The following is a 112,462-nucleotide window of genomic DNA, read 5'->3' as shown; positions in this document are numbered from 1 at the left end:
GATCGAGCGGCAGCCCATGATGGATGGTCGCCAACCAGTTGGCGGACGCGAGCCTCGTCCTCTGGCTGCGTGAAATGGAAATCATCGGAAAACGCGGGAACCGCTCATAGGCCTGTGCCAGATCCACATAGTCCAGCCTGCCATGCGGCGTCGTCACCGTGCGCTCCGGCATATGGCGGAAAAACGGGAAATGCAGGAAGTGGCTGAGATGGAAGTGAAGAATGTCGAAATCGTCGGCCTGTCTCCTGACTTCCTCGAGCATCGAAAGATGCGCCGCGATCTCCGACTTCAACGGCCGGGGATCGAGGCGCAGCGCCCGTTCCCGGCACGCGACCAGCCGGGCGGAGGTCCTGGTATCGCCGCTGGCAAACAACGTTACATCGTGGCCGAGCCCGACCAGAGCTTCGGTGAGATAGGAGATGATGCGTTCGGTGCCTCCATAGAGCCTTGGCGGCACGGATTCATACAGCGGCGCGATATGGGCGATCTTCATTGGCCTGCGTTCCCTCAATAAGCTGGTCAAAGGCAAAATGCATCAGCGGCGCGATCGTTCCTCCGGTATCGGCAGATGCGTCATTTCTCATGTTTGATGTTCTTCCGGGCGGCCCTATCTCTTTAGGTGCTGCTCCTGCGCGCCATGACGACCCGAGGAGGTTCCGATGCAGCAATCAAAGGACATTGCAGCCCGCCGGCTTGACATGATCATCGAACAATATGTCGAAGCTAGAAAACAGCGCTTCGGCTATGTTTCGACGGACCAGGCCGCCAGGGTGATTCACAGAATCCTGAAACCCACGCCTTCCGACCCCAGCTTTTCGGACCACGAACTCGACGACATGGTCGCGGCCCTCGCCGTCAAGAACGGGTTGGCCGTCGTCTTTGACCGCGGCATCAGAGGATCGGTCGGCGGCACCGAGGCGGAGCTGGATAGAAAGGATCCGACCATGAGAGCACCAGCGGAAGGCCCCGACGTTGCCGGCGCGGTGGACGCGATCCTGATTCAGCAAAAAACCGCCCCGCTTTCGATGCGCGCGATGATCTCCCTGCTGCGCCAACGCACCGGCACCACCCGATCGGACGCGGATCTGGAAGGACTGATCGCCAAAAAAGCCGCTGTCCTGAACGTGCATTTGTCACGGGACTGAGTGGTGAGCGCGTCGGGGTTCGAACCCGAGACCTACTGATTAAAAGTCAGTTGCTCTACCGGCTGAGCTACGCGCTCCCGTGGGCTGGAAACGGCGCCCTCGAAATTGCGCGGAACATAGGGAGAGTGCCTCGACCGGTCAACCGGAAAAAACGGGCCACCAAGCCATGCGTCCCCGCCGTGCCGGCTTTCCCGGCCGGCCGTTTCGGCAAGGACATGCCGAACCTTTGCCAGGCAGGCCAAAGACCCTGTGGCCTCCATCGATCCCAAACCGGAGAAACATTACAAATCAGCAACTTGCCTTTTTTTCCAGGAACAATTCGCGAGCGTGTCCGTTTCCTCCGCCACAAGGGACGTCAACCTCTCAAGGAGAAGATCATGAACAAAGTCCTGTCGGGTTTGCTGGCGACCACACTGTCAGCTTCGTTCGCAGTGGCGGCGGCCATGCCGGTCGAAGCCGCACCGGCCCATGTACCGCAGCCTGCATCTGTCTCGTCCGATGTCCAGACCGTGCAGTACAGGCCCTGGGAGCGGCGCCGTAACTTCCGCGGCGAGTTTCGCGGCAACCGCAACTTCTACCGCGACAACCGCGGAGCCTACTGGAACGGCCATCGCGGCTACCGTGAATATCGCCCGGGCTATCGCCGTCACGGCGATTTCTGGTTCCCGCTTGCTGCTTTCGCCACTGGCGCGCTGATAACCGGGGCGATCGCCAACAACCGGAACCGCGTCTATGAAGGCAATTCGCACGTGCAGTGGTGCTATGACCGTTACCGTTCCTACCGCGCATCCGACAACACGTTCCAGCCGTATAACGGCCCGCGCCAGCAGTGCATTTCACCCTACTGATGGGCGCCAGTGTTCGTCAGAGGGATAGAAAGTCAAAGCCCGTGCCGGAAATGGCGCGGGCTTTCTGTCGTGCGAGGACGGTCCCCGGGCAGGCTGTGATCAGTTGGCCCAATTGATGGTCTTGAAGATATAATAAAGCGCGCCACCTTCACCACGGGGTGATCGGTACGCTCCGACGGCATCGCAAATTCGAACCGTGACGGCCGCCAATTCCCAACCCAGCACTTCCAGCTGATTCCCATCTATCACGTAAGCCTGAGCCAGTTCGTCAATGCCGTTCTTCTCGCCGAAGGACCGAACCAGCTTTGCGTCTCTGAGAAGACTATCGGGCAGATTTGAATTTGCCCACGCCCAGAGCCAGTTCTGTGCCTTGGCATTCGTGGAACCGGCGATCTGGATTTCGGTGATCACCTCGATCGCCCCGTCCTTGGAGAACAAGAGCTTTCCGTTGCTCAAGTCATAGCGCGACCAGTGGCCGATGCGGAATTCTTCCTCCAAGCGCTTATTCTTGGTCTTCAGTTGTTTGATAGCCTCGGCGCGCCAAGCAGAGTACCAGTTTGGCTTCATTTCCCCCTCGCCCGATCTGGCTGTTGATTATGACACGCTCAGCGTCCTGCGAACAGCATCGCGCCACCCCGCCAGCTTGGCCGAGCGTACCGATGGTTCCATGTCCGGTCTGAAGCGCCGGTCGAGCGCCCATGTCTTGGCGAATTCCCGCGCCTTCGGCCACACGCCCGCCTTCGAGCCGGCGAGCCAGGCGGCACCGAGCGCGGTCGTCTCCAGAATGGTCGGACGGTCGACCGGCGCGTCGAGAATGTCGGCCAGCCGTTGCATGGTCCAGTCGGATGCCACCATGCCGCCGTCGACCCGAAGCACCGTCTTGGCCGCCGTACCTTTCCAATCCTTGCGCATGGCATCGAGCAGGTCGCGCGTCTGGTAGGCCACGGATTCGAGCGCGGCGCGGGCAAACTCCGCCGGCCCCGAATTGCGGGTCAGGCCAAAGATCGCGCCCCGCGCCTCGGCATCCCAGTGGGGCGCGCCGAGCCCGACAAAGGCCGGCACCAGATACACGTCCTGGGTCGGATCGGCCTCGGCCGCCAGCTTGCCGCTCTGTTCGGCCTTGCCGATCACCTTGATGCCGTCGCGCAACCACTGCACGGCGGCGCCGGCGATGAAGATCGATCCTTCCAGCGCATAGGTGGTCTTGCCGTTCAGCCGATAGGCAATCGTGGTCAACAGCCGGTTCTTCGAGCGCACCAGATCGGCACCGGTGTTGAGCAGCGCGAAACAGCCGGTGCCGTAGGTCGATTTCATCATGCCGGGCTCGAAACAGGCCTGGCCGATGGTCGCGGCATGCTGATCGCCGGCAACGCCGAGGATCCTTATCTCGGCGCCAAAGAGATTTTTCTGCGTGATTCCAAAATCATCGGCGCAGTCCTTCACCTCGGGGAGCATCCTTGCCGGAATGTTCAGGATGGCCAGCAGCTCGTCGTCCCAGGCATTCTTCTCGATGTTGTAGACTAGCGTGCGGGAGGCGTTTGTGGCGTCGGTGGCATGCACCCTGCCGCCGGTCAGGCGCCAGATCAGGAAACTGTCGATGGTGCCGGCCAGCAATTCGCCTTTCTCGGCGCGTCTCCTGGCGCCTTTCACCTTGTCCAGCATCCAGGCTATCTTCGTGCCGGAGAAATACGGATCGAGCAGCAGGCCGGTCTTCCTGGTGAAGGTCTTTTCCAATCCCTGCTTCTTCAGCTTCCGGCATAGCGGCGCGGTGCGCCGGTCCTGCCAGACGATGGCGTTGTGGATCGGCTTGCCGGTCGTCCTGTCCCAGATAACGACGGTCTCGCGCTGGTTGGTGATGCCGAGCGCGGCGACGTCCGATGCCTCCCGCCCGGCATTCTTCAATGCGCCCTTCACGGTCGCCACGACGCTGGCCCAGATATCTTCCGGGTCATGCTCGACCCAGCCGGAAGCAGGATAGTGCTGGGTGAATTCTTGCTGGCTGCTGCCGACGACTTTCATGTCGCCGTCGAACAGAATCGACCGGCTCGACGTGGTGCCTTGGTCGATTGCCAGGACAAAGCCATTCATTCGCACTTCCTCCGTCACGACACAAAGAAGGGAGACGGCAACGTGCCGCCTCCCTGAATTTTACGGGCGCGAACGCCCGCATAGGTCAATCCTACTTCTGCCAGCTCTTGACCAGCTCGTCATAGTTGATGGTCTGGGGCTTCTCCTTCTCGTTCTCGATCTTGAGCTGAGGAGCGAGATTGCCGGCCTTGACCGCGTCGGCATTCCAGTAGGCGAGATCATGTTCCTCGGCGAGCTTCGGCCCGATATCGCCCTGGACGCCGGACCTCTCGATGCGGCCCATGACCTTCTCCTGCTCGGCGCAAAGCGAATCCATCGCTTCCTGCGCACTCTTTGCGCCCGACGAGGCATCGCCGATCGCCTGCCACCACAGCTGTGCCAGCTTCGGATAGTCCGGCACGTTGGTGCCGGTCGGCGACCATTGCACGCGGGCCGGCGAGCGATAGAACTCGATCAGGCCGCCGAGCTTCGGCGCGCGCTCCGTAAAGCTCTTGTCGTGAATGGTGGAGTCGCGGATAAAGGTGAGGCCGACATGGCTCTTCTTCACGTCCACCGTCTTCGAGGTGACGAACTGGGCGTAGAGCCAGGCGGCCTTGGCACGGTCGGTCGGGGTCGACTTCATCAGCGTCCACGAACCGACATCCTGGTAGCCGAGCTTCATGCCGTCCTTCCAGTAGACACCGTGCGGCGACGGAGCCATGCGCCATTTCGGCGTGCCATCGTCGTTCATGACGGGCAGGCCGGGCTTGACCATGTCGGCGGTGAACGCCGTGTACCAGAAGATCTGCTGGGCGACATTGCCCTGCGCGGGAACCGGACCGGATTCCGAGAAGGTCATGCCCTGCGCTTCCTGCGGTGCGTAGGCCTTCAGCCAATCGAGATATTTCTGGATCGAGTAGACGGCGGCCGGGCCGTTGGTGTCGCCGCCCCGCGCCGTGCAGGAGCCGACCGGCTGCGATTTCTCGTTGACCTTGATGCCCCATTCGTCGACCGGCAGGCCGTTCGGGATACCCTTGTCGCCATTGCCGGCCATCGACAGCCAGGCATCGGTGAAGCGCCAGCCGAGCGACGGGTCCTTCTTGCCATAGTCCATATGGCCGTAGACCTTCTTGCCATCGACGTCGCGGCCGGTGAAGAACTCGGCAATGTCCTCATAGGCCGACCAATTGACGGGAACGCCGAGATCGTAGCCGTACTTGGCCTTGAAGTCGGCCTTGTTCTTCTCGTCGTTGAACCAGTCGTAGCGGAACCAGTAGAGGTTGGCGAACTGCTGGTCGGGAAGCTGATAGAGCTTCTTGTCCGGAGCGGTGGTGAAGGAGGTGCCGATGAAATCCTTCACATCGAGGTTCGGATTGGTGACATCCTTGCCTTCGCCCGCCATCCAGTCGGTCAGGTTGCGCACCTGCTGGTAACGCCAGTGGGTGCCGATCAGGTCGGAATCGTTGACCCAGCCGTCATAGAGGTTCTGGCCAGTCTGCATCTGGGTCTGGATCTTTTCAACGACGTCGCCTTCCTGGATGACGTCGTGCGTGACCTTGATGCCGGTGATGGCGGTGAAGGCCGGAGCCAGAACCTGCGACTCGTATTGATGCGTCGTCAGCGTTTCCGACACGACCTTGATATCCATGCCGGCGAACGGCTTGGCGGCGTCGACGAACCACTGCATTTCCTTTTCCTGATCGGCGCGCGAAAGCGTCGACAGATCGCCTATCTCCTTGTCAAGAAAGGCTTTTGCCTCGTCCATGCCGGCATAGGCGTTGCCCACGCCGAGCAAGAGGACAAGGGCGGTCGTAGATGTCAATAATTGCCGTCGCATTGTGTTTCCTCCACGTTTGAAAAGACTTCAAGTGCGATCTGGAGAGGCCGCCAACAAGCGGCCGCTCCAACAGTTTCCCCCTCTATACGTAGCGGAAGACGCCGATGGCGTAGACCACGGAGAGAGCGAGAGCCCACCACAGGCTGGGTCCGACAAGACCCAGCCAAGCGAGATGGATGAAGGCGCTGCCAAGCAGCGAAACGAAGAGACGATCGCCGCGCGTCGTCTTGAAACGCAGCACGCCGATGCGCGGATCGCCGCCGGGCGAGGCATATTCCCAGACACCCATGCCGACCAGCAGCAGCGCTATGACGGCGAAGAAGGCGGCCGTCGGCCAGGTCCACGCCATCCAGGAGAAGTCGAGGTTCATGGTCACACCCTCCCCAGGGCGAAGCCCTTGGCGATGTAGTTGCGAACGAACCAGATGACGAGCGCCCCGGGGATCAGCGTCAGCACCCCGGCGGCTGCCAGCAGCCCCCAGTCCATTCCCGACGCCGACACGGTGCGGGTCATGGTAGCGGCGATCGGCTTGGCATCGGTGGTGGTCAGCGTGCGGGCGATGAGCAGTTCCACCCATGAGAACATGAAGCAGAAGAAGCAGGCGACGCCGATGCCGCTGGCGATCAGCGGCATGAATATCTTCACGAAGAAACGCGGAAACGAATAGCCGTCTATGTAGGCCGTTTCGTCGATCTCCTTCGGCACTCCGGACATGAAGCCCTCAAGGATCCACACCGCCAGCGGCACGTTGAACAGGCAGTGCGCCAGCGCCACCGCGATATGCGTATCGATGAGGCCGAATGCCGAATAAAGCTGGAAGAACGGCAGCGCGAACACCGCCGGCGGTGCCATGCGGTTGGTCAACAACCAGAAGAACAGATGCTTGTCCCCGAGGAAGCGGTAGCGTGAGAAGGCGTAAGCCGCCGGCAGCGCCACGGCGACCGAGATCACCATGTTCATCACCACATATGTCATCGAATTGATGTAGCCCGAATACCACGACGCATCGGTGAAGATGATGGTGTAGTTGCGCAGCGTCGGCGCATGCGGATAGAGCGTCAGCGAATTGACGATCTCCGCATTGGTCTTGAAGCTCATATTGATGAGCCAGTAGATCGGCAGCAGCAGGACGATGATGTAGAGCGTCGGCACGATCCACCACCAGCGCGATTCCTCGCCACGGCGGCGCATGCGCCTGTCCAGCTCGCTCTGCGACAGCGAACTGGCGAGTCTTTCCGAAGCGGCGGTCCCGTTCACCAGGTTGCGCTCGGTACGTTCGTTGGCGCCGGCCATATCAGCGTTCCGCGTCGTAGTTGGTCATCACGGTGTAGAACACCCACGACAACAACAGGATGATCAGGAAGTAGACCAGCGACATCGCCGCCGCCGGACCGAGGTCGAACTGTCCGAGCGCGGTCTTGACGAGGTCGATCGACAGGAAGGTCGTCGAATTGCCCGGACCGCCGCCGGTGACGACGAAGGGCTCGGTGTAGATCATGAAACTGTCCATGAAACGCAGCAGCACCGCGATCAGAAGCACGCGCTTCATCTTCGGCAACTGGATGTAGCGGAACACCGCCCAGCGCGAGGCGCCATCGATCTTGGCCGCCTGGTAGAAGGCGTCGGGGATCGAGACCAGGCCGGCATAGCAGAGCAGCACGACGAGGCTGGTCCAGTGCCAGACGTCCATGATGATGACGGTGACCCAGGCGTCGAACGGATCCTGCACGTAATTGTAGTCGATGCCGAGCGCGTTGACGTAGTAGCCGAGCAGGCCGATATCGTTGCGGCCGAACACCTGCCAGATCGTGCCGACGACATTCCACGGGATCAAGAGCGGCAGCGCCATCAGCACCAGGCAGACCGGCACGCCCCAGCCCTTTTTGGGCATGTTGAGGGCAATGAAGATGCCGAGCGGCACTTCGATCGCCAGGATGATGAAGGAGAAGATCAGGTTGCGCACCATGGCTTCCCAGAAGCGATCGGAATGCAGCAACTCTTCGAACCATTCGGTCCCCGCCCAGAAGAAGACGTTATTGCCGAACGTGTCCTGTACCGAGTAGTTGACGACGGTCATCAGCGGGATAACGGCCGAGAACGCCACCAGCACGAGCATCGGCAGCACGAGGAACCAGGCCTTGTTGTTCCAGGGCTTTTCCATTTACGCCCCCATCTCGACACGCCAGGAATCGGCATAGATGTTGATGCCGGCTGGGTCGAACCGCACTTTTGGATCGGCGGGAACGGTTTCGTCCTCGCCGATGACGGCCGCGATCTCGCGGCCTTCCAGACTGGCGCGCACGACCTTGTGGCGGCCCACATCCTCGACCTTGCTGACGTGGACGGCCATGCCATCGCGGCCGAGCCTGACATATTCAGGACGGATGCCGAGTTCGACGACGCCGCTTCCGGCCTTCGGCGCGCCTGGCAACTGGATGCGCTGGGAACCAAGCGTCGCTGTCTTGCCATCGATCGCTACCGGCATGACGTTCATGCCGGGCGAGCCGATGAAGTAGCCGACGAAGGTGTGGCGCGGCCGCTCGAACAGCTCGGCCGGCGTGCCGATCTGCACGATGCCGCCATCATACATGACCACCACCTGGTCGGCGAAGGTCAGCGCCTCTGTCTGGTCATGCGTAACATAGACCATGGTGTAGCCGAAGCGGCGGTGAAGCTGCTTCAACTGCGAGCGCAGCACCCACTTCATGTGCGGGTCGATGACGGTCAGCGGCTCGTCGAACAGGATCGCATTGACATCCGAGCGCACCAGTCCGCGGCCGAGCGAGATCTTCTGCTTCTGGTCGGCGGTCAGGCCCCTCGCCTTCTTCCTGGCCCAGTCTGCCAGGTCGATCATGTCGAGCGTCTCGCGCACCTTGCGGTCGACGTCGGCCTCCGGAACGCCGCGGTTGCGCAGCGGGAAAGCCAGGTTGTCGTAGACGGTCATCGTGTCGTAGATGACAGGGAACTGGAACACCTGCGCGATGTTGCGCTCCTGCGTCGACAGTCTCGTGACATCCCTGCCGTTGAACAGCAATTGGCCGTGCGAGGGGTGGAGCAGGCCGGAAATGATGTTGAGCAGCGTGGTCTTGCCGCAGCCGGATGGGCCTAGCAGCGCATAGGCGCCACCGTCCTCGAAAGTGTGGTGCACCTCCCGCAGTGCGAAATCCGCATCGGTACGCGGGTTCGGCAGATATGAGTGCCTGACATGGTTGACGTCGATGCGCGCCATCGTTTTCTCCTCAGGCCGCCAGCTTTGCCGCGGCCACGGCGACGCCGTGTTGGTCGAAAACCATGATGTGACGCGGGTCGATGAACACTTCGACCACTTCGTCGGTCTCGAAATCGCGGATGCCATGGGTCAGCATCACCCAGCGCGCGTCGGCGAAATCAAGATGGATGAAACTTTCCGAGCCGGTGATCTCGGTGATGGTGACCTTTGCCCGCACCGGCACGGCACTCGCATCCGGCCGCTCGAGCGACAGATGGTGCGGCTGGAAGCCGATCGTGTAATTGCCGTCGGCAATGCCGACAAGTTCCGGCGGCACCGGCAGCTTGACGCCGCCCTCCAGCAGGAAATCGGGTCCGTTCTTGGCCAGCACGATCGTGTTGAGCGGCGGATCGGCGAAGGTCCTGGCCGTCACCAGGTCGACCGGTTTGCGGAACACCTCGATGGTCGGGCCGAACTGGGTGATGCGGCCTTGCGACAGCGTCGCCGTATTGCCGCCGAGCAGCAGCGCCTCGTGCGGTTCGGTCGTGGCATAGACGAAGATGGTGCCGGCGGCGGCGAAAATCCTCGGCAGTTCGGCGCGCAGTTCCTCGCGCAGCTTGTAGTCGAGATTGGCGAGCGGCTCGTCGAGCAGCACCAGGCTTGCATTCTTGACGATGGCGCGCGCCAGTGCGGTGCGCTGTTGCTGGCCACCGGACAGGCTGAGCGGCGTGCGGTCGAGATAGGGCGTCAGCTTGAGCAGGGCAGCGGCTTCACGTACCTGGCTGTCGATCTTGGCCTTCTCGACTCCCGCCACCCGCAGTGGCGAAGCGATGTTTTCGTAGACGCTCATCGCGGGGTAGTTGATGAACTGCTGGTAGACCATGGCGATCTTGCGCTTTTGAACAGGCTGGCCGGTGACGTCCTTGCCGTCGAACCAGACCGAGCCGGAAGTCGGCGCGTCGAGGCCGGCCATCAGCCGCATCAGGCTGGTCTTGCCGGACAGCGTCGGCCCGAGCAGCACGTTCAGCGAGCCATGCTGGAGCGTCAGCGACACGTCGCGGATATGCTCCACCGCGCCGACCGTCTTGGTGACGTTCCTCAGTTCCAGCATGATGCCTCCTCCCAGGCCGTGTGCATCAGCAGCCCTTCATTCCGCGGCCGCGACGTGGCGGCGGCTTATGCCGCGCATGAATTCATCCAACGCCGCCGTCTGCTCGCGGCTGAAATGCAGGCCGCGCTTGGTCCGACGCCACAGCACATCTTGCGATGTGACGGCCCATTCGTTCTCGACGAGGTAGCGCACCTCGACCTCGTAAAGGTCGGCGCCGAAATTGCGGCCGAGGTCGGCATTCGATTTGGCAAGGCCAAGCAACATCTGCGCGCGCGTGCCGTAGAGCCGCGTGAGCCGGCGTGCCAAACGCTGGTCGAGAAAGGGATAGGCGCTCTTCAGCCTCGCCACTTGCGCATCAAAACCGGTCGCCGCGAAATCGCCGCCCGGCAGCGGCGCATTTGCCGTCCACGGCTTGCCGCGCCTGCCGAGAAAGCCTTCGATCTTCTCCAGCATAGATTCCGACAGCCGGCGATAAGTGGTGATCTTGCCGCCGAACGTGTTGACGATCGGGGCTGTGCCCTCGCCGCCATCGGCCTTCAGCACATAGTCGCGTGTCGCCTCCTGCGCCTTCGAAGCGCCATCATCATAAAGCGGACGCACGGCCGAATAGGTGCAGACGATATCCGAGCGCTTGACGGGTTGGGCGAAGTACTCGCTTGCCGCCGCGCACAGATAGTCGATCTCGGTGTCGCTGATCTTCACGTCGTGCGGATCGCCGGGATAGTCCTGGTCGGTGGTGCCGATCAGCGTGAACTCGTCCTCGTAAGGAATGGCGAAGATGATGCGGCCATCCTTGTTCTGGAAGAAATAGGCGCGTGGATCGTCGAATTTCTTCGCGATGACGATGTGACTGCCCTGCACGAGGCGGACATTGTGCACATCGTTGAGGCCGACGACGCCGGAAAGCACATGATCGACCCAGGGGCCGGCGGCATTGACCAGCAGCCGCGCCTTGACCTCTTCGGTCTCGCCGGTCCGCAGATTTTCGATCCTGATCGTCCACAGCCCGCCTTCGCGGCGCGCCCCGACCACCTTGGTGCGGGTGCGGATGGTCGCGCCCCGGTCGGCGGCGTCACGCGCGTTCAGCGTCACCAGCCGCGCATCGTTGACCCAGCCGTCGGAATATTCGAAGGCCTTCTTGAACAATGGTTTCAATGGCTTGCCGGCAGGGTCGGTGGCCATGTCCAGGGTTCTGGTCGCCGGCAGCAATTTGCGCCCGCCAATATGATCGTAAAGGAAAAGGCCGAGCCTGATCAGCCAGGCCGGACGCAGGCCCTTGGCATAGGGCAGCACGAAGCGCATCGGCCAGATGATGTGCGGCGCGTTCTTCCACAGTACCTCCCGTTCCATCAGCGCTTCGCGCACCAGGCGGAATTCGTAGAATTCGAGATAACGCAGGCCACCATGGATCAGCTTGGTCGAGCCTGAGGAGGTTCCGCTGGCGAGATCGTCCATCTCGGCCAGAAATACCGAAAACCCGCGGCCGGCGGCATCACGGGCAATGCCGCAGCCATTGATGCCACCGCCTATGACGAAAATGTCACGGATCGAAGATGCGTCCACCAATTCCTCCAGCGATTTCGCATTGCACCATTTGGCTCTTTTGCGAAACCGTGGCGGAATTATTTCGAACTCATAACGAATGTCAAACGAAATATCACAAGCTCGTGAAAGCGCTGCAACGTCCTCAATCGAGCGAGGTTTCGATCAGTTGAACCTCGGCCTCCTGGCAGATCTTGCGCACCGAGGGGATATCGCAGCGGTCGGTGATGAAGGTGTTGACCTGCGACAGATGGCCGATGCGAACCGGCGCCGTGCGCTCGAATTTGGTCCGGTCGGACACCAGGATGACGTGCCTGGCATTGGCGATAATGGCTTGCGCGACCTTGACCTCGCGGAAATCGAAATCGAGCAAGGCGCCGTCATGGTCGATTGCCGAGGCGCCGATGACGGCGTAGTCGACTTTGAACTGCCTGATGAAATCCACCGCCGCCTCGCCGACGACGCCGCCATCCGAGCCGCGAACCACCCCGCCCGCGATCACCACCTCGATCGAAGGATAGATGCGCATCCTATTAGCAACGTTGATGTTATTGGTGATGACCATGAGCCCGCTGTGATCCAGCAGCGCCTTGCTGACCGACTCCGTCGTGGTGCCGATGTTGATGAACAACGAGGCGTTGTCCGGGATCAGCCTGGCGGCCGCGCTGCCGATCGCCTCCTTCTCCTCGGCGGCGATCTTGCGCCTGGCTTCGTATTCCATGTTCTCGATGCCGGAAGGAAACAAGGCGCCGCCATGGATGCGCGACAGCAACCGCTGGTCGCAAAGATCGTTGAGGTCCTTGCGGATGGTCTGCGGCGTGACGTTGAAGTGGGTGGCCAGATCGTCGACCAGGACGCGGCCATGATCCTTGGCCATTTGGACGATTTCGGCATGGCGCGGCGACAGATACATCTGAAGACCTTCTGCTTTCGTTTTTCTTGATCATAGACGAAAACGAAAGCAATGAAAAGGCGTAAGCCGGCTAATGGAAACCACATGATAGCAAAGGCAAACTTGGTCGCAGTCCCGACTCAGCCGGTTCAGGTTAGTCCGCGCGCGATTTCGGTGATGGCGGCAAAAGCCGAATCGACATCCGCCGCGGTCGCCTCGAACTGGCCGACCTGGAAGCGGATGGCGACGCGCCCGTTCACCCTGGTCTGTGTCAGGTAGATGCGTCCGTCATCATTGATCGCATTGACAAGCCGGAGATTGTGCTCGTCGGCATCGGCTCCCTCCGCCTTGTGCCGGAACGAAAACAGCGACAGCATCGGCTCAGTGACGATCTCGAAATCCGGCTCGTCGGCCAGGCGCGCTGCCAGGCCTTCGCTCCAGGCGACGTGGTTGCGGATCATCGTGCGCAGGCCTTCCAGTCCATAGGCACGCAGCAAGAACCACAGTTTCAGCGCGCGGAAGCGGCGGCCGAGCGGCACCGACCATTCGGAATAGTTGATGATGCCGTCATGACCGTGCGTCTTCAGATAATCCGGCTTGATGGCGAGCGTCCTGACATGGCTTTCGGGGTCGCGCAGGAACTGGATCGAGCAGTCGAACTGCGCGCCCAGCCATTTATGCGGGTTGAAGACGATAGAATCCGCCTGCTCCACACCGGCCCAGAAATGCCGGTATTCCGGGCAGATCATCGCCGATCCCGCCCAGGCGGCATCCACGTGAAGATAGACCCCGTGGCGTTTGGCGATCGCGGCGACGCTGGCGATATCGTCAGTGCCACCGGTGCTGGTGCCACCGACGCAGGCGATGATACCCGCGGGCAGCAAGCCTGCCTTCTTGTCGGCGACGATCGCCGCCTCGAGGGCCGCTATGTCCATGGCGCGAAAGCGGCCGGCGACCGGAATGCGCACGAGATTGTCCTCACCGATGCCGGCCACCCAGATCGCCCGGTCGATCGAAGTATGCACCTGATCCGACGAATAGATGCGCAACCGCGCCTGCCCCGTCAGGCCCCTTTTGTTGCCTTGCCAGTCGAGCGCGCGTTCGCGCATCGTCAGCACCGCCGCCAGCGTCGCCGAGGAGGCAGAATCCTGGATGACGCCGGAAAAACCTTCCGGCAGGCCGAGCGCCTGGCGCATCCAATCGACAATCCTCGTTTCGAGCTCCGTCGCCGCCGGCGACGTCTGCCACAGCATGCACTGCGCGGCCATCGCAGAGACCAGATACTCAGCCACCACAGAAACTGGTGCCGCGTTCGCCGGAAAATAGGCGAAGAAGCGGGGATGCTGCCAATGCGTCATGCCCGGCAGGATCTTCTCCTCGAAATCGGCGAAGATCCTGTCCATCGGCTCCGCGTCTTCGGGCGGCGACGCTTCTATGCTCCTGAATATGTCGCCGGGCTCGACCCGCGGCCGCACCGGGCGCTGGCGCAGCGTTTCACGATAGTCGGCGCCCCAGTCGGCGGCCCGCCGCGACCATTGCCGGAAATCGTCACTGTTCATCCTGTCCTCCCGACATGATCGCTTCACCGGCGCCCTTCGCCCGGTTTTCAAAAACGACTGTTAAACATTTGCAACCACCGGAGAAATCCGGCGCGTCCTTATCCCGGAAAATCCGGCAGACTGGCAAACGCCGTCTTCAAGGCGCTCGACCATCCCTCGGAGATCGTGCGGTAGTACGGGTCGTCATGACCGATCCGTTTCTTCAACCCGACCTGGAAGGCATCCTTTTCCAGGAAAAGCAGATCCAGCGGCAGCCCGACCGACAGGTTCGACTTCAGCGTGGAATCGAACGATACCAGAAGCAGCTTCACGGTCTCCGCGAGACTCATCGACCGGTCATAAGCGCGAATGATGATCGGCTTGCCGTATTTGGTCTCGCCGATCTGGAAAAAGGGCGTGTCATCGGTCGATTCGATGAAATTGCCCTCGGGATAGATCATGAACAGGCGCGGGGCGCTGCCCTTTATCTGGCCGCCCAGGATGAAGGAGGCGTTGAAGTAGGAATCGGCCTTGTCGCCGGCGGGCGAGGAATGGGCGATGACGTCCTTGACGGTTTCGCCGACCAGTCGCACCGTCTGGTACATCGACGGCGTTTCGAGCACTGCCGCGTGCCGGTCGCCAACCGCCTTGGTGCGCTCGTCGAGCACGCTGATTACGGCTTGCGTCGTCGCCAGATTGCCGGCCGACATCAGCACGATGACGCGCTCACCGGGATCTTCCCAGACATGCATCTTCTTGAAGGTGGAGATCGAGTCCATGCCGGCATTGGTGCGCGTGTCCGACATGAACACGAGCCCGCGATCGATCTTGAGGCCGACGCAATAGGTCATGGTTTACTCTTCCGGCAGCGAACCCTAAAAACCGCGTCGCGTCGGAACGGATCCATTTGACGCGCTTAGTCTTTGTTTTCATGCATATCGTCACCCCAAACCAAGGTGGCGTTTTGGACGACATGCATCGGGTGATTACTGCTCCACCGTGACGGTGACGGCAAGCCGCTCTTGCGCCTGTCCCAGCAAAATCCCCGAAACCGGCGACGCATCGCGATAGTCGCGCCCCGTCGCCACTCTCACATAGCGCTCATCAGGAGAGATACCGTTGGAGGGGTCGAAGGCAACCCAGCCGAGGCCCTGAACATGTGCTTCGGCCCAGGCATGGCTTGCCGCCTGCTCGATGGCCGCGTCCATCATCAGATAGCCGCTGACATAGCGTGCCGGGAAGCCCATGGCGCGGGCGGTGGCGGCAAAGATATGGCTATGATCCTGGCAGACCCCGGTTTTCAGCGCGAGAGCCTCTTCAGCCGGGGTCGTCGCATTGGTGGTGCCCGGCGCATAGGCGACCCGCTCGGAGATGATAGTCATCAGACGGTGCAGTCTTTCGATATCGGTGCCCTTGCCGACTGTCTCGGCGAGTGCGCGAATGCCATCGCCGATCATGGTCAAAGGCGTCTCCTGTGCGAACAGCCAGAGCGGCGCGAACCCCTGATGCGGCCCACAAACCCCCGATGTATCGCGCGTCACCACCTCGCCTGACGCCTCGACCGTAATGAAATCACGCTCGCCCTCGACGCTCAACAATCGGGTGTCATTGCCGTAGTGGTCGGCAAATCGCACTTCCTCGCGCGCGCCTTCTACCTTCAGGGCCCAGGACAGCACGGTCTGCGTGCGCCCGCTCACCGGAAGCAGCCGCAGCCGCTGCAGCAGGTACTGCACCGGTGCGTCGTAACGGTATTCGGTCCGATGGGTGATCTTGAGCCGCATGGCCTCCTCAATAGAACCTGTAATCCTGCGCGATCTCGTCGCCGAGCCTGGTGTTGTCGCGAATGAAGCCGGCAAGGAATTCATGCAGGCCGGCGTCGAAAATATCCTTGATCGAGCCTGCCTGCAGCATGGCCTGGGTCTTTTCCGCCGTCGCATGGCAGGGATGGCGCCCGCCATAGTCGTCGCCGAGGAACTTCAGGTGCTCGGCCAGGAAGCGATAGCAGAAGGTCAGCGATCGCGGCATGCGCACATTGAGGATCAGATAGTCGGCGATGTTGGTCGGCTTGTAGTCGGCGTCGTAGACCCAGCGGTAGGAGCGGTGCGCCGATACCGAGCGCAGGATCGATTCCCACTGGTAATTGTCGAGCGTCGAGCCGACCCAGGAGATCGACGGCAAGAGCACGTAGTACTTCACGTCGAGGATGCGCGCCGTATTGTCGGCGCGCTCGACATAGGTGCCGAGCTGCGAAAAATCGAAGATCTCGTTGCGCAGCATGGTGCCGTAGAACGAGCCGCGGATCAGCGCCGTTTCGCGCTTGATCGCATCGAGCACGTTTGGCAGGTCACGCTCGTCGATCGGCCTTGCCAGCATGCGCTTCAGCGCCATCCAGGCCTCGTTGATGCTTTCCCAGGTCTCCCGCGTCAGCGCGGTACGCACCATGCGGGCATTGTTGCGTGCCGTCTCGATCGACGACATCGTGCTCGACGGGTTCGACGTGTCGCGCAACAGGAAGTCGGCTACATCGGCCGCCGTATAGTCCTGATACTTCTGCGTGTAGGCGACGTCGGAGCCGGCGCTGAGCAGCACCGAATTCCACTCTTCCGACGCGCTCTGCGTGCGCGTCAGCGCCATGCGCAGGCCCGCATCGACCAGACGCGCCATGTTTTCCGCCCGCTCGATATAGCGGTTCATCCAGTAGAGCCCGTTGGCGGTGCGGCCGAGAAGCATGGAGTGGCCCTTCGGGCTAGTGAGTAGGGAATAGTGAGTAGCGAGTAGGGAATGTTCGAGTTTCGATTGGATACGGCATTGTTCTGTCCCCTCTGATACCAACTACTGCCTACTGCCTACTGCCTACTGACTACTCATCTCAATCATCCAGCACCCAGGTATCCTTCGTGCCGCCGCCTTGCGAGGAATTGACCACCAGAGAGCCCTCCTTAAGCGCGACGCGCGTGAGCCCGCCCGGCACGATCTGGATGCGGTCGGAGACCAGCACATAGGGTCTCAGATCGACATGGCGCGGCGACAGGCCCTTTTCGGTCAGGATCGGACAGGTCGAGAGCGCCAACGTCGGCTGGGCGATGTAATTGGACGGCTTGGCCTGCAGCTTCTTGGCGAAATCCTGGCATTCGTTCTTGGTCGCCGCCGGTCCGACCAGCATGCCATAGCCGCCTGAACCGTGCACTTCCTTGATCACCAGCTCATCGATGTGTTCGAGTACATATTTCAGGCTGTCCGGCTCCGAACAGCGCCAGGTCGGAATATTGCCGAGGATCGCCTTGCGGCCGGTGTAGAATTCGACGATCTCGGGCATGTAGGAATAGATCGCCTTGTCGTCGGCGATACCGGTTCCCGGCGCATTGGCGATCGTAATGTTGCCGGCCCGGTAGACATCCATGATGCCAGGCACGCCGAGCGCGGAGTCCGGCCGGAAAGTCAGCGGATCGAGGAAGGCATCGTCCACCCGGCGATAGAGCACGTCGATCTGCTTGTAGCCTTCGGTCGTGCGCATCGCGACATGACCGTCCACCACGCGCAAATCCTGCCCCTCGACCAGTTGTACCCCCATCTGATCGGCCAGGAAGGCATGTTCGAAATAGGCGGAGTTGTAGCTGCCGGGCGTCAGCACGGCGATGGTCGGCGTGCCCTTGGCGTTCTGCGGCCGCACCGCCGCCAGCGACTGGCGCAAAAGCTGCGGATAGTTCTCCACCGGCCGCACCTTGATTTGTTGGAACAACTCGGGGAAGAGCTGCATCATCGTCTCGCGATTTTCCAGCATGTAGGAAACGCCCGATGGGGTGCGCGCATTGTCCTCCAGCACGTAGAACTCGTTTTCGCTGATGCGCACGATGTCGACGCCGATGATGTGGGTGTAGACGCCGGCGGGTGGCCTGACCCCGATCATCTCGGGCAGGAAGGCTTCGTTCCTGGCGATCAGGTCGCGGGGAACGCGTCCGGCCCGCAGGATTTCCTGGCGGTGATAGATGTCGTCGAGAAAGGCGTTCAGTGCCTGCACGCGCTGCTCGATGCCTTGCGTGAGGCGGCGCCACTCATTGCCAGAAATGATGCGCGGAACGATGTCGAAGGGGATAAGCCGCTCGGAGGCTTCCTGCTCGCCATAGACGGCGAAGGTGATGCCGGTTTTGCGGAAGACGCGTTCGGCGTCCTGCATTTTCTCGGTAAGCCTGGCCGGGTCCTGCTCTTTCAGCCAGCGATCGTAAGCCGAATATGGTCTTCTAAGTCCGGAGACCTCCGGAAGCATTTCATCGAACGCTGCCAATCGCATACTCCCCTGTGACGCCATTTCACTGGCGCCGCCGGAGAAAATCAAGCGCAATCGGTGATTTGAGGGATGCGGGCGATCAGTATGTCGCCCCTGCCTAAAATTGAGGCAGCGGAAATATGAGCTTGGTCACGCTTTGCCTCATGCTCGGGCAATGGGCTCCGACGCTAGAAGGCGCGAAAGGTGACGACGGTGAACGTGTCCTTGATGCCGGGGAGAATCTGCACCTTCTCGTTGACGAAGTGGCCGACATCCTCCTCGTCGTCGACATAGAACTTGGCGAGCAAATCGTAATTGCCGGCAGTGGAGTAGATTTCCGAGGCGATCTCGGCGTCGGCGAGCGCGCTGGCAACCTCATACGACTTGCCCAGTTCGCATTTGATCTGCACGAAAAACGCCTTCATGGCTCCGCCCTGCTAAACGTCCAATCCAAGCGGCCCTTCTGGCAGACTGGAGGCGGGCTTTCAAGCGCTGGAACGGTACTTAGCCGGTTCGGGCGTTGGCCACGCCTCCCGCAATTCCGCCAAGGCTGCCTGGACTTCGTCGCGCGACAACACTGAATAATCGCCGCCGGTGAAACCCTGAAGCGCCACCAAACGTATGTTAGGATGCCTGCACGGGCAGGATTTTTCGAAAGGCAAGTTCTCGAAAGACAAGGGAAACAGGCTATGCGCCGCACGCTTTTCGCATTCGCATTCCTTCCTCTCCTCCTGCCCTTGTCGGCGTTTGCCGGCGAGGCCGAGATCAAGGCGGCGCAAGCGGCCATTGACGGCCAGCTGAGAGCGTTCCTGGCCGATGACGGCGTCACGGCCTACAGCTTCGCCGCACCGAACGTGAAGCGGATCTTCCCGACCGTCGACACCTTCATGAACATGGTGACCAACGGCTACGCGCCGGTGCGCAACCCACGGAGCTACTCGTTCGGCAAGGTCGAGGAGACGGGTCCGACCTCGATCATCCAGCAGGTGCTGATCGTCGGCCCTGACGGCAAGGACTACGAAGCTGTCTACACGTTGGAGCGACAGCCCGACGGCAAGTTCCAAATCACCGGCTGCAGCCTGCGCGCGTCGAATTCCCTGAGCACCTGAACCGTCACAGCGCCGGGATATCGCCCCTCGCCCAGCCCTCGGTAATTTCGGCAGCGTGTGCCTCGAAAGTGCCGGTCTCTATCGCCGCGCGTATGTCCTGCATCAGCTTTTGATAATAGGACAGATTGTTCCAGGTCAGAAGCATCGCACCGAGCGCCTCTTGCGAGCGCACGAGATGGTGCAGGTAGGCGCGGGAATAATCGCGTGCCGCCGGGCAGTCGCTTTCCTCATCGAGGGGGCGCGGATCGTCGGCATGGCGGGCGTTGCGCAGATTGACCTTGCCGCGCCTTGTATAGGCAAGCCCATGCCGGCCGGCCCGCGTCGGCATCACGCAGTCGAACATGTCGATGCCGCGCGCCACCGATTTCAAGATGTCGTCCGGCGTGCCGACCCCCATGAGATAGCGGGGTTTGTTGTCAGGCAGTTCCGGGCAGGTGATGTCGAGCATGTCGAGCATGACCGCCTGCGGTTCACCGACGGCAAGGCCGCCAACCGCATAGCCTTTCAGATCCATCGCGCTCAGCGCCTGCGCCGAACGCACGCGCAAATCCGCATTGTCGCCGCCTTGCACGATGCCGAACATCGCCTTCCCGGGCTGGTCGCCGAACGCCGTCTTGCAGCGCTCCGCCCAGCGCAGCGACAATTCCATGGCGCGCTCGATCTCCTTGAGCGCGGCCGGCAGCGCCGTGCATTCGTCGAGCTGCATCTGGATGTCTGAATCGAGCAGGCCCTGGATCTCGATCGAACGTTCCGGCGACATTTCGTATGCAGCGCCATCGATATGGGAGCGGAAGGTGACGCCCTTCTCGGTCAATTTCCGAAGCTTCGACAGCGACATCACCTGGAAGCCACCGCTGTCGGTCAGGATCGGATGCGGCCAGCGGGCGAATTCGTGCAGGCCGCCAAGCTTCGCCACGCGTTCGGCGCCGGGCCGCAGCATCAGATGGTAGGTATTGCCCAGGATGATATCGGCGCCGACGCCGCGCACCTGATCCATGTACATCGTCTTGACCGTGCCGCCGGTGCCGACCGGCATGAAGGCGGGCGTGCGGATTTCGCCGCGCGGCATGCTGATCAAACCGCGCCGCGCCTTACCTTCGGTCGCCAGCACCTTGAAGGTGAACGTCTCAGCCATTGAATTCCTTGTCGTATGCCGGTGCGCCCGGAGCCTGTTCGTCCAGCGACTGGCGATAGTGGATGCAGCCGCGCATGAATCTTGGCCAGGGCGGCACGGCGATTGCCGGATCGATCTTCTCGGGCAGCAGGTCCCACAAATCGGGATGATGCCAGCAAAGATCGTGCCCCGATGCATCGCGATGCTGGCGAATGCCGGCGCGCAATTTTTTGACTTCGGCGATCAAACTGTCCCGGTCCAGCCTGTCGAGGTCATCGTCCATCGCTCATCTCCGCTCGATACAGCAGGCTTGCATCTCCGTAGGAGTAAAATCTGTAGTGGTGCTCAATGGCGTGCGCATAGGCGGCGCGCATCGTCTCGAGGCCGCTGAAGGCCGAAACCAGCATGAACAATGTCGAACGCGGCAGATGGAAATTGGTCATCAGCATGTCGGCGGTGCGAAAACGGTAGCCGGGCGTGATAAAGATGTCGGTCGGGCCGGACCATGCAGCCAGCACGCCATCCTCTCGCGCGGCACTTTCCAGCAGGCGCAGCGAGGTCGTACCGACGGCAATGACGCGCCCGCCCCTCGCCTTTGCCGCATTCAACGCGTCGGCAGTTGCCTCGCTGACCGAGCCCATCTCCGCATGCATCTTGTGGTCGGCGGTGTCGTCCGCCTTCACCGGCAGGAACGTGCCGGCGCCGACATGCAAGGTGACGAAGCGGCGCTCGATGCCCTTGGCGTCGAGCGCGGCAAACAGCTCCGGCGTGAAATGCAGGCCCGCCGTGGGTGCTGCGACGGCGCCTTCCTCCCGGGCATAGATGGTCTGGTAGTCGGCCCGGTCGCGCTCGTCGTCGTCGCGCTTCGAGGCGATATAGGGCGGCAGTGGAATGTGGCCGACCGCATGAAGCGCCTCGTCGAGGAAAGGGCCCGACAGGTCGAAGCCGAGCAGCGCCTCGCCCGCCTCGCCCTTTTCGATCACCGTGGCGTCAAGCTGGCCGAGGAAGCAGGAATTGCCGTCATGGCCGAAATGGATGCGGTCGCCGACGGCAACGCGCTTGCCCGGCCGCATGAAGGCCAGCCAACGGTCCGGCGCCATCCGCATGTGCAATGTGGCTTCGACCTGCGCCGCCGCCTCGCCGCGCCGCCTGATACCTTTGAGTTGCGCCGGGATGACCTTGGTATCGTTGAAGACCAGCACGTCACCAGCCTGGAGCAGGGAAGGCAGGTCGCTGACCGCCCGGTTCGAAACCCCCTCGCCGGGCCTGACCACCAGCATCTTTGCGCTGTCGCGCGGCTCTGCCGGGCGAAGCGCGATACGCTCTTCCGGCAGGTCGAAATCGAACAGATCGACACGCATCAGAAGAGCCTGATAAGCAGCGCCCCGGCCAGAAGCAGCACCGCGCCGGCCACGCGGCCGAGCGAGATTTCACGAACCGCGACGCCGAGGAACCCGACGCGGTCGATCAGCATGCCCGCCAGCAACTGGCCCGCCACCAGGAACGCCATCAGCGCGGCGGCGCCGATGCGTGGCGTCAGGATGGTGGACAGTGTGACGTAGAAGCCGCCCAGCATGCCGCCGGCGATGAACAGCCAGGGCGCGGGCGCCTTCCAGTCGAGCGAGATGCCTTGCAGCCTCACCACCGCGACGGCAATGATGCCGAGCACGATGGCGCCCGACAGGAACGAAAACGCAGCCGCCGCGACCGGGAGCCCCAGGCCGCGCGCCAACTGCGAATTGATCGGCGCCTGAATGGCAATGAAGGCGCCGGACAGGATGCCGAGAAGCGACCAGACGACGCCCATCATTGTCCTGTCGCCTTACTTGACGTCGGCCGCGACCTTCAGCGACACGATCTTATCGGGATCCTGCACCGGCTCGCCGCGCTTGATCTTGTCGACATTGTCCATGCCTTCGATGACCTGGCCCCAGACCGTGTACTGGCGATTGAGGAAGGCTGCATCGTCGAAGCAGATGAAGAACTGCGAATTGGCGGAGTTCGGATTCTGCGAGCGCGCCATCGAGCAGGTGCCGCGGCTGTGGTTGGCATTGGAGAATTCGGCCTTGAGATCCGGCTTGTCGGAACCGCCCATGCCAGCGCGGGAAGGCGCGAAAGAGGGCTTGCTCGAATTGCCGAACTTGACGTCGCCGGTCTGCGCCATGAAGCCCTCGATGACGCGGTGGAAGACCACGCCGTCATAAGCGCCTTCGCGGGCCAGTTCCTTGATGCGGGCGACATGGCCGGGCGCCAGGTCGGGAAGCATTTCGATGACGACCTTGCCCTTGGTCGTTTCCATGATGAGCGCGTTTTCGCGATCCTTGATGTCGGCCATGTCTGATATCCTTTTCAAAAAACAGAACTATTTGTCGGCGGCGATGCGCACCTTGATCATCCGGTCGGGATCGGTGACCGTGCCGTTGTCGGCCTCGTCGCCCTTCTTGATGTGGTCCACGAGTTCCATGCCGCTGACGACATTGCCCACGATGGTGTACTGGCCGTCGAGCGGCGGCGCCGGCGCGAACATGATAAAGAACTGCGAGTTTGCCGAGTTCGGATCCTGCGAGCGTGCCATGCCGACCACGCCGCGCTTGTAGTGCTCGGTCTGCGAGAATTCCGCCGGCAGGTCCGGCAGGTCGGAGCCGCCGGTACCGACAGCCTGGGCGTTGAAGCCCTTGTTCATGTTGCCGAATTTGACGTCGCCTGTCTGCGCCATGAAGCCGTCGATGACGCGGTGGAAGGCGACGTTGTCATAGGCATGCTCACGCACCAGCTTCTTGATCTGCGCGACATGCTTGGGCGCGAGATCGGGACGCAGCGCAATGGTTACATCGCCGTCCTTCAACGTTATGATCATGGTGTTTTCCGGGTCGGCGGCATAGGCTGAGACCGATGCGGTCACGAGACCGGCAAGCACGACGAGGAACGAGGCGAGCTTTTTCAGCTGCATGGTCTTCTCCGAGAAACCTATTTTGCGAATTTAGCGGTGAGCGCACCGGCGACCGCGGCCGGCACGAAGGGGCGGATGTCGCCGCCCATCGAGGCAATCTGGCGCACAAGTGTGGCGGTAATGGCTCTGACCGAGGGGCTGGCGGGCAGAAAAACCGTCTGCAGCTCGGGCGCCATGGTTTCATTCATGCCGGCCATCTGCATCTCGTAGTCGAGATCAGTGCCGTCGCGCAGGCCGCGGATCATGATTGAGGCCCCCTGTTTCCTGGCCGCATCGATGACCAGCCCGTCGAAGGCGACCACCTTGATGCGTGTGCCGTCGCGGCCGAATTCGGCCTTGGTCGCGGCCTCGATGAGTTCGACCCGTTCCTCGAAGGAAAACAGCGGCTTCTTGCCGGGATGGATACCGATCGCCGCATAGACGATGTCCGCCACGGCCAGCGACGCCTTCAGCACGTCGAGATGACCGTTGGTCAACGGGTCGAAGGAGCCGGCATAAAGGGCGATGCGCTCGGTCATGCCGGTGCTTCTAACGGGCGCGCGGACGGAAGGCAAATCTCATTGATGCGATCCCCTTGAACCTTTTTGCAGGGATGAACGACAGATGAATGCGCCGATCACGAACGCTTCACGCAGCGTTCACTACCTTGCCCCTTTAAGAAGATGAAACCAAAGTCCCATGTAAGCGTTGTAGAGCGCAGGAGAACACGCACATGCTGATCTACATGCTCGCCACTGCAATGACCGTCGCCATGCTGATCGCCACTGTATTCGGGCTACATCAGGAGGCCCAGCGCGTCCGCATCAAGACCAACGCCAAACGCTTCGAAGGGTTCGGCCCCCGCAAGCCTCACCGTCACTATTGAACTAGCCTGAATTTGTTGCGACGCGCCGGCCGATTGGCCGGCGTTGCCATGTCTGTCCAAGCCAGACTTATTGCGCATCATCCGGGCCGGCATCGGCCGCCGGATCGATCTCGGCACCAACCTCGACGATTTCTTCCTCGTCCGATTGCGGCTCGGAAATGCGCTCGACCGAAACCACCTTCTCGCCTTCCGCCGTGTTGAAAATGGTCACGCCCTTGGTGGCGCGGCTGGCGAAGCGGATGCCGTTGACCGGCACCCGGATAACGGTACCGCCGTCGGACACCAGCATGATCTGGTCGTCATTGCCGACCGGGAAGGTTGCCACCAGCCTGCCGATCTCGGCCGTCTTCGACACGTCGGTGGCCCGAATGCCCTTGCCGCCGCGTCCCGTCAGACGGAAATCATAGGACGATGAGCGCTTGCCGTAGCCGTATTCCGTCACCGTCAGCACGAACTGCTCATGCGCCTTGAGGAACTCGTAGCGCTCGTCTGACAGCTCCGCCTCCTCGCCTACCTCTTCGTTGGTCAAGGCGATCTCTTCCTCCTCGCCTGCCGGGATGCCGGCGGCCAGGCGCCGTTCGGCCACCACGCGCTTCAGATAGGCGGCGCGTTCGGCCGGCGGCGCATCGACATGCTCGATGACGGCCATCGAAATGACGCGATCGGTTTCGGCCATGGCGATGCCGCGCACACCGACCGAGTTGCGGCTCTGGAAGACGCGCACGTCGCCGACGGAAAAGCGGATGCACTGGCCGGAGCTGGCGGTCAGAAGCACGTCGTCATTGTCGGTGCAGGTCTCGACGCCGAGGATCTCGTCGCCCTCCTCCTCCAGCTTCATGGCGATCTTGCCGTTGCGGTTGACCTGGACGAAGTCGGAAAGCTTGTTGCGGCGCACCGTGCCGCGCGTGGTGGCAAACATCACGTCGAGCTCGCCCCAGCTCGTCTCATCCTCCGGCAGCGGCATGATGGTGGTGATGCGCTCGCCCTGCTCCAGCGGCAGCATGTTGATCAGCGCCTTGCCGCGTGACTGCGGATTGCCGATCGGCAGGCGCCAGACCTTCTCCTTATAGACGATGCCGCGCGAGGAGAAGAACAGCACCGGCGTGTGCGTATTGGCCACGAACAGGCGGGTGACGAAATCCTCTTCCTTGGTCGACATGCCCGAGCGACCTTTGCCGCCGCGGCGTTGCGCCCGGTAGAGCGACAATGGCACGCGCTTGATGTAGCCGGAATGGCTCACCGTCACGACCATGTCCTCGCGCTGGATCAGGTCCTCGTCTTCCATATCCGCGCCGCCCTCGCTCAGCTCGGTGCGGCGCGGCGTGCCGAATTCGTCGCGCACGGCCGCGAGCTCGTCCTTGACGATCTGCTGGACGCGGGCGCGGGACGAAAGGATATCGAGATAGTCGACGATCTCGGCGCCGATCGTGTTCAACTCGTCGGCGATTTCGTCGCGGCCGAGAGCCGTCAGGCGCTGCAGGCGCAACTCCAGGATCGCGCGCGCCTGTTCCTCGGACAGATTGTAGGTGCCGTCCTCGTTGATGCGGTGGCGCGGGTCGTCGATCAGGAGGATCAGAGATTCGACGTCGCCGGACGGCCAGCGCCGCTCCATCAACTGCTCGCGCGCCGTCTGCGGGTCCGGCGCGGTGCGGATCAGCTTTATCACTTCATCGATGTTGGCGACGGCGATTGCGAGGCCGACCAGCACGTGGGCCCGGTCGCGCGCCTTGCGCAGCAGGAACTTCGTGCGCCGGGTAACCACCTCCTCGCGGAAGGACACGAATGCCCTCAGCATATCGGTCAGCGTCAGCAGTTCGGGCTTGCCGCCATTCAGCGCCACCATGTTGGCGCCGAAAGAGGTTTGCAGCGGCGTGAAGCGATAGAGCTGGTTGAGGATGACGTCGGCGACGGCGTCGCGCTTCAGCTCGACGACGACCCGATAGCCCTGGCGGTCGCTCTCGTCGCGAATGTCGGAAATGCCCTCGATGCGCTTGTCGCGTACCAGTTCGGCCATCTTCTCGATCATCGACGATTTGTTCACCTGGTAGGGAACCTCGGTGATGATGATCGATTCGCGGTCATTGCCGCGCGCCTCGATGTTGACCTTGCCGCGCATAACGATGGAGCCGCGGCCGGTCGAATAGGCGCTGTAGATGCCGGAGCGCCCGAGCACGATGCCGCCGGTCGGGAAATCCGGCCCCGGAATGATTTCCATCAGCGCCGGCAGGTCGATGGCCGGATTGTCGATGATCGCGATCGCGGCGTTGCAGACTTCGCCCAGATTGTGCGGCGGGATGTTGGTGGCCATGCCGACGGCGATGCCGCCCGAGCCATTGACCAGCAGATTGGGAAAGCGCGCCGGCAGGACCTTCGGCTCGCTGCCGGAAGCATCGTAAGTGTCCTGGAAATCGACCGTATCCTTGTCGATATCCTCCAGCAGTTCATGCGCGACCTTGGTCAGCCGCGACTCGGTGTAGCGCATGGCCGCCGGCGGATCGCCGTCGATCGAGCCGAAATTGCCTTGCCCGTCGATGAGCGGCACGCGCAGCGACCAGTCCTGCGCCATGCGCACCAGGGCGTCATAGATAGAGGCGTCGCCATGCGGATGGTATTTACCCATCACGTCGGCGACCGGGCGCGCCGACTTCACATATTTGCGATTCCAGTGATAGCCGCTCTCATGCGCGGCGAAGAGAATGCGGCGATGCACCGGCTTCAGGCCGTCGCGCACGTCGGGCAGCGCGCGGCTGACGATCACGCTCATGGCGTAATCGAGATAGGAGCGCTGCATCTCCTCGATAATCGAAATCGGCTCGATGCCGGTGGGGCCGCCGTCGGCGCCGCGCGGTGTTTTTTGGTCGGTCAAATCGGATCACAATCTAAACAGGAATCACTTGCCGTATATATAGGAAGCCGGGCCGAAACTCCAATGTCGACGGCACTTTTCCCGTGTCGATTTTGGCGGTGATTTCAAAAGGATACCGGTGATTGCGACGATATGGCCGATGTGCTTTTCGGAGCCGTCGACGCAAAGGCCCGCCATCTCGTGTTAGCGGCGGCCCGCGCGGCGGGCGCGATAGCTGCCGGGCGTCTCGCCCATTTCGCGCCGGAAGCGGCGATTGAAAGTTGACAGGTCGTTGAAGCCCGCCTCGAAGGCGATCGTCGAGATCGCCTTGTCCGAAGCGTGGAGCCGCACTGCTGCCCGGTGCAGCCTGGTCCTCAGCAGAAACCGGTAGGGGGTCATTCCGGCAATCTGCCGGAATGTGCGCAGGAAATGATACGGACTGGTCGCCGTCTCCCGCGCCAGCACGGCCAGCGAAAGCGGCTGATCGGCATCGATCTCGATACGCCGAACCGCCTCCGCGACCCGTTTCTGGTCGCGGCCGCTGGGTGTCCGCGTCATCTTGGTGTGCCCTGAGCTTGCGGCGACAGCCGCGCCGGCAATGCGCAAGCCGAGTTCCTCGAAAGCAGCGGTTTCGCCCACATCGCGCGCGGCCTCCGCTTCGGCCAGCAGCGGCATCAGCGCCGGCAAGGGCGGCAAGCGCGGCGTCTTGAAGGCCAGCATTCTGGCGCGCGGTACGCCCTCCACGATCCGTTCCATATAGGCCGGAGCAAAATGGAAGGAGAGGCAGCGGTCACCGGCGCCGTGCTCGTGGCCGCATTCGTAGCATGTGCCGGGATTACCGAGCAGCACCGCGCCTGGCGCGAGCATCGCGGTGCCCTGGCTGGCGCGATAGCGGAAGGTGCCGCTGGTCACCGCGGCGACGCAGAACGTCCGGTGCTCCTCCTCGAACGGCCGGTCGCCGGCGCCCGCCGTGCACACCACGTCCGACACCTGCCAGCCTGGCCCCGAGGCAATGATCCTGTCGCTCGTCGTCATAGCCTGAAAGATAGCAATTTTTCCCAAGCGCAGAACCCTGGCCCCGGCCTATCGCTTGCGGTCTCCTGACAGCATGAAGGCACCAGCCATGACCAACCAGCCCACTTTTACCGAAGCCCTGCACAGCGACGGGCCCGCCCCTGGCTTTGCCGAGAATTTGGATCTCTACGGCCGCTTCGTCGGCGCCTGGACTTTCGATGCCAGCCGTCATCTCGAGGACGGCACCGTGCTGACCGGACGCGGCGAGGTGCATTTCGGCTGGGTGCTGGAAGGCCGCGCGATCCAGGACGTCTGGATCCTGCCCGCGCGCGATGCCGGCCCCTCGCCTTCTCTCGGCAAATGGACCTTTTATGGCACGACCTTGCGCGTCTACGATCCCGGCGCAAACGCCTGGCATATCTTTTGGAGCGATCCCCGAAACCAATACTACAGCCGCCAACTCGGCCGCGCCGAGGGCGAAACGATTGTCCAAGTGGGCGCCGACGGCACCGGTTCCTCCGTACGTTGGAGCTTTTCACGGATCACGGAAAATTCCTTCCGCTGGCTCGGCGAGCGCTCGCACGACAATGGCGCGACATGGCGGCTCGAAGTGGAATTCCTGGCGCGGCGCTCTGACCGTACCTGATCAAGCAAGCCCGCGACGCAAATTCAGGCATTCCCTAGCTTTCCTTCGCGTCTCCCTCGGCCCAGCCCGGCTTTCGCAGGGTTCGCGAACCGTCTCTCCTCGGCCGGTTTCCTCCGTCCCTGCTTTGCTCTACCAATGTCGGGATGCGGGCTCGGCCCGGCGGGAGGGGTGAGAAATGCCGAGCTTCGACAGCCTGTTCAACGCCTTCGTCACCATTCTGGTGACCATCGACCCGCCGGGGCTGGCGCCGCTGTTTCTGGCGATAACGCGCGGCATGAACCGCGAGGAGCGCCAGCAGGTCTCGGTCCGCGCTTCGGTCATCGGCTTCCTTGTGATGGCGCTGTTCGCGGTTGCCGGCGCGTCGATCCTGTCGGTGTTCGGCATCACGCTGCCGGCCTTCCGGGTCGCCGGCGGCTTTTTGCTCTTCTTCATCGCTTTCGAAATGGTGTTCGAGCGCCGACAGGACCGCAAAGAGAAAATCGGCGACGTGGCCATCACCAAGGACATGATCCACAACATCGCCGCTTTCCCGCTGGCGATCCCGCTGATCGCCGGCCCCGGCGCGATTTCGGCGACTGTGCTGCTCTCCGGCTCGTTTCAGGGCTTTGGCGCCCAGGCGGCACTGGTCGGCATCATCTTCGTCTGCCTCGCCATCACCTATCTCGTGTTCGTGCTGTCGGAGCGAATCGACCGCATCCTCGGCCAGACCGGCCGCTCGATCCTGACCCGCTTGCTCGGCGTCATCCTGGCGGCACTTGCCGTCCAGTTCGTGGCGGACGGCATCAAGGCGCTGATGGCCTCATAGGCCGCTTATTTTGCCGTCGTGTCGATAATTTCGAAATCGTGGGTAATGCTGGCAGTCTTGGCCATCATGGCCGAAGCCGAACAGTATTTTTCGATCGAGAGATCGATCGCCCGCTTCACCTTGTCGGACGACAGCGCCCTGCCCTTGACCACGAAGTGCATATGGATGCGGGTGAATACCCGGGGGTCCGTCTCGGCCCGGTCGGCGTCGAGTTCAACAATACAATCTTCGACCGCTTCGCGCCCCTTTTCGAGGATATGGACGACATCATAGGCCGAGCAGCCGCCGGTGCCGATCAGCACCAGTTCCATCGGGCTCGGCCCCGGCGTTCTCCCTTCAGGGCCGAACGCCGTCCCCAGCACGACCTTGTGACCCGTGCCGGACTCGCCGACGAAGGTGCGTTCCTCGACCCATTTGATGCGTGCTTTCAACTGATATTCCTTCCACTCGGGATCACGGTCCGGCTTGCGCGACGCCGAAGACGACATCGTGCATGACCCTGCCCGGCAACAGCGTGAAGACGCCGGCGCCGACCAACGCAAAGACATACAGCGCAATCATCGCCTTGCGGTGCTTGGCGACGCGGTGATTGCGTGCATGCCAGACCGCCAGCGGCACCGTGACCAGCACCAGGATCGACAAGAGATGGATCGGGCTGAAAGGGCCAAGGAGCCGTATCTGCTGGATCCAGAAACTCGAGATGGCGACGGCCAGCATCAGCGCCGCCCAGAGATAGCCCATCGCGCGGTGGCGCAGCGTGCCTTTCGGCAGCGCCAGCTGCGCGCCGCCTATCGCCAGCGCGGCAAAGGCCGCGAACGCATGCCATGGGATCGGAGAACGTGCCGATAGGAGCGGTCCGAGCGACATCGTGCCCTCTCCTAAAATGCCCGTCACGCCGCGTCGATGCTCAGAACGGAATTTCGTCGTCCAGCTCGCGCGACGAACCGCCGCCGCCCTTGGGAGCACCGCCGCCACGATTGAAGCCTTCGTCCGGGCCGGACTGGCCGAAATCGGAACCACGGCTGCCGCCGCCGGAATAACCGCCGACCTGGCCGCCTTCGCCCTGGCCGCGCGCGTCGAGCATCTGCAGCTCGCCGCGGAATCTCTGCAGCACGACTTCCGTCGTGTATTTGTCGGCACCGGTCTGGTCTTGCCATTTGCGTGTCTGCAACTGGCCCTCGACATAAACCTTCATGCCCTTCTTCAGATACTGCTCGGCGACCTTGGCGATGCCCTCATTGAAGATGACGACATTATGCCACTCGGTCTTTTCCTTGCGCTCGCCGGAATTCTTGTCGCGCCAGCTTTCCGATGTTGCGATGCGGATGTTGACGACCGGCTCGCCAGAATTCAGGCGGCGGATCTCCGGGTCCGCTCCGAGATTGCCGACCAGAATGACCTTGTTGATGCTACCCGCCATGATACTTCTCCGCGCTCGTCCGAAACAAATTTTTGTCGCAGCACCTTACAGGTTGCGCACACCCGTTGCCTGCTGTGGCTGCCTTTTCCCACAAGGTTTTTGTTCTCTTTTCGTTCCTATATGCATCGCCGCTCATTGTCAAGGAATGGCAGCAATGCCGGAGCCGCCAGCTTCCCTTCATATGGGCCGTAAAACATCGCTTGCCAAATCGATAAGTATCGACTTATGCTTTCGCCATGATCGAAGCGGAAATTTTCCGGGCGCTGGCCGACCCCACCCGACGCGCCGTCTATGAACGCCTCGCCACCAGCGAGATGACGGTGTCGCAGCTGCGCACCGGCATGACGGTGTCGCAGCCGGCTGTGTCGCAGCACCTGGCGGTGCTGCGCGGCGCAGGCCTGGTGGTCGAGCGGCGGGCGGGCCGCAACGCCTATTACCGCGCCGATCCGCAAGGGCTCGACCCGCTGCTTGGCTGGATCGAACGCTACCGGACGTTCTGGCCCGAGCGCATCGAAAAACTGAGGACGGTTCTCAAGGACATGGACCAATGACGCACGCACCAGTGACCGACGAAAGCCCTGCGCGGACCGCCCCCGACGCGATCGAGTTCGAGTGCGATCTCCCCGAGCCGCCGGAAAAGGTATGGCGGGCGCTGACCGTGCCCGAATTGCTTGCGGCCTGGATGATGCCCAACGACATCAATCCTGAGATCGGCAGCAATTTCGCCTTTGCCGGGCCGGATGCGCCGATCGAATGCGAGATCCTCGATGCCGAGCCCGGAAAAAGGCTTCGCTATTCCTGGCGGGAACAGCCGCGGCCCGACGAGGAACGGAACCCGCTCGACAGCATCGTCACCTTCACGCTCGCCCGCACCGTTTCGGGCGGCACGCATCTGCATATTATCCATGAAGGCTTTGCCCGTGCGGCGACATCCGCCGCCAGGCCCATGGTGACCATGGCAGGCGCCGGCTGCCGGCTTTCATTCGCTGCGCGTGCCTCCGGCCGCCGCCCCGCAGCCAATTCATTTTGCCTTCTGCAGCGCGCCGCTTGAGTGGCCGACACATGAAAAACGGAGAGAGACGATGACCGGTTTTGCCAATCTGGTGCCGATGGTGATCGAGCAGTCGAGCCGCGGCGAGCGCGCCTTCGACATTTTCTCGCGGCTGCTGCGCGAGCGCATCGTCTTTATCAACGGCGAGATCAACGACGGCATGTCGGCGCTGGTCTGCGCCCAGCTTCTGTCGCTGGAATCGGATAATCCCGACAAGGAGATCTCGCTTTACATCAACTCGCCTGGCGGCGTGGTGACCAGCGGCTTCGCCATCTACGACACGATGCAATATGTCAGCTGTCCGGTGTCGACGGTGTGCATGGGCTTTGCCGCCTCGATGGCTTCGTTCCTGCTGATGGCTGGCACGCCGGGACGGCGCATCGCGCTGCCCAACGCCAGCCTCGTCCTGCACCAGCCGCTGGGCGGCTTCCAGGGTCAGGCATCGGACATCCAGCGTCACGCCGAAGGCATTCTGCGCACCAAGCGGCAGATGACCGAGCTCTATGCGCGCCATTGCGGCCGCACCTATGAAGAGGTCGAGCGCACGCTCGACCGGGACTATTTCATGACCGCCGAGGAAGCGAAGGCATGGGGTCTCGTCGATCATGTCTACGACACCCGCAAAAAGGCGGCGTGACCGGCACAAGCACGATGAATTGCGACGGCCCCGCCGTCCGGCGATTTGATGACCGCCGGTCTGGCCACCTCGGCGGGGCGGCGCTATAACCGGCCGATGATCGACAGCCGCTTATTCCGACCTTGGCGTCTTACCGTCACTATTTTCGCCGGTGCGCTCATGCTGGCCGGCGGCGCCTTTGCCAACGACAGCCAGAAAGGCAGCCTGCCCGGTGTGGCCGGCGATTATCGCATCGCCAAGCCGGCCCCGCAGCCCGAACCCGATGACGCCTTCCCCGCCAACGGCAACGGCCGGTTCAAGATCGGCGATACCGATGTCAGGATTTCCGGCAGCATCACGGTCGATGTCGGCGCTGGCGGGATCAAACCGCCGCGGTAGCTGACATGTCGGGGCCGTCAGTACCTGCGCGTTCCCCCAAAAGAGCAGCCCCGCCGTGCTTTTAGCAAACGGACGGGGCTTTTCTGGATCTATAATCCAATCTTTCGCCGGGAATGTTTTACCGGCTTTCGATTTCGGATGCTTCGCGGCGTTCAGCCGACGATCCGACCAGTAGTCTCTGATTTTGGTGTATCCGGCAGGATCACGTCGGAAGGCGCTCGCGTCTCCCTGGCATTTATGCCTGCCGCGGCTCCAATCACTGCTGGAGCCTCAAGGGACTGTCCGGTGGCGTCATGCTCCACTCCTGTGTCCGTTGCGACAATCGTCGTCAGAAGCACTGATCGCAATAACCCGCGGCGTCTCGCAGGCCGCCTTTGGGCGGCGAGGCCATCGAAAGACAGCCGGCTTCATTGACGTGTGGAGTCTGCTCCCCTCAGCCGGGGACGTCAACCGCTCGATGTCCGATCGGAAAAAATGTGATCGAGCGACATATCCCCTGATGGGAACCACGCCGCCTGCTCCACCGCTTTTGTCAGGAGCGTGTTCGGTCTTTGTTCTTTCCGCTTGCCCGTTCGTGCGAAAGACGGTTAAACGACTTGGTCGAGAATTGTGGCGTCTCTCGACGCGGCGGCAAAAATACCTACATAGGGGACGGCCGGGGAAAACCCGCCGATCCCACAAATTCCAGATCTGAGGCGGCGACCGGCAATGGCCGACCATAAATATCTTTCCATTCGCGGGGCGCGCGAACACAATCTGAAGAATGTCGATCTCGACCTGCCGCGTGACAGCCTGATCGTCATGACCGGCCTGTCGGGCTCCGGCAAATCGTCGCTTGCCTTCGACACCATCTATGCCGAAGGCCAGCGCCGCTATGTCGAGAGCCTGTCCGCCTATGCGCGGCAATTCCTCGAAATGATGCAGAAGCCGGATGTCGACCAGATCGACGGCCTTTCGCCGGCCATCTCCATCGAGCAGAAGACCACCTCGAAAAACCCGCGCTCGACGGTCGGCACCGTCACCGAGATATACGATTATATGCGGCTTCTGTTCGCGCGTGTCGGCGTGCCCTATTCGCCGGCCACCGGGCTGCCGATCGAGAGCCAGACGGTGTCGCAGATGGTCGATCGCGTGCTGGCGGTCGAGGAAGGCACGCGCCTGTTCATCCTGGCGCCGATCGTGCGCGGCCGCAAAGGCGAGTACCGCAAGGAATTGCTCGAGCTGCAGAAAAAGGGATTTCAGCGCGTCAAGGTCGACGGCGTCTTCTATGAGATCGCTGATGTGCCGCCACTCGACAAGAAATACAAGCACGACATCGACGTGGTGGTGGACCGCATCGTCGTGCGTGGCGACCTCGCAACGCGCCTTGCCGATTCCATGGAGACCGCGCTGAAGCTCGCGGAGGGGCTGGCGGTGGCGGAGTTCGCCGATAAGCCGCTCGATGCCAGTCAGACGGGCGAGGATTCGGTCAACAAGTCGAAGAACGAGACGCATGAGCGCATCCTGTTCTCGGAAAAATTCGCCTGTCCGGTCTCCGGCTTCACCATTCCCGAGATCGAGCCCAGGCTGTTCTCGTTCAACAACCCGTTCGGCGCCTGCCCGACCTGCGACGGGCTGGGCAGCCAGCGCGCCATCGATCCCAATCTGGTCGTCCCCGACGAGAACGTCTCGCTGCGCGACGGCGCCGTCAGCCCATGGGCGAAATCGACTTCACCCTACTACGTGCAGACGCTGGAGGCTCTCGGCAAGGCTTACGGCTTCAAGCTCGGCGACAAGTTCAAGGATTTGACCGGGGAAGCCCAGGAAGCCATCCTGCGCGGCACAGGCGAGCGCGAGATCACCTTCCAGTATGATGACGGCCTGCGCTCCTACAAAACGACCAAGACCTTCGAGGGCGTCATCCCCAACCTCGAGCGGCGCTGGAAAGAGACCGAATCCGCCTGGATGCGCGAGGAAATCGAGCGCTTCATGTCGGCCACCCCCTGCCCGGCCTGTCGTGGCTACAGGCTGAAGCCGGAAGCGCTGGCGGTGAAGATCGCCGGCAAGCACATCGGCGAAGTGACCGAACAGTCGATCCGCAAGGCCGACCAGTGGTTCACCGACCTGCCGGCGCAGCTCAACGACAAGCAGAACGAGATCGCCGTGCGCGTGCTCAAGGAAATCCGCGAGCGGCTGCGCTTCCTCAACGACGTCGGCCTCGATTATCTCACTTTGTCGCGCAATTCCGGCACGCTGTCGGGCGGCGAGAGCCAGCGCATCCGGCTGGCATCGCAGATCGGCTCCGGCCTCACCGGCGTGCTCTACGTGCTGGACGAACCGTCGATCGGCCTGCACCAGCGCGATAATGCGCGCCTGCTCGACACGCTGAAGCACCTGCGCGACATCGGCAACACGGTCATCGTGGTCGAGCATGACGAGGACGCCATCCTGCATGCCGACTACGTCGTCGACATCGGCCCGGCCGCCGGCATCCATGGCGGCGAAATCATTGCCCAGGGCACGCCTCAGCAGGTGATGGCCAACCCGAATTCGATCACCGGCAAATACCTTTCGGGCGAGCTCGAAGTGGCGACACCAGCGGTTCGCCGCGAGGCGAAGAAGAACCGCCGCCTGAAAGTCGTCGGCGCGCGCGGCAACAATCTGAAGAACGTCACCGCCGAAATTCCGCTCGGCACCTTCACCGCCGTCACCGGCGTATCGGGCGGCGGCAAATCGACCTTCCTGATCGAAACGCTTTTCAAGGCGGCCTCGCGCCGCATCATGGGCTCGCGCGAGCATCCGGCCGAGCACGACCGCATCGAGGGCTTGGAGTTCCTCGACAAGGTCATCGACATCGATCAGTCGCCGATCGGACGGACCCCGCGCTCCAACCCCGCCACCTATACCGGCGCCTTCACGCCGATCCGCGATTGGTTCGCGGGCCTGCCCGAGGCCAAGGCGCGCGGCTACCAGCCGGGCCGCTTCTCCTTCAACGTCAAGGGCGGCCGCTGCGAGGCCTGCCAGGGCGACGGCGTTATCAAGATCGAGATGCACTTCCTGCCCGACGTCTACGTCACCTGCGACGTCTGCCACGGCAAGCGCTATAACAGAGAGACGCTCGACGTGCTGTTCAAGGGCAAGTCGATCGCCGACGTGCTCGACATGACGGTCGAGGAAGGCGTCGATTTTTTCGCCGCCGTGCCCGGCGTGCGCGACAAGCTCGACACGCTGAAGCAGGTCGGCCTCGGCTACATCCATATCGGCCAGCAGGCGACGACGCTGTCGGGCGGCGAGGCGCAGCGGATAAAACTCGCCAAGGAGCTGTCGCGCAAGGCGACCGGCAAGACGCTCTATATCCTGGACGAGCCGACCACTGGCCTGCACTTCCACGATGTCGCCAAGCTGCTGGAAGTGCTGCACGAACTGGTCGACCAGGGAAACACGGTGGTGGTCATCGAGCACAATCTCGAAGTGATCAAGACCGCCGACTGGGTGCTCGACCTCGGCCCCGAGGGTGGCGATGGCGGCGGCGAGCTGGTCGCCTCCGGCACGCCGGAAGCGATCGTGCGCGAAAAACGCAGCTACACCGGCCAATTCCTCAAGGAATTGCTGGAGCGACGCCCCGGAGGCAAGCGCGAAGCGGCGGAGTGATAGCGGGCTGGCGTTGGGAATCCTCGAAATGAAGATCAGGAAAGCCCTCGCCCCGGATGTCACCGCCGTCATGACTCTGACCACGGATGCCTACGCGTCCTACACCGCGCTGTTGGGCGGGCCGCCGATCCCGGTCACGGAAGACTATGCACCGCGCATCGCGCGCGGCGAGGTCTGGCTGCTGGAGAGCGGCGATGACCTGGCCGGGCTGATCGTCCAGGAGCGGCACGAAGACCACGCGATGATCTTCTCCGTCGCGGTGGCGCCAGGATTTCAGGGCAAGGGCTTCGGCATCGCATTGTTGAAACATGCGGATCAGCAGGCGCGTCTGTGGGGCGTGCCGGAGGTGCGTCTCTACACCAATGCGAAAATGGAGCGCAACATCGCGCTCTATTTGGCCTACGGCTATCGCGAAACGAGTCGTCGGCCCAATCCCTACCGGCCAGGATGGGTGCTCGTCGACATGGCCAAGCCGGTCGACGAGGTCACGGCGGCCTGATTTTTCTGAACGCGGCCAGATTTCTGAAACGGGAGGACGACAATGAGCAAATCGGGAACAATCCGCGCCGGCATGGGCGGCTGGACCTTCGAGCCGTGGGACACGTCCTTCTACCCGGAAAAACTCCCCAAGGCCAAGCAGTTGCAATACGCCAGCCGGCAGGTACCGAGCATCGAGGTCAACGGCACCTACTATTCCAGCTTCAAGGAACCGACCTTCGTCAAATGGGCCAATGAGGCCCCCGACGGTTTCGTCTACTCGCTGAAGGGCAACCGCTTCGTCACCAACCGCCGCGTGCTGGGCGAAGCCGGTGAATCGATGATGCGTTTCCTTGGCTCCGGCGTCGCCGCGCTCGGCGATAAGCTTGGGCCGATCCTTTGGCAGTTCGCGCCGACAAAGAAATTCGATCCCGACGATTTCGAGGCTTTTCTGAAGTTGTTGCCGGAAAGCCAAGACGGTGTCGCGTTGCGCCACGCGCTTGAAGTTCGCAACGACAGTTTCATCGTGCCGGAATTCCCGGCGCTCGCGCGCAAATACAAGGCGGCCATCGTCTATGCCGATCACGCAAAATATCCTGATATCGCCGATATCACCGGCGATTTCATCTATGCGCGGCTGCAGACCGGCTCGGATGACAATCCCGACTGCTACACGCCAAAAGGCCTCGATGAATGGGCGGCGCGGGCCAAGGTCTGGGCGGAAGGCAAGCAGCCGGCCGATTTGCGGCGCGCCGACCCTGCTACCGACGCGCCGGTGCAACCGCGCGACGTGTTCGTCTACTTCATCACCGAGGGCAAGGTGCGCGCGCCCTTCGGCGCCATGGCGCTGATGAAGCGAGTGACAGAAACCAGCTAAGCGGCAAGCCTCTGCGGCTATTTCCATTTGCATGAATTGCCGGCGTCAACAGCCTCTGTCGGAACCTCAAGGCGTCATCGTCGTTTTGCCTTGGTGGCGGGTTCCCGCGCGGGAAAACCAGCAGAAAAGCGAGGAAGGATGGCTGTCATCCTTATCGGTGCGTTTCTCATCGTCGCCGGCGTTGTGTATATGGCGGGCGCAGCTCTCAGGCGTGGACGGCTCAGCGATCCGGCACCTGCAGCTTCGGATCGACGGATGCCAAATCTCGCAACGCAGACCCCGACGCTTGAGCCACGCCGGCGCGGCCTCGGTTTCCTAGGCGTGTCACAGAATTGGCCGGGTCTGCTGATGATGGCGGTCGGTGCGGTTCTGCTCCTGTCGGCGGTAGTCCTCTAACGCCGTGCAAGCTTGGCTTTTTCCCCGCGATCGTAACCTTATCGACACTTCCTTGCGTCATGACTCCAGCAACGTCAGGCTGCAGGGTCGTCGCGGGCAAGGAACGAGGGGCATGTCGCTCGACTACAACTCACTTCTGCTGGCGGTCGGTTTCTCCGCTGCCTGCCTGAGCCTGACGCTGTTCGGCACATGGCTCACCGCCCGCACCGACAAGTTCCTGCTCACCTGGGCGCTCAGCGCCTTGCTGGTGGTGGGCGAGGTCTTCACCTATGACGCCTATATCGACGCGCCCAGGCGCGGCCTCGGCATCGCCACCTTCACCTTGCTGCTGGTCGGCTTCTCCATGATGCTGGGCGCCGCCTACCAATTCAGAAGCGGCGGCTCGCCGGTCTCCAGGATTTTAATCGGCAGCGGCATTTCGCTGGCGGTGGCGCTGCCGCCCATGGCTCTCGGCTATGACGGGCTCGGCTTCATGTTCGAGAACCTGTTCGCGGCCCTGCTCCTGTTCGCAACCGCCGCCGAATACTGGAAGGGCCGCGCCGAGGCCCCAGCGCTTACCATCGGCGCCGCCGCGCTCTATTCGGCGACCGCCATGTCCTTCCTGCTCTGCGCGACGGTTTTGGCATGGGACGGCAAGCTGATCCTGAGCCATGCGCCAAGGAACTGGGCCGAGGATCTCAGCCTCATCGTCGTCATCGCCAGCATGACCGGCATCGGCGCCTTGTCGCTGGCCCTCAACCAGGGGCGTCTGGCGGGGCATCACCGCCGCAACGCGCTGACGGATCAGCTGACCGGCCTGCTCAACCGCCGCGCGCTGTTCGACCTCTTTGGCGATTCTCCCGTCGGCGCCTTTACCGCCGTGGTCGTGTTCGACCTCGATAGCTTCAAGGCCATCAACGACCAGTTCGGCCACGCGACGGGCGATGAGGTGCTGAAAGTGTTCGCCAAGGAGCTTGCCGGCAACCTTCGCCCGACCGATGTCGCCGCGCGCATGGGGGGCGAGGAGTTCGCGGTGGTGCTGAAGCGGACTTTGCCCGAAACAGTGGAAAACACGGCCGAGACGATACGGACCTCGTTCGCCGCGCGCCGCATCGACACCGAGAACGGTCCCCTGACGTGCACCGTCAGCGCCGGCTTTGCTTTCGGCACCAAAGAGGGCCTGAGCTTCGACAAGGTGCTTAGCGCCGCCGACAAGGCGCTCTATGCCGCCAAGCGCGGCGGCCGCAACCGCGTCACCGCCTCTCCATTCCGGCGCGCCAGCTGACCACGCGCATCAATGCCGTGCCCATGACTGTTGAATGGGCGAATGCGGCTTTTACGCCGCCATGACAATTTCATTGAAGGCATCGAGGTCGACATAGAAGACCTTGGTGATCTCCTCGATCAGCTCGTCGTGGTCATAGCCCTGAGACTTCAGAATGTTGATGGCTGTGATGATGTCGACGCGCTCTGTGAGCCGTCGCTTCTGGTAGTCCTCGACGTAACGTTCCATGGCTGCCCCTTGGCCTGTATGCCCAAACGCGTTGAACGACAGAGATCGCAGGGAGGATGCTAGGAACGCATGCTTGCGCGGAACTTGCCCGTCGCCCACCTCGATCTGCGACAAACCAGACTGATACGGAAGCGGCCGACTCACAAAGCCATCAGAAGACTAGCATGTAGTATTGAGCGTGCCAGCGGGTGTTGAAGAAAGATTGAGCAATCTTTCATCAGGAGATGGATTTACACCGTCAGGAACTTCCTGACATCCCCCCGGTCGAGATCTTCGGCAGGACCAGTATGGACGATCTGGCCGCGGTCCATGATGTTGACCTCGTCGGCGAGTTCGCGGCAGAAGTCGAGATATTGCTCCACGAGAAGAACCGCAATGCCGGCCTGGTCGCGCAAATAGCGGATGGCGCGGCCGATGTCCTTGATAACGGACGGCTGGATACCTTCCGTCGGCTCATCGAGCACCAGAAGCTTGGGCCGCATCACCAGCGCCCTGCCGATGGCGAGCTGCTGCTGCTGGCCGCCGGAGAGATCGCCGCCGCGGCGGCCAAGCATCTGCTTGAGCACCGGAAACAATTCGAAGACATGCGCCGGCACGTTGCGGTCGGCCCGTTTCAGGGGCGAGAATCCCGATTCAAGGTTTTCCCGCACGCTGAGCAGCGGAAAGATCTCCCTGCCCTGCGGCACGAATGCGATGCCCGACCGGGCGCGGTCATACGCCGCGCTCCGGTCGAGCGCCTTCCCCTCGAAGGCAACGCTTCCGCTCGTCAGCCTGTGGTGGCCGACGATCGATCTCATCAAACTGGTCTTGCCGACGCCATTGCGGCCGAGCACGCAAGTGATCTTGCCGGCGCCCGCCTTCAGCGACACGCCGCGCAGCGCCTGGGCGGCGCCGTAGTGGAGCGTGGCATCGGAAATTTCGAGCATGTCAGCGCCTTCTCCAGAACCGAAGGAAGGCAAGATCGAGGCGATGGAATTGCACCCGCCAAACCATGCTCATCTCCCCAGATAGACTTCGACGACGCGTTCATCGGCAGATACGAAATCGAGCGTGCCTTCTGAAAGCACCGAGCCCTCATGCAGGCAGGTGACCTTGACGCCGAGCTCGCGCACGAAATGCATGTCATGCTCGACGACGATCACTGAATGGTCGCGGGCGATCTCCTTGAGCAGGCGCGCGGTTTCCTCGGTTTCGGCGTCGGTCATGCCGGCGACCGGCTCGTCGACCAGCAGCAGCTTCGGGTCCTGCGCCAGGAGCATGCCGATCTCCAGCCACTGCTTCTGCCCATGGCTGAGATTGGCGGCGAGCTCGTCGCGTTTGTCGCCGAGCCGGATGGTCCCGAGGATGTCATCGATCCGCCGCGTCTCGGCGGGCGAGCGTCGATGGAACAGCGCCGGGAAGATCGAGCGCGGCCCCTTCAGCGCCAGCATCAAATTTTCCTCGATCGTATGGCTTTCGAAAACCGTCGGCTTCTGGAATTTGCGGCCGATGCCCATCATGGCGATCTCGGCCTCGTCATGCCTGGTGAGATCGACCTGGCCGTCGAAGAACACCTCGCCCTCGTCGGGCCGTGTCTTGCCGGTGACGATGTCCATCATCGTGGTCTTGCCGGCGCCGTTGGGGCCGATGATGGCGCGCATCTCGCCCTTGTCGAGCACCAGCGACAGATTGTTGATGGCGCGAAAGCCGTCGAAGGAAACCGAGACGCCGTCGAGATAGAGAATGGTGTTCGACTTCGACATCGCTCGTTACTCCGCAGGCTGTGGTTCGAGGCTGGACGAGGACCATTCGCCGGGTGTTCTGGCCGCCGCCTGCACGACTTTGGATGGCGCGATTTCACCATCGGCGCCGGCCTCCTCGGCCAACGATGCCGCACGCAGCGCCTTGGCGTTGCCGCGCCGGCTATCCCACATGCCGATGATGCCTTTCGGCAAGAGCAGCGTCACGGCGACGAACAGGCCTCCGAGTGCGAACAGCCACAGTTCAGGCAGCACGCCGGTGAACCAGGATTTTCCGGCGTTGACCAGCAGCGCGCCGATGATCGGCCCGATGATGGTGCTGCGCCCGCCGACCGCCGCCCAGATCACCACCTCGATCGAATTGGAGGGTTCGAATTCGCCCGGATTGATGATGCCGACCTGCGGCACGTAAAGCGCGCCCGCGACGCCGGCCATGACAGCTGAAACCGTGAAGGCGAACAACTTCACATTCTCAGCCCGCCAGCCGAGGAAGCGGGTGCGGCTTTCGGCATCGCGCACCGCCATCAGCAGCTTGCCGTATTTGGAGGCGACGATCGCCCAGGTGACGAAGACGCCGAGCGCAAGCATCACCGCGCTGGCCGCGAACAGCGCCGAGCGGGTCGCGTCGGCCTGGACGTTGAAGCCCAGAATGTCCTTGAAATCGGTCAGGCCGTTGTTGCCGCCGAAGCCCATGTCGTTGCGGAAGAAGGCGAGCAGCAGCGCATAGGTCATCGCCTGTGTGATGATCGAGAGATAGACGCCTGTGACGCGGCTGCGGAAGGCGAACCAGCCGAAGACGAAGGCGAGCAGGCCAGGCACCGCGAGCACCATGATCGCGGCGAACCAGAAATGGTCGAAGCCGGTCCAGAACCAGGGCAGTTCCTTGTAGTTCAGGAACACCATGAAATCAGGCAGGACCGGATTGCCATAGACGCCGCGCGAGCCGATCTGGCGCATCAGATACATGCCCATCGCGTAGCCGCCGAGCGCGAAGAAGGCGCCGTGGCCGAGCGAGAGGATGCCGCAATAGCCCCAGACAAGATCGAGCGCCAAGGCAAGCAGCGCGTAGCAGAGATATTTGCCGGTCAGCGCCACGATATAGGGCGGAATGTAGAAGGCGCTCGTCGGTAATACCGCAAGATTGAGCAGCGGCACGATGATGGCCGCCGCCAGCAGGATGAGGATGGTGATGGCGATGCGGCGGTCCGCGCCCGCGGCGAAGAAGCGTCCCGACATCATGCTTCCACCGCCCTGCCCTTGAGCGCGAACAGGCCGCGCGGGCGCTTCTGGATGAACAGGATGATCAGCACCAGCACGACGATCTTGCCGAGCACGGCGCCGGCATAGGGTTCCAGGAACTTGTTGACGATGCCCAGCGAAAAGGCGCCGACCAGCGTGCCCCACAGATTGCCGACGCCGCCGAAGACGACGACCATGAAACTGTCGATGATGTAGCCACGGCCGAGATTGGGCGAGACATTGTCGATCTGGCTGAGCGCCACGCCGGCAATGCCGGCAATGCCGGAGCCGAGCGCGAAGGTCAGCGCGTCGACCCATGGCGTCCTGATGCCCATGGAGGCGGCCATGCGGCGGTTGGCGGTGACGGCGCGCATCTGTAGGCCCCAGGGGGTGCGCTTCATCACATAGAGCAGCACGGCAAAGACGCTAAGCGCGAAGACCAGGATCCAGAGCCGGTTCCAGGTGATGGCAAGCTGGCCGACATCGAACGAACCCGACATCCAGGAGGGATTGCCGACCTCCTGGTTGGTTGGCCCGAAGATCGAGCGCACTGCCTGCTGCAGGATCAGCGAAACGCCCCATGTCGCCAGCAGCGTCTCCAGCGGCCGGCCGTAGAGGAAGCGGATAATGCCGCGCTCGATGGCGAGGCCGACAAGCCCCGCGACCAGGAAGGCAAGTGGCAGCGCGATGACCAGCGACCAGTCGAACAGGCCGGGAAACGACGTGCGGATCACCTGCTGGACGACGAAGGTCGTGTAGGCGCCGAGCATCACCATCTCGCCATGCGCCATGTTGATGACGCCCATGACGCCGAAGGTGATGGCAAGCCCGATCGCTGCCAGCAGCAGCACCGAGCCCAGCGAAATGCCATACCAGATGTTCTGTCCGGCGTCCCACAGGGCCAGCGTCGAATTGATGTTGGCGATAGCCGCCGTCGCGGCTTCCTGCACTGCGCCCAAGGCATTGGCCCCTGCCGAGGTGAGCAGCGATACCGCATCGCGGTCGCCGCGCGCGCCGATCAGGGCGATTGCCGCGAGCTTGTCGGCATCAGGCCGATCCGAGCTCAGAATCGACGCGGCACGAGCCTGTTCCAGCAAGGTCTTGACACTGGCGACCGTCTCATTGGCGATCGCAGCGTCGAGCGGCTCGATGTTTGCGGAATCGGGCGTCTTGAACATGGTGTCGGCGGCGGCGAGCCGCACGGCCGGATCCTTGGCGCCAAGCGTCAGCGTGCCCAGCGCATCGCGGATGGTGCGGCGCAGCGTGTTGTTGACCTTGATCTTGGTGATGTCGTCCTTGGCTGCTTCACCGGATGGCTCACCGCTCAGCGGGTCGAAAAGCTGGACCCGTTCGCCGCCTTCCTTGCCGACGAAGACCAGGGAATCGATCTTGCGGATGTAAAGATTGCCATCGGCGAGTGCCGCAAGAGGCCGCTCCACTGCCGGATCGCCGGTCGCCGCCAGGTCGTGAACGACAGCTCCCGTCTCCGAAAAACCCTTGGCGGCGGCGAACTTGGCGATGATGCCACGCAGATCGGCTTCGCCGGCGCCCGATGACGACAGCGTCGCCAGCAAGAACAGCAGTGTCAGGCCAAGTGCGCGGAAAAGGTTCATCGGCGTCAGGCGACTCTTCAGGGCTGAGTTGGACGTCCGGACGGCGAAGGAACCGTCCGGACGCTCGCGGTCATGGGCATGGACCTGAAGGTCCAGCCCGGGAGGATCAGTTTGTGCCCTTGCCGCCGCATTTGCCGGTGGCGACATTGAAGTTGCCGCAGGACAGAGGCGCCCGCCAATCGGAGATCAAGTCCTTGGAATCGGGCAGGTAATCCGACCACTCGTCGCCCATCACCAGCCCCGCCGTGCGCGAGACCGTCTCGAACTGGCCGTCGGCCTGGATTTCACCGATCAGCACCGGCTTGGTGATGTGATGGTTCGGCATCATCGTCGAATAGCCGCCGGTCAGGTTCGGCACCGAGACGCCGACCATGGCGTCAATCACCTTGTCCGGATCGGTGGTGCCGGCCTTCTCGACCGCCTTCACCCACATGTTGAAGCCGATATAGTGGGCCTCCATCGGGTCGTTGGTGGTGCGCTTGTCGTTCTTGATGAACTTGTGCCAGTCGGCGATGAACTTCTTGTTCTCGGGCGTGTCGACGCTCTCGAAGTAGTTCCAGGCGGCGAGATGGCCGACCAGCGGCGCCGTGTCGAGACCGGCAAGCTCCTCCTCGCCGACCGAGAAGGCCATGACCGGGATGTCCTCGGCCTTGATGCCCTGGTTGCCCAGTTCCTTGTAGAACGGCACGTTGGCGTCGCCGTTGACGGTGGAGACGACGGCGGTCTTCTTGCCGGCCGAACCGAACTTCTTGATTGCCGAGACTTCGGTCTGCCAGTCCGAGAAACCGAACGGCGTGTAGTTGACCATGATGTCTTCCGCCGCGACGCCCTTGGCCTTCAGATAGGCCTCGAGGATCTTGTTGGTGGTGCGGGGATAGACATAGTCGGTGCCTTCCAGCACCCATCGCTTCACCGAGCCGCCATCCTCGCTCATCAGATAGTCGACGGCCGGAATGGCCTGCTGGTTCGGCGCCGCGCCCGTATAGAACACGTTGCGCTCGCTCTCCTCGCCCTCATACTGGACTGGATAGAACAGGATGTTGTCGAGTTCCGAGAACACCGGCAGCACCGATTTGCGCGACACCGAGGTCCAGCAGCCGAACACCGCCGCGACCTTGTCCTTGGAGATCAGCTCGCGCGCTTTCTCGGCGAAGAGCGGCCAGTTGGACGCCGGATCGACGACGACCGCTTCGAGCTTCTTGCCGAGCAGGCCGCCCTTGGCATTCTGCTCGTCGATGAGCATCAGCATGGCATCCTTCAGCGTCGTCTCCGAAATCGCCATCGTGCCGGACAGCGAATGGAGGATGCCGACCTTGATCGTGTCGTCGGCCGCCTTCGCGGGCGCCGACATCGACAGGCCGGCAGCGACCACGCCCGCCGAAAACATTTTTGTTATTGTCGAGAAATTACCCCTCATGCCTGACACTCCCAAGCTGATTGATTGCAACGCAACACTACGAAGCAACCCCCATGCCAATCGCCGAGGCGGTTTCGTGGAAGGAGTTAATGCTCAATATTATCAGTGGATTGACATATCGTGCTTAGAGAAAGCGTGAGGGCCGGTTAAAAATTGGTTGAGGGAAATTTGCGCAGCGCACACGGTTTTTGCCTAATTTTCGTCCAATTTCTCCAAATGCCTAGATTTTGATCTCCGGACGCGGGCCGCACGCGACAAATATTGCGGTACGGCACACAAATGGGGCAAGTTCGCCCCTTAACCGAGCGACGTCATGGCATCCGGAATTTCACGCATCTCTACCGGCCTATTGTTTCTGGCGGCGGCGACCGGGGCGGCGCGAGCCGACTTCAGCGACGGCAAGATGCCCGACGGCATTTATCATTGCGAGGTCTACCTGCTCGGCATGTTCCTCAACCTCGGCGACATCACCATCAAGGGAAACGTCTATACCGGCCCAGTCACCTTCGGGACCGCCCAGCAGGGCTACAATTACCAGATGGACGCAAATGGGGTGATCTCCTGGCTGGGACCGCTCGGCGGCTACACCGCCGGCGGCAACTCATTGTCCCTCACTCAGGCAACTCTGGATGGTCAGGGCCCGCCCTCGTTCGACATCATCATGAGACAGCCCGACGGCGCCTTCACCGCCTCGACCTGCACCAAGGGCTGAAAGTCGAGAAAAATGGCGCGGACCCCCGGTCGGGGCTCCGCGCCAGCAGGCAGTCGGGAGGTGGAACTAGATGCTTCTCGCTGACATTTGGCTGGCGATGTAATCGGCCTGCCGGATCGCCAGCGAGACGATCGTCAGCGTCGGGTTCTCGGCCGCGCCTGTCGTGAACTGGCTGCCGTCGGAAACGAACAGGTTCTTGATGTCGTGCGTCTGGCCGTGCTTGTTGACGACGCCTTCGGCCGCCTTCTCGCTCATCCGGTTTGTGCCGAGATTATGGGTGGAAGGATAAGGCGGCGTCGGGAAAGTACGCGTCGCTCCAACCGCATCGTAGAGCGCCGTGGCCTGTTTGTAGGCATGATCGCGCATCGCCGTATCGTTGGGATGATCGTCGAAATGCACATCGGCGATCGGCATGCCGTGCTCGTCCTTTTCGTCGGCATGCAGCGTGATGCGGTTTTCTTCGCGCGGCATGTCCTCGCCGACGATCCACAGCCCTGCCATGTGGTCGTAGTGGTCGAGTGCGGTGGTGAAGGAGCGGCCCCAAGCGCCGGGATCGAGGAAGGCCGCCATAAACGGCAGGCCGAGCGAAAGCGTCTCGAATTCGTAGCCGCCGACGAAACCGCGCGATGGATCATGCCGCGCCTCGTCGCGGATGATGCCGGCCATCGTGGTGCCGCGATACATGTGCACCGGTTTGTCGAAGATGGCATAAACCGAGCCGGTGGTGTGGCGCATGTAGTTCTTGCCCACCTGCCCCGATGAATTGGCGAGGCCGTCAGGGAACTTGCTCGAAGCCGAATTGAGCAGCAGGCGCGGGCTTTCAATCGAATTGCCGGCGACGGCGACGATGCGGGCCTTCTGCTCCTGCAGCTTGCCGTCCTTGTCGGCATAGACGACGCCGGTCACCTTTCCCGAGGCGTCATGGTTGATCTTGACGGCCATGGCGTTCGGCCTCACCTCGAGATGGCCTGTCGCTTCGCCTTTCGGGATCTCGGTGTAGAGCGTCGACCATTTGGCGCCCCATTTGCAGCCCTGGAAGCAGAAGCCGGTCTGCTGGCAGGACATCCGGTCGTCACGCTCGACCGAATTGATCGCCATGTTGCCGGTGTGGCATTCCTTGTAGCCGAGCTTGTCGGCGCCAGCCTTCAACAGCTTGAAATTATTGTTGCCCGGCAGCCTCGGCCAGTCATTGGTGCCGGTGACGCCCATCTTGGCTTCGGCCTTGGCGTAATAAGGCTCCATCTCGGCCAGTGTCACCGGCCAATCGAGCAGGTTCGCGCCCTCCACCTTGCCGTAGGTCGAGGCGGTCTTGAACTCATGCTCCTGGAAGCGCAGCGAAGCGCCGGCCCAGTGCGTGGTCGAGCCGCCGACCGATTTCACGATCCAGGCCGGCAGGTTCGGAAAATCCCTGGCTACGCGCCAGTCGCCCGAAGTCGTGCGCTTGTCTTTCCAGGCGAGTTGGGCAAAGGAGTCCCACTCGTCATTGATGAAGTCGTCGAATTCGTGGCGAGCGCCGGCCTCCAGGATGACGACGTCGATGCCCTTCTGGGCGAGTTCATTGCCGAGTGTGCCGCCGCCGGCTCCCGAGCCGATGATGACGACCAAATTGTCGTTTTTCAGATCAAATGCTGCTGCCATGGTTTCCTCCCATGATTTCGATTTTGCTGGGTGGCGAGAGGAGCGGCTCAGAGCCACTCGATGTCGTCGAAGCCGCGCGCGATATAGCCGCCCTTGGAATAGGATTCGCCCTCATAGCCAAAGACCGGCCAGACCTCCTTCTGGTTGTAGAGGCTGACGACGAGGCCCCCGCGCACCGCCTGGAAGAAAGGCGTGGCTTCGACCTGCTTCAGCACTGCGACACGCTGATCCTCCCAACCAAGGTTCCGGTAGCCGCCCTTGCCGGACCTCTTGTCGAGATCGGCGATGCCGTTCTCGATGAGATCCCTATGTGCGGCATCCTTGCCGGCCTGATCGTCATGGCTCTTGACCGCGATGGCGTAATATTTGTCGGGAAGCTGATCGTGCGGGTAGACGTCCCGCCCCATTTGGATCAGCGTCGCCATCGTCTCCGGCTTCAGCGCCGACGTTTCGAGGCCCCAGGCATGTTCCGGGCTGATGACCGCGCTGCCGGAAATGACGAGCAAGGCTCCGACGCCGCCGCGCTTCAGAAGCTCGCGCCGCGAAAGCCCGGGCCTGCTTTCATAGATCGTGACCATATTTTCCTCCCTGCTTGCTGGTTGCATCCATGGGATGCCTTGGCTGGCGCCGCGCACACGCGGCCGCGATCTCTACTGGAACCTGCCTCCTCGTTGCAGAACCTCGATCCTGTAGCCGTCCGGATCCTCGATGAAGAAGAAGCGTGCGATCAGCGAACCGTCACGGTTGAATTCGACGATCTTCTTCGGGTTGAGGCCGAGCGCGCCGAGCCGGTCGTGCTCGCCGTCGAGATCGACGACCGAAACCGCGAGATGGCCGTAGCCATCGCCAAGCGCATAAGGCTCCTGCCGACCCTTGTTCACGGTCAGTTCGACTTCGAATTGCGTCTCGGCATTGCTGAGGTAGATGAGCGTGAACGTGTCGAAATCCAGCCTTTCGGCGACATCGAGGCCGAAGGCATTTCTGTAGAAATCGACGGAGCGGGTCTCGTCGAGAACCCGGATCATGGTGTGGATTGCCTTCGCCAAATCAGTCCTCGCCACTCGATGCTTCGAAGATGATTATGCGCGGCGACGGCAAAAGATGGTGGCAGCCGGTTACCACGCTCCGAAGATCGACTCGCCTGACAATCGCAAGGACGAAAGTCCGATTGCTGTTCAGCCGATTTTGCCGGAGAATGCTGTCGGGGACAAAGGCCGCGTCGCCTCTGGCGGCAAAAGCATCTGTCCACCCAAAATCAACGCCAAAAATCAACGAACGTGGGAGGTTGTCGGATGTGCAGGGTATTTGCGGCCCAGGACCCCGAAGGTTATCGTCAGATCAACCGGTCGATCCGCATCGACGGATATTCGACCAGCATCCAGCTTGAGGCGACGTTTTGGGCACTGCTCGACGAAATCGCCGAAAGCCAGGACCTGACGACGCCGAAATTCATCTCGAAACTCTATGACGAGGCCATCGAGATCAATGGCGAGATTCCCAACTTCGCCTCCATGCTGCGCACCACCTGCGCGCTCTATCTGCGCAGCCACCGGCCGGGCATGGAAGACCAGATGCCGCCGAAATGGGAAGCCGCCTGAAGATCCAGAAAAGTGCCCCCCGGCTTTGTGTTCGGAATGCATCAGGAACTGGGGCGGCTCGGCGGGCCTATCACGCACCGGGCCGATCGGCGGCGGCGATTTCCAGCGCCAGCCGCGTCATGTCGGTAAAAAGATCCTGGCGTTCCGCATATTGGGTCTGTTCGCCGCTGTCGATATCGTCGACCACCGTGCAGATCGATAGCGCACGGGCCCCGAAATGCCTGGAAATGCGATAGAGCGCACTGGTCTCCATGTCCACGGCCAGCGCGCCGGCTGCCTGCGCATCGGCAAAACGGGCGCGTCCCTGCGGATGGTGGAAGACGTCGCTGCATGCCGTCAGCCCGGCACGATGGTCGATGCCGAGTTCGGCCGCCTTCGCCAATGCGCGAGCAAACAGCGCCGGGTCCGGCCCGGCTGCAGCGTCATAGAGGCCGAAAACCTGACCGCTTCGGGCGCTTTCGGGCCGCACCGATTGCGAGATGACGAGGCTGCGTAGTTTTACCTCAGCGGTCAGCCCGCCGCAGGTGCCGGTACGGATCAAAGTCCGCACACCGTAGCCGTCCAGCAGCTCATGCGCATAGATCAGAAAGGAGGATACGCCGATGCCGGTCGCCTGGATGCTGACCGGCTGACCACGAAACAGGCCAGTGAAGCCAAGGGCACCGCGCCGGCGGTTGATGCAGCGTGGGGCCTCCAGGAATGTCATGGCCATCCATTCGGCGCGCTGGGGGTCGCCCGGCAACAGCACAATGTCGGCGTAGTCACCCTTGCTGGCTTCGATGTGTGGCGTCAACAGCTCGTCCCTGCCGTTTCATCCACAATCATGGCCTTGTCGCGGTATTGCGCAAGAGGCATTCGGGAACGCTAATACACGGAAACTTCGTTTCAGGACGACAATATCACGAAAACAAAGAGTTAAACCGGTCGGCGACTCTATCAAAGTCGTAGCGGTGGCGACACGCCGGAAGTGCTTCAGCTTGGAGGAGAACCGCTCGATCAGGTTGCGCTCGCGATAGAGCCGCCCGCTGAAGCAAGGCTTCACTTGGTTGCTCTTCGGCGGGATGTTCGGCCGGCGGTCAGGCCGAGCCGCCCCAATTGCAGGCTGATGAAAGCGCGCGGCGCGTCTTCATCAGCCGACGCACTCCAAGCGCTCATGATGCGAAGCTGGTTGATCGCGAAAGCTCCTCCCACGCGCTGATTTCGCTCCGCATCGCGTCGAGCTTCTGGTCGACCAGCCCCAGCGCATCGTCGCCCAGGAACAGCCGTACCGGCGGGTTCGCGGCATCGACCAGCACGAGCAACGCCTGCGCGGCCTTGGCCGGATCGCCCGGTTGGTTGCCGCTCTTGGCCTGTCGCGCGGCGCGGATCGGGTCCATGACCGCGTCATAGTCGGCAATGCTGCGCGGCGTGCGATCCATCGAGCGTCCGGCCCAATCCGTGCGGAATTGGCCGGGAGCGAGCGCCGTCACCCGAATTCCAAAGCCTGCCACTTCCTTGCCGAGCGCTTCGGAAATGCCTTCGAGCGCGAATTTGCTTCCGCAATAGAAGGTGATCCCGGGCATGGTGATGAAGCCGCCCATGGACGTGACGTTGATGATATGGCCGCGACGCCGCTCGCGCATGCCCGGCAGCACCGCCTTGATCATCGCGACGGGCCCGAAGACGTTGGCGGCGAACTGGCGCTGGAGATCGTCCATGGAGGACTCCTCCAGCACGCCCTCATGGCCGTAACCGGCGTTGTTCACCAGCACGTCGATTGGACCCGCCTGCCGTTCGGCCGCGGTGACAGCCGCCGGGACCGTCTCGAAATCGGTCACGTCCAGCAAGAGCGGGTGGGCGCGATCGGGCGCGAGCGCGGCGAAGATCTCGGCGTCGGCTTCCCGCCGCACGGTGCCGATCACCCGATGGCCCGCTTCAAGCGCGCCTCTTGCAAATGCGCGCCCCAGCCCGGAGCTGACACCGGTGATGAGGAATGTCTTAGGGGTGGAAGTCATGGTTCACTCCGGGCTATGATTGAAACTATATCATGATATAGATAACAGCATGACGCCAAACAAGACCAAGGTTGCTCCGACCGCTACGCGGGGTGAGCCGCTTCGCCGGCGTGTGATCGATGCGGCGGAGCGGTTGCTCCGACAGGGTAAGGCCGATTTCTCGATGCGCGACCTCGCCACCGAAGCCGGAGTCAGTTTCGCGACGCCGTTCAATCAGTTCGGGAGCAAGGCCGCGATCATGCATGCCCTTTCGGGGCGGCGGATCGATACGATGGTCCAGCGCTTTGCCGGGATGTCACCGCCTGCCGATGCCGCCGGCCGCGTGCTGTTGGCCATCGATACGGCGGTCGAGGTGATGCTGGAGGAGCCGGGGATTAACCGGGCCGTGATGGGATGGATCGGCACGGCCGGCCCGTCCCCCGGAAAGGTCCTGGCGCACTCCACAACCTTGTGGTCGCTGGCCCTTGGAGCGGGCGAAGGCTTGATCGCGGCCAGCAGGCAGGAGGCGCTGCGCAGTCTGCCGGAACAGCTCGCATTTGCCTTTCGTGGGGTCCTGTCATTCTGGACCGCCGGCGAACTGCCGGATGAGGCGCTTGCCTGGAAGGCGCGAGAAATCGCAAAAACCTTGCTGCTCGGATTTGCTGAACGGCCGCTATTCGGCGATTCCGCCTCCTAAGCTGCCGTTCGGGAACCGCCAATCTCGGCCATTTCCCGAGTTACGGGTTCACGGCCTAAGACTCCAGCATGTCCTTGACGATCGTTGCCAACTGCTTGAGCGAAAACGGTTTCGGCAGGAATCCGAAATGCGCGTCCGCCGGCAGGTTCCTGGCGAATGCATCCTCGGCATAGCCGGACACGAAGACGAACTTGATGTCCGGCTGGCGCTTGCGCAGTTCGCCGAGCAGCGTCGGCCCGTCCATCTCCGGCATCACCACATCCGAAACCACGATGTCTACCTTGCCGCCGAGCGCTTCGAACACTTCCAGCGCCTCGACTCCGGAGGACGCCTCGTGCACGGTATAGCCGCGCGAGGTCAGTGCCCGCATGCCGCCCATGCGCACCGCATCCTCGTCCTCGACCAGCAGCACCGTGGCCGACCCGGACAAATCCTTGCCTGTCTCTGCCGACTTGGCAGGCACCGCTGCCGGTGCTTCCCCGGGTTCGCCTGCCTTCTTTGCCTCGGCGATGTGGCGCGGCAGGAAGATGCGGAAGACCGAACCCTTGCCGACCTCGGAATCGCAGAAGATAAAGCCGCCGGTCTGTTTGATGATGCCGTAGACCATGGACAGGCCAAGGCCGGTGCCCTTGCCGACCTCCTTGGTGGTGAAGAACGGTTCGAATATCTTCTTCAGCACGTCGGGCGCGATGCCGCTGCCGGTGTCCTCGACCTCGGCCACCACATAGTCCGCCGGAGTGAGTTCCCGGTAGGGAAAGGTCTTGCACTCCTCGGCGGTCACATTGCGGGTGCGCACCGTGAGGTCGCCGCCCGCCGGCATTGCATCGCGCGCGTTGACCGCCAGGTTGACCACCACCTGCTCGAACTGGCCGATATCGACCTTGACCGGCCAGAGATCGCGACCGTGGTCGATCTTCAGCTTGATGTCGTTGCCGACCAGACGGGCGAGCAACATCCTGAGATCGGCGAGCACGTCGGTAAGGTTCAGCACTTCCGGCCGCAGCGTCTGCTTGCGCGAAAAGGCCAGCAACTGCCGCACCAGCGAGGCTGCCCGGTTGGCATTCTGCTTGATGTTCATGATGTCGGGGAAGGATGGGTCCGACGGCCGATGATTGGTCAGAAGCAGGTCCGACGCCATGATGATGGCGGTCAGCACATTGTTGAAGTCGTGTGCGATGCCGCCGGCAAGCTGGCCGACGGCCTGCATCTTCTGGCTTTGCGCCATCTGCCCTTCGAGCGCCTTCTGCTCCGTCGTCTCGACGGCGTAGACGATGGCCGACTCCTCGGCCCCCTCGCCGCCTGTGCCGTCGGCGACCGCATTGACGTAAAAACGGATGTGGCGCTCCTCATTGCCGGGCAGGAGCGTGTCGATCGGCTCGATATCGGCCTGCCGCTGCCGTGCCTTTTCGAAGGCCGCGGCAAAGGCCGGGCGGTCACGTTCGTGGATGACCGTGTCGAGCCGCATGCGGCGGTCGACGGCGTCCCGGTCGACGACCGATGAAAACAGCGAAAGGAACGGCGCATTGGTGCGCAGGATGCGCCCGCTGGCGTCGACGCCGGCGATCGCCATCGGCGTCGAGTTGAAGAAGCGGGTGAACCGCACTTCCGAAGCGCGCAGGTCCGCCGAGGCGTCCTCGCCTTGCGTGCGGTTGAGCACGATCGTGCGCGTCGGACCGTTGAGGCCTTCGCGGCTGGCTGAAACGCGATGCATGAAGCGCACCGGCAGCGCCTCGCCCGTCATTGTCGTGAGGTCGAGATCGATGACCGCGTTGCGCGTCGTACCGGGGTCGGCCTTGACCGAGCGCACCAGCGCCATGCCGTCGCCGGCGACGATCTCCGGCAGGGAGACGGCGCCGGGCGTGAAGCTGGCAAGGTCGATGCCCAGCCATTCGGCGAGCGTGGCGTTGATATAGGTGACGCGGCCTTCCTGGTCGGCGGAAAAGAAGCCGGCGGGCGCGTGGTCGAGATGATCGATCGCCTTCTGCAGGTCCAGGAAGAAACGCTCCTGCTCGGCGCGTTCCTGCGAAATGTCGGCAAGTTGCCAGGCGAGCATCGGCGGCCGCTGGCCCGGCACGCTGAAAGCGCGGGCGCGGGCGCGATACCAGCGCGCGCCTGGCTCAGCGCCAGGCTTGATCGACTGCGCGAGCCGGAACTCGCCGTCGCCCGGCTGGCCGTCACGCAGGCCGGAGGCCAGTCGGTAGATGGTGACCGAAGCTTCCGGAACATCCGAAAGCAGCCCTTCGACCGTCTTCAGGTCGGCCGCGGAAGAGGCTCCGGTCATGTCGGCATAGGCGCGGTTGGCATAGACCACGCGGCCCTTGGTGTCCGTGACCAGAAGGCCCTGCGACATCGAATCGACGAATGCTTTCGACAGTTCGTCGCCCGTCGAGCGTGGCGTGATCTGCACGAAGCCAATTGCCGTGGCGAATAGGAAGCCGACGCCGATCATCGCCAGCACGCCGAGCATGCCCAGCAGGAAAGGGTCGCCGAGCCGCTCGCGAAACAGGCCGAAAACGATCGCGGCCCCCGTCAGGACGGCAATGAAGATGACGAGCCGGGTGACGGCGCCCGGCCGCGTGTTCTGATCGACGATCGGTACCGGATAGAAATCGCCGCGCGTTTCCTTGGCCATGTGCCCCCTGCTCTTGAAGTCCGGTGTTCCGATACTCGCCGCAATGTGTGCCGACGCCCGCCCCTGTCGGGTTGAATCATATTCTCCTGGTCCCGAAAAGGCCCGGGCGGCAAATGTCAGATAAAAATGATGTCGGCCGGCCCTCCAGTGTTTCAAGCTGTTCATGAAGCGTGAAAGGCAACTTGCGGCAGCCCGCCGCAACGGTCTAGTGTCGCGTCACTTCCAAACCGATCAGGGGGAACCAATGCTGCAATGGCTGGATAGCGTAGCGGGCCCCGGCTATGTAGCGGCACTGCTGTGGACCTTCGCGGCGCTGGTCCTGCTGGTTATCGTCCTCATCATCGTCAAACTCGTTCGCAACCTGACCTTCGGCACCTTTGTCGCGGGCGGCCGGAACCGCAAGACGCGGCTTGCGGTCATGGACGCCACCGCCGTCGACAGCCATCGCCGCCTGGTGCTGGTGCGCCGCGACGACATCGAGCATCTGCTTTTGATCGGCGGCCCGACCGATGTCGTCGTCGAGCGTGACATCCGCCTTTCTGCGCCACGCCGTCCCGCGCTGACCGGAGATGGCGGTTCGCAGCAGCCTGTCGCGGTGGCAAAGCCGCGTGCGCCTCAGCCCACCCCGGCGCCGGCGAGACAGGCACCTGCTCCGCAGCCGGTGAGTGCAGCGCCACCCGCCCGCCAGCGCGCTCCGGAGCCGGTGCCGAAGCCGGCGGCGCAGGGTTATCAGCCGACCAATGTCACGCCGCTGCCTTCCTACGGCTCCGCAAACGTCAATGCCGTCCGGCATGCCCCGCCGCCGGCTTCACCACCGCCGGGGCAGGAAAGCATCGATGAAACGCTGATGAAGGAACTCGAGGTTTCGCTCGACCAGCCCCGCTCGAGCAGTCCGGCGACCAAGCCGGTGGCAAAAACACCGCCGTCGCTCGACGATGAGATGACCAGGCTTCTGGGCGAACTCTCCAGCCAGAAAAGATGAGCAGCGCTTGCGCCCGGTCCGAAAAACCGATCGGGGTTTTGCGCGCATCGCCCGGGTTCTGAAAAAAGAAATGGCCGGAAAACCGGCCATTTCGAGAGCGATATCGCTGAAATCTTCTTGAATGCAGACCGCAGGCTAATCGTCGCGATAGACCTTCTCGCGGCGCTCGTGCCGCTCCTGCGCTTCGATCGACAAGGTTGCAATCGGGCGGGCATCCAGCCGCTTCAGCGCGATCGGTTCGCCGGTCTCCTCGCAATAGCCGTAAGTGCCTTCCTCGATGCGCTGCAAGGCCGAATCGATCTTTGCGATGAGTTTCCGCTGGCGGTCGCGCGCCCTGAGTTCGATGGCGCGGTCGGTTTCCGAAGAGGCGCGGTCGGCTAGATCGGGATGATTGGCGTTTTCCTGCTGTAGGATTTCGAGGGTTTCGCGCGCTTCGCGCAATATGTCGTTCTTCCAGGTGACGAGCTTTGAGCGGAAGTAGGATTTCTGCCGCTCGTTCATGAACGGCTCGTCTTCGGAGGGTACGTAATCGGCGGTAACGGCATCGTTCATTCGACTCACCCAAACAGCCCCAAATTTGGCGCCTATATATTCGCGGTCAAACGCCTGCACAAGCGCAATCGATTACCGATTCACGCAATTGTTAATCTGCCTCGATGAGCGCGATTGAGGTGATTCGGGCTGGTCTTAGGTACCGGATCCTTCGAACTGGCAGCCGCCGGCTGATGATTCGTCATGTCCGAAAAACGACTGCCATTGTGCGCCACGCCGTTCTTGTGGCTAATCACGGCACGGTTCGGGCTGTTGGCACGGTGGAGGTTGGGTGAGCAGGCTTTATCTGTTGAGGCACGCCAAAGCCGGATGGGCGCTGCCCGGCATGCGTGATTTCGATCGCCCTCTCGATGCGTCCGGCCGCGCTGATGCGGAGGCGATGGGCATCGCCATGCGGTCGCGCTCCTATGTGCCCGATCTGACGCTTTGCTCCACAGCCCGGCGCGCGAAGGAGACGCTGGAAGGCGTGGCCGGTCGGGCCGACACCGGCCGGGTTCTGTTCGTCGACGCGCTCTACAGCGAGGACGCGGCCGCGTACCTCAGCCTCATCCGGGACAATGGTGGGGTGGGTTCGATGCTGCTCGTCGGCCACAATCCGATGACGGAGGATCTCGCCATGGCGGTGTCCGGCGATGGCGAGGAAAGCGCCCGCGCCATGCTCAATCATGGTTTCCCGACCTCGGGCCTGGCGGTCGTGCGCTTCAGCGGCGATCTTGCCGGGGCCGCCCAGGGTGCCGGCTATCTCGAGGCATTCCTGACGCCGGCTGACCTCTGACGCCATTTCAAACCAGCATGGCAACGCCTATATCGGACCTGTCGCAGCATCGAGAGACAATTTTGGCGTCATCGCTGACCACTTTCACCGACGAGGCGAGAATTGCGCTCGACACGCTTTCGGGCCGCGCCAGCGGGCTATTTTCGCCGTCGCTGCGGCTGGGCGTCACGGGCCTTTCCAGGGCGGGCAAGACGGTTTTCATCTCGGCGCTGGTCCACAACCTTATTCACGGCGGGCGCCTGCCGCTGTTCGAGGCGCAGAAATCCGGGCGCATCGCGCGCGCTTTCCTCGAAGAGCAGCCCGACGACGCGGTGCCGCGATTCCAGTACGAGGACCATATCGCCGCCTTGGTGAACGACCGCGTCTGGCCCGATTCGACACGCGCCATCTCCGAATTGCGGCTGACCATCGAATATGAATCGGCCTCCGGCTGGAACAGGATGTTTTCCTCCGGAAAACTGTCGGTCGACATCGTCGACTATCCCGGCGAATGGCTGCTCGACCTGCCGCTGCTCGGCAAGTCCTTCGCCGATTTTTCGCGCGAAGCCCTTGAAATGGCTGCGTTGCCGGTGCGCGAGGATCTGTCGCGCGCCTGGCGGGCGCTATCGGCCGAGATCGACCCGAACGCCGATGCCGAGGAGATGACGGCGCGCCGCCTGGCCGAGGATTTCGCCGCCTATCTCAAAGCCTGCAAGCTCGACGAGCGGGCGCTTTCGACTTTGCCGCCGGGCCGTTTCCTGATGCCTGGCGATCTCGAAGGCTCGCCCGCATTGACCTTCGCGCCTCTAAACAGCCTGGGCGACAAGCGCCCGCGCAGCGGCTCGCTGCATGCGATGATGGAAAGGCGCTACGAGGCCTACAAGACCCATGTCGTCAAACCCTTCTTCCGCGAACACATCACCCGGCTCGACCGCCAGATCGTGCTGATCGACGCCATGCAGGCGCTGAACGCCGGCCCCGGAGCCATGGCCGACCTGGAGCGCGCGGTGACCGAGATCCTCGCCTGTTTCCGTCCTGGACGCGGCAGCTTCCTCACCGATCTTTTCTCGCGGCGCATCGATCGTATCCTGATCGCCGCTACCAAGGCCGACCACCTGCATCACGACAGCCATGACCGCTTGCAGGCGATCGTGCGGCGGCTGGCAGACCGCGCCGTGGCGCGGGCGAATTTCACCGGCGCCGGCGTCGACGTCGTCGCCATGGCGGCGGTGCGCGCAACACGGGAAGGCACCGTCAAACAGGGCCGCGAGACATTGCCGGTCATCATCGGCACACCGCTCGCGGGCGAGACAATCAATGGCGACACCTTTGACGGGAAAGCTGAAACGGCCATATTTCCCGGTGATTTACCGGAGAAAATTGATGCTGTCTTCGAAGCTCCCGGGGGAGCGCACAGGCAGGACAATACCGACCCGGCGATCCGCTTCGTGCGTTTTCGCCCGCCAAAACTCGAGCGCACGGCCGAGGGCGTCATGCTGTCACTGCCGCATATCCGGCTCGACCGTGCCTTGCAGTTCCTGATCGGAGACCATCTGGCATGACCGCGCCCCGCAAGCCGGCGGCATTCCGCATCGAACCGGAGGCCACATCGCAGCAGGACGCGGCGCAGGCGCGCCGTGCCCAGGCCGGGGCGCCGGAGGCGCGCCGTGTCCAGACCGACACACAGCGCAAGCCCCGCGCGGTGAAGAGCGATGTCGCGCTGGTCATCCCGTCGGAGATCGACGTGTTCGACGAGCCGGACATCGTCGCTGCCGAACCGCCGCCGGCGGTCGCTCGCAGGAAACGTTCATTGCTTGGCTCCATCTTCTTCGGCGCGTTCGGGGTGCTGGTTTCGCTGGCCATCGGCCTGTGGACCGATCAGCTCATTCGCGATCTGTTCGCGCGCGCCGAGTGGTTGGGTTGGCTGGCCGCCGGCATGGCTGCCGTCGCCGTGCTGGCGCTGATGGTGATCCTGATTCGCGAGTTCCTGGCGATCGCCCGGCTTGCCGAGGTCGAAAAGCTGCAGAAACGTGCGCTCGATGCGATTGCACGCGACGATCCCAAGGCGGCGCGATTGGTGGTCGACGAGCTGTCGGCCTTCGTCGCGGCCAAACCCGAAACGGCTGCGGGCAGGCGCGCGCTGGCCGATCTGCGCGACGAGATCATCGATGGCGCCAATCTGGTGCGTCTGGCTGAGGCGGAGATCCTTGGCCCTCTCGACGCCAGGGCCAAGATCATGATCCTGGAAGCCGCCAAACGCGTGTCGCTGGTGACGGCCGTCAGTCCGCGTGCGCTCGTCGACGTAGCCTATGTCGTGTTCGAGGCCGGGCGCCTCATCCGGCGCCTTTCGGAACTCTATGGCGGGCGGCCGGGAACACTGGGTTTCTTTCGCCTGGCGCGCAGCGTGCTGGCGCATCTGGCGGTCACCGGTTCGATCGCCGTCGGCGACAGTTTCGTCCAGCAGATCGTCGGCCACGGCCTGGCTGCGCGCCTCTCCGCCAAGCTCGGCGAAGGCGTCGTCAACGGCATGATGACGGCGCGCATCGGCATCGCCGCGATGGAGACGGCGCGCCCCCTGCCCTTCAGTGCGGCAAAACGGCCGGGACTGGGTGATTTCCTCTCCGCGCTGACATCGTTCGCAAGCAGGAAGGAAAGCGAGAACACCCCGCCTGGCAAGTGAACCAACGACCTGGCAGTGACGAAGCATTAACCAATCTTGTTCATGGTCGCACTGGTTCCAAAACAGCCTCTTTGTTGCCGGGTGTCGTCGATGAAAAGCGTAATTCTGTCCAGCCTGTTGCCCCTGGCGGTTGCGATCACCACTGTCGCCGGCATTGCCGCACAGGCGTCCGCGGCGGAGCCGGACAAGCAGTTCTTCCGGTCCGCCGAAGGCAAGTGGGTGGGCCCGGGCGAGATCGTTGCCGGCAAATACAAGGGCACGAAGTTCAATTGCAGCTTCACCGGCTCGACGCCCGACGGCAAGATGGGCATGACGCTCGACGGCGGCTGCCGTGTGGGCATGTTCACCCAGCCGATGTCGGCCAAGATCGAGCGCAAGGGGCGCGATTACAAGGGCTCCTTCATGGGCGGCGCGGCCGGTGCCGGCCTCGATATCATCGGCGGCAATGTGGTCGATGCCCGCAAGGTGGTGTTCACCATCAACCGCAACCAGCTGCGCGGCGTCATGCAGGCACGCATCCCCGACGACAATTCGATGACGGTGACGGTTGCAGTGCGCGTCGCGGACCAGCTGGTGCCGGTGATCGGCATGAGCCTGAAGCGGGTCGACGCGATCGAAGTCGGCTCCATCGCGCCGAACTGAGCGCGTATCAACCGCCTGTAACCAAACACAAAAAGAGACGGCGGCCCATCGCCACCGCCTCCTTTTGAAGACGTCGATAGGAACGATCAGCCCTTGATCGCCGCCGTCACCTCATCATAGGCCTTGCAGGCGTCGGCCAGGGTCGTGGTGCCCTGATATTTGGTCGTCACCTCTTGCACCTTGGCCGTCAGATCGGCCGCCTTGGACGGATCCTTGGTAACCGCATCCTGCAGCGCGGCGGCCATGTCCTGCGCCTTCTTGGTGGCGACCTCGGCCGTGCACTCAGGCGCCTTGGAGCAAGCCGAGCCGGCGAGCACCGCCAGGCCGACGGCAACGAGCAAAAACTTCTTCATGTCAGTCATCTCCTCAAAAAGGGCGCGGCTTGATCGCCACACCCTCCACTGGCCGAAGCCGAGCGTGCTTAACCTCCGATTGCAGCCAGACGCAACGCGGCCTCGCGCTCAACTTGTGTAACGTGCCTGCAACATTGCCCGCCGCAGGATTCGGGCTGTTACATGCCCGCCGAAGCCCCTATCCTTGGGGCGCTGGCGCCTGATCCGAGGCGTCTTGACCCGACCGCACAGGCTGCGGTCCTCAAACGAGCGGAATGGCGGGAATGGCGGCAGAGGCAGCGGGCAGCGAGCTTGTTCAGGTGGTGGCGCTGCTCGCCGCGGGTGTTGTCGCCGTTCCGATCTTCAAACGTATGGGCCTGGGTTCGATTCTCGGCTATCTGGCCGCGGGCGTGGTGATCGGCCCGTTCGGCATCGGTGTGTTTTCCGAATCGGGAGCCATCCTCCACGTCGCCGAGCTCGGCGTCGTGATGTTCCTGTTCATTATCGGGCTGGAGATGCAGCCGTCGCGGCTCTGGGGCTTGCGCCGCGAGATCTTCGGCCTGGGCGCGCTTCAGGTCGGGGTCTGCGCGGTCTTGCTGACCGGTGTGGGAATAGCCGGAGGCTTTTCCATCGCGCAATCCTTCGTCGCCGGAGCCGGCTTCGTGCTGACCTCGACGGCGATCGTCATGCAGCTTCTGGAAGAGCGCGGCGAAATCGCCTCGCCCAAGGGCCAGCGCATCGTCTCCATCCTGCTGCTGGAGGATCTGGCGATCGTGCCGCTGCTGGCCCTGATCGCGTTCCTGGCGCCAGGCGGCACCGACACCAGCCTGTCGGAGCGGCTGGCCGAGGTCGGCATCGGCCTTGCCGCGATCATCGGCCTGGTGCTGGCCGGACGTTTTCTGCTCAACCCTTTCTTCCGTATCCTCGCGGATGCCCGCGCCCGCGAGGTGATGACGGCGGCCGCCCTTCTGGTCGTTCTCGGATCCGCCCTTGCCATGCAGCTCAGCGGCCTGTCGATGGCGATGGGCGCGTTCCTGGCCGGCGTGCTGCTGTCCGAATCGACCTTCCGCCACCAGCTCGAAGCCGATATCGAACCGTTTCGCGGCATCCTGCTCGGCCTGTTCTTTCTCGCCGTGGGCATGTCGCTCGACCTGCATGTGGTGGTTCAGAACTGGCGGCTGATCGCCGTCTATGTCGTTGCCTACATGGTCATGAAGGCGCTCGGCATCTACATCGTCGCCCGCATCCTGAAGTCGGGCCATCGCGAGGCGCTGGAACGCGCCGTCTTCATGGCGCAAGGCGGCGAATTCGCCTTCGTCCTCTATTCGGCCGCCGCTTCCGTCGGCATCATCGACGGCCAGGCCAACGCGACGCTGACGGCCATCGTCATCATCTCCATGGTGCTGACGCCGCTGGCGATCGTCGCGTTGCGGTATCTGACGCCGCGCGACGAGCTGTCGCTGGATGGCGTCGACGTCGCCGAAGGGCTGACCGGCAGCGTGCTGATCATCGGATTCGGCCGCTTCGGCCAGATCGCCAGCCAGCCATTGCTGCTGCGCGGCATCGACGTGTCGATCATCGACAACGATGTCGAGATGATCCAGGCGGCGGCCGATTTCGGCTTCAAGGTCTACTACGGCGACGGCACGCGGCTGGACATCCTGCACGCTGCCGGTGCCGGGCGCGCACGCGCCGTGCTCATCTGCGTCGACAAACCCGATGCCGCCGTACGCATCGCCGAGCTCGTCAAAGCCGAGTTTCCCTTGCTCACCGTGCTGGCGCGCGCCTTCGACCGAGGCACCGCGCTACAGCTCATCCGTACAGGCGTCGACTATCAGCTGCGTGAAACATTCGAATCGGCGCTGGTTTTTGGCGGTTCGACGCTGGAGGCCCTGGGCGTCGACCCGGAAGACGTCGCCGAGGTGGTCGAAGACGTCCGCCGCCGCGACACCGCCCGCTTCGAGACGCAACTCGCCGAAGGCATCCGCTCCGGACAGCGCTTCCTGAAGGGCAATATCGGCACGCCGATCCCGACGCCGCTCTCCACGCCGCGCCGCCCCGGCCAGGCGCTCAACGAGGAAACGGCCGGCGTTCTGCACAAGTCCGAGCCGGCGGATTGATAGGAAAAAAGCATGGATTTGGACAGCAGAGCCCTGTCGGTCACCACATTCTGGCGTGATGCCGGAGCGGACGCATGGTTCGAGAAAAGCGATGTTTTCGACGGCGATTTCCGCAACCGCTTTCTTGAGCTGCACTACGCGGCCGCACGGCGCGAATGCGACGGCTGGTCGGAGCATGCCGAAGGCTCGCTGGCGTTGATGATCCTGCTCGATCAGTTTCCGCGCAACTGCTTTCGCGGCACCGGCCACATGTACGCCACGGACCCGCTGGCGAAGCATTTTGCCCAAAAAGCCGTAACGTCAGGCCAGGATCTGGCGCTCGAACCGGAATTGCGGGTGTTCCTGTATCTGCCGTTCGAACATTCGGAATTGCTCGCCGACCAGGAACGGTCGGTCGAGCTCACCGCGGCCAACGCGCCGGACTACCTCAAATACGCCGAAGAACACCTCGACATCATCCGGCGCTTCGGCCGTTTTCCGCATCGCAACAAGATGCTCGGTCGTGAGACCACGCCGGAGGAAAAAACCTTTCTGGACGATGGCGGGTTCTCAGGCTGACGCTGGTCTATCCAGCCACCAGTCGCGGCCCGACGGCAGGCGTTCGATACCGGCCGCATCGACGGCGGCCAGCCGCTCCGAGACGCTTCGCCCGCTTACCGCAAGATCGGGCGCGATCTCGGCCAGCGGCGCCAGCACGAAGGCACGTTCAAGCATGCGCGGATGCGGCACTTCCAGGCCGGTTTCGTGGATGACGCGGTCGCCGAAAACCAGGATGTCGATATCGATCAGGCGCGGCCCCCAGCGCTCCTCGCGCACGCGCTTCAGCTTGCGCTCTGCATCGAGGCACAGGTCGAGCAATGCCCGCGGCGAGAGCCGTGTCGAGAGTTCGGCGGCGGCGTTCAGGAAGTCGGGCTGGTCGAGCTTGCCCCAGGGCGGCGTGCGGTAGAGCGAGGACACCGCGGCCACGCGAGTGGCGGGATCGGCGTCGAGCAGGCGCAGCGCCGCCGCCATCGAACTCGCCGGATCGCCGAGATTGCCGCCAAGGCTGAGATAGACGGTGTTACTGCGGCCAGACAACGGTCACCTCGACGTAATCGAGCACGCCGGGCACCGGCGCATTCGGCTTGCGGACCGTGATTTCGGCTTTCCTGATCTGCGGGAAGCGTTCCGTCAGGGCTTTTGCGACTTCCAGGGCCAGCGCCTCGATCAGGAAGCGCCTGTGTCCGGTGATGATCTCCTCGATCACCGTGAAGGCAACGCCGTAGTTGACGGTTTCCCCGATGGCATCGTCGACCAGCGCGCGCCCGGGCTCCACGGTGAGCGAGGCGTCGACATAGAAGCGCTGGCCGAGCGCCTCCTCCTCGTCCAGCACCCCGTGCCGGGCAAAGAAGGCGCAATTCTTCAGGCGGATGACATACATGGTTCAGCGTTCCGAAGCGGCGGTTTCGCGCGCCAGCATAGCATCCGCCACGGCCAGCGCGTCCACGTTGATTGCGACATCGTGGACGCGAAACAGGTCGGCGCCCTTCAATCTCAGTATGACGCTCGTCGCCGCAGTCCCAGCCCCTCTTTCGGCGGCATCGCGGCCCGTGACGGTGCCGATGAAGCGTTTTCGCGAGGTTCCGGCCATCAGCGGAAATCCGAGGGCGTTGAGCTCGGAAAACCGCGCCATCAGGTCGAGGTTATCCTCGGCCGTCTCCTTGGCGAAGCCGAAGCCGGCATCGAGAACGATATGATCGTCGGCGATGCCGTGTCGGCAGGCGATTTCCAGTGATTTTTCGAGGAACGCGAACTGGTCGGCGATGACGTCGGGCAGTTTCCGGCGATCCCGCCCGGTATGCATGATGATGAGCCCCGCGCCGGTTTCGGCTGCGACACGCGCAATGTCCGGCTCGCGCTGCAAGCCCCAGACGTCGTTGACGATATGCGCCCCGGCCGCGACGGCAAGCCGCGCGGTCTCGGCGCGATAGGTGTCGACCGAAATCAGCACCTCGCCGGAACCCGCCAGCGCCTCGATCACCGGCAGGATCCGCGCCTGCTCCTCGCCCGCCGTGATCACGGACGCGCCCGGCCTGGTCGATTCACCGCCGACATCGACGACCAGGGCGCCTTCGCCCAGCATGCGGCGCGCCTGGACCAGCGCGGTCTCGGCGGCATCGAACAGACCGCCGTCGGAAAAACTGTCGGGCGTGACATTGAGAATGCCGACCACCACGGCCTTGTCGCCAAGGTCGAGATGGCGTCCGTGCGCCAACTGCCATCGCCTCGCCGTCATTGCTCATCAACCATGGGGCTCATCAACCGTGTGGCTCATCAACCGTGTGGCTCATCAACCATGTGTGATCCGCACCAGATCAATTCCGTTGCGCCGGCAATGGCCGTAAAGCAAGGTAGGACGAGAGGCAACCTGATGAAACGAACCCTGCTTTGCGCATTGCTGCTTGCCGCCACCGCCGTTCCGGCGGGCGCGGCCAATCTCGTCAAGACATATAGCTACTTCGCCGTTGGCGGCAGGACGCTAGAAGACATCGAGGCGCAGCTTTCCAAACGCGGTCCGCAGGTGAAGAGCACGGGCTCGCGGCATCCCGGCGCCACCCAGATGGCCTTCACCACGCGCATCAGCTATGCCGGGCAGTCTGGCTCTTGCCGGATCGCCGACGCCGCCGTGACCGTCAAGGTCAAGGTCATCCTTCCCGAATGGCGCCGCCCACGCAAGGCCGACGCGGATGTGCGGCTGTTCTGGGACACGCTGTCGGCCGACATCAAGCGCCATGAGGAACGCCATGTCGAGATCGCCAAGAATCACGCCCGCGAACTGGAAGACGCGCTGAAAGCCGCTTACCCGCAGAAGGACTGCGATGCGGCGAAGGCCAAGGCCGCCCAGATCACCGCCGCCATTCTCGCCAGACACGACCGTGCCCAGGTGCAGTTCGATCGTGTCGAAAGCGTCAATTTCGAAAGCCGCATCCTGCGGCTCCTGCGCTATCGCGTCGAGCGCATCGGCAACGGCCGGTTGCCGCCGACCTGAATGTCCTGATGCATGTCGCCTAAAGGGGCGGCGGTGCGAGCCAACCGGGCCGAAGCGTAGTGCCAGCTTCGAAAAATTTTCGGGCAACGGTCGAAATCGGCCTATACGGGACGACATATCAGGGGTTGGCAAGGGCACGACCTTCAAACACGAGCATCACGACCGATCGCGCCGCGGATGCAACCCGGCTAGCCCAGCCGACGCACCGGACGGCGCGCGCAAGCATATGGACGAAAGATTATGGACCAGGCTGTCGACAAGCAGGCCGTGGCGGCCGCGAGCGCGCCGCTGACGGAAAGCGAAAAGAACGCCATCATCGGCGGCGTTCTCCTGTCGATGCTGCTGGCAGCACTTGACCAGACCATTGTGGCGCCGGCCATGCCGACCATCGCGCGAGCGCTCGGCCACGCCGAGTACCTGCCCTGGATCGTGACCGGATATCTCCTGACCGCAACCGCCATGGCGCCGCTCTACGGCAAGATCTCCGACGTCTACGGCCGCCGGCCGACCGTCTATGGCGCGATCCTCATCTTCCTCGCCGGCTCGCTGGTCAGTGCGATGGCGCCCAACATGTTCGTGCTGGTGATCGGCCGCGCGATCCAGGGCGCCGGCGGCGGCGGGCTTTTTGCCCTGGCGCAGACCGTCATCGGCGACCTTGTGCCGCCACGCGAGCGGGCACGCTATGCGGCCTGGATCTCGGGCACATGGGCAGTCGCCAGCATCGCCGGGCCGTTGCTCGGCGGCACGTTCGCTGAACATCTCCATTGGTCGCTGATCTTCTGGATCAACATTCCGCTCGGCATCCTGGCCATGGCCATCATCAACAAGCCGCTGCGCAAGCTGCCGGTCGCGGCAAGACGGCATCGCATCGACGGGCTCGGCGCGCTGCTTCTCGTCGCCGCCACGGCCCTGCTGCTTCTGGCGCTGAACTGGGGTGGCAGCGAATACCCCTGGCTATCGACGGAGATCCTCGGGCTCGTCGCCAGTTCCCTGGTCCTGTGGGGCGCCTTTGCGCTGCGGCTGCTGCGCGCAACCGAGCCGCTGATTTCGCTCGAGGTACTGAGCAACCCGATCGTCCTTGCCGGCACGCTCTCCATGTTCCTTCTGCAGGCGGCCAATATCGGCCTGTCTGTCTACTTGCCGGTCTATCTCCAGTCGGTCATCGGCCTGTCGGCAAGCGAATCCGGCACCGCCCTCCTGGGGCTGATGCTTGGCACGGTGGCCGGCGCGACATTCAGCGGGCGCACCATTCCGCGTTTCGTCCATTACAAGCGGATCGCCATCTTCGGATTGGCCTTCGCCGTTCTATGCCTCGGCACCCTCAGCCTGGTGGCGGGGCACGCCTCGCTGCTGGTTGTCGAGATCCTGACGACATGCGTCGGGCTCGGCAGCGGAACCACCTTTCCGGTGGCCACGGTGTCTGTCCAGAACGCAGTCGACCCCAGGCACCTTGGCGTCGCCACCGGCGTTCTGACGTTCCTGCGCTCGCTGGGCAGTGCGCTCGGCGTTGCTATCCTCGGTGCGGTCGCCCTGGGCAACGGACTGCCGCTGGCGGGCGAAGGCGCGCAGGCGACCGGCGCCGGTGCTGAAGCTGCCGCCTTCGGGCTGATCTTCGTCGCCGCCGTGGTGATGTTGATCATGGCGCTGCTGACGCTAAGCCTGATGCCGGAAAAACCGCTGCGCGGCCATCCCGAGGCCCCCATACTGGCGGACTGAAGCGACACGCGTCAGGAGGCATCCACCACACCGAGCTTCTTCTGCAGGCTGGAGGAGGAGGTCGTGTATTGGAAGACGATGCGTTCGCCCGGGCTGACGATGCGCTTGGCGGCCTGGGCCATCAGCGCGACCTCGTGAAAGCCCGACAGGATGAGCTTCAGCTTGCCGGGATACCAATTGATGTCGCCGACCGCGAAGATGCCCGGGACCGACGTCTGGAACTTCTCGGTGTCGACCGGAATCAGGTTCTCGTGAAGGTTGATCCCCCATTCCGCGATCGGTCCGAGCTTCATGGTCAGGCCGAAGAAGGGCAGCATCCGCGTGCAGGGAATTTCGATGTCGCCCTCCGGCCCCCTGATCAGGGCGGACGACAGTTGGCCGTCGGCGCCGGTCAAGCCGGTCACTTGCCCGACCTGGAAATCCAGCTGCTTCATTTCCTGCATGGCGTACATCTTGTTGACGCTGTCGGGCGCGGCGCGGAACTCCGGGCGCCGGTGGACCAGCGTCACGCTTTTTGCCACCGGCTGCAAATTGAGCGTCCAGTCCAGCGCTGAATCGCCGCCGCCAACGATAACGAGGTCGTGGCCGCGAAAATCTTCCATTCGGCGCACCGAATAGAAGACGCTCTTGCCCTCATAGGGTTCGATGCCCGGGATGGGCGGGCGTTTTGGCTGGAAGGAGCCGCCGCCGGCGGCGATCACCACCACCTTGGCCTCGAACACCTCATTCTCGTCGGTGGTGACGCGAAAGCCGCCGTCCTCCAACCTCTCCAGGCTGGAGACCATGCGATTGTAGGTGAAATCAGGCTTGAACGGCGCGATCTGCTCGAGCAGCTTGTCGACCAGGCCTTGCGCCGAGATCGAAGGCCAGCCGGGAATGTCATAGATCGGCTTCTCCGGATAGAGTTCCGCGCATTGGCCGCCGGGCCGGTCGAGAATGTCGATCAGGTGGCACTTCATGTCGAACAGGCCGAGCTCAAACACGGCGAACAGCCCGACCGGCCCTGCCCCGACAATGAGTACGTCTGTCCTGGTGATGCCGGTCATGATGCGCCTCGCTGCTGGATTGGCGTGAGACTGCATGACCATCGGCTTGCTGCCAAGCGGTGGCGGCAAAAATCAGAGCTGCGAACTGAATTAAGAAAGGCTGGACGACCGCCAGTCCGGCTGCGCCGGCAATTTTTTATGGCCGGCATCTCCCAAGATAGGAATTTTTCTTGAGGGGGTGCCCGCAACTATGGTAGATATTTGGTTATGGTGTTGAGTTGCGCCGGAGGCCCGCCGCACAGGCGGGTTTTCCATTCAAGGCGACGTCAACAGCCGGCCCCCAAGGACCCCCCTGCCCGGATTCATTGCCTCGGGCAAAAATCGGCTTTTAGCCTTGGCGCTCGGGCACCCGCACCACCAGTCCGTCGAGCGCGTCGCGCACCTTGATCTGGCACGATAGCCGCGAATTCGGCTGGACGTCGTAGGCAAAGTCCAGCATGTCCTCTTCCATTGCTTCCGGCTCGCCGACTTCCGCCGTCCAGGCCTCGTCGACATAGACGTGGCAGGTTGCACAGGCGCAGGCGCCGCCGCACTCCGCTTCGATACCCGGCACGGCATTGCGGATGGCGTTTTCCATGACCGTCGAGCCGTTCTCGGCATCCACGTCGAAATGTGTGCCGTCATGGGCAATGAAGGTCAGTTTGGTCATTTGTCACCTGAGGGAGTTTCCGCCGAGATAATCACTCGGGCACACAAGTCAACTGCGGCGAGAAAGCGCCGCTCGGTGACGTTTTTCCGCAAACGGGTCTAGCGGTTGATGGCGGCGATGAAATCGCGCACTTCGTCGATCAGTTTGCCGAGCCGCGTAAGCGTCTGGCTGTCTTCCGGCTGCCGTTCTATCTCGGTGGCGCAATCGGCAATGGCAAAGGCCCCGACACCACGCGCCGAACCCTTCAGGCCGTGCGCCAGGAGCAGCCGGTCCTTGATGTCCGCATCGACTATCCTGTCGCGCACCGACAGCGCCTGTTGTACAAAGAGCGCCAGCACCTCCTGTTCGAGGCCGCGGTCGCCGATCGTCTGCCGCGCAAGGTGTGCCAAATCGACCGGTCGGGACCGCCTCGTTCCCGATACATCGCCCCCGGGCATTGAGAAGGCAATGCCGCTTTCGCCACGCATGAACTCGAACTCCGCTTCTTCGGCCGCCTGAAAAACTAGGCGAATCCAATGGACAACGGGTTAATGGATGGCCGGAAAAAATGTTGCGAAAGCGGCGCCGGAATCACGCTTCCGTTAACCTTATATTTAAAGTTTTACGTATCCCGCGGAATGCATGTTTTCTTTACCCCCCTGTGTCATTACGATACGAGGGGTCCATTTTCAGCCTCCTGCGCGTGGGTGCGACAACCAAAATCATAAGCCCGCGGCAGCTAGTACAGGGTAGCGAAGGCATGGCGAAGAAAACAACGACGACCAGATCTCTGGACAACGATGTGGCCAGGGAACTCGAGAAGGCACTCGATCTCGACCTCAGCGGCGACACCGGCAGCGGCGACCTCGATATAGCGGCCTCGATGGAAGATCTGGAAGCGCAGATATCCCAGGCCGCCGACGAATTGGCGCGCGAGGGACGCAATCAGACGCAGGCACCCGTCGTCAACCAAGCCCAGGCCGCGAATCCCGCGCCAAAGACCAAACCCGCCGAACTGCGCCCCGTCGAAACACGCAATGGCGGTCAGCCCGCCGGCTTCTCGCCGGCCAATGACGATCGTCAGAAGGATTACAAGACGCTTCTGCACAGCCTCAACCGGCGCGCCTCGAACACGATCTACTGGGTTATCGCCTTCGTTTCGCTGGCCTGGATCGCCGGCGCGGGCGGATTGGCCAACCTGCTCTTCGGGCCGAGCATCTGGAGGATCCGCACGCTCGACCAGTTCTTCGCCCGTCCCGAACTGATCGGCCTTGCTGTCGCGGCCATCGTGCCGGTCATCCTGTTCTGGGCCTTCGCCGCCATGATTCGCCGCGCGCAGGACATGCGCATCGCCGCCCAGTCGATGACGGAAGTGGCCTTCCGCCTCACCGAGCCGGAAAACATGGCCCAGGATCGCGTCATGATGATCGGCCAGGCCGTCCGCCGCGAGGTGGCCGCCATGGGCGAAGGCATCGAACGCACGCTGGCCCGCGCCGTCGAACTGGAAACGCTGGTCCACAGCGAGGTCAACCAGATCGAGCGCTCCTATTCGGAAAACGAAACCCGCATCCGCTCGCTCGTCGACGGGCTCGGCAGCGAGCGCGAGGCGGTCGTCAGCCATGCGGAGCGGGTTCGCGCTTCGATCGCCGGCGCGCACGACACCCTCAAGGACGAAATCGGCGCTGCCAGCGACCTCATCCGCGACAGCATTCTCAATGCATCGACCAAACTGTCGATGACCATCACCAATTCCGGCGACACGCTTATCGACCGCATCAACGAAAGTTCGCTGTCGATCTTCGATTCGGTGGAAGGACGGCTCGACACCATAACCGACAAGCTTTCGACTTCCGGCGAGGCTTTCGCCAGCCTGCTCGACACGCGCATCGCCAAGCTGACGGACACGACAGACGGCCTGACCCGGTCGTTGACCGACCTGCTCGACGATCGCACCAACGGCATGGTGTCGCTGCTTGGTGGCGCCGCGCGCACACTCAATTCGGAATTCGAGGCCAGCCTCAACGGCATCGAGCGCACGCTCGCCGAGCGCGGCCAGGCGCTGATCAGCGAGTTCCAGACCCGCGCCGAGGCTCTCGACACCGGCACGCAGAAGCTCAACGCAGCACTCGAAGCCCGTGCCCGGCAGATCAACGAAACGCTGGTCGAACGCGCGCGCGAAATCGCCCACACCTTCGCCGAGAGCAAGGACACGCTGACGGCGATGATCGACCAGGGCAAGACCCAGATCGGCGCCGACATGGCCGATATCGTCACGTCGACCTCGTCCATGCTCGAAGCGCGCGCCAGCGATTTCGCCGGACGCATGGAAGCGGCGCGCCACGTCGTCTCGCGCTCGTTCGATGCCGATATCCAGCGGCTTGCCGATGCCCGCGTGGGCATAGAGGAAGCGGTCGAAAATCACAGCCGCAGCCTTTCCGAGAGCCGCGAGCGCATGGCGGCCGCGATGCAGGCCGATCTGGCCAAGTTCGCCCAGAGCCGTGCCGGCATCGATGCTGCGGTAACCGACCAGGTGCAGAAGCTGGCCGAAGGCCGCAGCCTGATCGCGCGCGCTCTCGAAGAAGATCTGCGCAAGGTCAACGAATCGCGCGCTGCCATCGACGCTTCGCTCGGCAGCCACCTCGAAAGGCTGGAAGAAGGCCGCAACCGGCTCTCCCAGGCTCTCAACGAAGACTCCGGAAAGCTGGTGCAAGCCCGTACAATCATTGACGAAATGGTTGCTGGACATGTTGGCAAGCTGGCCGAGGGCCGCAACATTCTCTCGCGCGCGCTCGAAACCGACCTCGGCAAGCTCGTGGACACGCGCGCCGATATTGATGGCCTTGTCGCCGGTCAGGTCGAGAAGATCGCCGAGGGCCGCGCGGTACTCGCCAGGGCGCTGGAGAACGACATCGCCGGCATCAAGGACCTCATCGAGGCGCATTCGGCGAAACTGGCGGAAGACCGCTCGCAGCTCGGCCGTTCGCTGGAGGACGATCTGTCCAGCATACGCGGGCTGATCGAGGACCATTCGGGCCGCCTGGCCGAGGATCGCAGCCTGCTGTCGCAGACCCTTGAAGCCGACCTTGCCAAGCTCGCCGAGAGCCGCTCGAGCATCGACGGCCTGGTCGCCGGTCAGGTCGAGAAACTGGCCGAAGGCCGCGATATTCTCAGGCGGGCGCTGGAATCCGACCTCAACGCGATCAAGGGCGTCATATCGAGCCAGTCCGAGAGGCTGGCCGAGGACCGCGGGCAGCTGTCGCGGGTTCTCGAGGCGGACTTGCAGAACGTGAACAGCGTCATTGCCGACCACATGAACAAGCTGGTCCAGGACCGTTCGACCTTGTCGAAAGCGCTTGAGGAGGACCTCGCCAAGCTGGCCGAGAGCCGCTCGAGCATCGACGGGCTGGTGGCCGGCCAGGTCGAGAAGCTGGCCGAAGGCCGCGACATCCTGCGCCGTGCGCTGGAAGCCGATCTCAATACGATCAAGAACACCGTCGCCGACCAGTCCCAGAAACTGGTCGAAGATCGGGGACAATTCGCCCGGGCGCTCGAAGCCGACCTCGAAAACGTCAACACTCTCGTCAACAGCCACTCCGAAAGGCTTGTCCAGGATCGTTCGGCGCTGTCGAAGGCACTCGAAGACGATCTGGAAAACGTCAACGGACTGGTCAATAGCCACTCCGAGCGGCTTGTCCAGGAGCGTTCGGTGCTGTCGAAGGCACTCGAGGACGATCTCGCCAAGCTGGCCGAAAGCCGCTCGAGCATCGACGGCCTTGTCGCCGGCCAGGTCGAGAAGCTGGCCGAAGGCCGCGACATCCTCAAGCGCGCGCTGGAGGCCGATTTGCAGAGGCTGTCGGAGAGCCGTGGCGATCTCGACGGCATCATCGCCGGACATGTCGGCAAGCTGGCCGAAGGCCGCGACGTGCTGAGCCGCGCGCTGGAAGACGATCTCGGCAGGCTCGCCGAGACCCGCAAGGATATCGATCGTTCACTGTCGGGTCACATCGACCAGATCGCGGCCAGGAGCACCGACATCTCCGCTGCGATCGCCGCCGACGTGGACAAGATCGAGCAGGCGTTCAGTCGCCAGACCGGCATCATCGAGGAGCGTGCGGGCACCATGGAGCGTGCGCTGTCGACAGGCGTCGACAATGTGCGCAACGTGCTCGAGAAGAGCGCCGTCTTCGTGGCCGGCGCCTTGCGCGAGAAGGTCCTGGAAGTCACCAGCGTCCTGCATGAGCAGGCGGGCCAGGCCTTCTCCGATGCGGATCGCAAGATCGCCGAGCGCGCCGAGCAGACCTCGGCCGCCCTGCTGGCTCGAGCCGAAGACATCGCCCGCACCTTCGAGGAGGCGGATCGCCGTCTCCACGCCCGTGCGGAAGACACGTCGAGCGCCTTGCTTGCCCGCGCGGACGATGCGTCCAGTTCCTTGCTGGCGCGAGCCCATGAAACCGCCGATCAGCTTGCCGCCCGTGCAAGCGAAATCGCCGGCACGTTCGACGCGGCCGACCAGAAGCTGGCCGCCCGCGCCCAGGAGACCGCCGACCAGTTGGCGGCTCGGGTGAGCGAGATTGCCGGCACCTTCGACGCGGCCGACCAGAAGCTGGTTGCCCGGGCCGTCGAAACGGCACAGTCGCTGGCCGCCCGCGCCGGCGATATCCTGCGCAATTTCGAAGGCGCCGATCAGCGGCTCGGCATGCGCATCGGCGAATCGGCCGAAGCTCTTGCCGCGCGTGCAGCGGATCTCGGCCGCATCTTCGACGCCGCCGACCAGCACCTGGTCTCGCGCATCGCCGAAGGTTCGGAAGCGCTGTCAGGCCGCGCCTCCGAAATCGCCCGCATCTTCGATGATGCGGACAACCGACTGGTTTCCCGCATCGCCGCCAGCACCTCGACCATCGGCGAACATGCGCAGAGCATCGTTGGCGCCTTCACCAGCACGGAGCAGAGGGTCGCCGACCGTGCGCGCCAGACCGGCCAGGAACTGGCCGCGCATGCCCGTGAAATCGAGCAGGCGCTCGCCGGCGCCGACGAGCGGCTCGCATCGACCGCGGCAACGGCTGCTGCCCGCGTCGAAGAGCAGATAGCCAGCGTCGAGAACCGGCTAGCCCATACCGCCGAGACGATGGGCCAGAAGCTCAACGAGCAGGTGTCGAGCGCCGAAGCGCAACTCGTGTCGCGCGCCAATGTCATCGCGGAGACCTTCACCGCGGTCGGCCAGCATATCGGCCAGAGCACCAACGACGCCGCCAAGACGATCGGCGCCAACACCCGCGAGCTCAACACCATGCTCGCGGCACGGTCGGCGGAGATGTCGAAGATCCTCGACGAGACCGCGCGGCCGCTGGTCGAGCGTTTCGCCCAGGGCGGCTCGGAACTGCAAAAGAGCATGGAAGAGGTCACCGAACGTGCCGCCGAGAAGCTGCGCAGCGAAAACGCAGCCCTCGTCAACGCGCTCGCCAGCCGCACCGCCGAGACCCTTTCGGCGGTCGAAGGTGCCCGCTCGTCGCTATCCGACAGTGTCGCCGACCTGATCGGCCGAATGACCACGTCGAGCGCGCAGCTCGGTCAGCTGATCGAACAGGCCGCGGCCAATCTCGGTCAGGTCGACGAACGCCTGACCGGCAGCACGCAAAGCTTCGCGGCAACCACCGAGAAAGCGGCGCAGACCTTCGCCAGCTCGGCAAGGCTGGTCGATTCGAACACGACAAGGCTGACGGAACTGTCGTCGTCGACCTTGCGCGAGGTCGCGTCGATCGCCACCAAGTTCGATGAACACAGCCGCCTGCTCGCCGGTGCTTCGGACCTCCTGAGCTCGGCCCAGAGCAACCTCGAACACACGCTAGAAAGGCAGTCTTCACTCGAGGATCTCGCTGTCGGCCTGGTCAAGAAGTCGGAGGATCTCGAAAGGGTCATGCGCTCGTTCGAGAATCTGGTCGGCCAGACGCTGCAAAATGCGGAAGGCAGGACGCTGGAATCGGCCGACAAGATCCGCAACGCCATCACCGACGTCGTCGATTCGGCAACCAAGCGCTTCTCCGACGCGACCGAGGAGATGCGCCGCACCGCCGGCGCCATCAAGAGCGAGCTCGACCTCACCCGCGCCGAGCTCAAGAAAGGCGTCATCGAGATGCCGGAAGAGGCCAAGGAATCGACATCGGCCATCCGCCGCGCGGTTTCCGAGCAGATCAACGCCCTGAAGGAGCTTTCGGACATCGTTGCGAAGTCCGGCCGCAGTGGTGGAGAGCCCTTGGAATCGCGCAATCTGCGCCCGGCGCCGCAAGCCCCGGCAGCGTCCCGCGCGGCAGAGCCGCCGCGCCGCGCTCCCGCGCCACAGCCGGAACTTCGCGCGCCGCAGGCGCCGTCGGGCGGCACGGCGCTACGCGGCACGCTTGACCTGGAGCGCCCCGCCGACACGGCGCCGCGCCAGCGTCCCGACGCCGGCGCCCGCACGCAACAGGGCGGCTGGGTGCGCGATCTCCTGAGCGGGGCGTCACGCGAGGACGAAGCCAAGCCGGCAACACCCGCCGACGCGCCGCGCGCCGCCCCTGCCCAGCGCTCGCCGCTTCATGTCGTGGAATCACTGAACTCGCTGTCCGTCGACATCGCACGGGCCATCGATCACGATGCGTCGATCGAACTGTGGAACCGGTACCGGCGCGGCGAGCGTGACGTGTTCACGCGGCGGCTCTATACGCTGAAGGGCCAGCAGACGTTCGACGAGATCCGTCGCAAGTACCAGACGGAGGCAGAGTTCCGCGCCGCCGTCGACCGCTATTGCGATGATTTCGAGAAGCTGCTGAAGGACGTGTCGCGCAACGACCGCGACAACATCATGGCACAGACCTACCTGACATCGGATACAGGCAAGGTCTACACCATGCTGGCCCACGCCAGCGGCCGCCTGCACTAGGCAGCGGCAGACAGCCAATGAAAAAAGGCGGGAGACTTGTCTCCCGCCTTTTTGCTTGGAAGGGTGGACGTCGCATCCGGGACTGGATCTCTGACTTGTGAAGACGGCGATCATATTCGACTGCGAGTTTCTTTGCCTTGAGGGCTCGCAACGCAGATTCTGGTGCGCGGCCCACGATCCCGACCCGGTCATCGCGCAGATCGGCGCGGTCAGGCTTGGGCTCGAAGACGACTTTCCCGTCCTGGGCACGCACAAGGCCTATGTCAGACCGATCGACCGGTTTGGCAGGAGATACGCGCTCGACCCTTTCTTCACCGAACTGACTGGCATCACAGAAGAAAAGCTGGAGATCGAGGGGGTCGCGCTAGGAGAAGCCCTTGTTGACGTCGATCGTTTCTCCAATGGGGCGCGATTTTGGTCCTGGGGCAAGGACGAACTGAACATGATAGCCATCAGCTGCTATATCGCAGGCATCCCCGCCTCCATCCCGGCCGCCCGTTTTGACAATACCGTAAAGCTGCTGATCTCGGCCGGGATGCCGATCGAGGACCTGGCAAGGACGCCGAGCAACAAGCTTGCCGATTATTATGGCGTTCAACACCCGCCATTGCAGGGACACGATGCGCTCGATGACGCGCTGTCCGTAACCTACACCCTGCAGCACCTGATGAAGGCCGGAAAGCTGCGGCCGGACGCCTTCGACCGCTTGTAGCCTGGTGGCTGGCGCCCGCCCGGGATCGCCGCTCAGACCGCCGAATCGGTCCAGCGCACGATCTGTTTGGCCGCGTCGCCGAAAGCAGCATCGAGCGCGCCGACATAGCCTTGGTTGCCGCTGCCCGAGACGGGCGCGGTCGCCGTAAAGCTCTTGGACGCACGCACCTCGCCGTTGCGGTCGTTGAGGATGCGCACGAACAGGTCGACTTCGGCATGATCGCCGCCGTCGACACGGACTTCGAACGAACGAATCTCGACGATGACCTGGTAGTCGATCGCCAGTCCCTCGCCCGGCTTGCCCACGCCGGCGAAGCTGCCCGAGCGCTGGAACGTCTCGGCCAGCCGAGCCTGCACGATCAGCGGCAGCCGGTCCGCCCATTGCGCGCCCTTGAGGTACTGGATCGAGCGCGGGGACGGTTTTATGACGATGTTCTGGCTGTCCAGCGCCTTGAGCGCGGATGGCTGGGCGATCAGGATCTGGCGGCGGCTGTGGCCATGCGCCTCGACCGACGGCGCCGACAGTTCGAACGTGTCAAGCGGCGCAGGCCCGCCGCCCGGCAGCGCGGCACAACCGGCAAGGGTCAAGGCAAGCAAGGCCACGCCCGATCTGAACACAATCGTCGACTTCACGCGCGATCCCTGCTGTCCCCGGCCTCACTATCCCTGGATTGTAACAACAACCCGCGGATGCAGACACTGTTTCTGCGGCGAGCCGAGACCGAAGTCAACGCCGCGCCCTGCCATCGTACTGCCGAACCTCGCCCTCGCCGCCCGACAGGATGCGCTGCGGATTGCGGCTGAGGTCGGTAACCGCCTCCTCGATGCGGCTGATTGAACGGCGGCTGTCCTGAACCAGCGCCTCGACATTCGAAAGGCCCTGGCCGGAGAACCGGGCTATATTGTCGGTGATGACGCCAAGCCGCGAATTCAGCGTATCGGCAACCTGCTTGAACGACCTCAGCGTGTCCCTGGCGTCCGCCATCACGCCGTCCGCCTGGCCCGAGCCGAGCAGCTTGTCGACCTTGGCCAGGATGCCGTCGACGCGCACCGAGGCGTCGTTGAGCCGCTGCGCGAGCTGCCTCGCATCCTTGATCGTCTCGTCGATGTCGTCCGCCCTGTTCGCGAATTTGCCGGTCACCTTGGCGATGTCCGAGGCCGCCTTGTCGGCGCTTTCGCTTGCCTTCTGGATGTTGGCCAGAGCCGTGCGCACTTGCGCCGGATCGATGCCGTCGAGCACGCTGTCGACCTTGGCCAGCGTACCTTGCGTCTGCTTGGCGAAATCATTGACCGATCCCACGGCCGTATCGACATTCCTGATCACGCCATCGAGCTGTTTGGACGTTTCCTTGAGGTTGCCGGTCACCGTATCGACATTGGCGACGATGCTCTTGATCTTGTCCTTGTCGACCGCATTGAGCAGCCCTTCGGCCGCCTTCAGCGTGCCGTCGAGCTTGCCCGAGACGCCCTTCAGCTCATCGGACAGCGCGCTGACCGCGGACAGGAACTTGTCGACGCCGTCGGAATTCCTGGCCAGCGCGTCGGAGAACGTCTGCACATTCTGCACGGTCTGCGTCAGCGGCCCGCGCACATCCTTGGTGAACCCCTCCAGCTGCGTCAGTACCGTGTCGGCGCGCGTGAAGATGTTCTGCGCCGTCTGCAAAAGATTGGTCACCGCCGACGGGTTGGCCACGATCTCGGCGACCTTGCCTTCCTTCTCGGCCTGGTCGAGAAGTTTTACTTCCTTGGGGTCGGCGCCCTTGAGTTCGATATTGGCCTGTCCGGTCAGGCCCGCCAGGCCGATATCGGCCTGCGTCGATTTGGTGATCGGCGTCATGCGATCGATCTCGGTGTCGGCGATGGCGACCGTCGGATTGTCGACATCGATATAGACGCGCCTGACGTCGCCGACCTTGACGCCGTTGAACAGCACGAAGCTGCCGCGGCCAAGTCCGGAAGCCGAGCCAGGGATGCGCACGCGCAACAATGTGGTCTCGCCTTTGTCGCCGATCGCCGCCGTCCAATAGACGAAGCCGAACGCCGCCAGGATCGCCACCAGCGTGAAGATGCCGACAATAACGTAGTTGGCTCTGGTTTCCATTGCTTCACTTATGGCTATGCGCGCGCGGCAAGATCAAGTTGCCGGGCTCGTTTTCCGCGGAAATACGATTTTACCCACGGTTCTTCACTCTTCAGCATGTCGTCTATGGTGCCTTCGACCAGCACTTTCTTCTTGCCGAGCACGGCGACGCGGTCGCAGGCGGTGAAAAGCGTGTCGAGATCGTGGGTCACCATGTAGACGGTCAGGTCCATCGTATCGCGCAGCTTGACCACCAGCTCGTCGAATTCCGCCGCGCTGATCGGATCGAGGCCCGAGGTCGGCTCGTCGAGGAAGACGATGTCGGGATCGAGCGCCAGCGCGCGAGCGAGTGCCGCGCGCTTAATCATGCCGCCCGACAGCTCGGACGGGAATTTCTGCGCCGCGTCCGGCGGCAGCCCGACCAGTTCGACCTTGAGCATCGCCAGTTCGTCCATCAGCTTGCGCGGCAGGTCGAGATATTCGCGCATCGGCACCTGGACGTTTTCCAGCACCGTCAGCGCCGAGAACAGCGCGCCGTGCTGGAACAGCACCCCAAGGCGCATGTCGATGCGCAGCCGTTCGGCATCGTCGGCCTTTTCGATATCCACGCCGAAGAGCTTGATCGTGCCGGACTGCTTGCGCGTCAAACCAAGGATGGTGCGCAGCAGAACTGATTTGCCGGCGCCCGAAGCGCCGACGAAACCGAGGATCTCGCCGCGCCAGATATCGAGCGACAGTTTGTCGAGGATCAGATTGTCGCCGAAGGAAACGGTGATGTCATGCGCCGAAAGCACGATCTCGCTGTCATCCGCGCCCTCCTTGGCCCTGGTCTCGATGCCGTTTCCCATCGCCATTTCAGAACTCGATCGCTGCATAGAACATGGCGAAAAGCCCGTCGAGGATGATGACGACGAAGATCGATTTCACCACCGAGGCGGTCACGTGCTGACCAAGCGATTCGGCGCTGCCGCCGACCTTCATGCCCTCGACCGAGGCGATGGTGCCGATGATCATAGCCATGAACGGCGCCTTGATCAGGCCGGCGAAAATGGTGCTGAGGTCGATGGCGACGCGCAGCCGGTCGATGAAGGCGGCGGGTGCGATGTCGGAATAGAGCCAAGCCGCGAGGATACCGCCACCGAGTGCGGCAAAATTGGCGATGATGGTCAGGCAAGGCAGGGCGATCACCAGCGCAACCAGGCGCGGAAAGACCAGCACGCCGATGGGGTTGAGCCCGATGACCTTCAGCGCATCCACTTCCTCGCGCATCTTCATCGAGCCAATTTCGGCGGTGATGGCGCTGCCCGAGCGGCCGGCGATCATGATTGCCGTCATCAGCACGCCGAGTTCGCGCAGGATCAGCACGCCGACGAGGTCGACGACGAAGATGTCGGCGCCGAAATAGCTGAGCTGGTAGGCGCCCTGCTGGGCAACGATGGCGCCGACGATCGCCGACATCAGCACCACCACCGGAATGGCTCCGACGCCCATGCGGTCGATCTGGTTGAAGATCGCCGCCGGATTGACGGCATGGCCGCGGCCGAGCTTCATCTGCGCGCCACGGATCGTGGCGCCCAGTATGTTCATCGAGGCGAGAAAATCGTCGCGCATTTCGTAGACGCGGCGGCCAACCGCCTCCAGCGCGCGAATGACGATGTTGGGCGGCCCGACCGGCCCCGATTCGGGCTCGCGCCGCACCGCGTCGCCGACCGCGCCGAGCAGGATCGAGGCAACGTCGCTTTGGCCCTGCAGCCTGACCTCGACGCCCTTCTTCTCGAAAGCGCTGACCAGGCGGTCGATCAGCCACGCGCCGGCGGTGTCGATCTTCTCGATGTGCGAAAGATCGAGCGCCAAAGTCTTGAAACCGCTCCGTTTCTCGATTTTGCGCATCTCTGCGTCGACCGCGGCCACGGTGCGCGTCGTCCAGATTCCCGAGAAGGCGCACCCGAGAACGCCTGCTTCCTCACCGACCGACACGCGCGGTTCGTGGTCAGCCTCCGAGGCGGTCTTGCCGCTTGCGTCGCGCTTGCCGATGGTCAACATGGCGTCCTGTTTAGCCTGACGGGTCCGGCCTTGTCGATTTGCCGACGACCCTTCTCGCACAGCCGGAGCAGAAAATTATGGCGCGTGTCATTTCGGTCGAGGCCGAGCGTTTTCCGATCGCCGGCACCTTCACCATTTCGCGTGGTTCGAAGACCGAAGCCGAAGTGATCACCTGCACGATCAGCGAAGGCGATTACACGGGCCGTGGCGAATGCGTGCCGTACAAACGCTATGGCGAGACCATGGATGGGGTTCGCGCCGCGATAGAGGCCATGCGCGGGCAAATCTCTGCTGGCATGGACCGGACAGCCCTGCTCGGCGCCATGCCGGCGGGCGCGGCGCGCAACGCCATCGATTGCGCCTTGTGGGACCTGGAAGCCAAGATCAGCGGCAAGGCGGTGGCGGACGTAGTCTGGCCGGCTCCTTTGCATCAGCTCGAGACGGCCTACACGCTGTCGCTGGGCGAACCCGAGGCGATGGCGGCGCAGGCCCGTGCCAATGCGGCGCGGCCGCTGCTCAAGGTCAAGATCGGCGGCGACAACGACATCGCGCGCATCCGCGCCGTCCGGCAGGCCGCGCCCGACAGCCGCATCATCCTCGACGCCAACGAGGGCTGGAACGATGACACCATCGCCGCGAACCTCGCCTTTGCCGCCGAGCAAGGCATCGCGCTTATCGAACAGCCGCTGCCGGCGGGCCATGACGGCATCCTGCGCCACATCGCGCATCCGGTGCCGATCTGCGCGGACGAGAGCGTGCATGAGGCGGGGGATCTGGCCGCGCTCGCCGGTCTCTACGATGCCGTCAACATCAAGCTCGACAAGTCGGGCGGGCTGACGGCGGCGCTCGTGCTGCGCGACCGCGCCCGCGAACTGGGTTTCGGCGTCATGGTCGGCTGCATGGTCGGCACGTCGCTGGCGATGGCGCCGGCGGTGCTGCTCGCCCAGGACGCCGATTTCGTAGACCTCGACGGACCGCTGCTGCTTGCGCGGGATCGTGTGCCCGGCCTCGCCTATGAGGGATCCTTGGTTTCACCGCCCGATCCGGCGCTTTGGGGCTGAGCGCGCCGCGAGTCCGACCAGCACCAGGCCGATGATCGCGATCGGGATCATGGCCAGGAAGCCGTCGACCCCGAAACGGTCGTAGAGCGGGCCGGAGGCGAGCGTCACGGCGGCCATGAAGAAGCCGTTGAAGAAATAGGCGATGCCCTGTGCGGCACCGGTGCGCTCTTCCGAGACCGTTTCGCCGATCATTTTCTGCAGGCCGATCAGCACCATGGCCACCGACACCGAATGCAGGGTCTGGACGCCGAAAAACCCGGCGACGCCGAGGCCAAGCGGCCAGATCAGCGGAAAGGCGATCCAGCGCACGACCGCGCCGATGCCGGCAATCACCATCACCCTGACGACCGACACGGAGGCGAATATGCGGTTGAAAAACACGAACATGCAGACTTCGGCCACCACGCCCCACGCCCACAGAAGCCCGACGACGGTGTCGCCGATGCCGATCGACTTCCAGTAGATCGACACGAAGCCGTAAAGGAAGGCGTGGCTGGCGGTGAGGATGCCGACCCCGAGGGTGAAATAGACGAAATAGGCATTGAAGAGGCTCGGCGCCGAATGCTGGATCTCCGCGGCCGAAAGCGGTGAGGCAAGGCGCGGCCGCCCAAGGCGCGGCGCAAGCAGCGCGGCAACGAGCGCGGCACCCAGTGCCGCGAAAATGATCGCCGGGACGGCTTGCGCCCCTGCCGCGGTCAGGATGAAACCACCGGCCACGTTGGCGCAGAGATAGGAGATCGAACCCCACTTGCGCATGCTGGTGTAGTTGGAGCCGAAGCGGCGCACGCCCGAAAGCGCGAGCGAATCGGCCATCGGCGAATGCGGTGTCCATACGATCGTCAGCGCCAGCGACACCGCAAGCACGACGGCGTAGGAGGCCGGCAGAAAATAGCCGGCGGAAATGATCATCGATGCCGCGACGAGCGCGATATAGACGTCGGCGCGGTCCCTCGCCCGGTCCGCGAGCGCGGTGAGCAGCGGCGTCGTCACGACGCGCAGGAACATCGGAGCCGCCAGGATGACGGCGATCTGCTCGGCGTGAAAACCTTTCGCCTGCAGCCACAGCGGGAAGTAAGGCAGATGCGTGCCCTGCGACACGAACAATGTCGCGAAGATCAGGCTCATGCGCAGTTCGAAATGGCGAGGCTTGACGAGCTGTTCGGGTGAAAGCGGCGGCAGCGGCATGAATCGATCCAATAACGCTGCCGTCCACGAACGGCGAGCAGTGTGGATTGACCCTTAACATGAGGAAAAACCGGACGAAACCGATTGGCCTAATCGATTAACACCGGAATCTGTGCCTGGCACCCGCAGTCAGGCGGCCTGCACCACCCGGTCCTCGATCAGCATCGGGATGAAGGGTTCGTCCGGCGCGTCGGGCAAGACATGCGCCCAGGTCAGGATTTCCATCCGGCCGTCGAAATGTTCGACCACCGCCGTGCAGCTTTCCACCCAGTCGCCGGTGTTGATGTACTGGACGTCGCCATAGCTTTCGATCGCGGCATGATGGATATGGCCGCATATGACGCCGTCGACATGCGAGCGCCGCGCCTCGTCGCTGAGCACCATCTGGAACGAGCCGATGAAGTTCACCGCCTTCTTGACCTTGACCTTGGCCCAGGACGAAAACGACCAGTAAGGCAGGCCGAGCAGCTGGCGCAGCCGGGTGATCACACGGTTGACCTGCATGGCGGCGTCGTAGGCGTGGTCGCCGAGATAGGCGAGCCAGCGCTGATTGTGCACGACCGTGTCGAACTGGTCGCCATGAATAACGAGCAGCCGCCTGCCGTCGGCGGTTTCGTGAATGGCGCGGTCGGCGACGACGATGCCGCCGAAATGCACGCCCTGGAACTGGCGGGCGAATTCGTCGTGGTTGCCGGCGATGTAGGTGATGGTGGCGCCCTTGCGCGCCTTGCGCAGCAATTTCTGCACGACGTCATTGTGGCTCTGCGGCCAGTGCCAGCTGCGTCTCAGGCGCCACCCATCGACGATATCGCCGACGAGATAAATGATGTCGGCATCGTGATGTCTAAGGAAATCGATCAGGAAATCGGCCTTTGCCGCCTTCGACCCGAGATGGACGTCGGAGATGAACATGCTGCGGAACGTGCGGGGCTCTTGGCCGGACATCGCGAATTCACCGTTGCTTTCGCGAGCCTATGCCCCGATTCATGCAACAACCGTATGACGGTTGCGATTGGTCCAGCCCAAGAGCTAGCCTGCCGGCGAATCACAGGAGAAATCGTCATGGATCTCGGCATCCGCGGAAAGAAGGCCATCGTCTGCGCTTCGAGCAAGGGGCTCGGAAAAGGCTGCGCCATGGCGCTGGCCGAGGCTGGTTGCGACGTCGTCGTCAACGGGCGCAACGCCGAGCTGGTGGCCAAAACCGCTGCGGAGCTGCGCGAGCGTTACGGCGTGACCGTCACGGAAGTCGTCGGCGATGTATCGAAGCCCGAGGTGCAGAAGGCGCTTCTCGCCGCTTGCCCCGAACCCGACATACTGGTCAACAATAATGGCGGCCCGCCGCTGCGCGATTTCCGCGAGCTCGATCGTGCCAAGATGCTCGAAGGCGTGACCCAGAACATGGTGACGCCGATCGAGCTGGTGCAGGCGGTGATCGACGGCATGGCCATGCGCGGTTTTGGCCGCATCGTCAACATCACTTCGCTATCGGTCTATGTCCCCATCCCCGGCCTTGATCTGTCGTCCGGCGCGCGCGCCGGCCTGACCTCCTTTCTTGCCGGCGTGGCGCGCACGGTGATCGACCGCAACGTGACCATCAACAGCCTGCTGCCCGGCAAGCTGGATACCGACCGGCTGCGCGGTCCGCACGAGGCCGGCAGCGTTGAAGACCCGACCGCGGCAGCCGCCCGCAAGGCGCGCATCAGTGCCGACGTGCCGGCCAAGCGGCTCGGCACGCCGGAGGAGTTCGGCCAGATCTGTGCCTTCCTGTGCTCGGTCCATGCCGGCTACCTGACCGGCCAGAACATACCGGTGGACGGCGGCCTCTATGTCAGCGCCTTCTGAGACCCGGTAGCGCCGGCGCCGAAGAAATTCCGCTCAAACCGTTGAAATAGATCGCTTATCCCGGCTTCGTCGATGTGAATGGCGATTGCGTCATTTGGCGTCGCGAAAAATCTCGGCCGCATGCTAAGAAGGCGGCACGCAGGATCGCAGGGAGGCCCGGAATGAACGGCGAGAGCAAGAAAACGGCACGTTCGGACCTCGACGAAGCCGCGCTCTACTTCCACAAGCACCCGACGCCGGGCAAGCTCGAAATCCAGGCCACCAAGCCGCTTGGCAACCAGCGCGACCTGGCGCTCGCCTATTCGCCCGGCGTGGCGGCCCCTTGCCTCGAAATCCGCGACGATCCGGCGACCGCGGCCGACTACACGGCGCGCGCCAATCTGGTCGGCGTCGTTTCCAACGGCTCGGCCGTGCTCGGCCTGGGCAATATCGGCCCGCTCGCTTCCAAGCCGGTCATGGAAGGCAAGGCGGTCCTGTTCAAGAAATTCGCCGGCATCGACGTCTTCGACATCGAGATCGACGCGCCCGAGATCGAGCGCATGGTCGAAACGGTGGCGGCGCTGGAACCGACATTCGGCGGCATCAACCTCGAGGACATCAAGGCGCCGGAATGCTTCGAGGTCGAAGAGCGACTGAAGGCCCGGATGGGCATACCGGTTTTCCATGACGACCAGCACGGCACCGCCATCATCGTCGCCGCCGCAGTGCTCAACGGCCTGGAATTCGCCGGCAAAACCATTGCCGACATCAAGATCGTCACTTCGGGCGCGGGTGCGGCGGCATTGGCCTGCCTCAACCTGCTGGTCTCGCTCGGCGCCAAGGTCGAGAACATCTGGGTCACCGACCGTTTCGGCGTCGCCTATAAGGGGCGCACGGATGAGATGGACCGCTGGAAAGACCCTTATGTGAAGGACACGGAGGCGCGCACGCTGGCCGACGTCATATCGGGCGCAGACGTGTTCCTCGGGCTTTCGGCCGCCGGCGTGCTGAAGCCGGAATTGCTCCAGCACATGGCGCCGAAGCCATTGATCCTGGCGCTGGCCAATCCCAATCCGGAAATCATGCCGGAAGTGGCGCGGGCGGCGCGCCCCGACGCGATGATCTGCACGGGCCGGTCCGATTTTCCAAATCAGGTCAACAACGTACTGTGTTTTCCTTACATCTTCCGCGGCGCGCTGGACTGTGGCGCCAGCGCAATCAATGAGGAGATGAAGATGGCCGCGGTGCGGGCCATCGCCGCCCTTGCCCGCGAAGAACCTTCGGATGTCGCCGCGCGCGCCTATTCCGGCGAGACGCCGGTGTTCGGACCCGAATTCCTGATCCCCTCGCCCTTCGATCCGCGCCTCATCCTGCGCATCGCCCCGGCCGTCGCCAAGGCGGCCTGCGACACCGGTGTCGCGACAAGGCCGATCAGCGACTTCTCCGCCTATATCGACAAGCTCAACCGCTTCGTCTTCCGCTCCGGCCTGGTGATGAAGCCGGTGTTCTCGTCGGCCAAGGCGTCGAGCGCCAAGCGCGTCATCTATGCCGACGGCGAGGACGAGCGCGTGCTGCGCGCCGCGCAGGTGGTTTTGGAGGAAGGCATCGCCGAGCCGATCCTGATCGGCCGTCCGCACGTCATCGAGGTGCGATTGAAGCGCTACGGACTGCGCATCAAGCCCGGCGTCGACTTCGGCCTGATCAACCCGGAGGACGATCCGCGCTACCGCCATTACGTCGACCTCCTGATCGAGCTGGCCGGCCGGCGCGGCGTGACGACGGAGGCCGCGCGCACCATGGTGCGCACCGACAACACGGTGATCGCGGCCCTCGCATTGAAGCGCGGCGACGCCGACGCCATGGTCTGCGGCCTCGAAGGGCGTTTCGAGCGGCACCTGCGCAACGTCACGCTGATCATCGGGCCACGAACCGGCATCAAGGACCGGGATCTGTCGACGCTGTCCATGCTGATCTCGCAACGCGGCATCATCTTCCTGACCGACACCCATGTTTCTGTCGACCCCACCGCCGACGAGATCGCCGAAATGACCGTGCTGGCGGCCGAGGAGATCCAGCGCTTCGGCATCGAGCCCAAGGCGGCGCTGCTGTCGCATTCGGATTTCGGCTCGCGCGATTCGCCGAGTGCGCTCAAGATGCGGCAGGCGGCGGCGATCCTGGCGCGCATCGCGCCCGAGCTGCAATGCGACGGCGAGATGCATGCCGATTCCGCGCTGTCGGAACATCTGCGCCAGCGCGTCTATCCGCATTCGCGTCTGAAGGGCGAAGCCAATCTCCTGGTGTTCCCCAACCTCGATTCCGCCAACATCACGCTGACAGCGCTCAGGACCATGATGGATGCCCTGCATGTCGGCCCGATCCTGCTCGGCACCGACAAGCCGGCGCATATCCTGACGCCCTCGGTGACTTCGCGCGGCGTCGTCAACATGACAGCGCTGGCGGTGGTCGAGGCCGCCCACAAGGCGCAAGCTGTCGTCGATCTGGGCTGAACACCAATTCGGGGGTAAACTGCGGTTTAACCACGAGCACGTAGCGTGCGGCGAACAACCAAGCAGGGTTTCGGCGGATGATGGGCAAAGGGTGGAAGCAGGCGCATCTCGCCGTGCTGCTTGGCCTGCTGCTTTCGGGCGCCGCCGTCTCCGAGCCGCAGGCCGCCTCGCGTGTCTGCCGCCAGCTCGAGACCGATCTTGCCGCGACCTCGCGCGGCAGTGGCGGTCCGGCCCTGATCCGGAAATATGACGCCGCGATTGACCGGCAACGCGAGCAGATTTCAAAGGCGCGCGGCCAGTCCAGCAGCGCCGGCTGCGGCTTCTCTCTATTCAGCCGCAATGTCAGCCAATGCGCTGGGTTCAACGCCACCATCGAGCGCATGAACGCCAATCTCGATAGCTTGCAGGCCAAGCGCGCCCGCCTCGCCGGCGGCGGTTCGCGGCGCGATCGCGCACGCATCCTGGCCGCGCTCGACACCAATGGCTGCCGCGAGGACGCGGTGGCGCCCCGCCGCGAACTCTTGCGCGAAGCGAAACGGGAACAAGGGAACGGCAATCTGTTCGACCAGCTGTTCGGCGGCGACACACGCCGGCTCGATACGCTCGACCAGTCTGACGATCCCGACGAGGAGCGCAATATCCGCCGCGTGCCGGGCCGGTCCGGCATACCGGATTTTCCGGGCGTCGGCGGCGAGTTCCGTACCACCTGCGTGCGCACCTGCGACGGCTACTTCTTTCCGATGTCGAATGCCGCCTCGGTCGGCGATTTCGAGCGCGACCAGAAGAACTGCGAATCGAGCTGTCCCGGCACCGAGATCCAGGTCTTCTATTCGCGCGGCATGGGCGACGATTCAGCCGACATGACATCGTCGGTCACCGGCCGACCCTACAGCGAACTGCCGACGGCCTATCTTTACAAGCAGCCCAACCTGTCGCGGCCGCCGGCCTGCGGCTGCAACGCCGCGCAGAACTTCCAGATCATCGGCGGCAATCCGCCAAGCCAGCAACAGTCGCGGCCGCAAACGGAGGGCGCCCCGTTCATTCCGGTGCCTGCCTCCAAACCCGATCCAGGTGCCGATCCCGAGACGCTGGCAAACGCCGCAGGCGGGCTGGACCGCGACGCCATCAAGCGGCTTGCGGTCAAACCGGTCACATCGCCGGTCTCGGTGTTGCCGCCGGAACAGCGGAAGGTCAGGGTCGTCGGGCCAACGTTCCTTCCCGACCCATCAGCGGCAATAGATCTGCAAGCTCCGGGCCCGAAGTCAGTCCGGTAAGGGCGAGCCTCAGCGGCATGAACAGCGCCTTGCCCTTGCGGCCGGTCGCTTCCCTGATCTTGGCCGTCCAGTCCTTCCAGACGGTCCCGTTCCAAGGCTCCTCGGGCAGCAGATCGATGGCCTGGTGAAGAAAATCTCGATCGGCGTCGGAAAATTCCGGCTTCTCCTGCGGCCCTTCGCGCAGGATGCGCCACCAGCCGACAGCATCGGCCAGCCTGTCGAGATTGCCGCGCACAGCCAGCCAGAACGGTTCCGCCTGCTCGCCCGATATGCCGAGCACCACCAGCCGATTCTGCGCTTCGGAGAACGGCATTTGGTGCAGCAGCGTCCGGTTGAGCACGAAAAGCTCGTCCGGGTCGAACTTTGCCGCCGACTTCGAGGTCGCCGCCGGGTCGAAACGGCTGGCGAGTTCGGTCAGGTCGTGCGCGGCGGCGACATTCTCCGACGTGCCGACGAGCACGGCCAGCGATGCGACCGCCATCGGCTCGATGCCGTCCTCGCGCAGGCTTTCGATGGAGAGTGCGCCGGTGCGCTTCGACAGCCCCTCGCCCGAAACGGTGGTCAGCAGATTGTGGTGGCCGAATTCCGGCGGCTCGGCACCCAGCGCCCGGAACAGCGCGATCTGCACGCCGGTGTTGGTGACGTGGTCGTCGCCGCGGATGACATGGCTGACGCCCATCTCGATATCGTCGACGACGGATGGCAGCGTATAGAGATAGGTGCCGTCCTCGCGCACCAGCACCGGGTCCGACAGCGAAGCGAGATCGACGGTTTCCTGCCCGCGCACCAGGTCATTCCAATGGATTTCGGTGCGCTCCGGCTGCTGCGGATCGCCGGTGAAATTGGGCAGCATGAAGCGCCAGTGCGGCCGGCGGCCATCGGCCTGATATTCGGCGATCTGTTCCGACGTCAGCGTCAGCGCCTCGCGGCCATAGACCGGCGGCAGGCCGCGCGTACGGCGCACCTTGCGCCTGAGGTCGAGCTCCTCCGGCGTTTCATAGCAGGCATAGAGAACGCCCGCCGCCTTCAGCCGCTCGACCGCCGCGTCATAGATCTCGAAGCGACGCGACTGGTATTCGGTGGTGTCGGGAAAGATGCCAAGCCAATGCAGGTCGTAAAGGATGGCGTCGGAAAATTCCTGCTTCGAGCGCGCGACATCGGTGTCGTCGAAGCGCTGGATGAAGCGCCCCTTATGGTTCATGGCGAACAGCCAGTTGAACAGGGCGGTGCGCGCATTGCCGATATGGATGCGGCCTGTCGGCGAAGGGGCGAAACGAACGGTAACTGTCATGAGCGGGGCGTACCGGATGCTTTTGTGATTGACAAGACGCGCCCCCGTGCCGTGCCGCAGACATAGAACATGGCGCAAGCAATGAAAAGACTTGGCGGACGCGGCTCCGCCAGTAATCGCATGTCCCGCGCCGCCCGCCCGTCAGGCCGCCGGCGCCTGATGGGATGGCCTCCGGGCCAGAGCCGGAGGCCATCCCCGATCAGGTGACAAGTCCCTTGGTCAATTCGAGCGCCTGGCGCTCGAACAGGCGGCGGTAGATGCCGCCCGGCAGCCGGATCAGCGCGTCATGCGAGCCTTCCTCGGCGATCTTGCCGCGATCGAAGACCAATAGCCTGTCGAGCGCCCGCACCGTCGAAAGCCGGTGCGCGATGACCAGCGTGGTGCGGCCGACCATCAGCCGCTCCATCGCCTGCTGGATCAGCACCTCCGATTCTGAATCGAGGCTCGACGTCGCCTCGTCCAGGATCAGGATGCGCGCATCGGCGAGGAACGCGCGTGCGATCGCCACGCGCTGGCGCTCGCCGCCCGACAGCTTCACGCCGCGCTCGCCGACGAGCGTGCCGTAGCCCTTCGGCAGGTTGACGATGAAGTCGTGCGCGCTCGCCAGCTTTGCCGCGTGCTCGATCTCGGCCTGCGTGGCGCCGGGTCGGGCATAGGCGATGTTTTCGGCCAGAGAGCGGTGGAACAGGATCGGCTCCTGCTGCACGATGGCGATCTGCGCGCGCAGCGACGCCTGCGCCACCTCCGAAATGTCCTGGTCGTCGATCAGGATCCGGCCGGCGTTCACGTCATAGAGCCTCTGGATCAGCTTGACGAAAGTCGTCTTGCCCGACCCGGAATGGCCGACCAGCCCGACCCGCTCGCCCGGCGCGATATCGACCGAGAAATCGCGATAGAGCGGCGAACGGTGACTGCCATAATGGAAGGTGACGTCGTCGAAGGCGATGCCCCCTTGCGTGATGCGGATCGGTCCGGCGCCGGGCCGATCCTCGATGCCGAGCGGTTCGGACTGGAAATCGACCAGTTCCTCCATGTCGTTGATCGAGCGCTGCAGGTTGCGGATATGCGTGCCGATATCCCTGAGATAGCCTTGCAGGACGAAGAAAGAGGTCAGCACGAAGGCGACGTCGCCGGCGGTTGCCTGTCCCCACGACCACAGCATCAGCGCCAGGCCGATGACCGCCGCTCTCATCACCAGCAACAGCGCCCCTTGCGTGGTTCCGTTGATGGTGCCGCGCACCCAGGTGCGCCGCGTGCGGGCACGCCATTTGGCGACGACCTTGGCAAGCCGGTTCTCCTCGCGCTCCTCGGCGCCAAACCCCTTGACGACGGCGTTGCAGCTCACCGCGTCGGCCAGCGAGCCGCCAAGGCGTGTGTCCCAGGTGTTGGCGAGCCTGGCCGCCGGCGCGACATAGCCCAGCGACAGCATCGCCGTGACGGCGATGAACAGCACCGAGCCGGCGGCGACAACCGCTCCCATCAGCGGCCAGAACCAGCCCAGCAGCAGCGTCGAGCCGACCAGCATGACGACCGACGGCAGCAGCGCGATCAGGATCGTGTCGTTGAGCAGGTCCAACGCCCACATGCCGCGCGTCACCTTGCGCACGGTCGATCCGGCGAAGCTGTTGGCGTGCCAGTCGGTGGAAAAGCGCTGGACACGATGGAAGGCGTCGGCGGCGATGTCGGCCATCATCTTCAGCGTCAGTTCGACGATACCCATGAAGGCCAGATTGCGCAGGACGACACCTGCCAGCGCCAACGCCATCAGCATGGAAAACGCGGTCATCGCGGCATTCCAGGCGATCTCGTCGGCGCCGGCGCTGCTGGCGACGGCATCGACCAGCCGGCCGGAATAGAGCGGCGTCAGCACATCGGCCAGCGTCGACAGCAGGAAACCAGCCATGATCAGCGAAAGCCGCCAGGGCTGGCGCCGCCAGTGGGTGAAAGTAAAGCCAAGAACGCTGCGAAAGGCGCTCGCGCGCAAATCGATTCGAAAACGAGCCATGATGTCATTCGGGCGCAAAAAGCCCGATCCCGGTAAGGTCGAAAATGAAAAAACCGCGCAAGGGGCTCAATGCCCGGGAATGCGGAGGTTCGGTTATGAATGGCCGCTTGCCCGAAGGCGGCGACCGGCATCGGCAAAGGCCTGTTCTCGATCCGGCTTCGTTCCGAGGGTGAAAACCCTGCGGCGCGCCGGTCGGGACCTAGGCTTCGCGGCCTCGCATAACGATGTCAAATCCTGGCATTCGGTCCTCCCTAAAGGGAATCGCGGAGAGGCCCTTATAGAGATGCCTCATCGCATCGCCAAGGCTGGCGGTCACCAAAAACGGCATCTGGTCCAAGCACTGGGATAAATTTGCAACAACGGCAATGGCGCTTGGTCAGCGGATCGGCTTACGATCGAGGCGCATGTACCGGCCATCGGTCGATGCCTTGAATCCCAGTCTTTCATAAATCCCATGCGCGTCGCTGGTCGATAGGCTCCAGTGCGAAACGGTGCGGAGCTCGGGATGATCGATCAGCGCCCGTACCAGCCGCGAGCCGATGCCCTGCCCGCGATGCTGCGGCCAGACGATGATATCGGCCAGATAGGCAAACACCGTGCGGTCGGTGATCGCCCTGCCGAATCCCACCTGGCTGCCGTCGATATAAGCCGCGGCGCAGAGCGAATTCGCGAAGGCGCGGCGGTGGGTCTCGTCACTGCGCCCGCCGCCCCAATAGCTTGCCATCAACAGGTCGGATGTCGCCCTGAAGTCGATCCGTGACAGGTCGAAGCTGATTTCACACTCGGGCATCGCTACCCCTCGCCTGCGGCATGACGCGAATTTTCGGTCGGTACGGTGTCTAGCCGCGATCCCTGAACCGGTTGGTGATGGGATAGCGACGGTCGCGGCCGAAATTCTTCCTGGTGATCTTCACGCCGGGCGCCGCCTGCCGGCGCTTGTATTCGGCGACGTAGAGCAGGTGCTCGATGCGCGTCACCGTCGCCCGGTCATGGCCGCGCGCGACGATGTCGTCGACGCCCATCTCGTTCTCGACCAGGCATTCGAGGATGTCGTCCAGCACCGGATAGGGCGGCAGCGAATCCTGATCGGTCTGGTTCTCGCGCAGTTCCGCCGACGGCGCCTTGTCGATGATGTTCTTCGGGATCACCTCGCCCGACGGTCCGAGCGCGCCCGGCGGCACGTGGCTGTTGCGCCAGCGCGACAGTGCATAGACCTGCATCTTGTACAGGTCCTTGATCGGATTGAAGCCCCCATTCATGTCGCCATAGAGCGTGGCATAGCCGACCGACATCTCGCTCTTATTGCCTGTCGTAACCACCATCGAGCCGAATTTGTTGGAAATCGCCATCAGGATGGTGCCGCGCGCGCGGCTCTGCAAGTTCTCCTCGGTGATGCCTTCCTTGGTGCCTTCGAAAAGCTGCGTCAGCGCATGAAGGAAACCTTCGACCGGCTCGAAGATCGGCACGATGTCATAGCGGCAGCCGAGTGCGCGGGCACAGTCTTCAGCATCCTTAAGCGAATCCTTCGACGTATAGCGGTAAGGCATCATCACCGCGCGCAGCCGCTCCTCGCCCAGCGCATCGACGGCAAGGGCCGCGCAGATGGCCGAATCGATGCCGCCCGACAGGCCGAGCACGACGTTCTTGAAACCGTTCTTGTTGACGTAGTCGCGCAAGCCCAGCATGCAGGCGCGGTAGTCGGCCTCCTCCCGTTCGGGGATCTTCGACATCGGTCCTTCCGAACAGACCCAGTTTTCGCCCCGTCTCCTCCAGGTGGTGATGTCGACCGCCTCCTCGAACTGGCTCATCTGGAAAGCGAGCCGCTTGTCGGCACCTATGGCAAACGACGCGCCGTCGAAGATCAGCTCGTCCTGGCCGCCGAGCTGGTTTGCGTAGATCATCGGCAGCCCGCATTCGATGACCTGGCGGATGACGACCTGGTGGCGCACATCGATCTTGGCGCGGTAATAGGGCGAGCCGTTCGGCACCAGCAGGATTTCCGCGCCGCTCTCGGCAAGCGTCTCGCAGACGCCGATGTCGCCCCAGATGTCCTCGCAGATCGGGATTCCCAGACGCACGCCGCGGAAATTGACGGGCCCCTGGATCTCCGGTCCGGCCTGGAAGACGCGCTTCTCGTCGAACTCGCCATAATTCGGCAGATCGAGCTTATAGCGCTCGGCGATGATCTTGCCGCCATCGGCGAAGACGATCGAGTTGTGGGTGCCGGTCTTGCGCTTTAGCGGCGTGCCGATGATGACGCCGGGACCGCCATCGGCGGTGTCGGCGGCAATCTCCTGCGCGGCCCGCTCGCAGGCCTTCAGGAAGGCGGGCTTCAGCACCAGATCCTCAGGCGGATAGCCGGCGAGGAAAAGCTCGGTGTAGAGCACGAGATCGGCGCCTTGACGCGCGGCATCCGCCCTCGCCTCGCGGGCCTTGGCGAGATTGCCGGCGACGTCGCCGACTGTCGGATTGAGCTGGGCAACGGCGATGCGCAGTATGTCGGGCTTCTTGGTCATGCTGCTGACTTAGCGCGGCAAAATTCGCCCCGCAATGGCGTTTGCTTGGGCCAATTTCGACATCAGTCGTTGCCCATATAGTCGCGCAGCGCCTGCGGCGAATGGTTCTCCCCGATCGACATCGCCAGGATGCGCGAAATGTGCCGGCGCGGCAGGCCGGTATCCGCAACCCAACGGTTGACCTGGGCCTGGATCTTGTCGAGATCCTTCTTCGACGTCGGGCTTTCGGCGATATCGAGCCCGGCATCGCGAAGGGCGGCCGCCATGTCGGCCGAAATGACGAAGGCGTCCCAACCCAGCCAGCGCAGGAAATACTGGCCGGTATTGCCGCCGAGCCGGCTCCCATGCTTGCCGAGATAGGCCATCAGCCCGACCTGGTCGTCGGCGGGCCACTCGGCGAGAAATGTGCCGAAGCCGCCATGCTCTTTTGACACGCGCTCGACGAAGGCAGCGTTGTCGAGAATGGATTTGATCTTCTGCGGATTGCGCACGATGCGCTGGTCGGATGCCAGTTCATGCCAGAAATCGTCAGGCTGGAACAGCAACCGCTTCGGCTCGAAGCGCAGGAACGCCTCTTCGAATCCGGGCCATTTCTGCTCGATGACGCGCCAGACGAAACCGGCGGCGAAGACGCGCTCGGCCATCGTCGACAGGATACGGTCATCGCCGATGTCGGCCACGGCGGCGTTGTCGGGAATCGGCCCGAGCAGCGAGACCAGTTCCTCCTCGCCACCCTTGCGCTTTGCGGCGCGAGCGCGAATTTTCTTGAAGTCGACCATAAGTCCCTCCGGTTCCCTCAATCTAGCACTTCCCGCGCGGGCCGGCAGCCTCTACCTCTATCGCCAGCCAAGCCCTTGGAGACGGCCATGAACAAGACGATCGACGATCTGGCGAACCGCTGGCTGAGACGAAAGCCGGACGGTCTCAGTGCCCTGGAGAACCGGGTGCTGCAGTCGACGCTCGAGCGCACCACGATCTCGAGGGACACCAACAAGGCCGTCGCCTTCCACCAGACCTTTGGCGACCGCCTTGCCGATAGCATCGCCCGCATCGGCGGTTCCTGGTCGTTCATCCTTGGCTTCATTGCCTTCCTGATCGTCTGGACATCAGCCAATGCCTGGCTTCTGGCGCGCGACGCCTTCGACCCCTACCCGTTCATCTTCCTCAATCTCGTCCTGTCCATGGTCGCGGCGCTGCAGGCGCCGGTGATCATGATGGCGCAGAACCGCCAGACCGAGCGCGACCGCATCGATGCCGCCCACGACTACGAGGTCAATCTGAAGGCCGAGATCGAGATCATGGCGCTGCATGAAAAGCTGGACGAAATGCGCCACGGCCAGATCATCGGCATGCGCGACGAGATCGTGCGGCTGACCGAACTGGTCAAGCGGATCGACGAGAGGCTGTCGCAGCAATCGCCGTCATGAGCGACGCGATCCATCATTTCATCGAACAATACGGGCTGATCGCCGTTTTTCTGGGCTGTGTCGCCGAGGGCGAGAGTGCCGCCATACTCGGCGGCTTCTTCGCCCATCAGCATATCTTCGTCCTCTGGCAGACTGTCGTCGTGGCAGCGCTTGGGGCCTTCGCCGGCGACACCTGCTTCTTCATCCTGGGGAGAAGTTTCGCGGACCATCGCTATGTCGTCGGGTTGCGCAAGCGGCCCGGCTTCCGCCGCGCCTATCGTCTGCTCAACACCCATCCCAACATCTTCGTGCTGTCGAACCGCTACGTCTATGGCATGCGCCTGGTCGGTGGCATCGCGGCCGGCCTGTCGAACATCGCAGCACCCCGCTTCATCGTCTTGAACGCCATTTCCTCGGCGGTCTGGGCGGTGCTGTTCAGCACCATCGGCTATGTCTTCGGGTTGGGCGCCGAGCATTTCATCGGCCAGGCGCTGCTTCGCCATGAGCGGATATTGGTGGGCCTGGCTATCGGCCTGGCCGTGGCCGTACTCGCCTGGCTCATCGCCCGCCATTTCGCCCGAAAGGAACGCGCCAGGGAAAACTGACCGCCGGCCGGCGGTCGAAAGCTCAGATCGGCAGCCCGACGATACGCTCGATGATCGCGATGCCCCAGACGCCGGCAACGATCGCCACGGAGATCAGTACCGCCAGCGAACCGCAGTCCTTGGCCAGCTGGATGTCGACATTGAATTCGCGGCTAAAGGCATCGCAGGCCGCTTCGATGCCGGTGTTCAGCACCTCGACCATAATCAGGAGCAGCACCGCGCCGATCAGCAGCGCGTAGCCGCGCCACGACACCGAAACGAACCAGCCGAGCGGAAGGGCAAGGGCGAGCAGCGCCAACTCCTGCTGGAAAGCTTTTTCAGTTGCAGCCAGCTTGCGGAACGCCCGCAGCGAGTTGAAATAAGCGTCGATCAGCCGCTGCATGCCAAACCCCTTTGCGAATCACCGGCACGGGATAAAGCAATGGCCCGATCAATGGAATAAGCTGGCTCGCCCAAAATTCATTCGTCGGCGACCTTCACCGATGGGGTCGACTTCTCGAATTGAGGCAGCGCGTCGTCGATAGAATAATAATCGCCCTTGTCACCCACGAATATGTGGCATTGGCCCTCGAGGCCTGTCGGTTCATCGAACGATCCCGCCAGAACCGAAACATAGGCGTTGTCCCGCGGTTTCCAGAAAAGCAGCGATCCGCATGTCTTGCAAAAACCGCGCCCGGCGAAGGCGGACGCCTCATACCAGGTGATGTTGTCGGCGCCGTCGATATCGATATTGGCGTCCGGGACATTGGTTGCGGCATAAAAATGTCCACTCTGCTTGCGACATTGCGAGCAATGGCAATAGATGACGCCGCGCAACGGCCCTCGCGTCCTGAAGCGAACCGCTCCGCAGAGACACGATCCCGTATGATTTTCACTCATCGCACCATCCCAAAAGAAATCGCTGCTGACAGGATCCCAGCTTTTCGATGGCTGCGCGCAAGAAAATGCGACATGCATTTGGCGCGCTCGGGAATTGTTTGTTGACAGATGAAGGCGTGTTAAGCCGGAATCAGCGAAAAACAGGCCGGATTCAGCGGATTAAGGAAACTTTAGCGCTGCTGCATCTATGATCCTCGCAAGCGAAAGTCGTGAGTGGGGACGCGCCTTCTTCGCAAGATGGACTGGAATGGCCAGCGTTCCCCAGGTCGGCGACATTGGATGCCTGCGAATGCCGCAGCGTGTTCCCGGGGAAGAGTGAACAGAACATGCAGCCGGCAGCCGCCCAGAGCGAACGAAGCACCGATATTGCGAGCACTGTCCTGGCCACAATGCGCCAGCTCGGCGTGCTCGGCCTGCCACGCAACTACGAGATCTTCTACGAGGCCTTGAGCGGATCCAATCGCGAGCTCAGCCTTGCCGTCGTGTCGCTGAGCGGCCGACCGACACAGGACGACATCGACCAGATCGGACGCGCCTTCTTTGCCCAGAACCATGGCTCCGGCATCGTCGAGCATGCCAGGGAAGTCATCGCCAACGAACTCGAGGACATCGCTTCGCTGCTGAGGAGCGAGCGCAGCCACATCGAGAAATACGGCAGGATCCTCAACGAAACGTCGAGCGGACTCGGCAGAAACAGCCTGCTGTCGCCGGATGTTCTGCAAAAGATCGTCAACGCCATGGCGGTCGCCACCAATTCGACGATCGATCATGGCCGGCAGGTTGCCTCGACGCTCAGCGACAAGACCGCGGAACTGGAAAGCGTCAAGTCGAAGCTCGAGGAATACAAGCGCCTGGCCGACACCGACCCCCTCACGCAAATCTGGAACCGTCGCGCCTTCGACAAGGAAATCACCAGGATCTACAACAGCAACAAAGGCATCCTGTTCAACGCATTGATCCTCGCCGATATCGATCGGTTCAAGGACATCAACGACAGGTACGGCCATCCCGTCGGCGACAAGATCCTCCAGATCATCGCCGATATATTCCAGACCAGCATTCGCGCCGACATGTTCGTCGCCCGCACCGGCGGCGAGGAATTCGCGCTGATCGTCGAGGGCGCAAGCGAGGACGCCACCTACGAAATCGCCGAACGCATTCGCGCGCTGATCGAGCAGTCGCCTTTCACCAGCAGCCAGACCGGCATGAATTACGGCACCGTCACCGTCTCGATGGGCATCTGCATGGCATCCGAAGCCGAGGGCCCTGAAGACCTCTACAGCAAGGCAGACCGGGCGCTTTACCGCTCAAAGGTCAGCGGCCGTAACCGCGTGACCAGGCATTCGGCAATGGCGGGCCGCGCCGGCAAGAGCTGGCTGCTCTACAAGCAAGACTGATTTTTCGGCAGGAAGCGCTTTTCCTGTGAGCTGCTTTGGACGGGTCAGCCGTTGGCGACCTGCTTGTGTTGCACCGGGTGGCTTTTCTTGAGCAGGTCCGACACCAGGAACGCCAGTTCGATGGCCTGGTCGGCATTGAGGCGCGGGTCGCAATGGGTGTGATAGCGGTCCTGCAATTCCTCGGCGGTGATGGCGCGGGCGCCGCCGGTGCATTCAGTCACGTTCTTGCCGGTCATCTCGACATGGATGCCGCCCGGATGCGTGCCTTCGGCGCGGTGCACCTCGAAGAACGTCTGCACCTCCTTCAGGATGCGGTCGAACGGCCGCGTCTTGTAGCCGGCCGCTTCGATCGTATTGCCATGCATCGGGTCTGACGACCAGACGACGCTACGGCCTTCCTTCTGCACCGCCCGCACCAGCTTCGGCAGATGCTCGGCGACCTTGTCGGAACCGAAGCGCGCGATCAGCGTCAGCCTGCCTGGCTCGTTCTCGGGGTTGAGCAGGTCGATCAGTTCCAGCAAGCCGTCCGGCGTCAGCGACGGGCCGCATTTCAGGCCGAGCGGGTTCTTGATGCCGCGGCAATATTCGACATGCGCATGGTCGGGCTGGCGGGTGCGGTCACCGATCCAGATCATGTGGCCAGACGTCGCGTACCAGTCGCCGGAGGTCGAATCGACACGCGTCAGCGCTTCCTCATAGCCGAGCAGCAGCGCCTCGTGGCTGGTATAGAAATCAGTCTCGCGCAGCGCGAAATTGGTTTCGGAGGTGATGCCGACCGCGCGCATGAAATCCATCGTCTCGGTGATGCGGTTGGCAAGCGACTCGTATTTTTCGGCCTGCGGGCTGTCGGAGACGAAGCCGAGCATCCAGCGATGCACATTCTCCAGGCTGGCGTAGCCGCCCTGCGCGAAGGCGCGCAAAAGATTGAGCGTTGCCGCCGACTGACGGTACGCCATTTCCTGGCGGGCAGGATCGGGAATGCGCGACTTGAGGTCGAATTCGATGCCATTGATGATGTCGCCGCGATAGCTCGGCAGCGTCACCTCGCCCTTGGTCTCGTTGTCGGACGAGCGTGGCTTGGCGAACTGGCCCGCAACGCGGCCGATCTTCACCACCGGCTGCGCACCGGCGAAGGTCAGCACCACCGACATTTGCAGGAAGACGCGGAAGAAGTCGCGGATGTTGTCCGCGCCATGTTCGGCAAAGCTCTCGGCGCAATCGCCGCCCTGGAGCAGGAATGCCTCGCCGGCGGCGACGCTGGCCAGTTGCTTCTTCAGCTTGCGCGCCTCGCCGGCAAAAACCAGCGGCGGAAAAGTGGCGAGCTGGGCCTCCGTGTTCTTCAGCGCGGCAAGGTCCGGATAAGCAGGGACCTGCTTGATCGGCTTTGCCCTCCACGAATTCGGCGACCATTTCGTCATCGCTGCACCCAACGCTCTTTCCGGCAAGCACCCTCGCCCGCCATTTCCAGCCCCCATGTGGGGTGGCGGCTCCATACACGAAGCCGATTTCCTATTCTAGACCGGAATTTCAGCGCTGGCGAATGGGCCGGGCTGGCTACGCCGCCTTCTCCACCAGCCGCGCCAGTTGCGTCATCACCACCGCCGAGCCTGCCAGCCGCTTCTCGGCGGTTGGCCAGTCGCGGGTGAAGACGACGCTTTGGTCGGGTCGGATCTTGGCCAGCGAGCCCTGCTCGCCGATGAACTTGACCAGTCCGACCGGGTTGGGGAATTCGCGCTTGCGGAAATGGATGACGACGCCCTTCGGCCCGGCGTCGAGCTTCTCGACATTGGCCTTGCGGCAGAGCGCCTTGATGAAGACGATCTTGAGGAGATGCTTCACCTCCTCCGGCATCGGGCCGAAACGGTCGATCAGCTCGGCGCCGAAAGCATCGATTTCCTCGGTGCTCTCGAGGTCGCCGAGACGCCGATAGAGCGCCAGCCTGAGCTGCAGGTCCGGCACATAGCTCTCCGGGATCATCACCGCCGTGCCCACGGCGATTTGCGGCGACCAGCCGCCATCCAGCACCTCGCCGGAGTCCTTCACCTCGGCGACCGCCTCCTCCAGCATCTGCTGGTAGAGCTCGAAGCCGACCTCCTTGATGTGGCCGGACTGCTCTTCGCCGAGCAGATTGCCTGCGCCTCTGATGTCGAGGTCGTGGCTGGCGAGCTGGAAGCCGGCGCCCAGCGTGTCGAGCGACTGCAGCACTTTCAGCCGACGTTCGGCGGTGTCGGTCAGCTTGCGGTTGGCCGGCAGTGTGAACAGTGCGTAGGCGCGCACCTTCGAGCGCCCGACACGGCCGCGCAACTGATAGAGCTGCGACAGGCCGAACATGTCGGCGCGATGGACGATCAGCGTGTTGGCGGTCGGGATGTCGAGGCCGGATTCGACGATGGTGGTCGACAAGAGAACGTCGTACTGGCCGTCGTAGAAGGCGTTCATGATGTCGTCGAGTTCGCCCGGCGGCATCTGGCCATGGGCCACCGCCACCTTCAGTTCCGGCACGGATTGGTTCAGGAAATCATGGATTTCCGCCAGATCGCTGATGCGCGGCACGACATAGAAGGAATGGCCGCCGCGATAACGCTCGCGCAACAACGTCTCGCGAATGACCAGCGGATCGAAGGGCGAGATGAAGGTGCGCACCGCCATGCGGTCGACCGGCGGCGTGGCGATCAGCGACAGTTCGCGCACGCCGGTCAGCGCCAGTTGCAGCGTGCGCGGGATAGGCGTCGCCGACAGCGTCAGCACGTGGACGTCGGTCTTCAGGTCCTTCAGCCGTTCCTTGTGCTTGACGCCAAAATGCTGCTCTTCATCGATGATCAGTAGGCCGAGATTCTTGAACGAGATCGCGCTGCCGAGCAGCGCGTGGGTGCCGACCACGATATCCACCGTCCCTTCGGCGATGCCCTTCTTGGTCTCTGCCAGATCCTTTGCGCCGACCAGCCGCGATGCCTGGGCGACGCGGATCGGCAGGCCGGAAAAGCGCTGCGAGAAGGTCTTGAAATGCTGGCGGGACAACAGGGTTGTCGGCACGACGACCGCCACCTGAAATCCTTCCATCGCCGCGATGAAGGCGGCGCGCAGCGCCACTTCGGTCTTGCCGAAACCGACATCGCCGCAGATCAGCCGGTCCATCGGCTTGCCGGCCGCCAGATCGTCCCTGACGGAATCGATCGCCGTCTGCTGGTCATCGGTCTCCTCATAGGGGAAGCGCGCGGCGAACTCGCCATAGAGGCCTTCCGCCGGCACCAGCGGGGGTGCAGCGCGCATCTGCCGTTCGGCGGCGATGCGGATCAACTGCCCGGCCATGTCGAGCAGGCGTTTCTTCAGCCGCGCCTTGCGCGATTGCCAGGCGCCGCCGCCGAGTTTGTCGAGTGTCGCCTCGGCTGTATCGGAGCCGTAGCGCGACAGGAGCTCGATGTTTTCCACCGGCAGGAACAGCCGGTCGTCGCCGGCATAGTGGATTTCCAGGCAATCATGCGGCGCCCCGACGGCTTCGATTGTGCGCAGGCCGATGAAGCGGCCAATGCCGTGGTCGGCATGGACGACGATGTCGCCAGCCGACAGGGCCGAGGCTTCGGCAATGAAGTCGGACGCGCGCTTCTTGCGCTTGGAGCGCCGGATCAGCCGGTCGCCCAAAATGTCCTGTTCGGCGACGACGACCAGTCTTTCGGTCTCGAAACCGGATTCCAGCGGCAGCACGGCCAACGCCGCCTGCCCCGGCTCGAGTTTCTCCGCCTCCGCCAAGGTCGCCACCGGCGCAAGATTGCCCAGACGATGTTCGGCGAGAATTTGGCCGAGCCGGTCGAGCGAGCCCTCGGTCCAGCCGGCGACAATGACGCGGCGGCGTGCCGCGCGTTCGTCGGCGATGTGCTTTACCGCCACGTCGAAGACATTGACGTTGGGGTCGGCGCGCTCTTCCGCGAAGCTGCGGCCATGGCGCGAGCCGGCGTGGAAGACCTTTCTCGCTCCCGCATCCGGTGCGTCGAAGGCGGTGAAGTCGATCGCTTCGCGCGGTCCGAGAGAAGCGACGAGATTTTCCGGCGAGAGGTAAAGCAGGTCCGGCGCCACCGGCTTGTAGGGCACCGCGTCCTTCAGCGCACCTTCGGCCTGCTTTTTGCGCGCCTCGTAGTGATCGAGGATCAGCGTGTGGCGTTCGGCAAGCGCTTCATGCGCCAGATGGTCGAAAACGACAGGCGTGTCCGGCAGATAGTCGAACACGGTCTCCAACCGCTCGTAGAAGAACGGCAGCCAATGTTCCATGCCCGCGAAGCGCCGGCCTTCGCTGACCGCGGCGTAAAGCCCATCGTCCCGCGACGGCGCGCCGAACGCTTCGATATAGGCGCGGCGGAAGCGGCTGATCGTCTCCGGCGTCAGCGCCACCTCGCTCATCGCCTGGAGCGCCATGGACTTGCGCTGCCCGGTGGTGCGCTGCGTGGCCACGTCGAAGACGCGGATCGATTCCAGCGTATCGCCGAAGAAATCCAGCCTCAGCGCCTCGGCCCAGCCGGGTGCGAAAAGGTCGAGGATGCCGCCGCGCACGGCGAACTCGCCGATGCCGCGCACCGTCGGCACCCGGTCGAAGCCCGATGTCTCCAGCCGCGACACCAGCGCGTTCATATCGACCTGGTTGCCAGGTTTGGCGTGGAAGGTCTGCGCCTCGATGAGATCCGCGGGCGGAATGCGCTGGAGCAGCGCATTGGCGGTGGTGAGAATGACGGCGCGATGCGGCTTCCTCGCCAGCGCGATCATGGCGGCGAGCGCGTCGAGCCGCCGGGCGGCCGCATCCGAGCCGGGCGAGACGCGGTCATAGGGCAGGCAGTCCCAGGCGGGCAGTTCCAGCACGGGCAGGCCGGGAGCGGCAAAGGCCAGCGCCTCTGTGATTGCCGGCAGGCGCTGCCCGTCGCGCGCCACGAACAGCACCGGCTTGTCGGGCGCGATCTCGCGCGCCGCCTGCACCAGCGCGAAGGCTTCATAGCCGTCGGCGACGCCGTCGACGATGAACTGGCCGGCACGGCCTTTCGGCAAGCCGATGGTGGGAATGAGGCTCATGGAAGCGTTCTTCAAAAGGTCATTGTCCGGCGTGAAGCCATGATTTTTTGCAGGACCGCACAATCAATTTCGGCGGGAACAGGACGTTCGCCGGTGATCAAGGGCAGGAACTCGGTGTCGGGAATATCGAGGAGCTTTTCATATTGGTCGATTTCATCGCCGGTCAAGGCGCCGATCTCAGCATCGGCGAAGGTGCCAAGGATAAGGTCCATCTCGCGCATGCCGCGGTGCCAGGAGCGAAACAAGAGCTTGCGGCGGCGGGCGTCGAGCCCCTCGCTTGATCGTTTCGTTCCCGTCATTGTGCCGCATCCTCGCTTGCTGCGGCGCATATAGCGTGGATAGAAGGGGCTGTCAGCCTTGCGCTGCAGCCGTCGCGACATAAGCTGACATCATGCGTCCTTCCATCCTTGACCCGCTTTTCGTCCCGATCACGTCGCTCGCCGGTGTCGGGCCGAAGGTCGGCGCGCTGATCGAAAAAGTCGTCGCGGCCGATCTCGGCGACCGAGCGGCGCGCGCCGGCGATCTTCTGTTCGTGCTGCCGCATACCGTCATCGACCGCCGCAACCGGCCGGGCATTGCCGGCTCGGCCGAAGGCGCCATTGTCACGCTCGACCTGCGCATCGACCGCCACCAGCCGCCGCCGCGCGGCAACAGGTCGGTGCCTTACCGGGTCTACGCCCATGACGATACCGGCGAAGTGGCGCTGACCTTCTTCCACGCCCATGCTGCCTATCTGGAAAAATCGATGCCTGTGGGCGAGCATGTCGTGGTCTCCGGACGCATGGAATGGTTCAACGGGCGCCCGACCATGGTCCACCCGGATCATATCGCCTTGGCCGGCGACGCCGAAAACCTGCCGCTGGTCGAGCCGGTCTATCCGCTCACGGCGGGGCTGTCCGCCAAGGTGCTGCGCCGCGCCATCGGCCAGGCGCTCGGCCGTCTGCCGGAACTGCCTGAGTGGCAGGATGGTGCTTTCATGCGCCGCCAGAGTTTCCCGTCTTTCGGTGACGCGCTGGCCCGCATCCATCATCCCGCGGACCCGATCGATGTCGCCATCGAAGGCGCCGCATGGCGGCGCCTCGCCTATGACGAGTTGCTGGCGGGCCAGGTGTCGCTCGCCCTGGTCCGGTCGAGGGTCCGCAGGCTGTCCGGCCGGCCGCTCACCGGCGACAGCCGGATCGTCGACAAGCTGCGCGCGGCCCTGCCCTACACATTGACCGCGTCCCAGGAATTCGCGCTCGCCGAAATCAATGCAGACCTCGCCGACCCCGAGCGCATGCTGCGCCTCCTGCAAGGCGACGTCGGCTCCGGCAAGACGGTCGTTGCGCTCCTGGCCATGGCGCGTGCCGTCGAGGCTGGCGGCCAGGCTGCCCTAATGGCGCCGACCGAAATCCTGGCGCGCCAGCATCTGGCGACGATCGCCCCTTTGGCGGAACGGGCAGGCATGCGCACGGCCATCCTCACCGGTCGCGAAAAGGGCCGCGAACGCGCCGAAACGCTGGCGGGACTGGCCGGCGGCGAGATCGACATCGTCATCGGCACGCACGCGCTGTTCCAGGAAACGGTGGCGTTCCACGATCTTGTCCTTGCCGTCGTGGACGAGCAGCATCGCTTCGGCGTTCACCAGCGGCTTGCCATCACCGCCAAGGGCGACGCGCCAGACATGCTGGTGATGACGGCAACCCCCATTCCGCGCACGCTGGTGCTGACCGCCTTCGGCGACATGGACGTCTCCAAGCTGACGGAAAAGCCGGCCGGCCGGCAGCCGATCCGCACCGTCACGCTGCCGCTTGAGCGGCTGGACGAACTCGTCGATCGCATGGTGGAAGCGGTGGCCGGCGGCCAGAAAATCTACTGGATATGCCCGCTTGTGGAAGAATCCGAAGAGATAAAGCTGATGTCGGCCGAGGACCGCTTTGCTTCCCTGAAGCCGCTGTTCGGCGACCGGATCGGCCTCGTCCACGGCCGCATGAAGGGCGCCGAGAAGGACGAAGCGATGCGCGCCTTCAAGCAGGGCGAGACACGTATCCTGATTGCCACAACCGTCATCGAGGTCGGCGTCGACGTGCCGGACGCGACCATCATGGTCGTCGAACACGCCGAACGTTTCGGCCTCGCCCAGCTGCACCAGTTGCGCGGCCGCGTCGGGCGCGGCGACAAGCCTTCGTCCTGTGTATTGCTCTACAAGGATCCGCTCGGCGAAACGGCCAAGCGGCGCCTGTCGGTGATGCGCGAGACCGAGGATGGCTTCGTGATCGCCGAGGAGGACCTGAAGCTGCGCGGCGAAGGCGAATTGCTTGGCACCCGTCAGTCCGGCACGCCGGGCTTCCAGGTCGCGCGCATCGAGGCGCATGCGGACCTGCTCGAAGCGGCCCGCGATGACGCAAGACTGATCCTGTCGCGTGATCCGGACCTGCAGACCGAGCGCGGCGAAGCGCTGCGCCTGCTGCTCTACTTGTTCGGCCGCGACGAGGCGGTGCGGCTCCTGCGGGCGGGATAAGGCCCGAGCGGCGGATTGGCCAGGGTGCCCGTGATCGGCTCGCCATTCAGCATCACCAGCTTCGTTTTCACCTCCGGCGCCACCAGCCCGGCCGAGACGATCAGCTTGGCGCCATCCTCGATCGTCATGTCGAGCAGCACGATGTCCGATTTCGGCACATACATCAGGAAGCCCGTCGTCGGATTGGGCGTGCAAGGCATGAAGACAGCGGTCAGCGGATCGCCTTCCTGGTCAAGCTTCTGGTTGATCTCGGTTTCCTTCTCGCTGGCCACGAACACCAGCGACCAGACCCCCTTGCGCGGATATTCGACCAAGCCGACCTGGCGGAACATGTCACCTTTGTTCGACAGCACGGTTTCGAAAATCTGCTTCAGCGAGCGATAGATGCCCCGCACCAGCGGCATGCGGCCAAGCAGGCGCTCGCCGAAATTGACGATGGCACGGCCGACGATATTGGCGGTCATGAACCCGATCAGCGTGATCAGGACGAGCGCCACGATCAGCCCGAACCCCGGAACCTGGAACGGCAGATAGGTATCGGGACTGTAGCGTGCCGGAATATAGGGTTTGACCCAGGAATCCACCCAACCGATGAAGGACCACGCGATATAGGCGGTGATCGCCAGCGGCGCGCAGACGACGAAGCCTGTGAGGAAATAGTTCCTCAGCCGGGTCATGCCGGAGGTCTTGAGAGCATCTGACATGGTTCACCGGGGCGCGAGTTGCAGCGCAAACACTAGTGAACCGGAAGGCGCTTTGGAACTGCGAAGTTTTTAAAGCACCTGTTTAAAAAACGCCTACTCCACCGTCACCGATTTCGCCAGATTGCGCGGCTGGTCGACGTCGGTGCCCATGAAAACGGCGGCGAAATAGGCCAGCATCTGGATCGGCAGCGCGTAGATGATCGGCGAGATGATTTCCGGCACGTCCGGAAGGATGATCGTCTCCATCGTCTTCACGCTCGCCTGCGCGGCGCCCTTGGCGTCGGTGATCAGGATGATCTTGCCGCCGCGCGCCGCCACTTCCTGCATGTTGGACACCGTCTTCTCGAAGATGCGGTCATGCGGTGCGATGACGATGACCGGCATGTTCTCGTCGATAAGCGCGATCGGGCCATGCTTCAACTCGCCCGCGGCATAGCCTTCGGCGTGGATGTAGGAGATCTCCTTGAGCTTCAGCGCGCCTTCCATGGCGAGCGGGAAATTGGTGTCGCGTCCGAGATAGAGCACGTCCTTGTAGCGCGACAGTTCCCGCGCGATCCGTTCGATCTGCTCTTCGAGCTTGAGCACCTGGTTGGCATAGCGCGGCGCCTCGGAAAGCGCCCGCACCAGCGACTTTTCCTCGTCCCGCGAAATCGTGCCGCGCGCCACGCCTGCCCGGACGGCGAGCGAAGCCAGCACCGACAACTGGCAGGTGAAGGCCTTGGTCGAGGCGACACCGATCTCCGGCCCGGCCAGCGTCGGCAAGATAACGTCGGATTCGCGCGCCATGGTCGATTCCCGCACGTTGACGACGGCGCCGATCTTCATGCCGGCCTTGCGGCAATAGCGCAGCGAGGCCAGCGTGTCGGCGGTCTCGCCCGATTGCGAGATGAAGAAGGCGGCGTCGTTCTTCGACAGCGGCATTTCGCGGTAGCGAAATTCAGAGGCGACATCGATGTCGACCGGGAGCCGAGCGTAGCGCTCGAACCAGTATTTGCTGATCAGCCCGGCGAGATAGGCGGTACCGCAGGCCGAAATCGCCAGCCGGTTAATCGTAGCAAAGTCGAACGGCAGGTCGAGCGGCTTGGAGACGCCGGAAACAAAATCGACATAATGCGCCAGCGTGTGCGAGATCACCTCCGGCTGCTCATGGATTTCCTTCTCCATGAAGTGGCGGCGATTGCCCTTGTCGACCATGAAGCTGGTCGAGAGCGACTGCTGGCGCTTGCGGTCGACCTTTTCGCCGTCAATGTCGAAGATGGCGACACCGCTGCGGCGCACCACCGCCCAGTCGCCGTCTTCCAGATAGGTGATCGAATTGGTGAACGGGGCAAGCGCGATGGCGTCGGAGCCCAGGAACATCTCGCCGTCGCCATGGCCGACCGCCAGCGGTGGGCCGTTGCGAGCGCCAACGATGAGGTCCTCGTCGCCCGTGAACATGATCGCCAGCGCAAAAGCGCCTTCCAGCCGCTTGAGCGCCTTGTGCGCGGCATCGACCGGCTTCAAGCCTTTCGCGACTTCCCGCGCCACCAGATGCGCGACGACCTCGGTGTCGGTCTGCGACGAGAAGGAATAGCCGTCGCGGATCAGTTCGTCGCGCAGCTCGGCGAAATTCTCGATGATGCCGTTGTGGACGATGGCGACGCCATTGGAGAAATGCGGGTGCGCGTTGGTCTCGTTCGGCACGCCATGCGTGGCCCAGCGGGTGTGACCGATGCCGATCGTGCCGTCGAGCGGCTCGTCCTTCAGCCGGCGTTCGAGATTGACCAGCTTGCCTTCGGCGCGGCGGCGGCCAAGCGCCCCCTTCTCTATGGTGGCGACGCCGGCCGAATCGTAGCCTCGATATTCAAGCCGCTTCAGCGCATCGACGATGAGCGGCGCAACCTGCGAATGGCCGACAATTCCAACGATACCGCACATGCAGACAGTCCCCAATCCCCGGCAGAACCCGGGCGCTATCTACGGATTGCCGGGCTCTCGCGAAAGTTACTTTGCGTTTCGTTCCGTGTAATGGGAACAGTCTCGTACGCATGCATCATGACACAGCGCACTTGCAATCCAGTTACTGCAATCGTTCAGTTTTTGAAGACCGGTTTTACCTCTTTTTGGCAACCGCGGCCGACGCGAAGCGCTCGCGCAATTCCTTGCCTTTGCCGGGGATCGTCTTCTGGCGGGCACGCCCGAAGGCCAGCGCATCGTCGGGCACGCTTTCGGTGATGACGCTGCCCGAGGCGATATAGCCGCCCTTGCCAATGGTGACCGGCGCGACAAGCGAGGAATTCGATCCGACGAAGGCGCCCTCGCCGATATCGGTGAAGTGCTTCAGATAGCCGTCATAATTGCAGGTGATCGTGCCGGCGCCGATGTTGGCCCCGGCGCCCACCCGCGCGTCACCGATATAGGTCAAATGGTTGACCTTGGCGCCCTCCTCGATGACGGCCTGCTTGACCTCGCAGAAATTGCCGACCTTGGCTTTCTGTTTGAGATCGGCGCCCGGCCGCAGCCGCGCGAAGGGGCCGACATCGCAATGAGCGGCGACGATGGCGCCTTCGATATGGCTGAAGGCGTGAATCCTGGCGCCGCCTGCGATCTTCACACCCGGCCCGAACCAGACGTTCGGCTCGACAATGGTATCGGCGCCGATCTCGGTGTCGTGCGAGAAATACACCGTTTCCGGTGCGATCAGCGTCACGCCCGAAAGCATCGCTTCCTGCCGGCGGCGTGCCTGCCAGATGCCTTCGGCCTGCGCCAGCTCGGCGCGGTTGTTGATGCCGAGCGCATTCTCGAAGCTGGCTTCCTTGGCGACGACATCGAGGCCCTGGTTGCTGGCAAGCTCGACGATATCGGTGAGATAGTATTCGCCCTTGGCGTTCTTGTTGCCGACGGCGTCGAGCAGTTTCAGCGCCTGGCTGCCGGCAATCGCCATCAGCCCGCCATTGCAGAAGGTGATCTTCTTCTCCTCGTCGGAGCAGTCCTTTTCCTCGCGGATGGCGACGAGCTTGCCACCTTTTTCGATCAGGCGGCCATAGCCGGTGGGGTTCGCCGTGCGGAAGCCGATGACCACGACGGCAGCACCTTGCGCCAGCTTCAGGCGTGCGGCCGTGAGGGCGTCCGGATCGATCAGCGGCGTATCGCCGAACATGACGAGGATATCGTCGTAACCTTTTGATATAGCAGCGCGCGCGGCAAGCACCGCATGCGCGGTGCCGAGGCGCTTTTCCTGCACGAAAGCCTCTGCCTTCGGCGCGAATTTCTGCGCCGCCTTGCGCATCTCCTCGGCGCCGTGGCCGATCACCAGCGCAAGATCGCCGGCGCCCGCTGCCTCGGCCGCCTTGACCACATGCGCGACCATCGGCAGCCCGGCGATCTGGTGCAGCACCTTGGGCAGCGCGCTCTTCATGCGCGTGCCTTCGCCGGCGGCGAGGATGACGGATAGGCATGTTCTCTGGTTCATGGAAGGACAACCATAGGAAAAGCGTTGGGAATCAAATCATGCTAGCAGTGGGCGCCATGCTGCACCAATGCGGTTAAATTCCGGTGAGATGGTGAGCAGCCGACTCTTAATCAGCGGGTCACAGGTTCAATCTTGTGCGCACCCGATACCGACAGCCTTATCCCAGCCGGCCCAGCAGCGGAAAATTCTCCAGCAGCCAATACGACACGGCCTGCACCCCGCCGGTGAGGAAAAACACGCCGGCGACGACCAGCAATGCGCCGATCGCCTTCTCGACGCGGCCGAGATGGACGCGGAATTTGCCGAGGAAACGCATGAAGGCGCCGGAAAACAGTGCCGCGATCAGGAATGGGATGCCGAGGCCGAGCGAATAGGCGGCGAGCAGCAATGCGCCTTCGCCCACTGTCTCGCGGCCGCCGGCCAGCGTCAGGATCGGCCCCAGCACCGGGCCGATGCACGGCGTCCAGCCGAAGGCGAAGGCCAGTCCCATGACATAGGCCGCAACCGCGCTTGCCGGTTTGCCCTGCGACTGGAAGCGCGCCTCGCGCGACAAAAGCGGAATGCGCAGGATGCCGAGGAAATTCAGCCCCATCAGGATGATCAGCACGCCGGCGCCCATTGCCAGCGGCTCCTGCCAGACGCGCAGGAGGCGGCCGATGCTCGAGGCGCCGGCGCCCAGCGCGACGAACACGGTCGAGAAGCCGAGCACGAAGGCAATCGAGGAATAAAGCAGCGCGGTACGGGCGCCGGCTTTGGCGGCTGCCCCGGCATTGCCGCGAAAATCGTCGACCGACACGCCGGCCATGTAGCAGAGATAGGGCGGCACCAGCGGCAGCACGCAAGGCGACAGGAACGAGATCGCCCCTGCCCCGACCGCGCTGACATAGCCTATATCGAGTGCCATTCCAGAACTCCGACTTTACGGGCCGATATAGCGACGCCCGGGCCCCTCTGCCAATCACCATTGTGTTGGCATGCCCGGGAATAAACGTCGGTACCTGCGCGTTGATCGAGCGAGGCCGCGATTGCCGCGCATCCTCGGATCAGCAGGGAGATTTCGATGAAAACCGTGACACTAGGGTTGGCCGCGCTTTTGCTCAGCACCGCCGCGTCTTTCGCAGCAGAGGCCTGGAAGGAGGCCGAGGTCGGCGGCACCAAGATCTAC

The 112,462-nt window shown here is 63.3% G+C and carries 108 protein-coding genes, 1 tRNA gene and 1 pseudogene (1 of these 110 cut by a window edge); 38 read left to right on the top strand and 72 right to left on the bottom strand.

Translation table 11 applies throughout. The features are described from left to right. Positions 1-493, bottom strand: the start of a protein-coding gene (locus FJ951_RS12930; RefSeq protein WP_140515327.1) for a glycosyltransferase family 4 protein. The gene continues 566 nt to the left of window position 1, outside the view; the window shows 493 of its 1,059 coding nt (coding positions 1-493); its start codon is at positions 491-493; its stop codon lies off the left edge, out of view. Continuing rightward, on the bottom strand, positions 462-584 hold the full coding sequence (locus tag FJ951_RS28990) for a hypothetical protein (RefSeq protein WP_281405590.1): 123 nt from the start codon (positions 582-584) through the stop codon (positions 462-464). Before FJ951_RS28990 ends, FJ951_RS12930 begins: the two co-directional genes overlap by 32 nt. Before the next feature lie 75 nt (positions 585-659). On the opposite strand from FJ951_RS28990, the gene FJ951_RS12925 reads away from it, so the two are divergent. After that, positions 660-1,145, top strand: a complete 486-nt coding sequence (locus tag FJ951_RS12925) for a hypothetical protein (RefSeq protein WP_140515326.1) — start codon at positions 660-662, stop codon at positions 1,143-1,145. 1 nt (position 1,146) lies between these two features. Here the strand turns inward: FJ951_RS12925 and FJ951_RS12920 are convergent. Continuing rightward, positions 1,147-1,222, bottom strand: a tRNA-Lys gene (locus tag FJ951_RS12920). A 300-nt stretch (positions 1,223-1,522) separates the two neighbouring features. On the opposite strand from FJ951_RS12920, the gene FJ951_RS12915 reads away from it, so the two are divergent. Further along, a complete protein-coding gene (locus tag FJ951_RS12915) occupies positions 1,523-1,993 on the top strand; it encodes a BA14K family protein (protein ID WP_181172230.1) in 471 nt (156 codons plus the stop codon). A 99-nt stretch (positions 1,994-2,092) separates the two neighbouring features. Here FJ951_RS12915 and FJ951_RS12910 read toward each other — a convergent pair whose 3' ends face one another. The 16 genes from FJ951_RS12910 to FJ951_RS12835 all read right to left on the bottom strand — a co-directional run bounded on the left by FJ951_RS12910 (position 2,093) and on the right by FJ951_RS12835 (position 18,877). Next, positions 2,093-2,560 (bottom strand): DUF6882 domain-containing protein, encoded by a 468-nt coding sequence (locus FJ951_RS12910; RefSeq protein ID WP_140515324.1) that lies wholly within the window; start codon positions 2,558-2,560, stop codon positions 2,093-2,095. Between the two features lie 27 nt (positions 2,561-2,587). Next, the gene (gene glpK, locus FJ951_RS12905) at positions 2,588-4,081 is read right to left on the bottom strand and encodes a glycerol kinase GlpK (protein ID WP_140515323.1); all 1,494 of its coding nucleotides are present in this window, start codon (positions 4,079-4,081) and stop codon (positions 2,588-2,590) included. 91 nt (positions 4,082-4,172) lie between these two features. Continuing rightward, positions 4,173-5,897 (bottom strand): ABC transporter substrate-binding protein, encoded by a 1,725-nt coding sequence (locus FJ951_RS12900; RefSeq protein WP_140498786.1) that lies wholly within the window; start codon positions 5,895-5,897, stop codon positions 4,173-4,175. Between the two features lie 82 nt (positions 5,898-5,979). Beyond that, the gene (locus FJ951_RS12895; protein ID WP_140498788.1) at positions 5,980-6,267 is read right to left on the bottom strand and encodes a DUF2160 domain-containing protein; all 288 of its coding nucleotides are present in this window, start codon (positions 6,265-6,267) and stop codon (positions 5,980-5,982) included. A 2-nt stretch (positions 6,268-6,269) separates the two neighbouring features. Continuing rightward, the gene (locus FJ951_RS12890; RefSeq protein WP_140515322.1) at positions 6,270-7,190 is read right to left on the bottom strand and encodes a carbohydrate ABC transporter permease; all 921 of its coding nucleotides are present in this window, start codon (positions 7,188-7,190) and stop codon (positions 6,270-6,272) included. Position 7,191: 1 nt separating this feature from the next. Next, a complete protein-coding gene (locus tag FJ951_RS12885; RefSeq protein ID WP_140498792.1) occupies positions 7,192-8,058 on the bottom strand; it encodes a sugar ABC transporter permease in 867 nt (288 codons plus the stop codon). Beyond that, the gene (locus tag FJ951_RS12880; protein WP_140498794.1) at positions 8,059-9,126 is read right to left on the bottom strand and encodes an ABC transporter ATP-binding protein; all 1,068 of its coding nucleotides are present in this window, start codon (positions 9,124-9,126) and stop codon (positions 8,059-8,061) included. A gap of 10 nt (positions 9,127-9,136) precedes the next feature. After that, complete coding sequence (locus tag FJ951_RS12875) at positions 9,137-10,216, bottom strand: ABC transporter ATP-binding protein (protein ID WP_140515321.1); 1,080 nt, start codon at positions 10,214-10,216, stop codon at positions 9,137-9,139. Between the two features lie 36 nt (positions 10,217-10,252). After that, a complete protein-coding gene (gene glpD / locus FJ951_RS12870) occupies positions 10,253-11,779 on the bottom strand; it encodes a glycerol-3-phosphate dehydrogenase (RefSeq protein ID WP_140515320.1) in 1,527 nt (508 codons plus the stop codon). Positions 11,780-11,903: 124 nt separating this feature from the next. Further along, positions 11,904-12,671, bottom strand: a complete 768-nt coding sequence (locus FJ951_RS12865) for a DeoR/GlpR family DNA-binding transcription regulator (RefSeq protein WP_140515319.1) — start codon at positions 12,669-12,671, stop codon at positions 11,904-11,906. 128 nt (positions 12,672-12,799) lie between these two features. Then, positions 12,800-14,209 carry an aspartate aminotransferase family protein gene (locus tag FJ951_RS12860; RefSeq protein ID WP_140515318.1) on the bottom strand — a complete coding sequence of 470 codons (1,410 nt, stop codon included), beginning with the start codon at positions 14,207-14,209 and terminating at the stop codon, positions 12,800-12,802. Positions 14,210-14,307: 98 nt separating this feature from the next. Then, positions 14,308-15,039, bottom strand: a complete 732-nt coding sequence (locus FJ951_RS12855) for a peptidase (RefSeq protein WP_140498804.1) — start codon at positions 15,037-15,039, stop codon at positions 14,308-14,310. A 135-nt stretch (positions 15,040-15,174) separates the two neighbouring features. Next, complete coding sequence (locus tag FJ951_RS12850) at positions 15,175-15,969, bottom strand: transglutaminase family protein (RefSeq protein ID WP_140515317.1); 795 nt, start codon at positions 15,967-15,969, stop codon at positions 15,175-15,177. A 7-nt stretch (positions 15,970-15,976) separates the two neighbouring features. Further along, positions 15,977-16,918 carry an alpha-E domain-containing protein gene (locus FJ951_RS12845; RefSeq protein WP_140498807.1) on the bottom strand — a complete coding sequence of 314 codons (942 nt, stop codon included), beginning with the start codon at positions 16,916-16,918 and terminating at the stop codon, positions 15,977-15,979. A gap of 139 nt (positions 16,919-17,057) precedes the next feature. Next, the gene (locus tag FJ951_RS12840) at positions 17,058-18,470 is read right to left on the bottom strand and encodes a circularly permuted type 2 ATP-grasp protein (RefSeq protein ID WP_181165357.1); all 1,413 of its coding nucleotides are present in this window, start codon (positions 18,468-18,470) and stop codon (positions 17,058-17,060) included. A gap of 170 nt (positions 18,471-18,640) precedes the next feature. Continuing rightward, positions 18,641-18,877 (bottom strand): Lrp/AsnC family transcriptional regulator, encoded by a 237-nt coding sequence (locus tag FJ951_RS12835; RefSeq protein WP_010909609.1) that lies wholly within the window; start codon positions 18,875-18,877, stop codon positions 18,641-18,643. A 264-nt stretch (positions 18,878-19,141) separates the two neighbouring features. On the opposite strand from FJ951_RS12835, the gene FJ951_RS12830 reads away from it, so the two are divergent. Further along, positions 19,142-19,561, top strand: a complete 420-nt coding sequence (locus FJ951_RS12830; RefSeq protein WP_140515316.1) for a DUF4864 domain-containing protein — start codon at positions 19,142-19,144, stop codon at positions 19,559-19,561. A 4-nt stretch (positions 19,562-19,565) separates the two neighbouring features. Here FJ951_RS12830 and tgt read toward each other — a convergent pair whose 3' ends face one another. The 7 genes from tgt to coaD form a co-directional block, all read right to left on the bottom strand. Further along, on the bottom strand, positions 19,566-20,696 hold the full coding sequence (tgt, locus tag FJ951_RS12825; RefSeq protein WP_140515315.1) for a tRNA guanosine(34) transglycosylase Tgt: 1,131 nt from the start codon (positions 20,694-20,696) through the stop codon (positions 19,566-19,568). After that, a complete protein-coding gene (locus tag FJ951_RS12820) occupies positions 20,689-20,958 on the bottom strand; it encodes a hypothetical protein (RefSeq protein WP_140515314.1) in 270 nt (89 codons plus the stop codon). Before FJ951_RS12820 ends, tgt begins: the two co-directional genes overlap by 8 nt. Continuing rightward, on the bottom strand, positions 20,948-22,036 hold the full coding sequence (gene queA, locus FJ951_RS12815) for a tRNA preQ1(34) S-adenosylmethionine ribosyltransferase-isomerase QueA (protein ID WP_140515313.1): 1,089 nt from the start codon (positions 22,034-22,036) through the stop codon (positions 20,948-20,950). The genes FJ951_RS12820 and queA overlap by 11 nt, the downstream gene beginning before the upstream one ends. Further along, on the bottom strand, positions 22,036-22,485 hold the full coding sequence (locus FJ951_RS12810; protein ID WP_140515312.1) for a DMT family transporter: 450 nt from the start codon (positions 22,483-22,485) through the stop codon (positions 22,036-22,038). The genes queA and FJ951_RS12810 overlap by 1 nt, the downstream gene beginning before the upstream one ends. A 12-nt stretch (positions 22,486-22,497) precedes the next feature. After that, the gene (locus FJ951_RS12805) at positions 22,498-23,010 is read right to left on the bottom strand and encodes a peptidylprolyl isomerase (RefSeq protein ID WP_140498821.1); all 513 of its coding nucleotides are present in this window, start codon (positions 23,008-23,010) and stop codon (positions 22,498-22,500) included. A 27-nt stretch (positions 23,011-23,037) separates the two neighbouring features. Further along, positions 23,038-23,532, bottom strand: a complete 495-nt coding sequence (locus FJ951_RS12800) for a peptidylprolyl isomerase (protein ID WP_224518951.1) — start codon at positions 23,530-23,532, stop codon at positions 23,038-23,040. A gap of 110 nt (positions 23,533-23,642) precedes the next feature. After that, entirely contained in the window at positions 23,643-24,143 is a 501-nt protein-coding gene (gene coaD, locus FJ951_RS12795) for a pantetheine-phosphate adenylyltransferase (RefSeq protein WP_140515311.1), read from the bottom strand. 194 nt (positions 24,144-24,337) lie between these two features. Between coaD and FJ951_RS12790 the strand changes: the two genes are divergently transcribed. Then, the gene (locus FJ951_RS12790; protein ID WP_140498827.1) at positions 24,338-24,490 is read left to right on the top strand and encodes a hypothetical protein; all 153 of its coding nucleotides are present in this window, start codon (positions 24,338-24,340) and stop codon (positions 24,488-24,490) included. Between the two features lie 67 nt (positions 24,491-24,557). On the opposite strand, the gene gyrA is transcribed toward FJ951_RS12790, so the two are convergent. Further along, a complete protein-coding gene (gyrA, locus tag FJ951_RS12785; protein ID WP_140498829.1) occupies positions 24,558-27,356 on the bottom strand; it encodes a DNA gyrase subunit A in 2,799 nt (932 codons plus the stop codon). A 183-nt stretch (positions 27,357-27,539) separates the two neighbouring features. After that, complete coding sequence (locus FJ951_RS12780) at positions 27,540-28,370, bottom strand: AraC family transcriptional regulator (RefSeq protein WP_140515464.1); 831 nt, start codon at positions 28,368-28,370, stop codon at positions 27,540-27,542. Positions 28,371-28,458: 88 nt separating this feature from the next. Between FJ951_RS12780 and FJ951_RS12775 the strand changes: the two genes are divergently transcribed. After that, complete coding sequence (locus FJ951_RS12775; protein WP_140515310.1) at positions 28,459-28,995, top strand: hypothetical protein; 537 nt, start codon at positions 28,459-28,461, stop codon at positions 28,993-28,995. Between the two features lie 175 nt (positions 28,996-29,170). Then, positions 29,171-29,800 carry a MarC family protein gene (locus FJ951_RS12770; RefSeq protein WP_140498833.1) on the top strand — a complete coding sequence of 210 codons (630 nt, stop codon included), beginning with the start codon at positions 29,171-29,173 and terminating at the stop codon, positions 29,798-29,800. A 5-nt stretch (positions 29,801-29,805) separates the two neighbouring features. Here the strand turns inward: FJ951_RS12770 and FJ951_RS12765 are convergent, their stop codons facing one another. From FJ951_RS12765 to FJ951_RS12755, 3 genes are read right to left on the bottom strand one after another with little or no spacing between them, the layout of a single operon-like run. After that, positions 29,806-30,231, bottom strand: coding sequence for an OsmC family protein (locus tag FJ951_RS12765; RefSeq protein ID WP_140515463.1), 426 nt, complete (start codon positions 30,229-30,231; stop codon positions 29,806-29,808). Positions 30,232-30,253: 22 nt separating this feature from the next. Beyond that, entirely contained in the window at positions 30,254-30,667 is a 414-nt protein-coding gene (locus FJ951_RS12760) for a DUF2306 domain-containing protein (RefSeq protein ID WP_140515309.1), read from the bottom strand. Positions 30,668-30,707: 40 nt separating this feature from the next. Further along, complete coding sequence (locus FJ951_RS12755) at positions 30,708-31,220, bottom strand: single-stranded DNA-binding protein (protein ID WP_140515308.1); 513 nt, start codon at positions 31,218-31,220, stop codon at positions 30,708-30,710. Between the two features lie 236 nt (positions 31,221-31,456). On the opposite strand from FJ951_RS12755, the gene FJ951_RS12750 reads away from it, so the two are divergent. From FJ951_RS12750 to FJ951_RS12710, 9 genes are all read left to right on the top strand, one after another. Next, positions 31,457-31,771, top strand: coding sequence for a metalloregulator ArsR/SmtB family transcription factor (locus tag FJ951_RS12750; RefSeq protein ID WP_140515307.1), 315 nt, complete (start codon positions 31,457-31,459; stop codon positions 31,769-31,771). Continuing rightward, positions 31,768-32,271, top strand: coding sequence for an SRPBCC domain-containing protein (locus FJ951_RS12745; RefSeq protein WP_140515306.1), 504 nt, complete (start codon positions 31,768-31,770; stop codon positions 32,269-32,271). The genes FJ951_RS12750 and FJ951_RS12745 overlap by 4 nt, the downstream gene beginning before the upstream one ends. Positions 32,272-32,302: 31 nt before the next feature. After that, on the top strand, positions 32,303-32,908 hold the full coding sequence (locus FJ951_RS12740; RefSeq protein ID WP_140498846.1) for an ATP-dependent Clp protease proteolytic subunit: 606 nt from the start codon (positions 32,303-32,305) through the stop codon (positions 32,906-32,908). A gap of 96 nt (positions 32,909-33,004) precedes the next feature. Next, the gene (locus FJ951_RS12735; RefSeq protein ID WP_140515462.1) at positions 33,005-33,286 is read left to right on the top strand and encodes a hypothetical protein; all 282 of its coding nucleotides are present in this window, start codon (positions 33,005-33,007) and stop codon (positions 33,284-33,286) included. Between the two features lie 708 nt (positions 33,287-33,994). Next, entirely contained in the window at positions 33,995-36,916 is a 2,922-nt protein-coding gene (gene uvrA / locus FJ951_RS12730; RefSeq protein ID WP_140515305.1) for an excinuclease ABC subunit UvrA, read from the top strand. Between the two features lie 28 nt (positions 36,917-36,944). Then, complete coding sequence (locus FJ951_RS12725) at positions 36,945-37,415, top strand: GNAT family N-acetyltransferase (protein ID WP_140515304.1); 471 nt, start codon at positions 36,945-36,947, stop codon at positions 37,413-37,415. Between the two features lie 42 nt (positions 37,416-37,457). After that, the gene (locus tag FJ951_RS12720; protein WP_140515303.1) at positions 37,458-38,270 is read left to right on the top strand and encodes a DUF72 domain-containing protein; all 813 of its coding nucleotides are present in this window, start codon (positions 37,458-37,460) and stop codon (positions 38,268-38,270) included. A 138-nt stretch (positions 38,271-38,408) separates the two neighbouring features. Continuing rightward, complete coding sequence (locus FJ951_RS28775; protein ID WP_140515302.1) at positions 38,409-38,666, top strand: hypothetical protein; 258 nt, start codon at positions 38,409-38,411, stop codon at positions 38,664-38,666. A gap of 112 nt (positions 38,667-38,778) precedes the next feature. After that, positions 38,779-39,930 carry a GGDEF domain-containing protein gene (locus FJ951_RS12710; protein WP_140515301.1) on the top strand — a complete coding sequence of 384 codons (1,152 nt, stop codon included), beginning with the start codon at positions 38,779-38,781 and terminating at the stop codon, positions 39,928-39,930. A gap of 51 nt (positions 39,931-39,981) precedes the next feature. Here FJ951_RS12710 and FJ951_RS12705 read toward each other — a convergent pair whose 3' ends face one another. The 6 genes from FJ951_RS12705 to urtA form a co-directional block, all read right to left on the bottom strand. Continuing rightward, the gene (locus tag FJ951_RS12705; protein ID WP_140498860.1) at positions 39,982-40,158 is read right to left on the bottom strand and encodes a hypothetical protein; all 177 of its coding nucleotides are present in this window, start codon (positions 40,156-40,158) and stop codon (positions 39,982-39,984) included. A 230-nt stretch (positions 40,159-40,388) separates the two neighbouring features. Next, the gene (gene urtE / locus FJ951_RS12700; protein WP_140515300.1) at positions 40,389-41,084 is read right to left on the bottom strand and encodes an urea ABC transporter ATP-binding subunit UrtE; all 696 of its coding nucleotides are present in this window, start codon (positions 41,082-41,084) and stop codon (positions 40,389-40,391) included. Positions 41,085-41,153: 69 nt separating this feature from the next. After that, positions 41,154-41,900 carry an urea ABC transporter ATP-binding protein UrtD gene (gene urtD / locus FJ951_RS12695; protein WP_140498864.1) on the bottom strand — a complete coding sequence of 249 codons (747 nt, stop codon included), beginning with the start codon at positions 41,898-41,900 and terminating at the stop codon, positions 41,154-41,156. Positions 41,901-41,906: 6 nt separating this feature from the next. After that, entirely contained in the window at positions 41,907-43,136 is a 1,230-nt protein-coding gene (urtC, locus tag FJ951_RS12690; RefSeq protein ID WP_140515299.1) for an urea ABC transporter permease subunit UrtC, read from the bottom strand. Continuing rightward, entirely contained in the window at positions 43,133-44,749 is a 1,617-nt protein-coding gene (gene urtB / locus FJ951_RS12685) for an urea ABC transporter permease subunit UrtB (RefSeq protein WP_140498868.1), read from the bottom strand. The genes urtC and urtB overlap by 4 nt, the downstream gene beginning before the upstream one ends. A 106-nt stretch (positions 44,750-44,855) precedes the next feature. Then, positions 44,856-46,166, bottom strand: a complete 1,311-nt coding sequence (gene urtA / locus FJ951_RS12680; protein ID WP_140515298.1) for an urea ABC transporter substrate-binding protein — start codon at positions 46,164-46,166, stop codon at positions 44,856-44,858. Positions 46,167-46,479: 313 nt separating this feature from the next. Here urtA and FJ951_RS12675 point away from each other — a divergent pair, with 313 nt between their 5' ends. Beyond that, entirely contained in the window at positions 46,480-46,878 is a 399-nt protein-coding gene (locus FJ951_RS12675; RefSeq protein WP_140498872.1) for a hypothetical protein, read from the top strand. A gap of 66 nt (positions 46,879-46,944) precedes the next feature. On the opposite strand, the gene FJ951_RS12670 is transcribed toward FJ951_RS12675, so the two are convergent. The 3 genes from FJ951_RS12670 to FJ951_RS12660 form a co-directional block, all read right to left on the bottom strand. Continuing rightward, a complete protein-coding gene (locus tag FJ951_RS12670; RefSeq protein ID WP_140515297.1) occupies positions 46,945-48,516 on the bottom strand; it encodes a GMC family oxidoreductase in 1,572 nt (523 codons plus the stop codon). 47 nt (positions 48,517-48,563) lie between these two features. Beyond that, positions 48,564-49,094, bottom strand: coding sequence for a gluconate 2-dehydrogenase subunit 3 family protein (locus FJ951_RS12665; protein WP_140515296.1), 531 nt, complete (start codon positions 49,092-49,094; stop codon positions 48,564-48,566). A 72-nt stretch (positions 49,095-49,166) separates the two neighbouring features. After that, entirely contained in the window at positions 49,167-49,562 is a 396-nt protein-coding gene (locus FJ951_RS12660) for a VOC family protein (protein ID WP_140498876.1), read from the bottom strand. Between the two features lie 246 nt (positions 49,563-49,808). Between FJ951_RS12660 and FJ951_RS12655 the strand changes: the two genes are divergently transcribed. Next, positions 49,809-50,114: a ribbon-helix-helix domain-containing protein gene (locus tag FJ951_RS12655; protein WP_140498878.1), complete on the top strand. Its 306-nt coding sequence runs from the start codon at positions 49,809-49,811 to the stop codon at positions 50,112-50,114. Between the two features lie 70 nt (positions 50,115-50,184). On the opposite strand, the gene FJ951_RS12650 is transcribed toward FJ951_RS12655, so the two are convergent. The 3 genes and pseudogenes from FJ951_RS12650 to FJ951_RS12640 form a co-directional block, all read right to left on the bottom strand. Next, positions 50,185-50,907, bottom strand: coding sequence for a DeoD-type purine-nucleoside phosphorylase (locus FJ951_RS12650; protein WP_140515295.1), 723 nt, complete (start codon positions 50,905-50,907; stop codon positions 50,185-50,187). A gap of 156 nt (positions 50,908-51,063) precedes the next feature. Next, a pseudogene (locus FJ951_RS12645) lies at positions 51,064-51,183 on the bottom strand (IS5/IS1182 family transposase); the annotation flags it as partial. An 82-nt stretch (positions 51,184-51,265) separates the two neighbouring features. Further along, entirely contained in the window at positions 51,266-52,108 is an 843-nt protein-coding gene (locus tag FJ951_RS12640; RefSeq protein WP_140515294.1) for an oxidoreductase, read from the bottom strand. 49 nt (positions 52,109-52,157) lie between these two features. Here FJ951_RS12640 and FJ951_RS12635 point away from each other — a divergent pair, with 49 nt between their 5' ends. After that, positions 52,158-52,784: a TetR/AcrR family transcriptional regulator gene (locus FJ951_RS12635; RefSeq protein ID WP_140515293.1), complete on the top strand. Its 627-nt coding sequence runs from the start codon at positions 52,158-52,160 to the stop codon at positions 52,782-52,784. Between the two features lie 55 nt (positions 52,785-52,839). On the opposite strand, the gene FJ951_RS12630 is transcribed toward FJ951_RS12635, so the two are convergent. After that, positions 52,840-55,416, bottom strand: coding sequence for a response regulator (locus FJ951_RS12630; RefSeq protein ID WP_140515292.1), 2,577 nt, complete (start codon positions 55,414-55,416; stop codon positions 52,840-52,842). A 244-nt stretch (positions 55,417-55,660) separates the two neighbouring features. On the opposite strand from FJ951_RS12630, the gene FJ951_RS12625 reads away from it, so the two are divergent. Then, positions 55,661-56,398: a flagellar biosynthetic protein FliO gene (locus FJ951_RS12625; protein ID WP_181167579.1), complete on the top strand. Its 738-nt coding sequence runs from the start codon at positions 55,661-55,663 to the stop codon at positions 56,396-56,398. 135 nt (positions 56,399-56,533) lie between these two features. On the opposite strand, the gene dksA is transcribed toward FJ951_RS12625, so the two are convergent. Further along, the gene (dksA, locus tag FJ951_RS12620) at positions 56,534-56,950 is read right to left on the bottom strand and encodes an RNA polymerase-binding protein DksA (protein ID WP_140498888.1); all 417 of its coding nucleotides are present in this window, start codon (positions 56,948-56,950) and stop codon (positions 56,534-56,536) included. A 271-nt stretch (positions 56,951-57,221) separates the two neighbouring features. On the opposite strand from dksA, the gene FJ951_RS12615 reads away from it, so the two are divergent. The 4 genes from FJ951_RS12615 to FJ951_RS12600 all read left to right on the top strand — a co-directional run bounded on the left by FJ951_RS12615 (position 57,222) and on the right by FJ951_RS12600 (position 61,026). Beyond that, entirely contained in the window at positions 57,222-57,725 is a 504-nt protein-coding gene (locus tag FJ951_RS12615) for a histidine phosphatase family protein (RefSeq protein ID WP_140498890.1), read from the top strand. 62 nt (positions 57,726-57,787) lie between these two features. Then, complete coding sequence (locus tag FJ951_RS12610) at positions 57,788-59,266, top strand: YcjX family protein (RefSeq protein WP_140515291.1); 1,479 nt, start codon at positions 57,788-57,790, stop codon at positions 59,264-59,266. Then, entirely contained in the window at positions 59,263-60,384 is a 1,122-nt protein-coding gene (locus tag FJ951_RS12605) for a YcjF family protein (RefSeq protein WP_140515290.1), read from the top strand. The genes FJ951_RS12610 and FJ951_RS12605 overlap by 4 nt, the downstream gene beginning before the upstream one ends. Positions 60,385-60,474: 90 nt before the next feature. Next, positions 60,475-61,026, top strand: a complete 552-nt coding sequence (locus FJ951_RS12600; RefSeq protein WP_140498896.1) for a hypothetical protein — start codon at positions 60,475-60,477, stop codon at positions 61,024-61,026. 86 nt (positions 61,027-61,112) lie between these two features. Here FJ951_RS12600 and FJ951_RS12595 read toward each other — a convergent pair whose 3' ends face one another. Further along, positions 61,113-61,379: a hypothetical protein gene (locus FJ951_RS12595; protein WP_140515289.1), complete on the bottom strand. Its 267-nt coding sequence runs from the start codon at positions 61,377-61,379 to the stop codon at positions 61,113-61,115. A gap of 263 nt (positions 61,380-61,642) precedes the next feature. On the opposite strand from FJ951_RS12595, the gene FJ951_RS12590 reads away from it, so the two are divergent. Next, a complete protein-coding gene (locus FJ951_RS12590) occupies positions 61,643-63,478 on the top strand; it encodes a monovalent cation:proton antiporter-2 (CPA2) family protein (RefSeq protein ID WP_140515288.1) in 1,836 nt (611 codons plus the stop codon). 12 nt (positions 63,479-63,490) lie between these two features. Next, positions 63,491-64,036 carry a DUF924 family protein gene (locus FJ951_RS12585; RefSeq protein WP_140515287.1) on the top strand — a complete coding sequence of 182 codons (546 nt, stop codon included), beginning with the start codon at positions 63,491-63,493 and terminating at the stop codon, positions 64,034-64,036. Here FJ951_RS12585 and folK read toward each other — a convergent pair. Genes folK through folP form a run of 3 tightly spaced genes read right to left on the bottom strand, consistent with a single transcriptional unit; the run spans position 64,028 to position 65,753 of the window. Next, complete coding sequence (gene folK, locus FJ951_RS12580; protein WP_140515286.1) at positions 64,028-64,555, bottom strand: 2-amino-4-hydroxy-6-hydroxymethyldihydropteridine diphosphokinase; 528 nt, start codon at positions 64,553-64,555, stop codon at positions 64,028-64,030. The genes FJ951_RS12585 and folK overlap by 9 nt on opposite strands. Continuing rightward, complete coding sequence (gene folB, locus FJ951_RS12575) at positions 64,539-64,898, bottom strand: dihydroneopterin aldolase (protein ID WP_140498905.1); 360 nt, start codon at positions 64,896-64,898, stop codon at positions 64,539-64,541. Before folB ends, folK begins: the two co-directional genes overlap by 17 nt. 3 nt (positions 64,899-64,901) lie before the next feature. Continuing rightward, positions 64,902-65,753, bottom strand: a complete 852-nt coding sequence (folP, locus tag FJ951_RS12570; protein WP_140515285.1) for a dihydropteroate synthase — start codon at positions 65,751-65,753, stop codon at positions 64,902-64,904. Between the two features lie 135 nt (positions 65,754-65,888). On the opposite strand from folP, the gene FJ951_RS12565 reads away from it, so the two are divergent. Together FJ951_RS12565 and FJ951_RS12560 are read left to right on the top strand one after the other, a co-directional pair. Continuing rightward, positions 65,889-66,506: a DUF922 domain-containing protein gene (locus FJ951_RS12565; protein WP_181168435.1), complete on the top strand. Its 618-nt coding sequence runs from the start codon at positions 65,889-65,891 to the stop codon at positions 66,504-66,506. 240 nt (positions 66,507-66,746) lie between these two features. Continuing rightward, positions 66,747-68,222 carry an MDR family MFS transporter gene (locus FJ951_RS12560; RefSeq protein ID WP_140515284.1) on the top strand — a complete coding sequence of 492 codons (1,476 nt, stop codon included), beginning with the start codon at positions 66,747-66,749 and terminating at the stop codon, positions 68,220-68,222. 11 nt (positions 68,223-68,233) lie between these two features. On the opposite strand, the gene FJ951_RS12555 is transcribed toward FJ951_RS12560, so the two are convergent. The 3 genes from FJ951_RS12555 to FJ951_RS12545 form a co-directional block, all read right to left on the bottom strand. After that, positions 68,234-69,268: an NAD(P)/FAD-dependent oxidoreductase gene (locus FJ951_RS12555; protein ID WP_140515283.1), complete on the bottom strand. Its 1,035-nt coding sequence runs from the start codon at positions 69,266-69,268 to the stop codon at positions 68,234-68,236. Positions 69,269-69,596: 328 nt separating this feature from the next. Further along, entirely contained in the window at positions 69,597-69,917 is a 321-nt protein-coding gene (locus tag FJ951_RS12550; protein ID WP_137931040.1) for a 2Fe-2S iron-sulfur cluster-binding protein, read from the bottom strand. Between the two features lie 98 nt (positions 69,918-70,015). Beyond that, positions 70,016-70,384, bottom strand: coding sequence for an Hpt domain-containing protein (locus tag FJ951_RS12545; RefSeq protein ID WP_140515282.1), 369 nt, complete (start codon positions 70,382-70,384; stop codon positions 70,016-70,018). Positions 70,385-70,656: 272 nt separating this feature from the next. Here FJ951_RS12545 and FJ951_RS12540 point away from each other — a divergent pair, with 272 nt between their 5' ends. Beyond that, the gene (locus FJ951_RS12540) at positions 70,657-76,809 is read left to right on the top strand and encodes a kinesin (RefSeq protein ID WP_140515281.1); all 6,153 of its coding nucleotides are present in this window, start codon (positions 70,657-70,659) and stop codon (positions 76,807-76,809) included. 97 nt (positions 76,810-76,906) lie between these two features. Continuing rightward, on the top strand, positions 76,907-77,521 hold the full coding sequence (locus tag FJ951_RS12535) for a 3'-5' exonuclease (protein ID WP_140515280.1): 615 nt from the start codon (positions 76,907-76,909) through the stop codon (positions 77,519-77,521). A 32-nt stretch (positions 77,522-77,553) separates the two neighbouring features. Here FJ951_RS12535 and FJ951_RS12530 read toward each other — a convergent pair whose 3' ends face one another. From FJ951_RS12530 to FJ951_RS12515, 4 genes are all read right to left on the bottom strand, one after another. Next, positions 77,554-78,153, bottom strand: a complete 600-nt coding sequence (locus FJ951_RS12530) for an ABC-type transport auxiliary lipoprotein family protein (RefSeq protein WP_224618578.1) — start codon at positions 78,151-78,153, stop codon at positions 77,554-77,556. Positions 78,154-78,247: 94 nt separating this feature from the next. Next, positions 78,248-79,621 (bottom strand): MlaD family protein, encoded by a 1,374-nt coding sequence (locus FJ951_RS12525; protein ID WP_140515279.1) that lies wholly within the window; start codon positions 79,619-79,621, stop codon positions 78,248-78,250. Positions 79,622-79,635: 14 nt separating this feature from the next. Then, entirely contained in the window at positions 79,636-80,454 is an 819-nt protein-coding gene (locus tag FJ951_RS12520) for an ABC transporter ATP-binding protein (protein ID WP_140515278.1), read from the bottom strand. Between the two features lies 1 nt (position 80,455). After that, on the bottom strand, positions 80,456-81,643 hold the full coding sequence (locus tag FJ951_RS12515; protein ID WP_140515277.1) for an ABC transporter permease: 1,188 nt from the start codon (positions 81,641-81,643) through the stop codon (positions 80,456-80,458). 77 nt (positions 81,644-81,720) lie between these two features. Between FJ951_RS12515 and dgcA the strand changes: the two genes are divergently transcribed. Next, positions 81,721-82,704 carry an N-acetyl-D-Glu racemase DgcA gene (gene dgcA, locus FJ951_RS12510; protein WP_140515276.1) on the top strand — a complete coding sequence of 328 codons (984 nt, stop codon included), beginning with the start codon at positions 81,721-81,723 and terminating at the stop codon, positions 82,702-82,704. Here dgcA and FJ951_RS12505 read toward each other — a convergent pair. Both FJ951_RS12505 and FJ951_RS12500 read right to left on the bottom strand, forming a co-directional pair. Next, positions 82,675-83,889, bottom strand: coding sequence for an MFS transporter (locus tag FJ951_RS12505; protein WP_140515275.1), 1,215 nt, complete (start codon positions 83,887-83,889; stop codon positions 82,675-82,677). The genes dgcA and FJ951_RS12505 overlap by 30 nt on opposite strands. Before the next feature lie 129 nt (positions 83,890-84,018). Further along, positions 84,019-84,834, bottom strand: coding sequence for a UDP-2,3-diacylglucosamine diphosphatase (locus FJ951_RS12500; RefSeq protein ID WP_140515274.1), 816 nt, complete (start codon positions 84,832-84,834; stop codon positions 84,019-84,021). 117 nt (positions 84,835-84,951) lie between these two features. Here FJ951_RS12500 and FJ951_RS12495 point away from each other — a divergent pair, with 117 nt between their 5' ends. The 3 genes from FJ951_RS12495 to FJ951_RS12485 all read left to right on the top strand — a co-directional run bounded on the left by FJ951_RS12495 (position 84,952) and on the right by FJ951_RS12485 (position 89,491). After that, entirely contained in the window at positions 84,952-85,731 is a 780-nt protein-coding gene (locus FJ951_RS12495; protein WP_140515273.1) for an SDR family oxidoreductase, read from the top strand. Between the two features lie 161 nt (positions 85,732-85,892). Next, a complete protein-coding gene (locus FJ951_RS12490) occupies positions 85,893-88,217 on the top strand; it encodes an NADP-dependent malic enzyme (RefSeq protein ID WP_140498933.1) in 2,325 nt (774 codons plus the stop codon). A gap of 77 nt (positions 88,218-88,294) precedes the next feature. Continuing rightward, positions 88,295-89,491, top strand: a complete 1,197-nt coding sequence (locus FJ951_RS12485) for a DUF2865 domain-containing protein (protein WP_140498935.1) — start codon at positions 88,295-88,297, stop codon at positions 89,489-89,491. Here FJ951_RS12485 and gltX read toward each other — a convergent pair. Continuing rightward, on the bottom strand, positions 89,409-90,782 hold the full coding sequence (gltX, locus tag FJ951_RS12480) for a glutamate--tRNA ligase (protein ID WP_140498937.1): 1,374 nt from the start codon (positions 90,780-90,782) through the stop codon (positions 89,409-89,411). The genes FJ951_RS12485 and gltX overlap by 83 nt on opposite strands. 199 nt (positions 90,783-90,981) lie before the next feature. Next, positions 90,982-92,787 carry an ABC transporter ATP-binding protein gene (locus FJ951_RS12475; RefSeq protein ID WP_140515272.1) on the bottom strand — a complete coding sequence of 602 codons (1,806 nt, stop codon included), beginning with the start codon at positions 92,785-92,787 and terminating at the stop codon, positions 90,982-90,984. On the opposite strand from FJ951_RS12475, the gene FJ951_RS28430 reads away from it, so the two are divergent. Beyond that, positions 92,684-93,136, top strand: a complete 453-nt coding sequence (locus FJ951_RS28430; protein ID WP_181169335.1) for a hypothetical protein — start codon at positions 92,684-92,686, stop codon at positions 93,134-93,136. The genes FJ951_RS12475 and FJ951_RS28430 overlap by 104 nt on opposite strands. A 27-nt stretch (positions 93,137-93,163) precedes the next feature. On the opposite strand, the gene FJ951_RS12470 is transcribed toward FJ951_RS28430, so the two are convergent. The 3 genes from FJ951_RS12470 to FJ951_RS12460 all read right to left on the bottom strand — a co-directional run bounded on the left by FJ951_RS12470 (position 93,164) and on the right by FJ951_RS12460 (position 96,082). After that, entirely contained in the window at positions 93,164-93,577 is a 414-nt protein-coding gene (locus tag FJ951_RS12470; RefSeq protein WP_140515271.1) for a GNAT family N-acetyltransferase, read from the bottom strand. A gap of 49 nt (positions 93,578-93,626) precedes the next feature. Further along, a complete protein-coding gene (locus tag FJ951_RS12465) occupies positions 93,627-95,303 on the bottom strand; it encodes an NAD+ synthase (protein WP_140515270.1) in 1,677 nt (558 codons plus the stop codon). Positions 95,304-95,365: 62 nt separating this feature from the next. Beyond that, positions 95,366-96,082: a DNA-3-methyladenine glycosylase I gene (locus FJ951_RS12460; RefSeq protein ID WP_140515269.1), complete on the bottom strand. Its 717-nt coding sequence runs from the start codon at positions 96,080-96,082 to the stop codon at positions 95,366-95,368. An 87-nt stretch (positions 96,083-96,169) separates the two neighbouring features. Between FJ951_RS12460 and FJ951_RS12455 the strand changes: the two genes are divergently transcribed. Together FJ951_RS12455 and FJ951_RS12450 are read left to right on the top strand one after the other, a co-directional pair. Continuing rightward, positions 96,170-96,730, top strand: a complete 561-nt coding sequence (locus tag FJ951_RS12455; protein ID WP_140498947.1) for a DUF1003 domain-containing protein — start codon at positions 96,170-96,172, stop codon at positions 96,728-96,730. Then, the gene (locus FJ951_RS12450) at positions 96,727-97,314 is read left to right on the top strand and encodes a DedA family protein (RefSeq protein WP_140498949.1); all 588 of its coding nucleotides are present in this window, start codon (positions 96,727-96,729) and stop codon (positions 97,312-97,314) included. Before FJ951_RS12455 ends, FJ951_RS12450 begins: the two co-directional genes overlap by 4 nt. A gap of 22 nt (positions 97,315-97,336) precedes the next feature. Here FJ951_RS12450 and FJ951_RS12445 read toward each other — a convergent pair whose 3' ends face one another. Further along, positions 97,337-97,696 (bottom strand): diacylglycerol kinase, encoded by a 360-nt coding sequence (locus tag FJ951_RS12445; RefSeq protein ID WP_140515268.1) that lies wholly within the window; start codon positions 97,694-97,696, stop codon positions 97,337-97,339. 77 nt (positions 97,697-97,773) lie between these two features. Further along, positions 97,774-98,193 (bottom strand): GFA family protein, encoded by a 420-nt coding sequence (locus FJ951_RS12440; RefSeq protein WP_140515267.1) that lies wholly within the window; start codon positions 98,191-98,193, stop codon positions 97,774-97,776. Positions 98,194-98,519: 326 nt separating this feature from the next. Here FJ951_RS12440 and FJ951_RS12435 point away from each other — a divergent pair, with 326 nt between their 5' ends. Continuing rightward, the gene (locus FJ951_RS12435) at positions 98,520-99,590 is read left to right on the top strand and encodes a diguanylate cyclase (protein WP_140515266.1); all 1,071 of its coding nucleotides are present in this window, start codon (positions 98,520-98,522) and stop codon (positions 99,588-99,590) included. Positions 99,591-99,634: 44 nt separating this feature from the next. Here FJ951_RS12435 and FJ951_RS12430 read toward each other — a convergent pair whose 3' ends face one another. The 3 genes from FJ951_RS12430 to FJ951_RS12420 form a co-directional block, all read right to left on the bottom strand. After that, a complete protein-coding gene (locus FJ951_RS12430) occupies positions 99,635-101,008 on the bottom strand; it encodes a 3-deoxy-7-phosphoheptulonate synthase class II (RefSeq protein WP_140515265.1) in 1,374 nt (457 codons plus the stop codon). Between the two features lie 136 nt (positions 101,009-101,144). After that, positions 101,145-104,642, bottom strand: a complete 3,498-nt coding sequence (gene mfd, locus FJ951_RS12425) for a transcription-repair coupling factor (RefSeq protein WP_140515264.1) — start codon at positions 104,640-104,642, stop codon at positions 101,145-101,147. 11 nt (positions 104,643-104,653) lie between these two features. Continuing rightward, positions 104,654-104,941 carry a succinate dehydrogenase assembly factor 2 gene (locus FJ951_RS12420; RefSeq protein WP_140498959.1) on the bottom strand — a complete coding sequence of 96 codons (288 nt, stop codon included), beginning with the start codon at positions 104,939-104,941 and terminating at the stop codon, positions 104,654-104,656. A 92-nt stretch (positions 104,942-105,033) separates the two neighbouring features. On the opposite strand from FJ951_RS12420, the gene recG reads away from it, so the two are divergent. Then, a complete protein-coding gene (recG, locus tag FJ951_RS12415; protein ID WP_140515263.1) occupies positions 105,034-107,142 on the top strand; it encodes an ATP-dependent DNA helicase RecG in 2,109 nt (702 codons plus the stop codon). Here the strand turns inward: recG and FJ951_RS12410 are convergent. From FJ951_RS12410 to FJ951_RS12395, 4 genes are all read right to left on the bottom strand, one after another. Beyond that, positions 107,094-107,846: a DUF502 domain-containing protein gene (locus FJ951_RS12410; RefSeq protein WP_140498963.1), complete on the bottom strand. Its 753-nt coding sequence runs from the start codon at positions 107,844-107,846 to the stop codon at positions 107,094-107,096. The two genes, recG and FJ951_RS12410, sit on opposite strands and share 49 nt — an antisense overlap. 93 nt (positions 107,847-107,939) lie before the next feature. Then, positions 107,940-109,763: a glutamine--fructose-6-phosphate transaminase (isomerizing) gene (glmS, locus tag FJ951_RS12405; RefSeq protein ID WP_140498965.1), complete on the bottom strand. Its 1,824-nt coding sequence runs from the start codon at positions 109,761-109,763 to the stop codon at positions 107,940-107,942. A gap of 175 nt (positions 109,764-109,938) precedes the next feature. Beyond that, on the bottom strand, positions 109,939-111,297 hold the full coding sequence (gene glmU / locus FJ951_RS12400) for a bifunctional UDP-N-acetylglucosamine diphosphorylase/glucosamine-1-phosphate N-acetyltransferase GlmU (protein ID WP_140515262.1): 1,359 nt from the start codon (positions 111,295-111,297) through the stop codon (positions 109,939-109,941). A gap of 157 nt (positions 111,298-111,454) precedes the next feature. Beyond that, on the bottom strand, positions 111,455-112,201 hold the full coding sequence (locus FJ951_RS12395; RefSeq protein ID WP_140498969.1) for a cytochrome c biogenesis CcdA family protein: 747 nt from the start codon (positions 112,199-112,201) through the stop codon (positions 111,455-111,457). Positions 112,202-112,462 lie beyond the last annotated feature (261 nt).

It is taken from the genome of Mesorhizobium sp. B2-2-3 (assembly GCF_006442405.1).
In the GTDB taxonomy this organism is placed as follows: Bacteria; Pseudomonadota; Alphaproteobacteria; order Rhizobiales; family Rhizobiaceae; genus Mesorhizobium.
This window is presented reverse-complemented; position numbering and strand designations above follow the sequence as displayed.

What these genes read in the sequence shown, in the direction of transcription:
- FJ951_RS28990 (WP_281405590.1), bottom strand. Translation starts at nt 584, where the DNA reads ATGAGAAATGACGCATCTGCCGATACCGGAGGAACGATCGCGCCGCTG.
- FJ951_RS12925 (WP_140515326.1), top strand. Translation starts at nt 660, where the DNA reads ATGCAGCAATCAAAGGACATTGCAGCCCGCCGGCTTGACATGATCATC.
- FJ951_RS12915 (WP_181172230.1), top strand. Translation starts at nt 1,523, where the DNA reads ATGAACAAAGTCCTGTCGGGTTTGCTGGCGACCACACTGTCAGCTTCG.
- FJ951_RS12910 (WP_140515324.1), bottom strand. Translation starts at nt 2,560, where the DNA reads ATGAAGCCAAACTGGTACTCTGCTTGGCGCGCCGAGGCTATCAAACAA.
- glpK (WP_140515323.1), bottom strand. Translation starts at nt 4,081, where the DNA reads ATGAATGGCTTTGTCCTGGCAATCGACCAAGGCACCACGTCGAGCCGG.
- FJ951_RS12900 (WP_140498786.1), bottom strand. Translation starts at nt 5,897, where the DNA reads ATGCGACGGCAATTATTGACATCTACGACCGCCCTTGTCCTCTTGCTC.
- FJ951_RS12895 (WP_140498788.1), bottom strand. Translation starts at nt 6,267, where the DNA reads ATGAACCTCGACTTCTCCTGGATGGCGTGGACCTGGCCGACGGCCGCC.
- FJ951_RS12890 (WP_140515322.1), bottom strand. Translation starts at nt 7,190, where the DNA reads ATGGCCGGCGCCAACGAACGTACCGAGCGCAACCTGGTGAACGGGACC.
- FJ951_RS12885 (WP_140498792.1), bottom strand. Translation starts at nt 8,058, where the DNA reads ATGGAAAAGCCCTGGAACAACAAGGCCTGGTTCCTCGTGCTGCCGATG.
- FJ951_RS12880 (WP_140498794.1), bottom strand. Translation starts at nt 9,126, where the DNA reads ATGGCGCGCATCGACGTCAACCATGTCAGGCACTCATATCTGCCGAAC.
- FJ951_RS12875 (WP_140515321.1), bottom strand. Translation starts at nt 10,216, where the DNA reads ATGCTGGAACTGAGGAACGTCACCAAGACGGTCGGCGCGGTGGAGCAT.
- FJ951_RS12865 (WP_140515319.1), bottom strand. Translation starts at nt 12,671, where the DNA reads ATGTATCTGTCGCCGCGCCATGCCGAAATCGTCCAAATGGCCAAGGAT.
- FJ951_RS12860 (WP_140515318.1), bottom strand. Translation starts at nt 14,209, where the DNA reads ATGAACAGTGACGATTTCCGGCAATGGTCGCGGCGGGCCGCCGACTGG.
- FJ951_RS12855 (WP_140498804.1), bottom strand. Translation starts at nt 15,039, where the DNA reads ATGACCTATTGCGTCGGCCTCAAGATCGATCGCGGGCTCGTGTTCATG.
- FJ951_RS12850 (WP_140515317.1), bottom strand. Translation starts at nt 15,969, where the DNA reads ATGCGGCTCAAGATCACCCATCGGACCGAATACCGTTACGACGCACCG.
- FJ951_RS12845 (WP_140498807.1), bottom strand. Translation starts at nt 16,918, where the DNA reads ATGCTTCTCGGCCGCACCGCCAACGGGCTCTACTGGATGAACCGCTAT.
- FJ951_RS12835 (WP_010909609.1), bottom strand. Translation starts at nt 18,877, where the DNA reads ATGAAGGCGTTTTTCGTGCAGATCAAATGCGAACTGGGCAAGTCGTAT.
- FJ951_RS12830 (WP_140515316.1), top strand. Translation starts at nt 19,142, where the DNA reads ATGCGCCGCACGCTTTTCGCATTCGCATTCCTTCCTCTCCTCCTGCCC.
- tgt (WP_140515315.1), bottom strand. Translation starts at nt 20,696, where the DNA reads ATGGCTGAGACGTTCACCTTCAAGGTGCTGGCGACCGAAGGTAAGGCG.
- FJ951_RS12820 (WP_140515314.1), bottom strand. Translation starts at nt 20,958, where the DNA reads ATGGACGATGACCTCGACAGGCTGGACCGGGACAGTTTGATCGCCGAA.
- queA (WP_140515313.1), bottom strand. Translation starts at nt 22,036, where the DNA reads ATGCGTGTCGATCTGTTCGATTTCGACCTGCCGGAAGAGCGTATCGCG.
- FJ951_RS12810 (WP_140515312.1), bottom strand. Translation starts at nt 22,485, where the DNA reads ATGATGGGCGTCGTCTGGTCGCTTCTCGGCATCCTGTCCGGCGCCTTC.
- FJ951_RS12805 (WP_140498821.1), bottom strand. Translation starts at nt 23,010, where the DNA reads ATGGCCGACATCAAGGATCGCGAAAACGCGCTCATCATGGAAACGACC.
- FJ951_RS12800 (WP_224518951.1), bottom strand. Translation starts at nt 23,532, where the DNA reads ATGATCATAACGTTGAAGGACGGCGATGTAACCATTGCGCTGCGTCCC.
- coaD (WP_140515311.1), bottom strand. Translation starts at nt 24,143, where the DNA reads ATGACCGAGCGCATCGCCCTTTATGCCGGCTCCTTCGACCCGTTGACC.
- FJ951_RS12790 (WP_140498827.1), top strand. Translation starts at nt 24,338, where the DNA reads ATGCTGATCTACATGCTCGCCACTGCAATGACCGTCGCCATGCTGATC.
- FJ951_RS12780 (WP_140515464.1), bottom strand. Translation starts at nt 28,370, where the DNA reads ATGACGACGAGCGACAGGATCATTGCCTCGGGGCCAGGCTGGCAGGTG.
- FJ951_RS12775 (WP_140515310.1), top strand. Translation starts at nt 28,459, where the DNA reads ATGACCAACCAGCCCACTTTTACCGAAGCCCTGCACAGCGACGGGCCC.
- FJ951_RS12770 (WP_140498833.1), top strand. Translation starts at nt 29,171, where the DNA reads ATGCCGAGCTTCGACAGCCTGTTCAACGCCTTCGTCACCATTCTGGTG.
- FJ951_RS12760 (WP_140515309.1), bottom strand. Translation starts at nt 30,667, where the DNA reads ATGTCGCTCGGACCGCTCCTATCGGCACGTTCTCCGATCCCATGGCAT.
- FJ951_RS12755 (WP_140515308.1), bottom strand. Translation starts at nt 31,220, where the DNA reads ATGGCGGGTAGCATCAACAAGGTCATTCTGGTCGGCAATCTCGGAGCG.
- FJ951_RS12750 (WP_140515307.1), top strand. Translation starts at nt 31,457, where the DNA reads ATGATCGAAGCGGAAATTTTCCGGGCGCTGGCCGACCCCACCCGACGC.
- FJ951_RS12745 (WP_140515306.1), top strand. Translation starts at nt 31,768, where the DNA reads ATGACGCACGCACCAGTGACCGACGAAAGCCCTGCGCGGACCGCCCCC.
- FJ951_RS12740 (WP_140498846.1), top strand. Translation starts at nt 32,303, where the DNA reads ATGACCGGTTTTGCCAATCTGGTGCCGATGGTGATCGAGCAGTCGAGC.
- FJ951_RS12735 (WP_140515462.1), top strand. Translation starts at nt 33,005, where the DNA reads ATGATCGACAGCCGCTTATTCCGACCTTGGCGTCTTACCGTCACTATT.
- uvrA (WP_140515305.1), top strand. Translation starts at nt 33,995, where the DNA reads ATGGCCGACCATAAATATCTTTCCATTCGCGGGGCGCGCGAACACAAT.
- FJ951_RS12725 (WP_140515304.1), top strand. Translation starts at nt 36,945, where the DNA reads ATGAAGATCAGGAAAGCCCTCGCCCCGGATGTCACCGCCGTCATGACT.
- FJ951_RS12720 (WP_140515303.1), top strand. Translation starts at nt 37,458, where the DNA reads ATGAGCAAATCGGGAACAATCCGCGCCGGCATGGGCGGCTGGACCTTC.
- FJ951_RS28775 (WP_140515302.1), top strand. Translation starts at nt 38,409, where the DNA reads ATGGCTGTCATCCTTATCGGTGCGTTTCTCATCGTCGCCGGCGTTGTG.
- FJ951_RS12710 (WP_140515301.1), top strand. Translation starts at nt 38,779, where the DNA reads ATGTCGCTCGACTACAACTCACTTCTGCTGGCGGTCGGTTTCTCCGCT.
- FJ951_RS12705 (WP_140498860.1), bottom strand. Translation starts at nt 40,158, where the DNA reads ATGGAACGTTACGTCGAGGACTACCAGAAGCGACGGCTCACAGAGCGC.
- urtE (WP_140515300.1), bottom strand. Translation starts at nt 41,084, where the DNA reads ATGCTCGAAATTTCCGATGCCACGCTCCACTACGGCGCCGCCCAGGCG.
- urtD (WP_140498864.1), bottom strand. Translation starts at nt 41,900, where the DNA reads ATGTCGAAGTCGAACACCATTCTCTATCTCGACGGCGTCTCGGTTTCC.
- urtC (WP_140515299.1), bottom strand. Translation starts at nt 43,136, where the DNA reads ATGATGTCGGGACGCTTCTTCGCCGCGGGCGCGGACCGCCGCATCGCC.
- urtB (WP_140498868.1), bottom strand. Translation starts at nt 44,749, where the DNA reads ATGAACCTTTTCCGCGCACTTGGCCTGACACTGCTGTTCTTGCTGGCG.
- urtA (WP_140515298.1), bottom strand. Translation starts at nt 46,166, where the DNA reads ATGAGGGGTAATTTCTCGACAATAACAAAAATGTTTTCGGCGGGCGTG.
- FJ951_RS12675 (WP_140498872.1), top strand. Translation starts at nt 46,480, where the DNA reads ATGGCATCCGGAATTTCACGCATCTCTACCGGCCTATTGTTTCTGGCG.
- FJ951_RS12670 (WP_140515297.1), bottom strand. Translation starts at nt 48,516, where the DNA reads ATGGCAGCAGCATTTGATCTGAAAAACGACAATTTGGTCGTCATCATC.
- FJ951_RS12665 (WP_140515296.1), bottom strand. Translation starts at nt 49,094, where the DNA reads ATGGTCACGATCTATGAAAGCAGGCCCGGGCTTTCGCGGCGCGAGCTT.
- FJ951_RS12655 (WP_140498878.1), top strand. Translation starts at nt 49,809, where the DNA reads ATGTGCAGGGTATTTGCGGCCCAGGACCCCGAAGGTTATCGTCAGATC.
- FJ951_RS12640 (WP_140515294.1), bottom strand. Translation starts at nt 52,108, where the DNA reads ATGACTTCCACCCCTAAGACATTCCTCATCACCGGTGTCAGCTCCGGG.
- FJ951_RS12635 (WP_140515293.1), top strand. Translation starts at nt 52,158, where the DNA reads ATGACGCCAAACAAGACCAAGGTTGCTCCGACCGCTACGCGGGGTGAG.
- FJ951_RS12630 (WP_140515292.1), bottom strand. Translation starts at nt 55,416, where the DNA reads ATGGCCAAGGAAACGCGCGGCGATTTCTATCCGGTACCGATCGTCGAT.
- FJ951_RS12625 (WP_181167579.1), top strand. Translation starts at nt 55,661, where the DNA reads ATGCTGCAATGGCTGGATAGCGTAGCGGGCCCCGGCTATGTAGCGGCA.
- dksA (WP_140498888.1), bottom strand. Translation starts at nt 56,950, where the DNA reads ATGAACGATGCCGTTACCGCCGATTACGTACCCTCCGAAGACGAGCCG.
- FJ951_RS12605 (WP_140515290.1), top strand. Translation starts at nt 59,263, where the DNA reads ATGACCGCGCCCCGCAAGCCGGCGGCATTCCGCATCGAACCGGAGGCC.
- FJ951_RS12600 (WP_140498896.1), top strand. Translation starts at nt 60,475, where the DNA reads ATGAAAAGCGTAATTCTGTCCAGCCTGTTGCCCCTGGCGGTTGCGATC.
- FJ951_RS12595 (WP_140515289.1), bottom strand. Translation starts at nt 61,379, where the DNA reads ATGAAGAAGTTTTTGCTCGTTGCCGTCGGCCTGGCGGTGCTCGCCGGC.
- FJ951_RS12590 (WP_140515288.1), top strand. Translation starts at nt 61,643, where the DNA reads ATGGCGGCAGAGGCAGCGGGCAGCGAGCTTGTTCAGGTGGTGGCGCTG.
- FJ951_RS12585 (WP_140515287.1), top strand. Translation starts at nt 63,491, where the DNA reads ATGGATTTGGACAGCAGAGCCCTGTCGGTCACCACATTCTGGCGTGAT.
- folB (WP_140498905.1), bottom strand. Translation starts at nt 64,898, where the DNA reads ATGTATGTCATCCGCCTGAAGAATTGCGCCTTCTTTGCCCGGCACGGG.
- folP (WP_140515285.1), bottom strand. Translation starts at nt 65,753, where the DNA reads ATGACGGCGAGGCGATGGCAGTTGGCGCACGGACGCCATCTCGACCTT.
- FJ951_RS12565 (WP_181168435.1), top strand. Translation starts at nt 65,889, where the DNA reads ATGAAACGAACCCTGCTTTGCGCATTGCTGCTTGCCGCCACCGCCGTT.
- FJ951_RS12560 (WP_140515284.1), top strand. Translation starts at nt 66,747, where the DNA reads ATGGACCAGGCTGTCGACAAGCAGGCCGTGGCGGCCGCGAGCGCGCCG.
- FJ951_RS12555 (WP_140515283.1), bottom strand. Translation starts at nt 69,268, where the DNA reads ATGACCGGCATCACCAGGACAGACGTACTCATTGTCGGGGCAGGGCCG.
- FJ951_RS12550 (WP_137931040.1), bottom strand. Translation starts at nt 69,917, where the DNA reads ATGACCAAACTGACCTTCATTGCCCATGACGGCACACATTTCGACGTG.
- FJ951_RS12545 (WP_140515282.1), bottom strand. Translation starts at nt 70,384, where the DNA reads ATGCGTGGCGAAAGCGGCATTGCCTTCTCAATGCCCGGGGGCGATGTA.
- FJ951_RS12540 (WP_140515281.1), top strand. Translation starts at nt 70,657, where the DNA reads ATGGCGAAGAAAACAACGACGACCAGATCTCTGGACAACGATGTGGCC.
- FJ951_RS12525 (WP_140515279.1), bottom strand. Translation starts at nt 79,621, where the DNA reads ATGGAAACCAGAGCCAACTACGTTATTGTCGGCATCTTCACGCTGGTG.
- FJ951_RS12520 (WP_140515278.1), bottom strand. Translation starts at nt 80,454, where the DNA reads ATGGCGATGGGAAACGGCATCGAGACCAGGGCCAAGGAGGGCGCGGAT.
- FJ951_RS12515 (WP_140515277.1), bottom strand. Translation starts at nt 81,643, where the DNA reads ATGTTGACCATCGGCAAGCGCGACGCAAGCGGCAAGACCGCCTCGGAG.
- dgcA (WP_140515276.1), top strand. Translation starts at nt 81,721, where the DNA reads ATGGCGCGTGTCATTTCGGTCGAGGCCGAGCGTTTTCCGATCGCCGGC.
- FJ951_RS12505 (WP_140515275.1), bottom strand. Translation starts at nt 83,889, where the DNA reads ATGCCGCTGCCGCCGCTTTCACCCGAACAGCTCGTCAAGCCTCGCCAT.
- FJ951_RS12500 (WP_140515274.1), bottom strand. Translation starts at nt 84,834, where the DNA reads ATGTCCGGCCAAGAGCCCCGCACGTTCCGCAGCATGTTCATCTCCGAC.
- FJ951_RS12495 (WP_140515273.1), top strand. Translation starts at nt 84,952, where the DNA reads ATGGATCTCGGCATCCGCGGAAAGAAGGCCATCGTCTGCGCTTCGAGC.
- FJ951_RS12490 (WP_140498933.1), top strand. Translation starts at nt 85,893, where the DNA reads ATGAACGGCGAGAGCAAGAAAACGGCACGTTCGGACCTCGACGAAGCC.
- FJ951_RS12485 (WP_140498935.1), top strand. Translation starts at nt 88,295, where the DNA reads ATGATGGGCAAAGGGTGGAAGCAGGCGCATCTCGCCGTGCTGCTTGGC.
- gltX (WP_140498937.1), bottom strand. Translation starts at nt 90,782, where the DNA reads ATGACAGTTACCGTTCGTTTCGCCCCTTCGCCGACAGGCCGCATCCAT.
- FJ951_RS28430 (WP_181169335.1), top strand. Translation starts at nt 92,684, where the DNA reads ATGATCAGCGAAAGCCGCCAGGGCTGGCGCCGCCAGTGGGTGAAAGTA.
- FJ951_RS12475 (WP_140515272.1), bottom strand. Translation starts at nt 92,787, where the DNA reads ATGGCTCGTTTTCGAATCGATTTGCGCGCGAGCGCCTTTCGCAGCGTT.
- FJ951_RS12470 (WP_140515271.1), bottom strand. Translation starts at nt 93,577, where the DNA reads ATGCCCGAGTGTGAAATCAGCTTCGACCTGTCACGGATCGACTTCAGG.
- FJ951_RS12465 (WP_140515270.1), bottom strand. Translation starts at nt 95,303, where the DNA reads ATGACCAAGAAGCCCGACATACTGCGCATCGCCGTTGCCCAGCTCAAT.
- FJ951_RS12460 (WP_140515269.1), bottom strand. Translation starts at nt 96,082, where the DNA reads ATGGTCGACTTCAAGAAAATTCGCGCTCGCGCCGCAAAGCGCAAGGGT.
- FJ951_RS12455 (WP_140498947.1), top strand. Translation starts at nt 96,170, where the DNA reads ATGAACAAGACGATCGACGATCTGGCGAACCGCTGGCTGAGACGAAAG.
- FJ951_RS12450 (WP_140498949.1), top strand. Translation starts at nt 96,727, where the DNA reads ATGAGCGACGCGATCCATCATTTCATCGAACAATACGGGCTGATCGCC.
- FJ951_RS12445 (WP_140515268.1), bottom strand. Translation starts at nt 97,696, where the DNA reads ATGCAGCGGCTGATCGACGCTTATTTCAACTCGCTGCGGGCGTTCCGC.
- FJ951_RS12440 (WP_140515267.1), bottom strand. Translation starts at nt 98,193, where the DNA reads ATGAGTGAAAATCATACGGGATCGTGTCTCTGCGGAGCGGTTCGCTTC.
- FJ951_RS12435 (WP_140515266.1), top strand. Translation starts at nt 98,520, where the DNA reads ATGCAGCCGGCAGCCGCCCAGAGCGAACGAAGCACCGATATTGCGAGC.
- FJ951_RS12430 (WP_140515265.1), bottom strand. Translation starts at nt 101,008, where the DNA reads ATGACGAAATGGTCGCCGAATTCGTGGAGGGCAAAGCCGATCAAGCAG.
- mfd (WP_140515264.1), bottom strand. Translation starts at nt 104,642, where the DNA reads ATGAGCCTCATTCCCACCATCGGCTTGCCGAAAGGCCGTGCCGGCCAG.
- FJ951_RS12420 (WP_140498959.1), bottom strand. Translation starts at nt 104,941, where the DNA reads ATGACGGGAACGAAACGATCAAGCGAGGGGCTCGACGCCCGCCGCCGC.
- recG (WP_140515263.1), top strand. Translation starts at nt 105,034, where the DNA reads ATGCGTCCTTCCATCCTTGACCCGCTTTTCGTCCCGATCACGTCGCTC.
- FJ951_RS12410 (WP_140498963.1), bottom strand. Translation starts at nt 107,846, where the DNA reads ATGTCAGATGCTCTCAAGACCTCCGGCATGACCCGGCTGAGGAACTAT.
- glmS (WP_140498965.1), bottom strand. Translation starts at nt 109,763, where the DNA reads ATGTGCGGTATCGTTGGAATTGTCGGCCATTCGCAGGTTGCGCCGCTC.
- glmU (WP_140515262.1), bottom strand. Translation starts at nt 111,297, where the DNA reads ATGAACCAGAGAACATGCCTATCCGTCATCCTCGCCGCCGGCGAAGGC.
- FJ951_RS12395 (WP_140498969.1), bottom strand. Translation starts at nt 112,201, where the DNA reads ATGGCACTCGATATAGGCTATGTCAGCGCGGTCGGGGCAGGGGCGATC.